We start from the raw sequence: 115,343 nt of genomic DNA, 5'->3' as shown, positions 1-115,343 counted from the left end.
ATTCATTAAGATTCTTCTTAATAAATTAGAATCAACCACAACGTCTTTAAAACTCAATTTTAAATCCAGATTAATTTGACAGTCTTCGCCTGCACTCAAGTGTATTTCTTCAACTAATTGGCGACAAAAAACCTCTAAATTGATCACACTCGGTTGATATTGAAGTTGACCCGAATCCGCTTCCCCAATTAATAAAACTTCATCCAATAATTGAGCCATATTTTTACTAGCAGACCGAATCCGTTGAAATAAAGTCACTTTTTTTTCTTGGGATAATTTCTGCTCATAATCTTGCAGCAATACGGTGGAAGCCAAAATCGTATTTAAAGGATTTTTAATATCATGAGAAATCATCGAAACAAATTCAGATCTCAGTTGATTTTGTTCCTGAGCTTTCACTAATTCTTGGGTACTTTCTTGGACACGCATTTCTAAAGCTTGATTCATCGCTTTTAAACTTTCCAAGGTATGCTTTCGTTCAATGGCATACCGCAAAGAACGCACTAAAACTGTTCCATTGACTTGTCGTTTAATTAAATAATCTTGCGCCCCCTGACGCACTGCCCTAATGGCTAATTCATCGTCATTGGTATTCGTTAAAACGACAATTGGTAAACTGGGGACTTGTTCAATCAAACGCGCTAAGGATTCTAACCCTTGACTATCAGGAAGGGTTAAATCTAATAAAACGACATCAAAAATCGTGTTCTCTAATTCTTTTAAGGCTTCTCCTAGACGTTTAACATGAACCACACTGAAGGGTTGACACAGAGAATCTTTCAGCAATTCCTGCAAGAATCGCGCTTCAGCGAGGTTGTCTTCAATCAACAAGATTTTCACTGAACTAGCGGGCCTCATCGTTGAATGGCTTCTCTCCCTTCCTAATAAGGAGAAAGATGAAGAAGAATGGGCAGAATAAAGAACATAGGAACTTGGACTTTTCGGTGGTTCACAATAGCGAGGTAAAGGTTCTGAATCCACGGAAAATAGATATTGAGCTTCTTGCTTCTTCCAAGTTCCTTCATTGTTCCAAATTTGCCGCATTGTTAATCCTTCTCCTACTTAAAAGGATAATTTAATCACAAGGTAAGGTAACAGTTTTCAGCCAAAATTCTTCTATTCCTCGCACAATCGTAAAAAGTTGGCTCAAGTTACGAGATTTTGTAATATAACAATTGACATGAAGGTTATAGCTATGATGAATATCCTCTTCATTGTGGGAAGTAGTCAAGACAACGACAGGAATTCGTTTTAAGCTAGGGTCAGCTTTAATCTCGGCTAAAACTTCACGCCCATCCTTTCGGGGTAAGTTTAAATCCAGAAGAATTAAATCGGGGCGAGGTGCATCGACATATTCTCCTTCTTGGCGAAGATATGCCATGGCATCAACCCCATTTCTAACCGTTACAACTTCATGCGGGAGTTGGCTATCTTTTAACGCTTCTTGGATGAGACGGATATCGGCTTTATTATCCTCGACCAAAAAGATCATTTTGGATTTTTCGTCCATTTCGGCGCTCACGTTCGCGTCCTCCTACAGGAATTGTAAAGTAGAATGTTGAACCTAAATCAAGTTCAGATTCAACCCAGATTTTTCCCCGATGGCATTCTACAATTTTTTTACAAATTGCTAATCCCATACCTGTACCCGGGTATTCATCTCGCGTGTGCAGACGTTGGAAAATGATAAAAATTCGTTCTGCAAATTGCGAATCAATGCCAATGCCATTATCCTGAACTGAGAACAACCACGCATCTTCAATCCGTTGTGCTCCGATATGAATTTCTGGCGGTTTATCACTCCGAAATTTAATCGCATTACCAATTAAATTTTGAAACAATTGCATCAGTTGGGTACTATCCGCCATCACCGTTGGCATAGGGTCATGGGTAATAATAGCTCGGCTTTCGGCGATGCGTTTTCGTAAGTTGGATAACGCTCGATCTAAAGCGGTTTCAACTTCAGTAAATTGAAACTCAATCCCCTGCATATCCACTTTAGAATAGGCTAACACATCATCAATTAGGGTTTGCATTAAACTCACCCCTTCAACAGCATAGGTAATAAATTCCTTAGCATCGTCATCAAGGGCTTTTTGATAACGCATTTCTAACAGTTGTACATAGTTTGCCACTTGATTTAAGGGTTCTTGCAAATCATGAGATGCCACATAAGCAAACTTTTTCAACTCGGCGTTAGACCGTTCTAAATCATGGGCTAATTGGGCTAATTCATCCGCTTGTCGCAGGACAATATTAATAATGGCTTTTCGCAATTCTAAAGCCATTTTAATTTCAACTTGTTTCCAAGGAAGAGATTTTAAGCGAACCGTTTCTTTCCACTGTTCAAAGGATTTCCGAGGAGAGAGAAAAACTTGACCGTCCGTGTGGGTGGTTTCAAAGGCTTGACTTGGATTTCCTCCCCATTTCACCGTTTGGATGACTTCGGGACGGAACCACAGGACATAATTTTTATTAGAAATGGGAATGGCTAATACCCCACTTCCAACGGCTTTAAATCGTTCAGCATCGGAATAAATTCGAGGCAAAGAATCGGTATAAAAAGCTTCTTCATCTCCCTGTTTCCGCAGCCATTGAACTAAGAAATTTAAGTCTTCTTCGGAAGGGGTTTCACCGATTAAAGTAAATTGTCCTCCAAAGTAAATGGCAGCCCCTTGAGCATTGGTTAAATCTAATAAATTGGGTTGATGTTTAATTAAACCATCAATAAAGTTTTCTTCCTGAGCCATATAATCAATCAACGCCGATTGAATATAGGTTAATTGAATCCGATAGTCATAATCTTCTGTTTCTTCCCGTTCAGAAAGTTCAGAAAAAATCACTCGTCCTAAAAATTCGCAAGCTTTCCGCAGTTCATAGGATACATATTTGGGGGTAAGGTGATGACAGGCAATTAATCCCCAAAGTTTTCCTTCTTTAATTAAGGAAATCGTTAAGGAAGAACCGACTCCCATATTGTTTAAATATTGCAGATGGCAAGGAGAAGCACTGCGAAGAATAGAACAGGTTAAATCCGTCGGTCGATGGCTGATGGGATTGACTTCTGGAAACAGTTTAACGGGTTCAGAGGCGGCATCAGGAATTAAGCGAATCCAATTGGAACTAAACATCCGTCTTGCGGGTTTAGGGATATCTGATGCCGGATAATGTAGCCCTACATAGGGTTCCATTTCCTCCCGTTTTTCTTCCGCTATAACCTCTCCATGTTCATCTTCATCAAATTTATATAACATCACCCGGTCAAATCCGGTGACTTTCCGCACTTCCTTGACAATAATTTGACAAAAATCTCGTAAATTTGCAGAAGCTTCAAGTTGATTAATCGAGACTCTGGCTAAATGATAAAAACTTAAGAACGGAATATTTTCTTGGGACGTTGTGGGTTCTAATTCTAAAACTAAATACCCTTCAGAGTTGCGATGAAAGACCCCATCAAAAATAACATAATCATCGCCCTTAACTCGGAACCAAATTTTAGTCGGGTTAATAAAATCTAGGTTATCTTGTTTGAGTCCTGTTTCTATTCGTTCCATTTGAAACGGATCAAGTAAATCCGATAAATGGTTATGCACCATTATTTCAGGAGAAATCCCTAAAATTGACTCAATATTACTACTAACTTGTAAAATTCTGAGGTCGGGTTCTTCTAAAACGAATAACACGCCATGAGGTTGAATTTGGCTTAGAATATGGATGGGTTGTTCATCTAAATTTCTTAAGCTCAACCGATTGTCTTGTATGTTTATCTCTACCATAACGATTCTCCTGAATCCATATTGACCTGGAAATGAAGGTGATCCTTATGCAGACCCCCTCACCTTTCTTTGTGAATCCCTGGCGTTGAATTCGATTTTGCCTCAACGAGTGGATTTATAAATCTCAGAAACAAAAGGCGATTTCTGGTAAATTCCTCCGCTTAAACTTAAATTGATCAAGGCTTTCAAGGAATTGAAAAATGCTTCAAACCGAACGGTAGAACTCCTATTTGCTTATAAACGTAACTCATCCATTTCCCCGCCGAAGTCAACCTGATCTGAGTTTTGATTTAAAGATTGCACGTTGAGGGTTTAAGATGATTTTCCTCGGCCCTTATAGGCTGTTATTTCCTTAGTATAGTATTTGTTCAAGCTGTCAAAAAGGATTGAAATAATACTAATTTGAGATATTTCCCTATAATTCTTTATTTTTGTTTAAAAAAGTATACATACTCACCGAAGGAGTCAGGAGAAAGGAGATAAAAATCGAGGATTAGCCAGATTAAAACATTTAATTTTTTTAATCTGAAGAATTCGCTGCTTAATTCTCTAGGTCTCCTGACATAGAAAAACAAGTCTTGAGCCAAGGCTTAAGATCTGAACTCAAATCAAACTTTATGGTTTAGTTTCTTAAGTGTTCATAACGCTTGATTGATTCAAAACCCACTCCATTAATCCAGGGAATAATCGATAGGTTTCTGTCGCTAATACAGCCGAGCCAACGATGACTTCATTTTGTTTTTTCTCAACAGCATTCCAAATGGCTTGAGCAATATCTTCCGGTTGACTCACCCAGGTAGACGCTAAAGCAGAGTCCAAACGTTGACGCAATTGTTCAACTTCTAACTCATTTTCTCCTCGAAATTGCGCTCGTTCCATAAAATTACTATTAATAATACCAGGATGAACGGCACAAACCTGAATCCCCTTTTTTTGCACTTCTAATCTCAAGGATTCAGTTAATCCAACCACAGCATATTTACTCGCACAATAGGCAGCCATTTGTGGAAAAGGAATTTTCCCACCAAAGGAACCTACATTCACAATGGTTCCCTGTTTTTGAGCTAAAAAATGGGGTAATAAAGCGTGAATTAGATTGACATAACCAAAGAAGTTAGTATTCATTAATAAATGCCAATCTTCTAAAGTTGTATGTTCAACGGATGCAGTCAAACAAATCCCAGCATTATTTACTAAAACATCAAGGGTTTCATAATAATCTAAAGCTTTTTCGACTAAATAGCGAACTTGTTCAATATCGGTGACATCCGTTGGAATGGCTAAGGTTGAAACCCCTAAAGATAAAACTTCCTCCGCAACAGCTTCTAAACGTTCAGGTTCCCGTGCTGCTAAAATCACATTGTAGCCCTTCTGTGCAAATAATAAAGCGGTTGCTTTACCACTTCCTTGGGAAGCCCCTGTAATTAAAACGGTTGATGTCATAGGATAAAATCATGGGTTTATGCTTTATAAAGTAACGCATAAATTAACAAATGAGTAAAACTCAGGTTAAACTTTAGAGAGTCAGGATTTGAGGTCATCAAGGCAAAATGCAGGGTTTTTCTTCAGCCTCTCCAGGATTAATTTGGGGGGTGGTTATTGTTGGGGTTATGGCAATTTCCGTCGGATCAATTTTAGTGCGCCTCGCCTTAAATGCTGCGGATCAAAGTGGTATTGGTTTTAGTTTAGTCATGGCGGCGATTCGCTTAACTGGAGCCTCCCTAATTGTATTACCAACAGCCTTAAAAGTTCAATGGCGATCGCTTTCTTTCCAAGCTTTTAGTTATGCAGTTGCAGCCGGATGTTGTTTAGCGTTTCATTTCGCTACCTGGATTACCTCTTTATCCTATACTTCCATTGCAGCTTCCACAACTTTAGTGACCACTACTCCAATTTGGGTGGCAATTTTATCGAGATTTTGGTTAAAAGAAAAACTCTCTTCTCTAAAAATTATAGGAATTGGAATCGCCTTTTTAGGGGGAATTATGATTGGCTTGAGTGATACTCAAGGAGGAGATTTTTATTCTAATCCTTTCCTGGGAAATAGTTTAGCATTAATTGGAGCTTGGGCTGTTAGTTTTTATTTAATGTTTGGGCGGGAAGCTCAACAACGGGGATTTTCCCTGGGGGGTTATGTTATCGTTGCTTATACTGTTGCATCAATGATTTTATTACCCTTACCGTTGATGTTGGGTGTGGGTTATACCGATTATCCCGCTAAGGTTTATTTATATCTTTTATTAATGGCAATTGTACCTCAATTAGTCGGTCATACCAGTTTTAATTGGGCGATTAATCAAATTTCTCCTACTTTAGTTACTTTAGCCATTTTATTAGAACCCATTGGAGCTAGTTTTTTAGGTTATTTATGCTTTAATGAAGTTCCTCCCTTAGCCGTATTAATCGGGGGAATAATTGTTTTAACAGGAGTAGCGATCGCTGTAATTAATTCTTAATTAAAATTAGAAGTATAGGGCAGGGTGCGCGTTGAAGGAGCACCCTACCCTGATAAATTATCTTCTGTTATTACATTTGACTCGTTGGCTTTCTATTGTGTAATCTCGTGGAATTGTACTTAAGTCCATTCCCGGTCGAAAAATTGTTTTTGCATCCCATAATTTAGCTCCCGTTAAGTTAACTCCGTCTAAATTTGTTTGAGCATCAATAATGACCCCACTTAAGTCAGTTTTACTTAAATCTGCTCCACTTAAATCTGCTCCACTTAAGTTAGCATCAACAAAATTAGCAAAGGAAAAATTAGTATTCTTTAAGTTGGTATTCGATAGGTTAGCACAGGTAAAAAATGCGCCTCGGAAATTACCACCACTGAGGTTAGCATTACTTAGATTTGCTTGTCGTAATTGAGAATTCACGCGGCTTTGATTACTTAAATCTGCCCCTTGTAAATTACATCCTTGACAAGAACGAGCTTGACCGCTTAAGAAAACCGCCGGATCTGTTGTGTTAAATTGAGCCACCGTTGGTGCGACAAAAACAACAGGGGCAAATAAAGCCAAAATTCCCCAATATTTATATTTCATGGATCATAATCCTCAGATATTGTGATTTAATTACTAACATATAAAATTCATGATGTCAATTTTAAATCTTATTTCCGATGCCTTAATATTCTAACGAGTTAATTTAATCATCGATTTAGCTGATTTAAAGATAAAATTGAAACAATAATTATAATCTCTTTAATGGGATTGCGGATCTAAAGCATCCCTTAAACCATCCCCCACTGCATTGATACTCAAAACCGTTAAAAAAATCGCTAACCCTGGAAATAAAGCTAAATAGGGGGCGGTTTCTAAATAATTTTGAGCATCATAAAGCATTCTTCCCCAGGTGGGAACATCGGGGGGAAATCCTAATCCTAAAAAACTTAAGGTAGATTCTGTAATAATCGCAGTTCCCACGGCTAAAGTCGCTGCGACAATTACAGGACTCAAAACATTAGGAAGAATATGCACCCAAATTAATCGATTAGAAGATGCACCGATCGCTTTAGCCGCCGTAATAAAATCTCGTTCTTTTGTGGTGATAAAACTTGCCCGAACTAATCGCGCCACCGACATCCAATTTAACGCCCCCACAACCAGAATAATTAATATAAAAATACCCACTTCTGGCCCTGCAATTTGTTTCAGGGGTTCTCGAAATAGATAAATGACTAATAGTAATACGGGTAGTTGAGGCAAAGAAAGAAATAAATCGGTTAATCGCATTAGTATACTATCGAGAATTCCCCCATAAAATCCAGCGATCGCCCCGACTAATATTCCTAATAAAATTGCTACTATCATTGCAGCCATACCAACGGTTAAAGAAACTCGTCCTCCGATTAATAAACGGGCTAATTGATCCTGTCCTAAATCATTAGTTCCTAATAAATGTTTCCCACTTGGAGGAGAAAGGGAACTGACAAAATCAATTTCTGTCGGACGAATTCCATAAATCCAGGGGCCAATGATCACAGCTAAAATAATAAACAGCAAAATGATTGTTCCTAAAACAGCTATTTTATCTCGTTTAAATTGTCGCCAAGCGGTCTGAATTAGGGATCTAGGTTGGGTGGTTTTAGCGATGGGTTCAGAGGGTTTAATTAAAGTCATATTTTTTTGTTAATGATTAATATTGAACTCTTGGATCTAAGAATCCATATAATAGATCAGCGAATAAGTTAAAAAGTACCACTAAAATAGCATAAACCATTGTAATTCCCATAATAACCGGGGTATCACTCCGAAAAATCGAGTCAATTAATAATGCCCCAATCCCCGGAATTCTAAACACTTGTTCTGTGACTAATGATCCCGCAAATAAACCGGGAATTTCTAAAGCCATTAAAGTTACTACTGGAATTAAAGCATTTCTTAAGATATGACCGTTAATCACATTCAATTTCGGTAAACCTTTGGAATAAGCCGTGCGAACATAATTTTGATTCAATTGTTCTAAGAAAGAAGACCGAATAAACCGCATTAAAATTGCAGCTTGATAGAAACCTAAAACACAAACGGGCATAATAGACTGTTGAATTTGTTGCCAAAAGGTTTGTAAATTAGTCACTTGTAAGGTACTATTATAAATGAAGGGAAACCATTTTAACTGGACGCTGAAAATAATAATAAATAGTAATCCGGTAAAAAATGTCGGTAAGGAAAACCCAATAAAGGAAACGGTTGTTACGATTTGATCTAAAATAGAATAGCGTTTTAATGCTGAAATAATTCCCAAAGGAAAGGCGAGTATAACTGCTAACAGATAAGCTAATCCCATAATCCATAAAGTTGTGGGTAAACGTTGCAAAATTAATCCTAAAACCGGGCTGCGACTGGTAAAAGAATAGCCTAAGTCTCCTTGTAAAAATGCCCAAACCCATTTTAAATAACGAATAGGAATGGGTTGATCCAAACCCAAGGATCGGCGAATATTTTCTCTGACTTCGGGTGTAATCGAAGGATTAGTGGCAAATTCTCCCATCGGATTTCCGGGGGCTAATGCTAAGATGAGAAATACAACAAGGCTAATGGCAATTAGGGTGGGAATTGAGGTTAGAATGCGGTTAATCAGGTATCGGGTCATGGGGAATATAAAGTAATAAAAGATAGCCCTGAAGGGCTTACTACGGGTTCTTTTTCCAATCTTTGATGTTCCAGACGGTTAAATCCCAGGGAGTTAATTCTACACCCGTTAAGTTTTGATTAACTCCTCCCACTTCGGCGCGGTGAACTAAGGGAATTACAATCGTATTATTGACTAACATATCATTCATTTTAATCCAAATTTGTTTTTGCTTTTCAGGGTCAATTTCAGTGGTGGCTTGTTCCCAAAGCGCATCATAAGCTGGATTACAATAGCGAGAAAAATTATCCCCTGTCCAGTTATTTGCTTTTTGAGGAATTTCATCACAGGTATAGGTTTTTAAATAGGATGTGGGATCAGGATTGGTATTTCCGGTACTAAATAACTGTAAATCTGCTGCAAATCGTTCTGTGGTATCAGGGTTAGCAGGATCACCAGAAAAATAAACACTGGGATCAATACTTTTAAGTTCGACTTTCATTCCTAACTGTTCTAAAGATTGTTTAATCACTTCCTGGGTTTTTTGACGTAACGGATTTACAGAGGTTTGAAAGACGATATTCATTTCTACCCCATTTTTATCTCGAATTCCATTATTATTAGTGTCTTTCCATCCCGCCTCATCTAATAGTTTGGCAGCTTTTTCTAAATTAAATTCATAACGGGTATTGGGGGAAACGGCTTCCGGGGGATTAACAACAAAATTAGAGGTGGGTTTTCCTAAAATTCCATAAAGTTGATTGGCAATAATCTCTCGATTAATCGCTAAACTTACAGCTTGACGAACTTTAGGATCACTAAAGAAAGGATGGGGGAATTTTAAACTAGATCGTTCTCCATCGGGGGTGGTTTTATTGGGATCGGTTTGATTAATCAAAATCCGTTCCATTAACGTCCCAAAATTAGAGACAATTTTACCTTTTCCCGCCGCTTCTAAGGGTTTTAAAATATTAGATTCCACCTGAAGATTATAGGCATAATCCGCGTCTCCCGTTTGCAACACTGCTCTAGCTGCGGAGGTTGCATCCCCTCCTCCTTTGAGTTCTAGGCGTTCAAATCCTAACAGTTTCGCATCTCGAAAATTAGGATTAGCTTCATAAACCACCACATCCCCTGGCTTGAATTCTACCACTCGATAGGGCCCTGTTCCCACAGGTTTTAAATTCCCCGGCGCTTGTCGGGCATTTTCCCCATTATAAGCTTCAAAAATATGACGAGGTAAAATCATACCTTCTGTTCCCACAAACACCGAATACCATCCCGGTGTAACGGCTTTAAAGTTGATTTTTATCGTGTGGTCATCAATTTTTTCAATATCTTTAATAATTTTATAGGTTCCAGATGTGGTGGTTCCTACTTTGGGATTGCTAATAAACTCAAACGTAAAAATAACATCATCCGCCGTAAAGGGTTTTCCATCTGACCATTTCACATCTTTTTTGAGTTTCCAGGTCACTGATTTTCCATCTTTGGCAATTCCTCCATTTTCTACGGTGGGAATTTCGGCAGCTAAAAAGGGAACTAATTTTAATTGATTATTAAAACTGGCTAAAGGTTCTAGGGTAATACGGCTGGCTTCGGAATCTTTGAACCCGGTTGATAAATGGGGATTGAGAATAGTTGGAGCTTGCCAATACAATAATTTTAAGGTTTTTTCTGGGGGTTGCTGATTAGAATTGCTCGGATTAGTTGAGGTAGAATTGGGGGAAGACCCACAGGCGGTTAAAGTTAAACTAATTAGCCCAACCAACAACGAAAACCGATAAGACTTCAGATAAATTGAATCAAAGAGCGATCGCATCCTGTACTGAGTAGATTTCATAAAAACTTCAAACTGACGATAAACAACCCTAGAGAGGCATAAATGCCTGTATTCAGTATCACTCGATTATTGAATTTCGTTAATTTTATTACAAAATCTTACAAAAAGAGCGATTACACTTGACAAAAGCACAATATCTTGCACTGTGAGGACGATACTATGGGTCTGATCCGCCAAGTTGAAGTTCGCAGACTCAACGCGATGAAGTCGGGAAGGGTTGAGTTTTTCACTCCCCAAACCAGTCAAGAAACGATGATGGTCAGAGTCGAAGCAGGTGCAATTGAACCGCTATTTGTTCATCATTTTCAAACCGATCAACTGTTAGTTGTCCGGGGTGAGTTTGTGATCGTGATTTTACAGAATCGTCAATATTTTTATATTCCTCTGAGTGAAAAGATCCCGACTGTTATTACGATTCCTCCTGGGGTTCCTCACAGTGCCCTTAACTTAAGTGATGAACCCTGTTTGATAGTGAATGCGGTACTGCGACATGGAGACCCCCACGAACGAGATTATCGCCCCTTAAAACCGCCCTTTCCTTATGATTTAGTCGCAGCAAAACAAGCATTAGAAACCTTAGATTATCCCCTAACGGCGTAAGGTTTAGGTAGGGAGAATAAAGTTTATCGTCTTGAACTAGGGGATTTAATCTAATAATATTGATATGGACAATTATGATTTTCTAAAGCCTTGGCACTGTTAAAAATTAAAGTTAAACCCAATTCTAAACAGCAAGCTCTCCAAAAAGAAGTTGATGGAAGTTTTACTGTCCATCTGAAATCTCCCCCGGTGGAGGGAAAAGCCAACCAAGAATTAATTCAATTTTTAGCAAAACACTTGGGAGTTCCTAAATCGCAGATTACCATTAAATCGGGTTTATCCTCCCGCCATAAATTTGTAGAAGTTCCCGACGTTAACCCCTAGTATAATGGGTTAGTGTGCGCCATCAATTTCAGTTTTTTGCCAATGGATGCGTTTCAACCCACCCCACCAGATTGGACTACCGATGCAACTCACGCTTCTGAGTTTTGCTGTCCTCAATGTTCTGCGAGTAGTTTAGAAGCTCAACAGGTTTGGATTAACCGTCGTTCTCCCGTTTACAGTGAAAATAATCGTCGCAAATGGCAGGAATTTTATACTTGTCAATGTGGCTGTGTTTGGTGGGCTTGGAGTAGCGATCGCCCTCCCTCTAACCTCGTTTCTCAAACCGAAGATTCTGATATTTTTTGAGCGTTTAATCTGGAAGTTAGAGGCAACTTCTGTAACTAACGCCCTTATCATTCCAATGGCTTGCATTGGAATGATAAGGCTAGTTAAAAAGCGATCGCTTATCCTTTTAAAGTTGTTCAGGATCAATTCCTAATTCTCGGAGTTTAGCCGCTAACTTATCAGCCCGTTGAGTTTCATTTTTAGCCACTTCTTCAGTCGTTAAAACTAATTCACCTCCTGCTGTAAAAAATCGTAATTTATGATCAAGAATGCCTAAAAATAGGTCTAATTGTTGACTCCATAACCAGCCGTTTTCATTGGGTGAAATCGGTTGATATTGACCCTCAACAATATGAAATCCGGCAAATTCTAAAGTCTTTGGATCAAACCAAAAATAGTCCGGGGTACGAAAAATATCCTGATAGATTTCTTTTTTTTCTCCGCGATCAGTATCAGCCGTTGTTTTGGATAACATTTCAATGATGACATTAGGATATTTGCCATCTTCTTCCCAAACAACCCAACTATTACGGGGTTTTCGTTCAGTTCCCAAAACCACAAAAAAATCTGGCCCGCGAAATTCTTCGGATTTTTTTTGACGTTGACTATAATAAATGGTTAAGTTACCAATGGCATAAAAATCATCTCGATCTTGCCATAACCATTCTAACGAGTTAAGTAAAATTAGAATTTGGCGGAGATGGAGTTCGCTTTCCAATGGGGGCTCCTGACTCAATAAATCACTGGGCGGAAATTGCACTTCATTGAGAAGTGTTGGGGTTTGGATTTGTTCTTCAACGATAGACATTATTGAATGTCCGTTAGGATAAGTATTTTTTGATTATAGTTTAAAAAAATAGCGATCGCACGCTTCCACCTAATCAAGAAGTAGAAATATTAGAAAATCCGTTAACCCTATCAGGAGAAAATATATTACCCCAATTCATCCTAAACTTAGAACAAATTTGGTAAACCTCGTTGTTGTGCTTCAGCACAATCAAAAAACGATAACAAAAACAATTAACCTCAATCTGCTCATCCCTCTCGTTTCTAGGTAGAACCTAGAAATACTATTCATAGAGGCTCCGCCTCCTGTTATTTGAGGCAGAGCCTCAATTTTTGCATTCCAATGCAGAGCATTGGAACGAGGGAACAAGGGACGAGGGACGAGGCAAAAAAATATGAGTCACTTAACATTGTCACCCCATTATGAAGATCTGAGAAAAAATCATGACTTATAAATACTTATGCTGGTATAATGTTCTCAAATAATAATCAAAGTGAATCTAAATTTTGATTATCTTTTACATTGATTTATATCAATGGGATCTTTCCGTACCATTATCTCGATTGATATGACTGATGCAAACTGGAATACAATTTTAGACAGTATACCCGATCTAGCTTCTGAAGCTATTGTTAGCGATTACTTTGTTAAGCCCTTGTTAAAGGCTCTAGGGTTTAGTATTGAGGAACAATACCCCGAATTTGCTACGGGTTCTGGGACAGTAGATTTTGCGGCTCGAAAAAATCAAGGCAGTGATCTTTTTAATCGATCAAAGATCAATCCTTATCTGTTGGTAGAAGTTAAAGGTCGAGCTATTGGTACGGGAGCCAGAATAAATCTCATGGAGAAAACACCGACCAATCAAAAAACTCAAAACCAAATTAAACAATATTTGCTATCCCCTAACTGTAAAACTGCTGAATGGGGAATTATTACAAATTCAATCCATATTCAACTTTTTCGGCGACATGGTAAGGTTGTTCATCCTGCCACACCTTGCTGGCTAATTAAAAAAGATAATATCCTAGATATTGTTAATCGCATTAAAGATTTGATCGAGAATCCCTTACCTGCTTTAGTCGTTAGTCTCTACAATGATAAGGGAGGTGTTGGCAAGACAACAACTACAATCAACCTAGCTTCTATATTACGCAGGCAGAAAAAGAATGTTTTAGTGATTGACTTTGATCCTCAACAGCGAGACTTAACAGATTCACTGGGTTTACAACCTACAAAAACCAAGTTATCTGATTGTTTAATTGATCGATTTTTAAATATTAAAGATGCCATTCAGCCTTTTAAAATTAAAACTAAATCTGGAGAGGTTCGAGTTTTTGACGTTATCCCTTCAGATGCGGGTTTAGAAGAACTTATGCACTATGACCAAGTACCCAAAGTTCAAAAAGGGCCGGCAAGGTTAAAAGATTTATTAGAGAGTTTGAAACTTAATTATGATTATATTTTGATCGATGCACCGACAAACTGGACGTTTTTTAGCCAAAGTTGTGTTTATGCCTCTGATGTTGTTTTAATGCCAACTAAACACACAAATTTTGCTTCATTAAAAAATGCCAGTAAAGTGATCCTAGAATTTATTCCTGAAATTCAAGAACTAAGAGATAAAAAAGGAGAGTATGGCCCGATTCCTCTGCCTATTTTTTTTAATGAACATAAAGCAACAGAGACTTCATTGAAACGTGCAAATAGTGAAATTAAGTCGATCATTTCTTTGAATCGTGATTTATTACCGTACTTTTATCCGAAATATACAAAAGGTGCCCCAGATCAAACAATATTCAGTATTCCAGAATATGCTATTGTTGCAAGTGCCGCTTTTGAACGCATACCTGCCGTATTTAAGCATAAAACTGTAAACGATTATTATCTTTCTTTAGCACAGGAGTATTTTCTTTATGAGTGATTTTGATAATATTGGTAAATTAATGCACTTGCCTTTAATTGATATTGAACCCGGACAAGAAATTACAGAACCGGAATTTTTTGTTTCAAGTGCAGCCGAAGCTATTTTACAAGCAAATGGACGAAATTGGGTTCCGGTGATTGTGCAGGAAATTGCAGATTATCAGTATCAAACGGTGAGTAATCATTTTGTCTATGCAGCCGCTCAAAAAGCACAATTAGAGCGGGTTTGGTGTATTGTTATTGATCCAAAACCTTCTAATATTGAACAAGCTAAAATTTTAACAAGAGAAACTAATCCGCTTGTTAATTTATGTACTGCTTCCAGAGATACAATTCTAGCAGCACTCGGCTATTTACAATCTGAACCTGGAAGTCCTTTAAAAACAAAAACAGTAGATTTAATTAAAGTAACAAATCGGATTCTTGAATCTGATCGAGAAACTTGGGCTGATTTCAATGAACTTACAAAGTTAAAATGTGGAATTACAAAAGGGAACAAATTAGACTGTTTAAAACAAGTTTTTTACTGTAAACCCTTACCTAAAAAAGAACTTCCGCCAGCACCTGAACCTGTATCTATTAAAAAAGCCAACCGAGATGAAATTTTTGAGCGTCTCAATTATTTATCTATTAATAAAATAGATGGTTTTGATAAAATAGATCCGGATCAATTAGCTGATACTCTGTTTACAACTCCTAAAGGGAAATGGAAAAGTTTAAATCCTATTTCAACCCTTGACTGTGGAGTTAGTAAAAATCAGATTCAAAAAACTCTAAAAACCGTATTTTCTTTATAAATAATGAGGAAATATCTTACCAGGATTTACCTTAACCTTAGAACAAATTTGGTGAAAATTATTTTGGTGAAGATGTAAGAGTTTATCTAGCTTCATGGTAACCTTTTAGTTAATAAAGTTTTAATGAGCATAGTTAAATGGCAAAAAAATATTTGATTATTGCTGGTGTATTAATAGTTACTTTTGGTGCTGTCGCTTTTGGATTAGATAAATTAGCTGACCAAAAAGCAGAACAGGAAATTGAACAAAAACTTAGTTTAGGTACAGGTTTAGGTATAGATTGTACAAAAGCGAATGTAAATTTATTCCAGAATAATGTCCAATTCATGGATCTTAAGGTTGATAATATAGATGGTTTTGCTAGTCCTTATATTTTTAGAATTAAAAGTATGAGCTTTCAAGCTAAATCATTAGTACAAAAGCCTTTAGAAATTGAAAAAATTGTTGTTGAGGATATAGAAGTTAATGTTGATGTGCGGTTTGATAATAATGCCACTACACCTGAATCCATGATGGCAATTAACCTAAAAAAATTATCTGAAAAAGGAAAAAATAACCCGAATCAAGATTCAGATAAACCAGAGGATTTGAACATCAATCAAATGCAATTTAATAACATAATTTTTACTATTAATTTACAACTTCCTGATGGTAAAAATGTTCCTATAACTAAAGAATTTAAAATTGATCAAATAACTTTAGAGCAAGTTACCGGGAAAAATTTACCTGTTCAATTATCTTCTGCATTACAGGAGAAAATATTAACAGAAATAACTGGCTTAATTAATGAGCAAAATTTACCTCAATTAAACTCAATTATAGAAAAATCAAACAAAATAAAACCACCCTCTCCTCCCTCTCCACCCTTTCCACTCTCTCCCCCCTCTCCACCGAAAAAATCATATCTTCCCCCTCCAGCAATATAGAAAACTATAATAAAAACAATTAACCTCAATCTGCTCATCTCTCTCGTTTCTAGGTTCTACCTAGAAATGCTATTCATGGAGGCTCCGCCTCCTGTTATTTGAGGCAGAGCCTCAATTTTTGCATTCCAATGCAGAGCATTGGAACGAGATCATTATTACTCTTCTGGATTAATTTGAGATGCAAATTGAGGACAAAAATGTTTAGTAGCTAAGACAAAACGAAAACTGACCAGGCGAAGATTAGCTCTATATGTTGCTGAACCTTCCTGTTGTTGAGACAGTTTTTCTGATTCAGATTTAATAATATCTTGGTAAGATTGGCCTGATTGAAAAGTTCAGTTATAACGTGAGGTAGGTTGCAATTCAGGACATAATACTTTGCTTATAGATTGTCCTTTCTCTATCCACTCAACACTGAGAATATCAGATGGAATATTTTTTAAAACCATATACTCAGAGACAACAGAACTCGCTTTCGTACCTGCTTCTCTATTAGTTAGTCCTTGCGCTCTTGCTTCACAATAATTATCAGCATATAGAGTTGCAGTTTGATCAAAAGCTTTTGCTAATTCCTCTTGAGTTAAAGTTTTATTGGAATTGGTACTAGGAGATTGAGAAGAATTTGCTGTTTGAGATTGAGGTATACAAATTCCATCTAAATTAATAACTCGCTCTGCATGATCAACAATAAAACAACCAGGATTTTCTTGCGCTCTAGCAAAATTTTGCTGATCAGAAGTTACTAAAATAGTGGTCACGGATAGAGAAATTAAGCTAATTCCTAAAACTTGATTGAAACCGTTAAATTGATTAAGCATACGTTCTCCTTATGCTTGAAACCCAGGAAAAGTTTTCATTCCAATGCTCTGCATTGGAACGAGGGGAGAAATTGAGAAATCGATGATTTATTTCTTATTGGCAGCAGAAACAATCCCTCCCAAAAAAGCAAGTCCAAACATGACAATTCCAAAGATGGCTCTGCCATTGTCATTAGACACTTCTCCTTTAAAATATTGACTTGCGCCTTGTCCCGCAAGGTTGTAACGTGCTTCTGACGGTTTGACATGGGTGACAAAAATCGTCATAACTGCAATGATCATGCTCAAAGTTAATGTTTTTAATTTCATAGGTTATATAAAGATAAGTAAACTTGATGTTGTCATAGTGAATCAGATAGCTCCTATTCATTTGGGCTAATTCGCTCAGATGAATAATTACGACTCATCATTTCAACTAGGTATTATTATCGGATAATTTTTGATTCTGTACAGTCGGAAAAAGTCGGATTAAGTCGGGAATTTTATATTTTTTTCAGATTTGAGAAAGTCGGATTAAGTGGTTGAGGTCGGAAAAAGTCGGGTACAATACAGATGAATCTAACGTCTAACATAGGGTATGGATGTGCAAGAAGTCCTCAGACTAGCAGATCACTTGGTTTTTACTAAAACGGGAAAGCACCTAGATGATCTTCAAGAAGCAATATTGCGGGGAAGTTTAGAGAACGAAAAATACTCACAAGTGGCGGATGAGTTTCACTGTTCTGAGGGTCATGTCAAGGATATTGCTTCTGATTTATGGAAAATTCTCTCCGATGCTTTAGGGGAAGAAGTGAGAAAATCTAATTTGCGTTCAACCCTGAAGCGACAAAAATATTCTAATGTTCTTTTGAATTTTGGTAAAGATTATGTACAAATTAATAATATTAATGTTTGTCATGAACCTCCTTTATCCTCACATGATTCTGTTACGCCTAAAAATAATAAAACTCAACCTTTATTAAGAATTAATTTAGAAGATGCACCGGATATTTCTGAATTTTTTGGACGAACAGAAGAACTCGCAACTTTAAAAGATTGGATACTTGAACAACGGTGTCGAGTAGTAATGCTTTTGGGGATGAGTGGAATTGGAAAAACAGCACTAGCGGTTAAATTAGTTGAAGAGATTCAAGAAAATTTTGATGCGGTAATTTGGCAAAGTTTGGACACTCAACCTGCTTTAAATGAATTATTAATAAATTTACTGCAATTTTTATTAGACAAAGCAACAAATCAACTTCCAGTAACTTTGAATGAACAATTAAGTGAGTTGATGAGGATATTGCGATCGCAACGTTGCTTAATTATTTTAGATGATTTTCAAACCCTATTTAATTCAGGTCAATTAGCCGGAAATTATCAGTATAACTTTGAGAATTACCGATTGTTTTTTAAGAAAATAAGCCAATTCAATCACCAAAGCTGTATTATTTTAAATAGTTGGGAATTACCGAAGGATGCAATTGAATTAATGAGCCATAGTACAGCTATACATTATTTATTATTGTCTGGTTTAGGAGATTCAGCCAGAGATTTGTTAAAATTTCAAGGATTATCGGATATTAAAAACTGGAAGACTTTAATTGATTATTATGGAGGAAATCCATATTTTTTAAATAGTATTTCTACAGTTATTAAAAATTTATTTGGCGGTAAAGTTTCTGAATTTTTACGCTATGAAAGTTTATTTCTAGGAGAAAATATAACAGAAAGTCTGACTCAACAGTTTAATCGATTATCGGAATTAGAGCAAAAAATTATTATTTATTTAGGACAAAACCCTGATGGAATTCTGCTATCGGAGTTGCAATCTAATTTGAAACTATCTGCTTCTGATATATTAAAAGCCTTAGCATCTTTAGGACAACGCTGTTGGGTTGAAAGATTAGAATTAGAGAATCAAATCTGTTTTACCCTTCAACCGATGCTGAAACATTATATTCAAGCCATGCAGAAATCGGGTTTCTAAAAAAATCTTGATTCTATGCCAAAGTTGTTGTCAGAAACCCGGTTTCTTGATAAAAAAATAAGGTGAGTTCCGAATTTCGTAAACCCACCTTAAAATTAATATTAAATTAGGGTTTAACCCTTTAAAGCTTCTGCACCACCAACCACTTCCAGTAATTCCTGGGTAATGGAGGCTTGACGAGCTTTGTTGTAGGATAACGTCAGGGATTTAATTAACTCTCCAGCGTTTTCACTGGCGTTACTCATGGCGGTCATCCGAGCAGCTAACTCACTGGCGATGGATTCTTGCCAAGCGCGTAACAATTGGTTTGTTAAAAACAAAGGTAATAACGCATCCAAAATTTGGGCAGGATCTTGTTCAAAAATCATATCTCTCGGTAAATCCGCGAGATTATTTTTGACTTTCTCCCGTGTCACTTCAAATTGACCATTTTTTGTGGTCAAACGGAAGATTTCATCATCAGTTGGTTCTAATCCTTGAGGATCAAGCGGTAACAGAGTTTGAATTACTGGACGAGAAGCAATTAACGAAACAAATTTCGTATAAATTAACTCAATCCGATCCAATTCCCCAGATAAAAATAAAGCCAAAAGATTTTCCGCCGAATCCCGTACTCGGTCTATAGTGGGATTTTTTTCAGGGTTTTCCACCGTTGCGCGGATATCAACATCCCGTCTTTGGAAATATTGAATGGCTTTGCGTCCGACTAATAAATAGGTGCATTCAACGCCTTCAGCTTCCAACTCTTTTGCACGAGTTTCTGCCCGTTTGATCACGCTACTATTATAGGTTCCACATAAGCCACGATTACCCGAAATTACCAGTAATCCGACTTTTTTAACTTCCCGTTGTTTGAGGAGGGGCAAATCTGCTTCTTCAAATTTTAAACGGGATTGTAACCCATAAAGAATTCCGGCTAACCGATCAGCAAAGGGGCGAGAAGCTAAGACTTGTTCCTGGGCGCGACGCACTTTTGCAGAAGCCACCAGACGCATCGCTTCTGTAATTTTCTTGGTATTTTTAACCGAATCAATGCGATCGCGGATCGCTTTTAAATTTGACATAGTTTTGTCAGATTTGCAGTATTAAGTCAGTAGAGACGCGCTATGGCGCGTCTGTACAGGAGTCAGGCGTTTTAGGGGTCAGTTAACAGTTAACCGACGACACCCGACACCCGACACCCATTAAGCTGAAACTAAGAAAGTTTGTTTGAATTCTGTGATCGCTTCTTTCAACAGACCTTCAGCTTCATCGTCAAGGAGTTTTTTGCCTTGAACGATTTCGACGTATTTGGGTTTGCTATTTTTCAGATAGTCCCGCAGTCCGGCGGCAAAGGAAACGATTTTTTCAACAGGGATCTCATCGAGATAACCGTTAATTCCGGCGTAAATCACGGCCACTTGTTCAAACAATTGCAGAGGAGAATTCTGAGGTTGTTTTAACAACTCTTGTAGCCGTTTGCCCCGTTCTAATTGGTTGCGGGTAGCTTGGTCTAAATCAGAGGCAAACTGAGAAAATGCTGCCAACTCAGCATACTGAGCTAATTCTAATTTAACTTTCCCGGCGACTTTCTTCATGGCTTTGGTTTGAGCCGCAGAACCCACGCGGGACACGGAAATCCCGGCATTCACCGCCGGACGTAAACCGGAGTTAAATAAGTCAGAGGATAAGAAGATCTGACCGTCGGTAATGGAAATCACGTTGGTCGGAATGTAAGCCGAAACGTCACCCGCTTGAGTTTCAATCACGGGTAAAGCCGTCATACTACCGCCGCCGAGTTCATCGTTGAGTTTGGCAGCCCGCTCTAATAAGCGAGAGTGGAGGTAGAACACATCCCCAGGATAAGCTTCCCGTCCGGGGGGACGACGCAGTAACAGGGACATTTGACGGTAGGCTTGAGCTTGTTTCGATAAGTCATCATAGATGACCAAGGTGTGCTTGCCTTTATACATAAAGTATTCCGCCAAAGTTGCCCCTGTATAAGGAGCAAGGTATTGCAGGGTGGCGGAGTCACTGGCGTTAGCTGCGACGACGATGGTATAATCCATCGCACCTTTTTCTTCCAAAACTCCCACAACTTGGGCAACGGTGGAGGCTTTTTGACCAATGGCAACGTAGACGCAGATCACGTCTTCGCCTTTTTGGTTAATGATGGTGTCAATGGCGATGGAGGTTTTTCCGGTTTGACGGTCGCCAATGATTAATTCCCGTTGACCCCGACCGATGGGAATCATGGAGTCAATAGCGGTAATCCCCGTTTGCATGGGTTCGCACACGGAACGACGGGCGATAATCCCAGGGGCGGGAGATTCTAATAAACGGCTATCGGTGGTTTTGACATCTCCTTTACCATCAATGGGACGGGCTAAGGCATCGACAACCCGGCCTAACATGGCATCCCCTACGGGGATCTGAGAAATTCTTCCGGTGGCGGTCACGGCAGATCCTTCTTGGATGTCCCGGCCTTCACCCATTAACACCGCACCGACGTTATCTTCTTCTAAGTTCAAAGCAATGCCGATGGTGCCTTCGGCAAACTCTAACAGTTCACCGGACATGACTTTATCTAAGCCATAAATCCGGGCAATTCCGTCACCGACTTGCAGAACAGTCCCGACGTTGGTTTCTTTAACGTCTTGGTCGTACTGTTCAATTTGCTGCTGAATAATGCTGCTAATTTCGTCAGGTCTGATCGCTACCATTGTTCTTGTCAGTAGTTAGGGGTTATGAGTTAAAACAGATCCCATCTTTAATCATGACGGGTCATAACGATTATTGGGCCAATTTCATGCCAATGCGACGCAGTTGTCCGCGCAAACTGGCATCCACCACGCGAGATCCAACTTTGATAATCACACCGCCCAATAAATCCGGGTCAAGGGTGGTGGAAATTTCCACCGAGCGGGCATTGGTCATGGCTTTGACTTTTTCAGTCAAGGTATTTTGTTGAGCTTCGGTTAACGGATGGGCGGAGGTGATTTCTGCCAATACCGTTTGATTGAGTTTCCGCAGTAATACTAGATACTGTTGACCAATTCCCTGTAAGAATAAAATCCGTCCCCGATCCACTAACAGCATCAAGAAATTCCGTAATAAGGGATTAACTTGATCTCCTGTAATGCGTTGCAGAACGGCTTTTTTATCCTGGGGTTTAATCACAGGATTGTCTAAAAAGTTTTTTAATTCTGCGGAATTTTCCAGTAATTCGAGTAATGAGCGGATCTCATTGCCGAATTCTTCGGTTAAATTTCTCGATTGAGCCAAGGACATTAACGCCGAGGCGTAAGGCTCAACAATTTCTCCTGCGATCGCACTCATATTCAACCTCCCAGCAGCGTTAGACTCCGATCAATTAACCGTTCCTGAACAGTGTCGTCAAGCTGTTGTTTGAGTTGAGCTTCTGCCCGTTCAATGGCTTGAGTGGCAATCAGAGAACGCAGTTGAGAAATCACTCGTTCGCGATCTGAATCTAACTCAGCGCTTGCGTTTGCTTTCATGCGTTCTACCTCTTCGGCAGCTTTAGCTAGAATTGATTCTCTAACGGTTTTTGCCCGTTCTTCGGCTTCAGCTAAAATTCGTTGCGCGTCCGTTTGGGCGGCGGTTAATTTTTGCTGTTGTTCTGCTAGAGATGCTTCTGCTTGTTTTTGACGCTGTTCAGCTTCTTGAATCGCTTCTTCAATGGTGGAGCGTCTTTCATTTAGGATTTTTCCTAAAAAGCCTCGCCCAAAGTAAACCAGCACACCAATCAGAATGGCTAGGTTAATTAGGTTCGTCTCAAAAATATTGGTATTGAGACCGAATCCAGCTTCAGAGCTAGCTTCTGTGGCTAGTAATAAAACAGTCTCCATGATGTTCTTCTCATAAATGCGCGGCTTAAGGTTTAACTCCCTATAGGGGGCGTTATCATCTAGCCTGGGCTGTCTTCAATCCGAATTTTCCGCAGTTTCACAAGCTGAAAACAATCTTGTGATCAGCTTTAACGCATCCAAGATTATCTAACGAACTCAGCCCCTAATAATTTTTCTAAAATTTGGCGACTGAGAGGTTCAACTTGTTGCTCTAAAGCTTGCAGGGCTTGTTGTTTTTCCTGCTCAATTTCTTGAGCCGCTTTGTCTCTCAATTTTTGCGCTTCTTGTAATGCTTCTGCGACTTTTCCAGTAGCAATTTTCTGGGCTTCCGCTTGAGCATTTACAATCGTCGCTTGAGCTTTTTTGCGAGTTTCTGCTAACTCTAATTCGTATTGTTTGGCTAATTTTTCGGCTTTAGCCAGACGTTCTTTGGCGTTGACTTCGCGCTCGCGGATATAATCCGCCCGTTCATCAATTGCCTTTCCTAATGGTTTGTAGAAAACCTGGTTTAAAATTACTGCCAGAATTACGAACTGCACTGCCATTAAGGGCAAGGTGGCATCAAGATCAAACAGTCCTCCTTCTTTAGCAGCCTCTTCAACCGCAAATAAAATTGTCCAGTGCATTATTGTCCCTTGAAGAGTTGAATTGAAGATGGATTTTAGACCCAGAGTTTCAGATCACCTGAAACCTCAAATCTAAAATCCATGTTTGGATTACTGTTTAGGCGAAGGGGTTAGCAAACAGCAGTACCAGAGAAACGACCAGACCGTAAATCGTCAGTGCTTCCATGAAGGCCAAACTTAACAGTAAAGTCCCACGAATTTTACCTTCTGCTTCGGGTTGACGGGCAATCCCTTCCACTGCTTGACCAGCAGCAATCCCTTGACCAATTCCAGGGCCGATCGCGCCTAAACCAATAGCTAAAGCAGCAGCAACAACGGAAGCAGCAGCAATCAGTGGATTCATGATGATTTTCTTCCTTCTAAATACAAAACAGTTAACAAACAATCAATTAGACAAAATGTGAAATCAATCCCTATCAGCATTTATAAAACTAGGAGATTTGAAGAAAACAAATTTCTTCTTTGTCCCGTTACAAATGCCAGATTCGTTTAATGGATTGGAGTCCCCAAAACGTTATTTTACCAATAAAGGGGATCAAGTTTAACCCAACAGAACATTTTGAAAAAATCAAGGTCTAAGAAAAGAAATCTTAAAGGGTTTGTTGCTTTTCTTAGTCGTGATGTTCTGCACCATGTCCTTCTAGGGCTTCACCAATATAGTTCGCTGCCAGCGTCGCAAAAATTAGCGCTTGAATGGCACTCAAGAATAAACCTAAAACCATCAGGGGCAGAGGAATAAACAGAGGCACCAGGAATACCAACACGGCAACCACCAGTTCATCCGCCAAAATGTTACCAAACAAACGGAAACTCAGTGAGAGGGGTTTGGTAAAATCTTCAATCACCCGAAATATAGCGAGAAACGCCAGGGGTTGAGCGTAATCAGCAAAATAACCGACAAAGCCTTTTTTACTGATTCCGGCGTAGAAATACGCTAAAGACGTTAACAGGGCTAAAGCCACTGTGGTATTGATATCGCTGGTGGGGGCTGCTAATTCTCCTGAAGGCAGTTCGATCAGCTTCCAAGGAATTAAGGCACCTGACCAGTTAGAGGCAAAGATGAATAAGAACAGTGTTCCAATGAAGGGAACCCAAGGACGATATTCTTTTTCCCCGATTTGGTCTTTAGCAAGGTTGCGAATGAATTCTAGGGCGTACTCCATAAAATTCTGCATCCCATTGGGAATTCGCTGCACGTTGCTGCTGGCTAACACTGAGACAAGAATCAGCAAACCGATTACAAACCACGAAGTCAGAAAAATCTGACCATGCAATTTTAAACCGCCGACTTCCCAATAGAGGTGCTGGCCAACTTCCAAACTAGCAAGGGGAAGAGGATTGAAGATGTTTAAAACAGTCAGCATTTCCATTCAAGAGGCTTCCTCTACAGATTGAGGACTGGAGGATTCCGAAAACCACGTGACCTACTTTGGCTTCAAGGTGAACGTTGTCATGAGGACATAGGACAGGAGGGCGACTTTGTAGGTGAGAAATCCTAAGAAAATCGGTAAAATCTGGAGTTGATGCCATCGAGTGGCTAAAATCATAAAACCCGCTAGGATTAAAATCCGATTTTGGCCTAGTTTTTTCTTCTCTCTACCCAGTTTTTCCACATCCTGGCCGAGCATTCGCAAGTAGACTATGCCCACGCTCGCCCCGATTAAATAGTTGCAAGCAACTTCCAGGGAATAAAAACAGCAAACCGTAACAAAAATTACCCCCGTCGCGGCGAGTGTCATCAGCAGTAACTGACGTTGCAACTGATAATACTCCAGCATAGAAGGGTCGGGTTCTACAGAAAGCTTAGACCCGGATTCGACTGTTTCCTCTGCGTTTGTCATAGTTACTTGGACAAGTTCACCTATTTTGAGTTTAGTCACAACTGATTGAGCCGCTCCTAAAAGCGGGCAGTTCTAACTTTCCCCAAGTTCACGCACAGGCGCATAACACGCTCTGTAAGCCACAATGAATCATATCATGTTGTGGTAACAGAACTTAAAATAAATTTAATCACAGGAATTAATCAACAAGTAGGGTGCGTAAGCTCCGCGCACACACCCATAACAAACTTAATCCCCCAATGCAACTTGAATCTTCTGTTTAAGGGTAGTCACAACATCCTCAATGGCGATTTCTTGGGAGTTGTGAGTGGCTCGTTCTACCCATTCCACCTTACCGGATTTAATCGAACGTCCAGTGACAATGCGATAGGGGATGCCAATCAGATCTGCATCTTTGAATTTTACCCCGGCTCGTTCATCTCGATCATCTAATAATGTTTCAATTCCCGCTTGGTTTAATTCGGTATACAATTTTTCCGCTATTTCCACCTGTTGACCATCGGTAATATTGGGAATCACAATAATGGCTTGATACGGTGCGATCGCTACAGGCCAAATGATGCCATCTTTATCATAGGATTGTTCAACGGCCGATTGTGCTAACCGAGATACCCCCACCCCATAACATCCCATCACTAAGGGTAATTCTTCCCCCTGTTCATTGGTGAAAGTTGCCCCCATTGCTTGAGAATATTTAATCCCCAGTTGAAAAATATGACCGACTTCAATTCCTCTGGCACTGTGTAAAATTTGGTTCGGATCATGAACGGCGCGATCGCCTTTTTGAGCTTTTCTAATATCAACAATACGTTGAGATAAGGTAAATTCTTGACCCCAATTTGCCCCAACAACATGATATCCTGATTCATCCGCTCCGGTGACAAAATTCTTTAATTCAACGGCGGTTTGATCAACCATTCGCACAAATTTAGAGTAAACCCCTTCCTTCGTTTGAGAGCTAATATAATTATCTTCTAAATTCGGAGACATATAACCTAACGGTAACGTTTTTGCTGCCCATTTTTGTTGCGCTTCTTCATCAGGAACCGTTAACGATAATATGGTTTTTGCCCCAAATTCAGACGCTAATTTTGTTAATTCATTTTGCAATTTAACATCATTAACCTCCTGATCTCCCCGAATACTGACTAAAATTAAAATTGTTGTGCCATTATCATAAACGACTTGATACAGAACATTTTTAACAATTTGGGTCGGGGAACATTTCAAGAAATTGGCTAAGGTTTCAATGGTGTTTGTATTCGGGGTTTCTAACTTTTGATATTCAGTAAAATTAGAGGGTTCAGCATCAACCGGAAGGGACACAGCTTTTTCAGTGTTAGCCGCATATTTGCCATCTTCAGTATAGAGAACTTCATCTTCTCCCGCTTCTGCTAACACCATAAATTCTTGGGAACCTGACCCCCCAATGGCTCCAGAATCAGCTTCTACAGCCCGATATTGTAACCCACAACGACGCAACATATTGCGATAGGCTTGATCCATATCTCGATAGGTTTTCTTTAAACTTTCCTCATCGCTATGGAAAGAATAGCCATCTTTCATAATAAATTCTCGTCCTCGCATTAACCCAAACCGAGGGCGAATTTCATCTCTAAATTTGGTTTGAATTTGATATAAATGTAAGGGTAGTTGTTGATGGGAACGGATCATATCTTTAGCAATAGTTGTGATCACTTCCTCATGGGTTGGCCCTAAGGCTAATTCCCGTTTGCGACGGTCAGTGAGGGAAAACATAATTCCCTCGGCTTTAGTATAAGTATCCCAGCGTCCTGACTCCCGCCAAAGTTCTGAAGGTTGGACTTGGGGAAGCAGACATTCTTGGGCTCCGGTGGCGTTCATTTCTTCTCGAACAATTTGAGAGACTTTTTGCAAAACGCGCCACATGAAGGGAAGATAAGCATAAATTCCACTTCCGATGCGTCGGATATATCCAGCACGGACTAATAGTTTATGACTGGGAATTTCTGCTTCTTTGGGATCTTCCCGCAGAGTGACAAATAGCATTTGAGACAGTCGCATCGTTTGGTTTCCTAAAATTAAAGACTAATTTATTATTATTGCAGAATTGTGTTCAATTTAACTCTAAAAAATTAATATCAATCCCCGTAGGGGCGAAGTTTCCTCGCCTATCATCTGATTTAAGTTAAAATTGTGATTTTTTTAAGATATTTTTTATTTAATTATTTATTTTTAATTTCACTGAGTTCATTAATTTTAGGAGGAAAGACTTCAGTTAAATCTAAGGTTAAATTTGGGAAACACGGTAAAGCTACAGACTCGTTAGGTAAATAAATTGATTTATTGCGATAACCAAATTCTCCTTGTAAGTTTTGATAGGGTTCATGATAACATTCTAAACAAAAATCAACTAAGTTAAATATCCAATAATCGCTAATATTATTTTCAGCATAAACGGATAACTTAGTTGTTTGATCATAATCTAAAGAGGAATCAGCAATTTCAATTAACAGTAAAATATCTTCCGGGTGAGGATGAGCGCTTAAATAGTCATCTGTTCGATTTTTAACAATCACCCGATCCGGTTCTGGTTCACTATGAGATGATAGAATAATCGGTTGTTGTCCTCTTAAGGTTGCCCGTTCTCCAATAAGTTTATAAAGTTTCCGTTCTAAGCGAGTTTCGCAAACGGAGTGAGGGGTTCCTTTTGCAGCCATATAAATCAGTTCTCCACGAATCAATTCTACTCTATCATCTTCTTGGAAAAAGCCTAATTGAGTTAGGCGGTGATAGTCTTGGATGGTGAATTTTTTAACGGTTGCGATCGCCATATCTTAAATATCAATAATAATTTTAAGTCTATTATAGCAATTCTCATGTTACCAGATGAAAGGAATTAAACGAGGGGTATTGTTCTGATAGTCTTGATAGTTGGGATATTTCTCTGACATTGTTTGTTCTTTTTTTAAAATACGTTGTAAATAAATAATCAGAACCAACCCTGGAACAACATACCCCCAAGGAGAACCTGAAACAATGGCAAAACTGAGATATCGTAATAAATCCCCAAAATAGTTAATATTACGAGAAAAACGCCAAATGCTATCTGTAACTAATCCTTCACCATATTGTTTTGCTGTTAATTTTTGTACGTCTGCTACGGCATTAATTAAACTGCCAAAATAAAATAGAGGGATAGCAATAGCAACGGTTATAAAAGAAATTGGGTTAGGATTAATAAAGGCTAAGTATCCGGGTAATGTGTATAAAAAGCCAATAATAATTAGCGATAAAATTAATCCTATCACTCCTACAGGTTCATTAAATATCACCTTTGAACGTTGGGGATAAAACCATTGTTCAATTAACCACCATAAACAATAACTAATATGTAAACAGAGATAAATGACTTGTCGCCAGTCATGAATTCCTAAAATAAATGCAAAACCGATTAATAAAATAATCGTTGTCGCTTTAGCAATATTAATCGCGGTTAATGCGGTTATTGTAAACTGGGGATTAGTTGTATTATCCATTATCGTTAATAATGAGTTAAGTTAGTAGACCTCTAGGAATTTAGAAAGCGAACCCAAGGGATAAGAGGGTTTGAGAACCAAACCCCTACAATAAACTATTATAATCTTGATAAAAAAGGATTCATTAAAAGATTTCTGCACCTTCAAATTGTTTAATATTTTGCAGTTTTGCAGATTCTCCACAGGTGCGAGGGGTGGGTAACATTTTACCTGGGTTCGCTAAACCTTTGGGGTTAAAAACCTCTCTCACCCATTGCATGGTTTCTAAATCAATTTCATTGAACATTTGGGGCATATAGCATTTTTTGTCCGCACCAATACCATGTTCACCGGATAAGCTTCCGCCTACTTCAACACAGATTTTTAGAATTTCTCCGCCAATTTCTTCAACGGTTTCTAATGCGCCTGGAACGGAGTTATCATATAAAATTAAAGGATGTAAGTTGCCATCTCCTGCATGAAATACGTTAGCAATGGGATAACCATATTTTTTACTTAACCCTTCAATTTCTTTTAAAACATAAGCCATTTTTGTCCGAGGAATCACCCCATCTTGGACATAATAATCAGGGCTGACATGACCTGCGGCTGCGAATGCGGCTTTGCGCCCTTTCCAAATTTTTAATCGATCTTCGGGGTTACTGGCTGTAGTAATATTTCTCGCCCCATTGTTTTTACAAATTTCCGCAACTCGTTGTTTATTCGTATCTACTTCCACTTGTAAGCCATCTAATTCAACGAGTAAAATTGATCCGGCATCACGGGGATACAAACCAATTTTTACGACATCTTCAACGGCATTAATACTGAGATTATCCATAATTTCCATTCCCCCTGGAATCATCCCCGAACTAATAATATCAGAAACCGCAGAACCAGCCGCTTCTAAATTGGTAAAATCCGCTAATAAAACACAAATTGATTCCGGTGCTTTGAGAATTCTTAAGGTGATTTCCGTAGCGATCCCTAATGTTCCTTCTGAACCGACAAATAATCCTGTTAAATCATATCCCGGCATTTCGGGAATATCGCCCCCAATATCGACAATAGAGCCATCAGGAGTGACAATTTTTAAACCTAGAATATGATTGGTTGTTACTCCATATTTCAAACAATGAACGCCACCAGAATTTTCGGCAACATTTCCCCCAATAGAACAAATAATTTGGCTAGAAGGATCAGGCGCATAATAAAATCCAGCCCCACTAACAGCTTGTGTCACCCAATTATTAATAACGCCGGGTTGTACTACAACTCGTTGATTTTCCAAGTCAATATGCAGGATTTTTCGCATTAAAGCAGTGACAATTAACACGCAATCTTCAACAGGTAAAGCACCCCCTGAAAGTCCTGTTCCTGCACCTCTGGCGACCCAAGGAATTGAATTTTTATCGCAAATTTTAATAACTTCTGCTATTTCTTCTGTGGTTTTAGGAAGTACCACTAAAGCGGGACGTTGACGATAGCTGGTCAGTCCATCACATTCATAAACCAGTAATTCTTCACGACGTTGAATCACCCCTTTTTGACCAACAATGGCTACAAATTCTTGAATTAGAGGTTTCCAGTTTCGGGTTGGTTGTGATTTTTGAGCCAGCATAGGAATAACGATGAGAAGAACTTAGGATTTTTTATATTATATCGCTTTTATCCTAATTATTAACCTCCATATCTTTCATTTGAGTTGGCAGATCAATGATGAATTCACATCCTTCTTCTTGGCTAGAGTTAAAACTGAGTTTTCCTTGATGTTTTTGGACAATAATTTCATAGCAGGTGGTTAAGCCTAAGCCAATTCCTTGACCTACAGGTTTTGTTGTAAAAAAGGGATTAAATAATTGAGATTTGACTTCCTCTGATATTCCCATGCCATTATCTTTAATCCGAATTCTGACTTCATTAGGATTAATGGATTCTGTGATAATCCAAATCGTAGGGGGCAGATTGGATGACGTTTTTGCTCCTATTCCTAATTCCAAAGCATCAATAGAATTTGTTAATAAATTCAAAAAAACTTGATTAATTTGGCTGGCGTAACAGGTAACACGGGGTAAATTATCATAGGATTTAATAATTTCAATTTCAGCCCGTTGTCCCTCAGCACGCAGCCGATATTGGAGAAGTAATAATGTACTGTCTAGCCCTTGATGTAAATCTACCGGTTTAATATCGGATTCTCCCAACCGAGAAAAAATTCTTAAGGCGAGGATAATTCTTCTAATTCGTTCTGTTCCTCTTTGCATCGATCCCAAAATATTTTGGAGATCATTAATCATAAACTCTAAATCAAATTCCTGTAAAAAAGATTGAATAGCTTTACTGGGTTGAGGATATTCGTTTTGATATAAATAAATTAATTTTAATAAATCTTGAATATATTGTTGAGTCGGAACTAAATTTCCTGAAATAAAACTAATGGGATTATTAATTTCGTGAGCAATTCCAGCCACAAGCTGTCCTAAACTCACCATTTTTTCCTTTTGAATCAGTTGAGCTTGAGTGGATTTTAATTCTTTGACGGTTAATTGAAGTTGAGAATTTTGTTGTTTCAGTTGACTTTGTAACTTTTGAATTGTAAGTTGATTTTGAATCCGAATTAAAACTTCTTCAAATTGGAAGGGTTTAGTAATGTAGTCTACACCTCCAACTTGAAATGCTTTGACTTTATCTAAAACATCATCTAAAGCACTGAGGAAAATGATCGGAATATTTTGGGTACGTTCATCTTTTTTGAGTTGTTCACAGACTTGATAACCATTCATTTCCGGTAAATTAATATCCAATAAAATCAAATCTGGAATGATAGTTTTTACGGCAGTTAAAGCCATTTGACCGTTAATCGCTTTACGAACATTATATCCTTGGTCTACCAACATTTGGGATAAAAACCGCAAATTAGCAGGAGTATCATCAACAACAAGAATATCGGCTTTGGGTTGATTGTTTAAAGTATGGTTCATAATTGGAAATAATCAGCCATTTCTATTCTAATAAAAAGTTGAGTAGAACAGATCCTCATGGGTTAGGAACATTACTGGAATGTTAAAAAGCACATTGGGTTAATTATACTAATTTTTTTACCAGTGTGGGCAAGATTGAATCAAATTAGTGGCTATTTTACTATTAACAGGTTTAGAAAAAAAATATCCCTGACCTGCATTACAGTTCAATTTTCGTAATTGAGCCAATTGTTGTGCGGTTTCTATACCTTCTGCAATAACATTCATTCCCAAGGTTTTGACTAAACTAATAATGACAGGAACTAAGCCCAAATTTTGAGGATCATCGTTAATAGGACTAATAAAAGAACGATCAATTTTGAGAATATTGACAGGGAAAGAATGAAGATAACTCAGAGATGAATAACCTGTCCCAAAATCGTCGATACTTAAATTTATTCGTCGTTCTTTTAACTGTTTTAATATCTCGGAAGCATTTTCAGGGTGATCTAAAATCGCACTTTCTGTAATTTCTAGGTTTAAATATTGAGGTTCAAGTTGGCTTTCCTCTAAAATCTGATCAATTTGTTGAATTAAATTGTGTTGAGCAAATTGTAAAGCCGATAAATTCACACTCACGGTTAAGGGATAATCCGTTAATTTTTCTTTTTTCCAGGTGGAAACTTGATGGCAAGATTCTCGTAATACCCATTCCCCAAGGCGAGAAATTAAACCCGTTTCTTCCGCAATGGGAATAAACAAACCCGGAGAAATTAAACCTTGGGTTGGATGATACCAACGCACTAAGGCTTCAAACCCAATAATAATTCCTGAATCTAAGGAAATAATTGGTTGATAGTGAACGCTAAATTCTTGATTAGTAAGAGCTTTTCTAAGGTCGGTTTCTAATTGTAAGCGTTGCAGAACTGCTTTATACATTTCTGGCTCAAAAAGTTGATATCGACCTTTTCCTAATGCTTTCGCTTCATAAAGGGCTGTATCCGCATCTCGCAATAAATCTTCGGGTTTTTGATAACTGGTATTAGAAACAGCGATCCCTATACTCAAATTAATAAAAATAGTTCTAATTCCTAGGGTAAAAGGATGGGAAAATGAGTCTAAAATTTGGCGGGCGACTTGTTGCGGGTTACGAGAGTTGAGCGGATTTAATAAAATGACAAATTCATCTCCTCCTAAACGGGCAATTAAGTCCGGTGGATCAATAAAACTTTGTAACCGTTCAGCGATCGCAATCAACAACTCATCCCCGGCAAAATGACCTAAAGAATCATTGATTACTTTGAAGCGATCGCAGTCTAAACATAAAATAGCATACTGCTGATCTGGGGACTCTTGACTTTGTTGAAAGGCTTGTTTTAATTGTTCCATAAACGCCCCTCGGTTCCATAACCCAGTTAAAGGATCATGAAGCACAATTTTTAAGAGTTGATCATTGGCTTGTTCAAGCTGTAATGTTCTTTGTTTCACCCGTTCTTCTAGTTGAAAATTTAGGTGAATCAGTTGACTTTGAATTTGATTTAATTCTAAATGATGCTCAACTCGGACGATGACTTCTTGATATTGAAAGGGTTTAGTAATAAAGTCTACCCCTCCCATTTTAAAAGCTTTAATTTTATCATTCACATGAGATAATCCACTCATGAAGATAATAGGGATATTAGAGGTGAGTACATAAGATTTTAAATAATTACACACTTCATAACCATCCATTTCCGACATCATAATGTCAAGTAAAATCAAATCAAGGGAATGATTCATCGCGATGGAAATAGCACTTGGCCCATCATTGGCGATGTAAACACAGTATCCTTTACTTTCTAAAATTGAAGATAAAAAAATTAAGTTGTCTAGGGTATCATCCACCACTAGAATCTTTTGATTTTCACCCGAACTTAAGACATTATTCATAAATAATAGACTACTAAAATGAACTTTATAAAGGACAATTTAAACTGAGAGACAATAGCTCTATAACATTTTTATTCCCGATGTACAATCCTTCTGATGGCTGTTTTTTATTTAGCAAATTCAGACATTCCCTCCCAATATTCATCAGTCAAAGACTTATGATTCTATTGATCTTAATCAATTTTCTCGATTGAGAAATAGCTGAAAAACAAGAAAATATTAAAACAAGGATAATAAAAATTTTAATATTAAGGGTTAAGCTGATCATATAACTTAACCTGAATCAGTGGAAGTCGGACAAGTCTGATTTCAATTTTAAACTTGATTCGGGAAGATTTGGATGGATACAAATCCCATCCCCCATAGATTAAGGTACAAATCTCAACAACAAGTTTTGAGATTCGCTGGGGTGTCAGGCGTGGGGATATGAGGGGGTTAGGAAATCTAAAAGGATTCAATTTAGATACAGAACCGCTTTAACAATTTACTACATTTACATTAACTGTTATTTTTGGTATAATTTGTCCATCCTATCTCCTAAGTTCTGTCAATATGTAATATCAGCTTGTACTATTTTTTGTTAAAAGATTAATAGTTTAAGACCCAAGGCACTAAAAAATCACTCCTCATCCTCCCAAAGCCTGTATTCCTTTATACTTATAATAAGGCTTTAAAGTAAAGTCTGCCAGCTTCTTCTAATATTTACTCAATGATAATCGACGATGTGATTCTAGTCTTGAACGCCATACTTCCTAAGCCTTTGACGCGACTTCAAGAGCTAATTTTGCGACAAGCGTGGGAAGGTAAAACCTACACGACCATTGCTCAGGAAGCTTACTATGGCCCTGAGCGAGTTAGAAAAGTTGCAGCAGACTTGTGGATTTTACTGAGTCAGGTTTTGAATGAGTCTATCAATAAAAGCAACTTTCGCAAAATACTAGAATCCCGTGAACTCACCCTCGCTCAACAGCAATTAATCTGGCAAACATCTTCCCAACCTAGCCTCAACCGAAAAATCCCCCTGGAATTTCCTGATGGCCCTTTATCCTTAAGCTCTCGCTTCTATATTTCCCGTCCTCCCATTGAAGAACTCGCTTTTACAGAAATTATGGAACCGGGTTCTGTGCTGCGGATTAAAGCTCCTCAAAAAATGGGAAAAAGCTCATTATTATTAAGAATAATAGCTTATGCAAATGAACTTAATTATCGAAGTGTTACTTTAGATTTTAATCAGGCAGAAGAAAGTTTATTTATCGACTTAAATAAATTCTTGCGTTGGTTTTGTGCCAATGTCGGTCACGCTTTAGATTTAGAATCCCAATTAGAAAACTATTGGGATGAAGACATTGGGAGTAAAGTTAGTTGTACCATTTATTTTCAAAATTATATTCTCGAACGAATTCAAGAACCAATCGTATTAGTATTAAATGAAGTCAATCGAATTTTTGAATATCCTGAACTGGCTAAAGAATTTTTTCCGATGTTGCGAGTTTGGTATGAAGAAGCGCGTAAAATAGAAATCTGGCAAAAACTTCGCTTAATTGTTGCCTATTCCACAGAAATTTATGTACCCCTTAACTTAAATCAGTCTCCCTTTAATATTGGATTACCGTTAAGCTTACCTTACTTGACTCACGAACAAATCAAAGAACTAGCAGAATGTTATCAATTAGACTGGGCAGGTGATTCAGAAATTCAACAGTTAATGGCCATGGTGGGAGGACATCCGTATTTAGTCCAGTTAGCGATGTATCATCTAGTCTCTGTATCGAGTGCAGCATTTTGTAATATTTATACATCCATATCCCAACTGGGACTGGAGTGCCCTTTAACACCCAAAGCCCAACTGCAAGAACTCCTGCAACAAGCGCCCACAAACGCGGGAATTTATAAAAATCATTTGCGTCGTCTGTTGTTTTCTTTGAATCAATATCCTCAACTGAAAGCCGCTTTTCAACAGGTGATTAAGACGGGAGATTCAGGTAAAATTGACTCGACTTTAGCTTATAAATTAGACAGTATGGGTTTAATTACATTTAATGGTGATCAGCTTGAACCCAGTTGTGAACTCTATCGCCGTTATTTCCAAGAAGAATTACAGTAGTTGACTGTTCCCTTATTCCCTGTTCCCTGTTCCCTTATTCCCTGTTCCCTGTTCCCTACTCTTATATAAAAAGCCACCCCTAGGGTGGCTATAAAAAACTCAAATGAGTCAAAACAATTAACAGTCGTAATAAAGTGCAAACTCGTAGGGAGTAGGACGTAACCGGGTGGGGTTAACTTCGTTATCGAGTTTGTAGGAAATCCAGTTAGCAATAAAGTCTTCGGTGAACACACCCGGTTCTGTTAAAAAGGCGTGATCTTGCTCTAAGGCTTCCAACGCTAATTCCAAAGAACCAGGGGTTGAAGGAATTTTCCGCAGTTCTTCAGGACTGAGATCGTAGATATCCACATCCAAAGGTTCACCCGGATCAATTTGGTTTTTAATCCCATCAAGTCCAGCACAGAGCATCGCTGCAAACGCCATATAGGGGTTAGCCGTCGCATCAGGACACCGGAACTCTAAACGCTTGGCTTTGGGGTTGTTTCCAGCCAGAGGAATCCGCACCGAAGCTGAACGGTTACCTTGGGAGTAAGCCAAGTTCACCGGAGCTTCATATCCAGGAACTAAGCGTTTGTAGGAATTAGTGCTGGGGTTGGTTAAGGCCAACAACGCCGGAGCGTGTTTGAGAATACCGCCGATGTACCACAGCCCCATGTCGCTGAAGCCCGCATATTTATCCCCAGCAAACAAAGGTTGACCATCTTTCCAGATGGATTGGTGAGTGTGCATCCCAGAACCGTTATCTGCAAAAATCGGTTTGGGCATGAAGGTGATGGTTCTGCCGTATTTTTTACCGACATTTTTGATCACATATTTGTAGATCATCAAATTATCGGCGGCTTCAATCAAGGTTCCGAATTTGAAACCGAGTTCACACTGTCCACCTGTGGCCACTTCATGGTGATGTTTTTCAATGGGAACGCCACATTTGGCCATGGTTAACAACATTTCAGTACGGATATCTTGGAAAGTATCCGTTGGCGCAACGGGGAAATACCCTTCTTTGTAGCCCGGTTTGTAGGCTAAGTTTCCACCAGGTTCTTCCCTTCCTGAATTCCAACGACCTTCAACAGAATCGACATAGTAATAGCCACAATGTTGTGTTTGATCGTAGCGAACATCATCAAAAATGAAAAATTCCGCTTCCGGGCCAAAGAATGCCGTATCCCCAATTCCCGTCGAAATTAAATAATCAACGGCTTTTTGGGCAATGACACGGGGACAACGATTGTAGGGTTCTCCAGTGCGGGGTTCTTGAATACTACAAATGATGCTGAGAGTCGGTTCTGCCATGAAGGGATCGATCCAAGCAGTTTTTGGATCTAACACCATTGACATATCGGATTCATTAATGGCTTTCCAACCTCGGATGCTGGAACCATCAAACGGTACACCATCTGTAAAGGAGGATTCATCGATTTGGCTGTTGTGTACCGTTAGATGCTGCCAGGTTCCCAGCATATCCACGAATTTCAGGTCAATCATTTGAATCCCTTGGTCTTCGATCATCGATAAGACCTCTTGGGCAGTCTCAGGCATGAATGAATATCTCCTCAAAAATCTTGATTATCTCTGAAAGCCTTGGCCGTTGGGCGAACAAAGCGACTGGCTGATCATAGTGACTCAGATTGATTAAGTTTTGTATTGAGTGCTACAATACAGCACGTCGCGGCTTCAGAATAATTGAAAGATATTATAAAGGAGATAGCCTTCATGCGAGACGCCGTTACAAGCTTAATAAAAAATTACGACAGAACGGGTCGCTATTTGGATCGAGATGCCATCGATCAATTAAAGTCCTATTTTTCGACGGGCACGGCACGGGTGCAAGCGGCTGCGGTGATTAATAGCAACGCGGCTACTTTGGTCAAACAAGCGGGTTCTGCCTTGTTTAGCCAAGTTCCTGAGTTGATTCGTCCCGGTGGCTATGCTTACACCACACGTCGTTATGCAGCTTGTTTACGCGATATGGACTATTATCTGCGTTACGCTACCTATGCTCTGGTGGCCGGAGATATGGATGTTTTAGATGAACGGGTACTCCAAGGGTTACGGGAAACTTACAATTCCTTAAATGTTCCCGTTGGCCCAACTGTGATCGGCATCGGTATTCTCAAAGATTTAGTGGCTGAACAAGTTGCAGCCGCTGGACTGCCTACTGGAGATTATTTAGAACAACCTTTTGAGCATTTAATTCGGGAATTGGGTGAACAGGATATTTAATCCCCCACTCAATTTTTGTTTAAGGCGATTGCATTGGCTAACGCTCATTTCATTTTGTATTGGCTCACTTATGCCCATAACCCCTCCGATTAGATGAACTTCACGGGTTTGTCTGTTAGGGGTTTCTGGGCTAATGCCATTTTTATATCCCTAATATTTGACTGCGGCGGGAGGAAAATCTTCACTACACCGGAGCAGGTGTTAGGGTGGAATGGAATCCCGACGCATTAATCTTGAAACACAAATCCTTAAAAGTCTTCAACTCGACCCCACACGATACAGGTTTTCAAATGGTGTTGACTTCTATTCTCCTGAACATTGTCTGTGGTTATGAGTTCTACTTTGCCATTGGGATAAATAATATGAATCATTTCTCCACTTAAAATAGCAACGGTTGAGGGTTGGCTAGTTTCTTGATTAGCAAGGGGAAAAAAATTCAGGGTTTTCATGGATTAATCCTAGTAAATTTAATACAACCTCTAGCTTTCTCTATTAACCTCTGATTTTTTTGGGCAAACAGTGATATTTTGAGGGATTAATTAAGATAAATCTCAATTCCTGATGTGATAAGGATCATCGACTTCTACCGTAAAGTAGTACAGAAACTGAATCTCGATAACCGTTTCCTAATTCTCGGTTCCCTGCTCTATCGTTCCCAATTTTTGTGAAACAACGACTTGATACGTTATTAGTAGACCGCAATTTATGTGAGTCCCGCCAACAGGCTCAACGATTAATCCGGGCGGGAGAAGTTTTGGTGAATCGACAGGTCATTGATAAACCGGGAACTGAAATCAATACAGAAGCAGAGATTCAAGTGAAACAACGAGCCCCTTTTGTCTCCAGAGGCGGAGAAAAACTGGCTAAAGCTTTGGCAGAATTTAACATTAATGTGCGTGATCGCATTTGTCTCGATGGGGGGATTTCAACGGGAGGGTTTACCGATTGTTTATTAAAAGCAGGGGCAAAACAAGTTTATGGCGTTGATGTTGGCTATGGACAATGCGACTGGGGGATTAGAAATGATCCACGAGTGATTTTATTTGAACGCACGAATCTGCGCTATTTAACGCCTAGTCAATTGTACGGAGAGTTAACGATTGCAGCCGATACACCTTCAGAACAATATGCGGATTTTGCCGTTGTCGATGTATCCTTTATTTCCTTAACCAAAATTCTGCCTCCGTTATGGCAACTGTTAAAGCCGAATCGGGAAGTGGTACTGTTAGTAAAACCTCAATTTGAAGTAGGGAAAGAACGGGTGGGCAAAAAAGGCGTTGTCCGAGATTCTCAAGATCAAGCCCATGCTATCTTTCAAGTCGGTTGTGCTGCCCTAACGTTAGGCTGGCAATATCGAGGTTTAACTTGGTCGCCCATTCAAGGCCCAGCAGGGAATATTGAATATCTGTTATGGTTACACAGTGAAGGTCAACCCCTTCCTTCGGAAATAGCCATCGCCCAAATCACCCAATTAGCCCAGGCAACCCTAACGTCTTCCTCTACTCAACCTTAACCTCCTAAATTCGTTCGATGAATTTCTTCAAACTACTGAGGCGCATTACGGTTTATATCTTATGCGCTTTCATGTTTGTCTTTTGTGTCGTTGTCCTCGCAGGAGTGGCAATTGCAATTAAAGTTTTAGTCCTGAAACTCGCCCATAAATTTATTTACCCTATATTTATGTTTGGCGATTTACTTCGGGGTTTAGAAATTATTGATTTACTCAATATTTTGGTATTTGCCATTGTGGGGATGGGATTAGGATTAGCAACGGGTTTATTACCCACTTTTAATGCTCGCAAAATTAGTACATTTTTTCTAATTGTTTCAATCCCCCTGATTTTAGCGGTTCCTCAGATTGTGAAATACAATCTTTGGGTGGGAGATATTGCTCAGGATGATGATATTCCGGTTCCCCAAGCCCAAACGGTTGCAGATGACTTTTTAAAACGCAGAATTAATCGAGATGGAGTGTTTGGTTTCTATGTATATACGGGACAATTTCCTATGATTCCGACGCGACAAGTTCAGATGCAGGAATTGGAACGGTTAGAAAAACAAGTCAACTCTAAATTTGTTCGGGTGAGTGGCATTCCTCCTACTTTAATTACAATTATTATGGGGGTTTGTTTTTGGGGGATTCGGGTGTTTTATTTTGCCGTTGCTGTGATTACGGCGATTGCTCATTATCGAGAAGGATTGAGAATTGTCGCTAAGTAATCTTGGATTTATCTCCAGTAATTTCTCCCTTTCCAAAACAAACCAATTAAAATTCCCATAATCGTGATTTGAGATGTACTTAATAAAAGAACGGGCGGGAAAATGGATTTATAAATAAATAAAGTTATTAATAAACAAAGGAAAAGTACCCATAAACACGTTGTATTGAGGAAAACTTTAGAGGGACGAATTTCGATGAGATAAATGACCAAAGCTCCTACCCCAACCCCCACACCGAATAAAATTAATAAGTCTAAGGGGGGAGCATATAAAATTTGGATCATTTTTCGCAAGGCTAGAGATTGAGTGATTCCCCAAATCATTAAAATTTCTGCGATCGCAACAATTAAATAAGTCAGAGCGACATTTTGTAATAAAGGTATCCAAGGTAAATTTTTAAAACGTTGTATAAATTTATTCATAGTGATTTTAATAAAAGATGTAACGGTTAACGAACTTGCCAAATTCAACTGATTTTAGCAAAGGATTAACAATCTCCCATTTTTGATTATATTAAACTCACGTTAGAATTTTGGATCAGGAACTTCAGAAGGTTCAGAACCCAGAATCTTAACCGCGAAGCAAACCCAAATCTAAAACCGATCAACTTGGAGCGGAAAAACCGATGGAACCATCATCAATTAACTGTGCAGAAGCTTGTGTCAATGGCTGTGTTTTAGGGGATAAATGTCCCAATCGTGACTATATCCCAGAAACTGAAAATTTTATCAGCAATACCTCCTTAGACCAAATGTTAGAAATGGCAGAGGAGGCTGTCCGTAAGAAAAGAATGCAGCCCCCTACCTGGGTTTTACCGGATTTTCCTGAGTCATTTCAAGATTAATCAGCCCCAACAATTTAAAAGATGACCAGGGGAGTCAATAGCACTCTGATTCAATAGGGTGTAGGGTGAACGGGTGGACACGTCTAAATCATGAAACCTTTTCTTTCCCTGTTCCCTGTTCCCTGTTCCCTGTTCCCTGTTCCCTCCCTCTATAACCTTATAAAGTTTAGGATATCCCCTAATTTGTGGCGTTTAATACACTCAAGGGCTTGGTTTCTCGACCAACTTACCCTATAGTAGTTTTGTTTCTGTGGTTTAAAGTTATAGAACCGTTATTCATCTACTTCCCCTATTAAAATGACAGTTAAGAATAATCTGGGGTCTACCCAAGGCAATTCTGATGCTGAAGGAAAAGCGAATCCCTGGTTGTCAGCAGATTCAGCCAATCCATTCCGTAGAAATGAACGAATAGTTAACCCTAATAATGATTCTAAAGATATGCCCCGCGAAGAATCTTGGAGTGGCGATATTATTCCCAGCAATGCTGCAAAGATCAAAGTAATTGGTGTGGGCGGCAGTGGCGGTAATGCTGTTAACCGAATGATTGACAGCCAGGTAACAGGTGTTGAGTTTTGGTCAGTGAATACCGATGCTCAAGCTTTAACTTTATCGAAAGCCCAAAAACGGTTACAAGTGGGTCAGAAATTAACTAGAGGCTTAGGGGCAGGTGGAAACCCCGCCATTGGTCAAAAAGCGGCGGAAGAATCACGGGATGAAATTCTTCATGCTTTGGAAGGGGCAGATTTAGTTTTTATTACCGCCGGATTAGGAGGCGGAACGGGAACGGGTGGAGCCCCGATTGTGGCAGAAGTCGCGAAAGAAATTGGAGCCTTAACGGTTGGGGTCGTCACTCGTCCGTTTACCTTTGAAGGACGCCGACGGATTTCCCAAGCGGATGAGGGAATTGCCGCATTACAATCCCGTGTAGATACGTTAATTGTGATTCCGAATAATAAATTGTTATCGGTGATTAATGAACAAACCCCCGTGCAGGAAGCGTTTCGCTATGCCGATGATGTCTTACGTCAAGGGGTACAGGGAATCTCTGATATTATTACAATTCCGGGTTTAGTCAACGTGGATTTCGCCGATGTGCGGGCGGTGATGGCTGATGCGGGGTCGGCTTTATTAGGAATTGGCATTGGTTCGGGCAAATCACGGGCTAGAGAAGCTGCCGTTGCGGCGATCGCCTCTCCCTTGTTAGAATCCTCCATTGATGGGGCGAAGGGGGTTGTATTTAATATTACTGGCGGTACGGATTTAACGTTACATGAGGTGAATGCTGCTGCCGAAACGATTTATGAAGTGGTTGATCCCAATGCCAATATTATCTTTGGGGCTGTGATTGATGAACGGATGCAGGGAGAAGTAAAAATCACGGTAATTGCCACTGGGTTTTCAGGAGACAATAAACAAGCTATCCCCGTAACCCGTGAAGCTAATGTACAACGGGGGAATACCATTCCGGTGATTCCGGCTCCAGGGAACCCACCCCAACCCCAAACTCCGTCTAACCCAGCCCAACCCGGATTAGATATTCCTGACTTTCTCCGTCGGCGGAAACCCCCGACTCGTTAGACGCAGCAGGGGAGTACCGGAAGCAGGGGGACAGAGAGTCAATCCTAGAAACTGACACCCTGCATTCGGTACTCTCCACTTGACAACAGCCCACAGTCAGAAGTTAATCGTTAACAATTAAGGTTTAGTTAGGCTTCCAAGCCGTTTTAGTTAAAGGTGGTGGAATGTCTGGAGAATTACGAGGGGTGGATGTTGGGTTTAATAGCTACCAGTTCCACATCTTTAGAACTCAAATCGTTAATTACCTCCCAGACTCACGGTACAGGTTTTACCCTAGTGGCGACAATTGTGGCGAATCTCTGCCTTAAGAAGGATATATTTTTAACTGTACAACAGAGTAAACTTTATGTAACTTCTGCATTAGAGTACTCCTTAACTATAGGTAAAGGACAAGGGTTCGTCCGGCATTTCTATCCGTTCTTTCCCCTTGCTTAAATACCGGGAATGAGGACGAAAACAATGCCTAAAAATCCCCCGATAAGTTAACCGATCCATCCATCTCTAATCGAAGCGTCTTTGCGTGAGTAATTATCGGCAAAAGCACGATGACGATGCACCACTTTTTGATCAAGATTAGGCGGTGTATTTTCCCAGGGTTCAGAGCGCGGTACATTTCTTTTGGGAGCCTCTTGTTTCTGAATCTCTTGATTAACCTCTGTGGCTTCTTCTGGAGATAAAGGAGTTGAATGTCGCAGCAAGTCTCTTTGTACCGCCGCGATCGCTTGTCGCACGGCGGTTTTGATCGAGGGGGAAAACTCTGCCTGTCCCCGTTTAAGTTGCTGCATCCAACCTTCTTTACTGGAAGCGTAAAGCGGCGGTAAACGATTGAGCGCGTAGGTTTCCACTTCAACCCGCTTAATATATTGGGAAAGTCGTGGCGGAAGAGAAGCTAATTGACGTTTGACTTCCTCAGCCACTAAGTCTTCCATTACGTTGTGATATCTACGGTTAGAACCTATAGCCATAGTATTGGTATTGACCGAGCCAGATTCAGTATTCAGTGTTGTCACGGTGATTCTCCTCTAGTTTCTAGTTTAACGATTTTGAAAGTCTGTGAGATCCTCCCGAAAAGATAGGAAATGACAGGGGACTTTATAACGGAAGGAGGAGAAAGGCATTCGGGAACAGTAACCGTTACCCCTGAACCGTAATTCGGTATAGGGGGCACATTCTGAGTCTTGCGAGGTTCTGACCTCAGCAGGTTTATGGGGTGCCGGAGTTTTGGGCTTGGGTGAGGGTGATTAAATCTTCAATCTGTTTAAGATTGGGATCACCGGCTAGGTAACTAATTCCTCGATGGAGGTGTAGGCGAAACTGGGTGGCGAGGGTTTCGGGATCGGTTCCTAAGTGATCATTATGGCAACGTTGCTTGAGGGCAAGGAGTAATAAATCACACATCTGACCCCCAAAGACTTGCCATGTCATTTCAACATTACTATCGCTAGGTATGGGAACTGGGGAAGGAATTGTTGACTCTGCTAGTGAACGACACAACGCCCAACGACACAGGATATTCCAATTCTCTATTTTGGTGACTCGCTTAAGTTTCGTCAGCTGCTCCTTCGCGGTTAGGGATAGGCGAATTCGCTCTAAGGGGGGTTCCATTGTGATTCACGAGACAATTCAGGAAATCCACAGATCTTAAATCTATATATAGAAAATTTTATACCGAAATACTGAAGAATTGTAATCTAGGTAGGGTATTTTTTTACAAAACCTTGATTTAAACTGAAGTTTTATGAAGCTTCTGTAAAGGAATATTGCAGACTCAACCTTATCTTCTTAAAAGAAATAACCAGGTTCAATGCGGGTTTGGCGTTGTGTTGGGTCGTATTTGAGTAAATACTCACGAGCGATGGCTTCTTGTTCGCGTAAACTGTTGACTTCCTTTTCGGCAATTTCCGTATCTGTTGAAAGTAAAATAACTTGATGGCTGGCTGCGGGAAAATACCGTTCAATTAAGTTTTGACGGTGGGAGGAGTCTAAACGGCCTAATGGGGTATCAATGGCAATGGGTAAATTGCGACCGGAAACCCTCGCTAACCCCCATAAAAAAGCGATCGCTAACAGTTGTTTTTCTCCGGCTGAAAGGCGGTGTTTCTCAACAGGTTGTCCTTGGGGATCATAGAGGGATAAACTAAAATCTTCCGTTTGGATAATAACTCGATGCACTAAGTCGGATTTATGTAATAAATAACGAAAACATTCTGTTACTTCTACTTCTAATTTATTTAGCTTTTTTAAAGTCAGTTTTTCTTTAAAAACCTTCAATGTACTTTGAACTTTAGCCACGCTATCAATAATATGATTAACATTTTTTCGATCAATAGTATTTTGACTATATTTTTCTAAGTCTTTTTTAGCTTTTTCATACTGAGCTTGACATTTTTTACACCGTTCTTCTGCCTCTTCAATAGCCGTTTCCAGTTTTGTGAATTCTGTTTGAGCTTGGGAGACGGTTTCTAACAGTTGTTCATAGACCTCTGGAGGGGCGGCAACGGCTAATTGTCTATCCAGACTTGAAATTGTGTCTTCAATACTTCTTAAGGCGTCTAAGCTATCCTGAGAGGATTGAATTTGACTCGGAAGTTGATGTTCTAAAACGGTTTTTAACTGCTGGAGAACTTTATCATCTAGCCCCAAAAAAAGGGTTTCTTGATTTTCGGAATTATCGGTTAATTTGTGATAATCATCTTCTAAATATAACTTAATATTTTCTAATTGGTTTGGGGTAATATTAAGCTGTTCTAAATATTGAAATAAACGTTGATCTCGTTCTTTAATAACATCTTGAGCCACTTTTGCTTTTTGCAAATTTAGCTCTTGTTCTCCTTGGTTTTTAGCTTGTAATAATAGAGGAGTAATTAACGCCAAAGGTAAATAATCTCCAGCTAATTCACAAAGATTATCTCGCTGTTGTTTAGCTTTCTCTCGTTCATGTTCTAACTGTTGTTCTAATTGACTCCGTTCTCCGGCAATTTTTCCACCTTCGAGTTTAAATTTTTCCTTAGCCGCATATAACCTTTTTTTAGCTATTCCTGCTTTTTCCTTCAAGTTTAATATGGATTTTTCAGCATTTTCCCATTCTGATTTATAGCGGTTTAACTTGTTTTCAATGGCTTCTAAATCCGCTAATTCCTTAGAGTCAGCTAATTGTTTACGTTTACGGTTCGCTAAAATATCTAAATCTATGGCTAACCGTTCTGCTAATTCTAACCCTAATAAAGATTGAATAGCCTGAACCACAACGTTAGGGGGTGTGTCTAAATCTGCTAATTCTTTAACTTGTTCGCCATCAAATAAAAATAAATTAGAAATGCCAATGGGAAAAAAATCTTCTATCCGTTCATCCCAGGTTTCTAACCAAGCGGAGTCCGGCCAATCATCAATTAAGATTCCTAAAATATCTTTACCATTTTTCGGGTTTTTTGTCCAGCGACGTTTGACCCGAAATTGAACTTGCATATTTTGAACGATATGTTCAAATAACAATTCGACACTGGTTTCTTCATGGGGTAGGGTATGTTTATTAACGGCTTGTTTGAGAAAGTCAGGATAACTTAAACTTCCCCGTGTTGAACATTGAGCCCGTTGTCCATAAAGTGCCAGTCGCATCGCATCCATTAAGGTTGTTTTTCCACCCCCATTCATACCACCGAATAACACAATAGGGCTAATAACATTATCATTAATTTGAGGACGTAAATCAATGACTTGTTTCCCTCGATAGGGGCCAAAGTTTTCGACTGTTAATTCTAGGAAAATCATAATTAAAATAAGGATATGTGGAACAGGCATCTTGCCTGTTAATCTTAAGAAGGGTTTTGAAATTTCAAAGTTGCCCAACTTAACTGTTGAGGAGGGTCGGCTTTTTTGCCCTCAACAGCTTGCTTAACTTGTTCAACACTTCCGGTTTTTGCGGCTTCTTTTAAATTGCGTTCATAATGAGCATTCTCAATAGCATCCTGTTGCGGTCGAGAACTGGTTTCAAAACAGCGTTCTAAATCATCATAAATTCCCGTCCGTCTTGCCATTGTTTTATACTGACGTTCAGTATCCATTAATTTTGCCATTAGTTCCATATACATCCCATCCCCTTCACTGAGTTCTTCTAAAATTTGCCATTCATCTCCACCCAGAACATGATTTCCCGCACCGATACGGGGGTCTTCAAAGGGTTCTCCCATAATTTCCTCATAAATTTTGGGTAAACTATCATCAAATTCGTGTTTTTCCTCTAACCATATTCGCCGAATTTCGCTCAATTCTCCTATTGTAATTAAGGTAATATCTCGATATTCTTCCGGTGCTGTTTGTCTAATTTGTTGTTGTGCTTCTAATACCCGTCTTAACCAATGTTCTCGCCATTTTTTGGTATATGGCCCCGGTATAGGTTCAACAGATATTTCCCCATCAACATTTCGTTCAAAGAGTTGAACAGTTCCAACAAGTCGCCTAAAATCTCGTTTATCTCGATCATTTTGGATATCTAATTCTAAACGCAGATCCACAAGAGGTTGTAACCATTCTTTTTCTTGATCATTTTGTATCATTGCAGTTAATGATTTATCACTATCCACCAAAGTACAAACCCAACAGCCAAACCGAGAGCTTCCACAGCTAGGAGTAGAGGTATCGACAACAAGAGGGCATTCATTATCTGCTGTTGCGCCTCGATACATCGCAAATAATTCTTTATTATCCAGACCCCAAGGATTTTCCCATTGCATTAAATACATCCAAACTTCGTCAGTTCGCCAACTTTCAATAGGCGTATAAAGTAGAGAACTAGGTAAATGAGGATGAGGACAAAGATGATCACGAACTCGTTTTGTTTCCCGTTTAGCCATGATCATTGCACGGTTAGAACTTTCTGTTTTGCGTGTTCCTAAAATTACAATAGCTTCACCATTTGACCGTACAACATCACGAATAAAACGGTTAGAAGGATCAATTTTTAAGCGTCCAGTACACCATCTAAACCGATGACGAGGTGCAGGATAACCTTTCCCTATTAAACCTGCCCAATAAGTTTGTGTTACTTCAGGTGTTAACAAATGAGGTTCAATAGGAAGATTATTTGTCTGAGCTACTAATTTCATTCTATTTAAAGAATTATTCACCCAAGCAGAGACAATAGGGTTTTCTACTAAAGTATCTGTACTAATAACATAAATCTTCTTATTGAGCTTTTCAGGAGGAAGTGTTGCGATCGCATTCCAAATCAGTTGTAAACTAGCTGTGCTGTCTTTACCTCCAGAATAGCCAATAACCCAAGGAATTTGATCTAAACAATATAAATCTTTAATTTCCTGAGTCAGACTTTCAAGATCATTGACAAATTCATCAATATTTCGAGATGGGAATAAGGATATTTGTTGTTCAATAGCCATGCTGCGATCACCCTAATACAGTTTTAAAGATGTTGTTTCGATGCCACTGAATAGCATCAAGCCTTGGATAAAATTTTTCCATGTTGGGTAAAAATAAAGAATCTCCATTAAAATCTTTCATGGGTCTAGCATGAGGTGATATTTCTTGTAAATCTTCTGCAACAATAATTTTATAATTATTATCTATTGTAAACCAACCTCGATCAAATGCCCAATGATGATTTTTACAAAATGAAATTCCATTATCAATTTTATTGTCATAAAATAAAGACATCGGTTTTATATGTGCTCCATCTACAATAGTTTGATTAATAGAACGAATTACTTTCAACCCACAAAACGCGCATTTATAATCATAAATATGAATAATGGATTTCCTAAAAAAAGCATCTCTCATAACTGATTTATAAATTCTGATTTTTTTTTCAATTAATTGATCTAACTGTGTTAGCTCTTGTTCGGCTTCAGTTTGTAAATTTTGATTTACTCCTAAAATATCTTCTAATTCTTTTTGGGTATCAGAAAACCAAACTGATATTAAAGTATCTACTAATTCTTTTCGGGTTTCTCCATTTTTGATAAGTTCAAATAATTGCTCATCTAACTTAGCATATTCTACCGCTTGTTTCAATTTATTAATACTCTTAGGTTGAAACCCATCAAAATCAGGCTTTAACTTCAAGTGCCAAAAATTTTCCCGTTTCAAGTGAAAAAAAGGATAGTGTAACCCTCCTGAATATCCTTCATTTCCCAAAAATTGCCAATGCTTTTTGAAGGTATTAATTAATTCATCTGATACTGTAATTTCGTTTTTCTCAATAATACCTTGTGTGATCAGATCAATAACAGATAACAACAAGATAGGTTTATAAGGAGCATCACCTCGTTGACGAATTTTATTAACCCTTAATTCCGAAAAGCGTTTACAATAGTCTCCAAGAGTTTGCCTGTTGTTAGGTTGTTGTGTACTGTCCATATTTTCCTCCTAACCGAAATTTAGATATACTCCAGTTCTTTTAATTTCGGTAAGATAGCCTTTTGGGTAAACTTTTTTTAAAAACCCACTGTTTGCCTTATCAGCTTATCTTGCACTCATGAAACCTGCAACTCCTTCCGATCTGATCGCAACAATTTGTAATCCTGGGACTGAGATCTCCCAATTTTTGGACATCTACCTGAACCAAAGTGATCGCCTTTTTGTCCAAAAAACCCAAATGGCCGGAACCGAAACCTTTATCAGTGCTGTTACCCTAGAATGGATAGCCGCAAAAGTCGGTTTTGCCTCCCAACTCCCCTTATTTCAACCTCATTTAGACTCAACAGTTAACGTCAAACGCGACGCTGAAACCGTTGATGAGATTTTCCAACGTCCCCTCGACTGGTCACGTCAAGCAACCTTAACCCAATATCTTACTAACCATAAAGACCATAAATTTCCTGCGGTGTTAGTTGTCCTTAGTCCCGCCTGGGTCGATGACCCCAAAGCCACTCAATGGGGTAAACACGGACGGGCCACCGAGTCCGCCATCGAATTTCTCCCCCTCGACAGCCAAGGAAAACTGGGACTATTGCAGATGTCGAGTGATGTCTCTGTGTTTGCTTTGGATGGACAACACCGCTTAATGGGGATACAAGGTCTGATGCAACTCCTACGGACAGGACACTTGCAACCCTACACTAAACAGAAAAAACCCATCGGGGATGCTATTACTGTTAAAGAACTTAGCCAAAAATTCGGTATCACTCCCCAACAGTTACAACAGTTATCCCAAGAAACCATCGGAGTTGAATTTATTCCCGCAGTGGTGAAGGGAGAAACTCGCGCCGAAGCCAGACACAGGGTAAGGTCTATTTTTGTTCACGTTAACTTAATGGCCGTCAAACTTAGTAAAGGACAGTTGGCGCTATTAGATGAAGATGATGGGTTTTCTATTGTTACTCGTCAGGTGGCCGTTTCCCATGCTTTATTTTGCGATAAACCCGGACGCAACCCTAGAATTAATTGGGATAGTGCCACAGTCGCCTCTAAGTCAACGGTCTTAACCACCCTGCAAGCCTTAACCGATATGGGTCAACGGTATTTAACCCCCAAATTTCCCCACTGGAAAGCTGCAAAATCTGGGTTAATTCCCCGGCGACCCACCGAAGCAGAATTAGAAGCAGGTATTGAGGAGTTAAAACAATTTTTTGATGGCATGGCGAGTTTACCCAGTTATCAAAAGTTAGAACAAGGTTGGGAAACTCCAGCTTTGCGTCGGTTTAGTTTTGAGAAACCCGGAGGAGAGGGAAATTTACTGTTTCGTCCTGTGGGTCAAGTGGCGGTAGCTGCGGCGTTGGGGGTGTTGGTGTTTTATCAACAACGGTCGGTAACAGAAATTTTTGAGAAATTACAAGAATTTGATAACGCTGGCGGCTTTAGTGGCATGGAATATCCTGACTCGCTCTGGTATGGGGTATTATATGACCCGAATAAACGCCGGGTGAGGGTAGCCGGAAAAGAGTTGGCGGCGAAGTTACTCATCTATTTATTAGGGGGAATGCAGCAACCGATGGAATGCGCTGAGTTACGCAAAGCCTTAGCAGATGCTAGGACGTTTGAGAATAAAGCCGTGAGTTTTGAAGGTCAATTTGTCAAACCCAGAGAAGTCGGTTTACCCGAAATTTTGTAGCGGTTTTCTGTGAAAAAATTTTGTTTGTTGGGGGAGGGGTTGACAAAACCCCCGGCACAAGAGACAATGTTGTAAGGGGGAGTTCGTGTATATACTTGATTAATTAGTCAATTATTGTTTAACGAACAGTCAAACACCCCAAATCAATTTTTGTTAACTGACCTCCCCTTAATTTCCCCTATCTTATAATAGGGACGACACACACATCAGTGTCAACTTAACGCCAAAAGCCTTGAAATAAATTTCAGGCTAAAAGCTAAAACCCGTTAAAACGGGTTAATAAAGAATGATCTTAGTCATCTAAAGATGACTTCAGCTTTTAGCCCGAACTTTAGTTCAGGGCATTAATCATCGAAGTTGACCCTACTCTGAATTTGATTTTCAGCCCTTGAGATAACAGTTAATAGGAGTCAACTAACTATTATTCATCAGACTCAATCTTTCCAAGAATACGACCTAACTCACTCTTTTCATTCACCGCAATTCGAGTCGGAGAACCACTAATAATCCGTTCATAATCTCGGAAAGAATCAGTAATCAGAGGGCCGTGATCACTAATCGTATATTCTCGAATGCCTTTATCATGCCAAGAACCCCTCATCTTAAACACGTTTAAGGCACGGGACATTTCCCCTCGAATTTCCACATATTGCAACATCAAAATCGTATCGGTAATCGTTGAAATATGGGAATCCGTAATCGAATGGGAACCCATAAATTGATCCGTTGTATTCGTGAAAAATCCTGTAATTTCCTCCTGTTTAGCATAACCCGTTACCCCAATCACAAATTGACGAAAAGCGTTATTACTCACCCCTCGTGCTAAAGCTGATAACGAATCAATCGCAATTCGAGCGGGTTTAAACTCAGAAATTTCCGATTTAATAATTTGTAAATGATCTTCTAATCCCGCAGATTCAGGATAACTACATAAAATTTTCAGTAATCCTTTTCGTTCCATTTCTTCAAAATCAATCCCCCAAGAACTCGCATTTCTAAATAACTGAGCACGAGATTCTTCATAGGCAAATAACATGGCTCGTTGACCATTTTTACAGGCATCCTGTAGGAAAATACTGACTAATAACGTTTTACCCGTTCCCGTTGCTCCCGTTGCCAAAATAATCGAATCTTTGAAGAACCCACCGCCACACATGAGATCGAGGGTAGGATTTCCAGAAGAAACCCGGGCATTGGACGAACGTTGAGTGAGGCGCATCGCCCCCAGAGGAAAGATCCCAATCCCATTATTGGTAATCGTAAAGGGATATTCCCCCTTCATGTGGGTTGTACCCCGCAATTTGAGAATTTCCGCCGTGCGTCGCCGTCGTTCTCCCTCTAAAACGTTCCGAAAGATGACGACATTATCGGAAACAAATTCTTCCACCCCAAATCGCGCCACCGGGCCATATTCTGCCTCTCGTTCCGTTGTCATAATCGTGGTAAGCTGTTAAGCATCTAAATAGGGTATAATGAAAAACCAAGTTTAGAAAAATCAATCAAAAGATGCCTGCTAAAAATCATTTAAATGAAAAGCAAGTAGAGAAACTACAGAAAAGATTGAAAGAGGAAGAAAATGGACAAATCCGAGAAAGAATCTTGATTTTATTATTGCTAAATGATGGTAAAAAGCAAAGTGAAATTGCCAAGTTTTTGGGCTGCTCATTAAACAAAGTATGTTATTGGTGTGTACATGGAGACCCTGACAAATTAGAAAGCCTAAAAGATGAAAGAATGAAAGGAAATTATAGAAAAGCCACAGACAAATATATAGAGATATTATTAGAAACAGTAGAAAAAGAACCGGAAGAATTAGGATATGAATTTGGGAGATGGACAGGAGAAAGATTGGCAACTTATTTAGAACAAATCACAGGAATCAAATTAAGTAGTTCACAAGTGAGAAAGATATTAAAGGAAAAAAAGTATGTTTATTTGTGGGCAAAGTATAGCTTAGAAGAGAAAAGAGATCCAGAAAAAAGAAAATTATTTAAAGATAAAATAGAAGAATATTTGAAAATAGCAAAAGAAAGTCCAGAACAATTACAGGTATGGTTTTGGGATGAAAGTGGATTTAATTTAAGAGTGATAAAAAGAAAGAATTGGTGTAAAAAAGGGAAGAGGAAACAGATTAGAGGAGACAGGAGGAAAGGAAGAGTTAATGTGATGGGAGGATTGAGGTACTCGGATAAAAAAAGATTTGTAGAATTTCTGGATAAAGGAAATGCAGATAATTTTTATCAAGTGTTAAAAAGTTTTTATCAAGAGCTAATTTATGAATGGGTATTAGCGGGAAATCAAGCAGAAGAATTTGTAGAAAAAGGAGCTAAGATCCTGATTATTCTTGACAATGCAAGTTTTCACAAAAAAGAAGAGTACCTAGAAAAAATTAAAGCAGAAATGCCGAATGTCTATTTAGAATTTCTTCCAGCATATAGTCCAGATTATAATTTAATTGAATTAGTCTGGCATTCAGCTAAAGAATATATAGCTCATCGACTCTTTAAATCAGTTGATGAGCTAGAGTGTTTATTACATCAGCTTTTAAATGAAGGACAGTTATCTATTAAATGGGGACGTAAACTTAAAAACAAAGGTAATGCTATAATCACAGTTTAAATACACAACAGCTTAGCTCCCACCTGTTTCAATCGCGCTACCAGGCGGAAAATCTCTCGTCTGACCACTCCTGCGGCTTCATATTGTTGGAAAACGGCCGTTACCGAGTCAATCGAAACCCGTCGAGCTTTATATTTACGAATAGCATATTGAATCCGCTCAATTAAAGCTGATAGGTCAAAATTTCCTACAATATCTTGCCCCTCTGGGTCAGGAGAAGCATCTAAAATAAATAACTTTCCTTCATCAATAAATTGTTGGAGATCCCATCCAAAACTAGAAGCATTTTTAATAATATCTGTAGGTGATTCTTCAAACGTGACGAAGATCCCAGGTTCATCAAAATAGGTAATTCCATTGTAGAGAAACTGAACCGCAAACAAGGTTTTTCCGGTTCCTGATGTCCCGCTCACTAACGTCGTTCTAGCAATAGGCATTCCGCCATGACTAATATCATCAAAACCTTCAATCATGGTGCGGATTTTCTGCACCCCTATCAGTTTACGTCCATTGCTTTTGGTTTCCTGAGAACTTTCACTCATAATTTTTATCTTAAAGAATATGGCTCTGATCGATGAACCTGTGAGACTTTTGCTACATTTACCACAAAATCTGGAACAGTAGGGGATCAAGTCATCATTCTCAACCAAGAGTTCCCAGCAGTTGGTAAGGGTGGATCAGAATTGACGGACATCAGTAATCTATTTTACCTTGTCCTTACCCTCCAAAATCGATTTCAAGTCCAGATTTACTCATCCATCAGTTCTTCATAGAGAAGATCGAGTCCAATTAAAACTTTTTCTCGATCCGAGAGATCACCAATTATTTTCCGCACCGGAGGAGGCAAGATTTTAGACAGGGTAGGAGTCGCTAAAATTTTATCTTCCTCTGCCAGTTGTGGATTTTTGAGAACGTCAATGACTTTTAAGGCATAAACCCCTTGAAATTCCTGTTCTAAGATGTCTTTAATGGTTTTCAATGCTCGGACTGAGTTGGGAGTATTCCCCGCCACATAGAGTTTGAGGACATAGGTTTTTTTAAGAGGACTCATAAATGTTGATTGGCCGGTGTTAGATGGGGTAGGAAAAACTTATTTTATCGTTAAAGATGAAGGTTCAATTACTATTTCTAGGAATCTCTAGGAATTGATCGGCGATACATTTCACATAAATGGGCAATGGTGTCAATTAAAGTTAATCGGTAATCTAATAAAACATCTTCGCTTCTTCCTTCTAATTTAAGCTGTTTAGAAAAATTATCCATCAACTCCATGTGAATTTCCACAATTCGGGTGACAGGAACATCAGCAAAAAAAGCCAAATTTACATATTCATCAATTTTATTATTCAAACTTTGATCGGCTGAAAAATAACTGAGAACGATTTGGCGATATTTGGTTTTAAGTTGATCGATAAATTCCTGCCGTTCGGCCGGGGCCATATTACGAATAAAATTTTGGGGGCTTCTTTTATAGTACACACCCAGGTATCCTAAACGCTCATGGAGTTTACTGACCAGGCGACGTTGTTGACGAATGATAAAATTCGTTAGCTCTGTCGGTGCGTCACCACTGGCAGATTGTTCGGTGAGGCGAGTTGTAATCGCATTGGTAATAAATTGACTAATCGCTTTATCAATATAAGCGGGAATCTGATTGAGTTGATTGTCCCCGATTCGTACCTCGGTACAGTGGTAGAAATAGGGTGAGGATTCTCCCGGTAATGAAGTTTCATCTGAAGAATCTGATAGGGTCGTTAAACGCTCTATCAGTTGGGGTTGTGCTGTGATAATCACCGCAGGTACAGAAATAGACTGATTGTGGAGATATTGGCTCAGAGCCAGCAAATCGGAATTATCCTCAAGAACGATACAATCGAGTTGCTGTCTTTCTTGAGCCATGAATTGGAGAAAGGCTTCAACAGACTGAATCTGCACTGCCGTATAACTATCATTCTGTAAATGGGACATGACAATATTAGCCAGTCTCACAGTCGGCACAAAAACACCGATGGATAGCTGTGGACGCCACACAGTTGGGGAGGTTGGGACTAAGTTTTCACCGAACAAATCAGTCAGAGCCAATTGCTCCATTACTAAGATTGTTTAATCCTATATAATAGTATTTAATCACGAATTGTAACTATTTTTTAACGATTCCCTAGAAAAATCCTACTTCTAAGATCAAGAAACGGTTTTAACCTCCCCGTGAGTCAAAGGTTGATAAAATTTAGCCGCGAGGGGTTTAATCCGAGTTAAAGCTAAATTTTCTGTAACATGAGCAACAGTTTTCATTCCCACTAAAGCCGTCAATAATCGGGGACAGGAACGAGTGAACTGAAGGGCCTTTAGGGTCGGGGTTAAGGAAGTCTGATGGAGTCCCTCTTGCAGGGCATCTGGAATGTGACCAATGGCTTTTGTTTGGCCAAGGGAGGCACTAGAAATCACCGATAATCCTAAACGATGGGCAGCCTCTAAAGTCGGAAGCCATGTCCGCTTAACGTGCTGAGTGGGTTGAACCAAAGCCTCTAGCATTGTTGCATTAATCGGTAACTGAATAAACTTGAAATGATCCTGGCCTTCGGAGGTGACTTGACTCGCTAATGCTTTAGCCTTGGCTAAATCTAAATAGTTGAATGCGGTGGGTGGCACTCGCAGACCGTCCCAAGTGGCTAACCCATAGGCACTAATTTTTCCTTGGCTGACGGCTTTTTCTAATACTTCAAAGGCAAGTTGGAGACGGTGATAAAAAATTTCTGGGGAAACTTCCAAAAGTTGCATTTCTGGGTTATGGAGATAATAAATATCAATGGTTTCTAACCCTAAATTATCTAAACTTTGTTCGAGTTGATCCCAAATATATTCGGGGTGTAAACAGTGGCATTCGGCAACTAAATCCTGGGGTTCAATGGAAAATTTACTACTTTCAATATATCGAGAATAAAACCAACTAATGCGCTCATCATCAGGAATAAACCCTCCTTTTGTACAAATTACTAATTCATCCCTGGATATGGTTTCATCCCGGATTAAAGCCAATAACGCATCACTAACACTCCATTCAGCGTGCATATAGCGATAATTAATTGCCGTATCAATCAAGTTAATTCCATTTTCAACCGACTCGATAATGGCATCCGTGACGAGATCATCTGTATGAGAGTCCGGCGCACCTAAATAAGTGCCAATCCCAATCGAACTAACAACCCAATCATTAGCTTGTCGAAAATGAGTTGCTACACAGTCTTGCTGATGTCGTTCTCGATATCTTTGGGTTCCTGCCAAAGTCGCTTTACCTGAAATTTTCATACGGTATCTAGGTTTAATAAAAGCTTGAAAATTGGGTTATACTCTCTATTTTAAACGTTTCCTTTCGGTCTTCTCGTTTTATTACTATTTTGTTACTCATCAATATAAAATCCTCCAATTCAGCACCCATCCCTTGTAAGCAGGTGAAACCTGAATCAACAAACACCCCAAACCCAAAACCTCAATTCTTAATTCTTAATTCTTAATTCCCCCTATCCTCGTCAGTACAAGAGATGATGGAAGATCAAGGGCGATTCCAAATGCCCCTGTCGTTAGTAGAGAAGGTTGTTTCTATGCCATCCTTGAGATATGCCTATTTTCCCGGCTGTGTTGCCCAAGGAGCTTGTCGGGAGTTGTATCAGTCTACGCAAGTCCTCGCCCAAACTTTAGGCATTGAACTCATTGAACTGAAAAAGGCATCCTGCTGTGGTTCGGGAACATTCAAAGAAGATTCTCGGCTCTTAGAGGATACCGTCAATGCCCGTAATATTGCTTTAGCAGAAGAATTAAATTTACCTTTACTGACCCATTGCAGTACCTGTCAAGGGGTGATTGGTCACGTTGATGAACGGTTAAAGGAATTTCAAACTACAGATCCGGCTTATATTGAAAAGGTGAATGGATTACTCAGCAAAGAGGGATGCTCCCCCTATCAGGGGACAACGGAAGTTAAACACCTGCTTTGGGCCTTAGTCGCCGATTATGGTTTAGCCGAAATTCAACAAAAAGTCAAACGCAGACTGTCCGGTTTGAAGTGTGCTGCCTTTTATGGCTGTTACCTCTTACGCGCTCAAACCCATCTCCCCTATGATGACCCCCATCAACCAGAATCGATGGAAAATCTGTTTCGGGCGGTCGGGGCGACTCCCGTTTATTATCGGGGTAGAACCCAATGTTGCGGTTGGCCTTTGTCGAGTTACGCCACAGAATCAGCTTTTCAAATGGCCGGAAACCAAATTCAAGATGCCATTGACAACGGTGCAGATTGTTTGGTCACACCTTGTCCCCTCTGTCATCTTAATTTAGATTCCCGCCAACCGGAAGTGGAAAAAGTCATCGGTCGTCCCTTGGGTTTACCCGTTCTCCATCTTCCCCAATTAGTGGCCCTGGCCCTGGGTATCGACCCTAAACAACTGGGTTTAGACCGCCATGTTGTCTCTACCCAGTCGGTTTTAGAGAAAATTCGGTGAGGGCTATTTCCCGTTGAGGGTCAAGGGTCAAGGGCCAATAGTCAACCAAAGTATTACATTGTTTAAAGTTTTATCGCCTTATGTGTATTGGACGTGAAACACTGGGGTATTGTGATGGAATATATGGGATGATTCCGCTCATAGAAAAATAGCCACGATGGTTTTACCAAAGTGGGTACTAGCTGGTTGGCATCGTCTTTAGGAGTAAAACTCTTTTAAGAATCCCTCGAATTTAATTCGCAGGAGTGTCAAGTTAAGCTGGACTTCTAACCTGTATTCAGGGCAGAACTTGTAACATTTTGATATCTACTGGAGAAATCATTCAATGTCTCATTCAGTCAAAATTTACGATACCTGTATCGGCTGTACCCAATGCGTTCGCGCTTGTCCCACTGACGTCCTTGAGATGGTTCCTTGGGATGGCTGCAAAGCGGGTCAGGTTGCTTCTTCTCCCCGCACCGAAGACTGTGTAGGTTGCAAACGGTGTGAAACAGCTTGTCCGACAGACTTTTTAAGTATTCGGGTTTATCTCGGTGCTGAAACAACTCGTAGCATGGGTCTAGCTTACTAAACTCTGCCCAAAACCGGGTGTTTTTATCAATTCCAACTCCTGACTTCCACTGGGAAGATTACAAGGAGTTCAATCTTCACAGAGGGCGGAATTTACCCCCTCTTTTTTTATGATTAAGGGAACAGGGAACAGGGAACAGGGAAAATACTTCTGGCTGTTTTATGTCCGGTTTAAATTATGACCCTCTATTTAAAATTGTTATAGATTTTATAGAAATTTTATTGATAGCTCGGAGATATTATGAATTCTAATTCTAGTTTAGATGCAATTGCTCGTTTTTTTAACTTTCAAGAACTCCAGACTAATTTTAGGATTGAAATTTTAGCCGGAGTCACAACTTTTGTGACCATGGCTTATATTTTAGTCGTTAATCCTGCTATTTTATCTAATGCTATTTTTCTCCAAACCTCCGGGGATTTATTCGGAGAGTTAGTCATCGCAACGGCTTTGGCTTCTGCTTTAGCAACGTTAGTTATGGGGTTATATGCTAAATATCCCTTTGCATTAGCACCCGGAATGGGATTAAACGCCTATTTTGCCTTTTCGGTGGTGTTAGGATTAAGTATTCCTTGGCGAGTTGCCTTAGCTGCTATTTTAATTGAAGGCTTAATTTTTATTGCCTTAACTCTGAGTCGATTTAGAACTCAAATGATCACTGCTATTCCTGAAGGCATTAAACACGCCGTCGCCGCCGGAATTGGTTTATTTATTGCCTATATTGCTTTAACAGGTGCAAAAATTATTGTCACGGATGCAGCCACAACTACAACATTAGGAAACTTAAACGACCCGACTGTATTAATTACAATTGCTGGAATTTTGATAACAGCGGCTTTAATGGCTCGTCGAGTTACGGGAGCTTTATTATTAGGAATTTTAGCCACAGCCGGGTTAGGATGGATTTTAGGAATCGCCCCCTGGCCTAAAGGAATTATCGGTTTACCTCAATTACCCGTTGATTTATTCGGTCAAGGAATTATGGGGTTAAAAGAAGTCTTACAAGTGAATTTTTTACAGATTTTTACAGTTACTTTTGTCTTTTTCTTTGTGGATTTATTTGATACGGTGGGAACCCTAACGGGATTAGGAATGAAAGCAGGTTATATTAACGAACAGGGAGAATTTCCGCGTGTTACAGAAGCCTTTATGGCGGATGCGGTGGGAACAACAACGGGGGCAATTTTTGGCACTTCTACGGTAACAACTTATATTGAATCTGCATCGGGAATTTCTGAAGGCGGAAGAAGTGGATTAACGGCTGTGGTTGTAGCTATATTATTCACAATTTCAATATTTTTTATTCCCCTATTATCCGCAATTCCCAGTTTTGCAACAGCACCGACTTTAATTATTGTGGGGGTGTTAATGATGGGAAGTGTGCGATATATTCATTGGGATGATCCCGCAGAATCAATTCCGGCATTTTTAACAATTTTTATAATGCCCTTAAGTTATTCAATTGCAGACGGTTTAGGAGTTGGTTTAATTACTTATCCCATAATGAAAGCCTTTCAAGGGAAGTTCCATGAAACTAATATTGCCATGTGGGTTTTAGCGGTTATTTTTATGTTAAAGTTTGTTTTTGTGGGGAAATAAGCAGGGGATATGAGGTTAAAGTTTTATCTGTCACAATTTCAACCAAATACTTAAACCCCAAACTGATAACTGATAACTGATAACTGATTTTCAAGATTTCTCCCCAATATATTTTAATTTCCATAAACAACCCGACATAAAATTAGTGAAAATATGGGCAATAATCGGAACCAATAAATTACCAGTTGCGATCGCACTATACCCTAACAAAAACCCGACAATGATTGCCCAAATGACATAGGGCCATTGTTGAGAACCGCTAAAATGGAGAACCCCAAAAGCAATACTTGAAACCACTAAAGCCAGGGGCGTTAATCCTAAATCCGATAACATTACCCCTCGGAATAATAATTCCTCACTGAGTCCGGGTAATAAACCTAACCAAATTAAATCCGGCCATAATAAAGGACTGAGGACTAATTTTAAATAAGTATTCGCACTGCGACTATAAGCCGGCCAGATGCGATACATGACAAAACTGGCAATTGTAATGATTAACCCGACACCTAAACCCCACCCTAAACTAAGTCCAGAAAAAGTCACAGGTAAAAGGGTCACATGACTCAAATGTAACCAAGCTTTAGCGATCGCTAATAAGACAATAGCCGTTCCCCCCATCGCCACTAAAACTTGAGTTCGGGTTAAGGGTTCGAGTTCAAAATTGTTCGGTGTTTGTTGTTCTACCACAAGCTATAAAAATTAAGAGTATTTCAGTTCGTTTAGGGATAATAAATGGGGACGCAAGGCATTCGGATCAACTCCCGCTTTATGCGCCACTAAAATTCCTAAAGCCTCTAAATAAGAGTTTACCTGCACGGCTTGAATTCCTAACCGTTCTGGGGTGACTTGCATTCGGGTTTTATTTTCCCCAACGGTAATAATTTGAGTAGAGACGCGCCATGGCGCGTCTCTTGGTGCGTTTCTTGGCGCGTCTCTTGGTGCGTTTCTTGGCGCGTCTCTTGGTGCGTTTCTTGGTGCGTTTCTTGGTGCGTTTCTTGGCACATCTCTACGGCTCAAACTCAGGATAGCAGACCCTCCACAGGCCGTTGCAGGAACCACCACCGCATCCACTTGATCCGCCCAAATTGTCCCAGAAGTAGCAGAAGTTACGAACTGGGGTGCCCGACTCAACCCCACTAATACACAGGGGAGAAAGGTATATCCCAGTTCCTCCGCCGCCGAACGAGGAGATAACTCAGGATCAAGGGGAAGGGGAGAAAGGGCTGGAGCATGGGCACAGGGAATTTGAAAGGTGCGGACAATTAAATGGCTGATCACCGCTTCTGCTCCCGCCAAGGGATCAACGCCCTGTCCATGACGATAAGCTTCTAAAACACTACTATTTTCAGCTTCAGGAAAACGGGCGACAACAGCAATGGCCTCGGCTTTGGCTTCTGTAATTAACCGTTCTGCGGCTCGTAATAAACTGTCCGGGTTGCCAATAGTTCCCCAGGAAGCCCCGGACTCAGAGGTTCTCAGTTCCACGTTTAGGGGCGCATCGGTAATTACATAGTCTGTTAAGCTTAAGCCTAACGTTGCTCTAGCTGCGTCAGCCACTTGTAAATGTCTGAGCCGTAATTCCGGTTCAATGGCTTGATCTAAAAGTAACCCAACTCGGTTTTGATGAACCGTTTGGAGTCCCCACGTTCCCGCCGCAAATTGATCTAAAGCATACCCTTCTACATACAAAGTATTGGACATAGGCCAATACAGTTGAGCACCATTGAGAACGTTGGGATGGGTAATTAAAGTATCTGCAACTTGAGCGATCGCCCTCGCAACGGGTAAACCATCCCCTGCATACCCTCCAATGGCCGCACCGATGCCTGTTGGGATGATTAAAATAACGGTATAAGGACGAGGCATGATCAGATGTTGTAGGGTTTAGGATGTTGGGTATGTCGAAACCTATTTTAAGGGATTAACAATCGCTGTGTTACCGACAAACTTTATTCAGGGTATTGGGTTGCAGAATGAAAAATTGTGTTATAATAGTCAATGACCTGGACTTATGCGATTAGAACGCCCAAACCTTGTCAGAACCGGAAGGTGGCAGCAATACGGGATGCTTCTGATAGGCGTAAACTCCGGGTCACTTTTTTTACACCGAAAAATCTGTAATCGGTGATACTTGTTTTAGGAAGTTGGAGTGGTTATGCCGGGTTTCGGAGATCTTTTCCAAAAAGCCGTTTACTTGGGGGTGGGTTTAGCCTCCTATGCTGGCGAAAAAGCCAGTAAAACCCTAGCAGAATTACGCACGGATGCCCAGAAATTAGCCGATGAACTCGTGAAACGGGGCGAAATGACGACAGAAGAAGCCCGTCGTTTTGTGGAAGATACCATTCAGCAAGTTCAACAACCGCCGACTGAACCTCCGCTTTCATCTCCTAAGTCTGAACCCCGTCGCATTGAAATTGTAGATGATGAGGAACCCACTCCCGTCGATGAAGGGGTGGAAAAGTTAAGAAAACAGGTGCAAGATTTACAAGACGAATTGCGACGCTTACAGCAATAGTCAAGGGATAATCAAGCTCACCCCGATACAAAAAATTATACTAAATGGTTAATTCATTCGCGCTATACTAGAAAGATAGTATAGCGATTTTTTGCTGTATTTTATAAAATTTATTCAGACAACTGGTTAATCAGTCTCATGGAAGAGTGGTCAAAAAGTATTGTAGAAGCACTAGAAGCAGTCGTTTCAGACATGGAGAAATTTTTTGCAGACGTGACTGAAGAAGTTAACGAAATGTTTAACGAACTCACCAAGATCTCGGAAGAAATTACCGATGAGGTACAAAATAAAATTCTTCCTGAACTTGATGAATGTATGAATGATATCTTTGAACCCATTCTCGATATTTATTTTGATCTCGATTCAGGTCTGGATTTAGGTTTAGATCATGAGGGAGAACATTTTGATCCCTTTGTCACTTATGTTCAACCCACAGAAACAGAACAACCCGCCTGTCGAGGATGCAAACATTATCACGGACAAGTTTATGGGGGAAATTTATTAGTTTGTGGAATGCACCCAACGGGAGCCGAAGGAGAAACTTGTTCTGATTGGGAAGGCGAATAGGGAATTTAGTTAATAAATTAACCGTTAATTATTAACTCTTACACTGTTAACTGATAACTGATAACTGATAACTGATAACTGATAACTGATGACTGATAACTGATGACTGATGACTGATGACTGATAACTGATGACTGATAACTGATGACTGATAACTGTATTCCTCAAATTCCACCTTCATTGCATCTACGAGCCTATCAAAAGCAAGCGGTCAATAACTGGTTTGCTAATCGGGGACGGGGAACGTTAAAAATGGCAACGGGAAGCGGTAAAACCATTACAGCGTTAGCGATCGCCACAGAATTATATCAGAAAATTGGTTTACAAGCATTAATTATTATTTGTCCCTATCGCCATTTAGTAACTCAATGGGCAAAAGAGGCAGAAAAATTTAATTTAAACCCGATTTTAGCCTTTGAAAGTGTCAGGTATTGGCAAAAACAATTATCGACTGAATTATATCAATTAAGAGCCGGATATCAAGCATTTTTAACGGTTATTACAACTAATTCTACCTTAATTTCCGAAGGATTTCAATCTCAACTACGTTACTTTCCCGAAAAAACGTTAATGGTAGGAGATGAAGCCCATAATTTAGGAAGTCCTCGCTTAGGGGAAAGTTTACCGCGAAATATTGGCTTAAGATTAGCCCTTTCAGCTACTCCTGAACGGCATTTTGATGAAAGTGGAACCGATGCAATTTTAAACTATTTTGGGCCTGTTTTACAACCGGAATTAACCTTAGCAGAAGCCATTCGTCAAGGCGCATTAGTTCGCTATTTATATTATCCGATTTTAGTCGAATTAACAGAAGCAGAAAGTCGAGCCTATCATCGATTAACGACGCGCATCGGTTGGGCGTTAATGGAGGATGAGAAAAACTGGGAAAATAATGAAACCGTTACAGCTTTATTAATTCAAAGATCTCGATTAATTGCATCAGCAAGCAATAAATTAGATGCGTTACGTCAGTTAATGAAAACACGATTAAATACAACTCATACTTTATTTTATTGTGGAGATGGAAGCATAGAAACCTTAGAGGATTATTCCCCACGACAATTAGAAGCAACGGTGGAATTATTGGGGTCAGAATTGGGTTATCGGGTGAATACTTATACCGCAGAAACCCCTTTAATTGAACGGGAAAAATTACGTCAACAATTTGAACGAGGGGAATTACAAGGATTAGTAGCAATTCGATGTTTAGATGAAGGGGTTGATATTCCCGCGATTCAAAATGCCGTGATTTTAGCGAGTAGTTGTAATCCTCGACAATTTATTCAACGACGGGGAAGAATTTTAAGACCCCATCCAGGGAAAGAACGAGCAACGTTATTTGATATGATTGTTTTACCCCCAGATTTAGATCGAAATACCTTAGAAGTTGAACGCAATTTATTAAGAAAAGAGTTAAAACGGTTTTTAGAATTTGCCAATTTAGCCGATAATGCAGGAGAGGCGAGATTAAAATTACTTCAGTTACAAAAGCGATATGGATTATTAGATTTATAGTTACCACTGGCTTTCACCCTAACCCAAGTGAAATAATGGCATCACTAACTTTTACCATCAGTATCATCGGATCGCTCTCTAAGGCAGCAAACCCATACTTCTGATAAAAGAGCTTTGCCTCTTCCGAGATAGCATGGACAAGAATTGCTCGTATTCCCGCAATTTCAGCCGCTTGTAGCGTGCGAAGAATCGCATCTCGTAGCATAGCACGCCCGATACCTTGGTTTTGCCACTGGCGATCAACGGCCAATCTTCCGATAATCATAACCGGAATTGGATCGGGCATATTACGCCGAACTCCTCCTGTAGCAATATTTCGAGCTACTGCGCCGTTGGCAAGACAGTAGTACGCAACGACGACTTCACCCACACAAAGAACATAAGTGCGGGAAGCCCCTTCTAACTCATTTTTCCAAGCACGACGCTTGAGCCAGTCATCTAACTGACTGTTACCCGAATCAAAGTTATCAATTTGATGTGACGGATTTAGTTTTTCAGGAGGGCTGAGTTTGTCTCGATCTCGATCTAATCCCACGGCGATTTAGTGGTTAACAATGCTTTTAATTTCTCATTTTGCAGAGGTGGTGCATCTAACAGATCCACGAATTTCTGAAATTTACCCTCATCTAACTCAAAAAAACAGCGACTTAAAATCACATCTTGGGCTTTTTGGTAAGCTGTTTGAAGCATGAACTCTGATCGGCTTTTGCCTTGTATTTTAGCAGCTTGATCGATAAAATCCCGTTGACTCTGCTTGGCTCGGATATTGATCGTCACCTCGCGGGTCTGGCTGACTGACTGTTGAGCTTCTGACCCATACATAGCTGCTACCTCTGTGAGAGCTAAACTCAATTGCAAATTTTTTTCTTTATTCTAGATTAACAGCTTTGTATACACATTGTCAACAGGTTTTTGATCTCTAATGGTTATTAGGTGACAAGCTCGATATTTTATCTTACAACAACCAAAGATAAATTTTTGTTAAGACTAATCAACTCTTATCGTTTAAAACTCAGTGTTGTCGCGCTCTTTTGTCGATTTCAGATTAAAATGATCACAATTGCCATTTTACGCCCCTTAAAATGTTTAAATATTCTGAAAGTATTATTACCACTATTGCTAATGTTTTCTCTGAAAAAAAGTCTACCTACGGGGATAACATTAATCCTAAAGAAGCTCAAGACCCGATTACCAATGCTTCCCCGGAAGTTCGAGAAATTATTGAACGGGTTTTACAAGCCGAACGAGATAAATTATATATGAAAAATCCGCGTAATATTAATGATGATATTCTCAAAATTATTAAGGATGTGGTGCAATGAGATTAATTTCAATTCAACTCTGCAATTTTCGGCAATTCTATGGAAAAACCCCAGAAATTATTTTGGGTTATGGAGAGAGAAATACAACGGTGATTCATGGCAATAATGGAGCCGGAAAAACCACATTAATGAATGCGTTTACTTGGGTTCTTTATGAAAAGTTTAGTGCCGCCTTTGCCATTTCTGAACATTTAGTGAATAAACGAGCATTAAATGAATCTGAACCCGGAAAAGGGGTGGGATGTTGGGTAGAATTAATCTTTGAACATGATCATAAACGATATTTAGTCAAACGGATTTGTCGAGCTTATAAAAATGGCAGTGAGATTGAACAAACAGCCAGTCAATTATATATGCAAGTGGCGGGAGATGATGGACGCTGGGGAATGCCGCCTCACCCTCCAGAGGAAATTATTAATCGAATTTTACCGTTAAGTTTACATCAATATTTCTTTTTTGATGGAGAGAGAATTGAGCAGATTGTTAGAGATGAACGTAAAGTAGAAATTGCGGATGCAACAAAAGAGTTATTAGGAGTTGAAGTTTTAAATCGAGCCATTAAACATTTAGGGGAAGCCAAGAAATCCTTAGAAACGGATTTAGGAATGATTGGAAATCCTGAAACCAAAAAATATTTACATGAAAAGAAAAAAGCGGAACAGGAAATTGAACGTTTGTTGCAAAGACAGACTGAAATTACCCAAGAGTTAGACCACCAAAAGCTGGTCAAATCAACCTTGAGTGAGAGATTAATGGAGTTAAGTGGTGCGGCTGAATTACAACAATTACGGAATGAATTAGACCTAAAAAAACAATTACTCCGAGAACAACTCCATCAAGGTCATGTCGCTATTAATCGAGGAATTTCAACCAAAGGCTATACGGTTTTAATTCCTGAATTAACAGCAGAATTTAGAACAATATTTTCCGAAATGCGAGAACGGGGGGAGTTGAATACCGGAATTACCAAACAGTTTTTGCAGAGTTTATTAGAAGAAAAAAAATGTATTTGTGGGGCTGAATTAATTCCTGGAAATACGGGATGTGGACAAGTTGAACATTGGTTAAATCAAGCGGGAACGGCTGATATTGATGAAACAGCAATTCGGTTAAGTAGCCAAGTTGATGAATTAGATAAACAAGCCACTGAATTTTGGGACGAAATTAATCGCCAACAACTGAATATTCAAACTTATCGAGAAGAATTACAACGGATTGAAAATGAACTCGATAGCATTACCAATAAACTGAGAAAGTTTCCTGATGAGAATATTCAAGAGTTACAAAAACGGTTAGATGAAATTGAACTCAAAATTAGTGAGTTAAATCGAGAAACAGGTTCAAATCAACAACAAATTGAGAATTTTAAAGCAACGGTTGAGAGTTTGTCTCGACAAGTTGATAAACAACAAATGAATGAAATTAAACAAGTATTAATGCAGCGAAGAATTGCAGCAACTCAGGATGCAATCTTACGTTTAACTCAAGTCAAAGACCGTTTAGACCAACAATTTCGCTGTCAGTTAGAAAAGCGAGTGCAAAAATTATTTAGTCAAATTTCTTTTACGCCTTATTTACCCAAATTAACGGAAAAATATGAATTAAAATTAGTGGAGACTACCGCCGGAGAGGAAGCAGAAGTCGCGGCTTCAACGGGGGAAAATCAGATTTTAAGTTTATCGTTTATTGGGGGAATTATTGATGGGGTGAGAGAATGGAGTCAAAAAAATACCTTAATGGGCCCTGATAGTAGTACCTTTCCCATTGTTATGGACTCGCCTTTTGGCAGTTTAGATGAAATTTATCGGCGACAAATTGCGAATATTATTCCACAATTAGCGAATCAATTAATTGTTTTAGTCACAAAAACCCAATGGCGGGGGGAAGTAGCGGAAGAGATGGAAAAACGCATTGGACGCGAGTATATTCTATCCTACAATTCTCCTAAACTTGATTGTGAGGAAGATTGGATAGAATTAGGCGGAAAGCGTTATCCGTTAGTCCATCAAAGTTCCAATGAGTTTGAATATACGGAAATTTTAGAAGTGGAATATGATTTTTAAAGGAATAAAAAATACTCAACAGGAGTTAGGAATATGGTAAAATTTAATCTCAATTTAAAGTTACCCAACAGTTCTGATTTACCTTATTCCTTATTCCTTATTTCCTATTCCCTGTTCCCTGTTCCCTGTTCCCTGTTAAGCTGTTCCCTACTAGGAATTACTGACTAAAACGGCGGTCAATATCATCCGCAGCAGAACCCCCTCGACGGGAATTAATTCTTAAAGATTGACCATCTTTTGAAAGGTCATAAGTCAGGGGTTGAGTCGATTTAATTAAGCTTTCGCCTTCTTGCGCTAACGTTGCAGGAGGATATTGATTCATTAACGCTCTAAGCTGTTCAATTCGCTTAGGAATAGCCGGATGAGTGGTATCAAATTCAGCACCAGATGTGCGTCCTAAAACATCCATCACTCGAATACATCCTTCTGCATCAAACCCCGCTTTAGCAATATATTGATAGCCAACTTCATCGGCTTCAAATTCTTGTTTACGATTATTTTCAGCAAGTTTTTGTTCTAATTCTGTGGTTTTTTCTTGCACAATTTCTTTCACCCGTTCTTCTGCTTGCGCTAAACGTTGACGACTCGCACCTTGTAACGCACTATTTCCCACGTTTCCCACCGTCCGACCCCAACCGCCTAAAAAACCTCCCACAGTTTGTAAAACAGCCCCTCCAATTGAAGTTCCCGTTGCATCAGATTTAGCATCTTGAATTTCAGCTAAAACTTGTTGTTCGGCTTCTTTTTGAATGCGTTCTTTTAAAGCCGCTTCTTGGGCTGGCCCTAAAGCAATATGACGTTTAACATGATGTGCCATTTCATGACCAATGACACAAGCAATGGCAGAAGAATCTCCCGCTAATTGATCTAAAATACCTGTATAAATGGCAATTAAATTAACTTCTGTTGCAAAGGCATTAATATTATATTCATCCACAATTCCAACCCGCCAAGGCGTATTATCTAAACCATTAGCTCTGGCAATTCTATCAACAACCCGATAAATGACATAAACATCTTCTGAGAGTTCTTCTTTCGCTTGCTTATAAAACTCATCATTGGATGGATTTTGAGCCATTAAAACGGTTTCAGGATTCAATAATTCCGCTAAAAGAGGTGTAGGGAAAAACAGGGTACTTAAACAGGTGAGAATGGCTAATTTTTGAGTAGATTGCAACAACGGAAACATAACCGCACCTCGGTTGACAAAACGACCAATTTTCGTAGGTTCAACTCTAACACTTCTGTTTGCTTTTGTCTAGGGAAAATTATACTTATTTTTTTACAGGAATTAAATTGACGTCAAAACGTTTACAAAATTTTATACTCAAGCTTTCATCCTAGGGTTACGCTTAAAAATCCGCAGTTGCAATGAGAGAGAAATGGACTATTTAACAGAGTGGACAGAAAGTGGCGTTGACGAAGAACTCACCCAACTTAACGTAATTCCTCTGGATGGGTATCGTCCGTTAGATTATCTTCTCTATGCTGATACCCTTCCGCGATTAAATACAGGCCGTTTATCAGAACCTATTCTTAACCGTTATAAACATCTTTATGATGGAGGTTGGTGGTGTTCTGGGATTGATATTTTGACTGGAAACCCGGATTTATGGGGATGTTTTAAACCGATTAAGCCTCGCTTAACCTCAGATCAAAGTAAATGTATTAAATATGAACATCCTCCCCATACACCAACGGGGATTTTTGCATTAAGAATTTCTCAAACAATCTGGGCAAGAATTGCTGAAAAATATAACGTTAAAATCAATCCTGATGATCTCCAACCCCATCAACCGGATTTAGGATTCTGGCGTTGGGTAATTTGTCATCCTGAACTACCTTTATGTATTACCGAAGGAGCCAAAAAAGCCGGAGCATTACTAACAGCCGGATATATTGCGATTGCCCTTCCTGGGATTCATAGTGGTTACCGAGTTCCTCGTGATCAATATGGAAATAGAATTGCTAAACCTGCTTTAATTCAGCAGTTGCAGCAGTTTGTGAATAAAAATCGGAAGATTTATATGGTCTTTGATCAAGATACTAAACCTAAAACCATTAAAGCCGTTAATTCAGCTATTCAGCAAACGGGATATTTATTAACACAGGCAGGATGTTCAGTTTATATTATCAATTGGAATCCTCAGTTAGGTAAAGGGGTTGATGACTTAATTGCAGAACAAGGACAAACAGTATTTGAGCAGGCATATCAAACGGCAACTCCTTTAGAAACCTGGAAAGCATTTTCTTATAATCGCTTAAATTATTCCCCCAATATTGACCTCAATAGTCGCTATTTATCCGATATAAAAATACATCAAAATGCTAAACTAATCGCCATCAAATCTCCTAAAGGAACCGGAAAAACAAAAATATTAGAAACCCTAGTTCAAGAGGCACTTGAAAAAAAACAATGGGTTTTAGTGATTGGTCATCGAATTCGACTCATTGAAGCGTTATGTCAACGGTTTGGATTACAATACATGAAATCTGCCGTTGAAACTCCTAATTCTGCTTTTGGGTATGGATTATGTATTGATTCATTACATCCTAATTCTAGCATTAAATTTGAAGCCAGAGACTGGTCAAATGGACTGGTTATTTTAGATGAAGTTGAACAAGTATTATGGCATGGATTAAACTCAGAAACCTGCCAAAATTATCGAGTTTCTATTCTAAAATCATTCAAAACTCTCCTGCAAAATGTCTTGGGAGGAGGCGGTCAAGTTGTGATTTCCGATGCCGATTTAAGCGATACCTCTATTGATTATTTAACCGCCTTATCCGGTATTCATCTGCAACCTTTTGTGATTCAAAATCAGTGGCAACCTTCACCCGATGAAGCGTGGACAGTTTATAACTATTTAGGGAATACCCCTGACCAACTGGTGAAAGACTTAGAACAACATATTGCCGAAGGAGGGAAACCTTTTGTTTGTTTATCTGCCCAAAAATTAGCGAGTCAATGGGGAACTCGTACCCTAGAAACCTATTTAAAAACTCAATTTCCAGATCGTTCTATCTTGAGAATAGATTCCGAATCTTTAGCTGATCCTACTCATCCTGCTTATGGTTCAATTGCTAACTTCAATCAACAGCTAATATCCTATGATATTGTGTTAGCTTCTCCTTCCATTGAAACGGGAGTTAGTATTGATATTCAAAATCATTTTACCTCAGTTTGGGGAATCTTTCAAGGCATTCAAGCGGAAAATTCTGTCCGTCAAGCATTGGGACGAATTCGAGAGAATATTCCCCGATTTATTTGGATGGCAAACCGAGGATTTAATCAGGTGGGAAATGGTGCAACTTCTATGAGTTCTTTACTCGGTAGTGGACAACGATTAACTCGCTTAAATATTCGGCTGTTGCAACAATCAGATTTTGCAGGATTAGATGATTTAGGAATAGGATTTCAATCTGAATCTTTAGTCTGTTGGGCAAAAATGGCAGTGCGATTTAATGCAGGAATGGATCATTATCGAGAAACGATTTTAACAGCGTTAGCAGGAGAAGGTCATCAAATTATTGAGGTTCCAGAAGCCAAGAAAACACCCAAAAATGCCATTAAATCAACGCAAAAATTTAAACCAAAGAACTCAGAACGTCCGACCCTCAATGAACTCATTTTAGCGGTTAAGGATCAGAATTACCAAGCGGAAAATTTAGCGGTGATTCATGCTACTGATTTAAGTGATTGTCAGTATTATTTTTTTCAAAGAAAATTATCAAAAACTCCAGAAGAACGTCGCGCAATCCGTAAATATGAGTTAAAATTACGCTATGGGGTTGCTGTTACATCAGATTTAATTGCTAAAGATGATCAAGGATGGTATGAACAACTCAGAATTCATTATTTCTTAACCGTAGGTCGTCCTTATTTAATGGGTCGAGATGCGTTAATTGCAAGACGGTTAATGGAACAAGGACAAGGCAATATTTTTGCCCCGGATTTTAATCGCTCCCAGCTAGGTGCTATGATTGGAATCATGGAATTATTAGGGATTCCGGCTTTACTTAAAAATCAAGAACGGGATTTAAAAAATACTGATGCTGACTTACAAACCATTACTGAAATTGCCCTTAAAGATCGAAGTGCTATTAAAACGATTACAGGAATTGGACTCGCTAAAAATTCAAGTCCTATTACCATTTTACGCCGATTTTTAGATAAAATTGGTTATCGTCTAACCTGTGTTCGCTGCCAAAGTGAAGGGAAAAAACGAGTCAGGGTTTATCGGGTTATAGACCCCCAAGATAACCGAGAACAAATCTTCCAACATTGGTTAAAATTAGAAGGTCAATATCCTTGCCAATTAGACACAACCATTCCTGAAAATAATTTCATTTCAACTCCTTTTCAATTCACCCCAGACTATATCCAACTTTCTCTATTCAACTCCTAGTTAATCCAGAAACCGGGTTTTTGCTCACAATTTTGTTAACTATCCCCAATTTTCTGATAAAAACCTGGTTTCTTTTAGGCGTGGGATAGGTAAAATTCAAAAACCGGGTTTTTGCTCAAAATCTTGTTAACTATCCTCAATCTTCCGATAAAAACCCGGTTTCTTTTAAGCGACAAATCAGTTAAAATAAATAAAGTTGAGATTATTTCCCAAAATGAACACCCTATCAACTCCTACAATTCAACCCCAAACCCTGACAAAAATTGGTGTAATTGGAGGGGGACAACTCGCTTGGATGATGGGAATGGAAGCCGCATCTTTAGGGGTTTCTTTATTTGTTCAAACCCCCCACAGCACTGACCCAGCAGTTCCTTTCTCCTCCGAAACCATTTTAGCTGCTATTGATGACCCGACAGCCACCGCAAAATTAGCAAAATATTGTGATGTTATTACTTTTGAGAATGAATTTGTTGATTTAAACGCTTTATCTAAACTGGAAGAACAGGGGGTTTGTTTTCGTCCTCGCTTACAAGCTTTATCCTTATTATTAGATAAATATGATCAATTAAGTTATTTAGAAAAAATAGGTTTACCCGTTCCTGCATTTCAACTCTTAACCCCTGAAAATGGTAAAATAATTAATCATAATCTGGGTTATCCTGTGGTTTTAAAAGCTTGCCGTTATGGATACGATGGACAGGGAACCTTTATTATTAAAAATGCGGAGGAACTCTCTAAAACCTGGGCAAAATTTAACTATCCTCCCATGTTATTACAACAATTTGTCCCCTTTGAACGGGAATTAGCGGTTATTGCAGCGCGTTCTGTTACAGGAGATGTGGCAGTTTATCCGATAGTAGAAACGGTGCAGAAAAATCAAGTTTGTCATCGAGTTATTGCTCCAGCTAATATTAATAAAAGTATAGCAGAACAAGCAGAAACAATTGCAACAACGTTATTGAATAGTTTACAAGTGATTGGGCTATTTGGAATCGAATTATTTTTAACATCCGAAGGGGAAATCTTAGTGAATGAAATTGCACCTCGCACCCATAATTCCGGTCATTTTAGTTTAGATGCTTGTGAAACTTCCCAATTTAAACAACATTTAAGGGCGGTCAGTGGTTTACCATTAGGTAATACCGCGTTAAACTGTAGTGGGGCTGTAATGGTGAATTTATTAGGCTTTGAAACCGCTAATTGTGACTATTTAGAAAAACGCAAAAAAATCGCAGAAATTCCTAATACTTTTATTCGTTGGTATGGTAAAACAGAATCTCGCCCCGGTCGAAAATTAGGTCATGTAACCGTATTAATTCAGACAGAAAACAAGGAAAATATAGAAGAAAAAGCGAATAAAATAGCTGATGAAATCGAATCAATTTGGTACTCGTAGGGTGCGTAAATTCCGCGCACACACCACAACCCCATCATTCCTGGAAAAAGCTAGTCTATAAATGACTTTTCATGATATGTTATTAATTATAAGGGATATTTGCACTCAGTACACATGGCTACTTCTATTTATTATATTCCTATTGAGGAATCATTAGGAATTGCTAAACATTATTTTATTTCCTCCGATGGAACCTTTGAAAATTCAATCGGTTGGGGGCCTAATGGTGTTGAATATAAAGGCAAAGCCACAGAATTAACCCCTGAACAGGAACAACGGATTTTAGACTATCCTCAACGATTTGTAGAGTATAATATTCATCGGAATAATTGTGAAATGTTTGCTTGGTATGTGATGACAGGTCAAAAATATTCAGGACAAATTAAAGACAAAATTCATACAGCTATTGGAGCTTTAGCCGTTTCTTTTATTCAACCTGTTTTAACTGTCCGCAGTTATGAAAGTTATCAGTTAAAGCACGCTATTGTTAACAAGTTAAATCAAGATTTAGAAAGTGCTAAAAAAGAAATGCTGAAACAACAGCAAAAACAGCGTGATGAATTTTGGCGAAAATGAGATGCAAGCCAATTGTAGATAAAGTAGTGCGACTATCTCGGTTACTAATATTCCTGGATTAAGTGTGATTAAGTGCGTACCCAGAGCTTACGAACCCTACAAATTTAAGCAACTTGGCAAAAATTACCTAAATTTTTCTGATGGGGTAAAGGTTTACCTTCAGCTTGATAACTCTCTAACAAATTCGAGGTAACTGTTCTCCACTTAACATATCAATAATCCGTTTTGCTCCGATTGTACTTTCCATTGTAACTAAAGAGGTTGACGTTTGTTTAACGTAACCAATTAAACTTGCTTCTGGAATTTTTGCTTGTAAAATCGATAAAGTTTTTTCAATATCTTTTTCAGGGACAAATACCGCAAACCGCCCTTCATTGGCAACATAAAGGGGGTCAAATCCTAAAATTTCACAAGCTCCTTTAACTTCTTCTAAGACCGGAATTGCTCTTTCTTTTATTTCAATTTCAACATGAGCACCGATGGCAATTTCATTCAACGTACTCGCTAAACCACCCCGTGTTAAATCTCGTAAACAGTGAATTTCTATTCCCGCCTCTAATAACTCTAAAACCACATCCGCCACAGGTGCAGAATCACTTTCTATTGTTGTTTCAAACTCTAATCCTTCCCGCACTGCCATAATTGCAATCCCATGTCGCCCCAAATCTCCATTAATAATTACAGCATCTCCCGGTTGAACCGATAGAGGATTAATAGTTAAATGATGTTCAATAATCCCGATACCCGATGTATTAATAAAAATCCCATCTCCCTTGCCTTTATCAACAACTTTAGTATCTCCAGTGACAATTTTAACCTGAGCATTCTCGGCTGCTTTTTTCATCGATAGAATAATTTCCCATAGAGTTTGAATGGGTAAACCTTCTTCTAAAATAAAACCCACACTTAAATATAAAGGACGAGCACCCGCCATTGCTAAATCATTAACCGTTCCATGAACAGCCATTGAACCAATATCTCCCCCTGGAAAAAATAGAGGATTAACGACGTATGAATCCGTTGTAAAAGCAATTTTATTGCCACTGAATCGCAAAGTAGCTGCATCATGTTCCACTTGATTTGAATCACCAAAAGTGGGTAAAAACATCTGGTCAATTAATTGACGCATGAGTTTACCCCCACCGCCATGAGCGAGTAAAATATAAGGATATTGTTGCAGGGGGATTGGACAGGTTAAACTAAAGTCTTGATTAGATGTCATAGATAGGTTATTGATAGAATAAAGATGAATTTATAAGAGAATTTTAGGAAGGGGCAGATGAAACAGTTATCCCCTAAGCTTTATAAAGTTTGGCTTTATCTCATCCTTTTAATTCTGGGCTATATTTTAGCCGGATGGCTATTAACTGCATTTCAGGTTTCCATCTGGGTTTGGGTGATAACCTTAGCCATTATCCTCTATTTAGCCAAAACAGGTTCCGAGGGTATTGTATTAGGAAGTGCTGGGGTCATGGGAATTATATTTTTTGGTGTTATTTTCCGAGTATGGCCCAAAAATTGGCCAATAACGATTTGGTTGCAAGATATTCCCGTTGGATCAGGGACTCGACCTAAACTGATTATGCTTTGGCCTCTAACCTATATTTTACTGTGGTTATTCGCTATTTTACTCGTTCTAGGATTAGCATTTGCCCATAAACCCTTAAAATTTTTAGGCTTAAATCCACAACAATGTTTTTATTGTTTAACTTTGTTATCTGGGTTGTCTTTAGGAATAGGTGTGTTAATCTTTAAAAATAGCTTATTCAATTTTATTTAGAAGAGCTATACCTAAGTAACATCCGTACAAATTCCGTATAAATTCGGATATAACACCGTATGAAATCTTCGGCTATTCACAAAGAACCTATTGATAAATTACCTTATCATGCCAAAACACCCGAACATTATATCCAACAAATTGAACCTAGTATTTTATCAAGTTTTACTCCAGAGCAATTAAATGAAATTAAAATAATATTAAATCATGCAATTCCTAAAAATTCTCCTAAAATTGTAGATTTAAGATTGAACGTTGACTTAATTCTTTCTCGATTTTATGTTGTTTTATTAGTGGGGAAAGAACGCCGAAAAGTTCAACGCCATTACGTTACACGGGGCCTCACAAAAGTGGGGAATTTCGTGGCTGCTATTATTTTATTAATTACTTTAAACTTAATGATTACTGTTTTGATCTGTTTATTGCTGTATTTAATTAAATCAGCAATTGGAATTGATTTTTTTCACCAAAGTCATTTAATTGATAAAATCAAGGAATTTTTATACTGATGTAGCTTTAAAAAAGCTACCTATTCCTCTTTTATCAATAAGGGGAATGAGTGAGATGATCAATTTTAGCAAGACCTAAATAGTTAGCTTAACAGTGGACGCTAATCTTGTACAAACGATATCTAGTTCGGAAAAATTCATGAAAAGCTATTATGATTTTTCTCAAAAATCAACTCCTGGTACAACATTTGTTACCGTTGGTGCAGCAACTGGGGCAGGAATTTATAGCACGATTGGTGGTGTGGGACTGGTGGGAAGTTTTGGGGGAATTGGGTTAGGAATGATGCCCTTAATGGGTGTGGGGGCGGTGGCGGGTGCTGCAACTTATGGCGCATTTAGAGCTATTAATCAAGGGGATTCTATTGCTTGGGGTACAGTAGGATTAGGGGCAATTTCCGGCATAGGAATTTCTTCCGTTGTGGGAGGAATGGGGTTAGGTTTTGCGGGGACAGGCGTAGGAATTGGCATGGGAACATTAGGAGTTTTTGGCGGCATTGTTGGGTTAGGATTATATGGAATTGCCCAATTAATTGATGCTGCCGGAAGCGGAGAAACAGCGTTTCAAGCCTTTGACCGGATGGAAGAACGGATTTTAGATCAGGAATTTTATACCACCGCGTTATTAGAAGTATTGGAACTTATTCCTGAATTTCAAGAAGAAAAATTAAAACAAAAATTCGATAATTTAGAATTAGAGGATGAATTAAAACAGCTTAAACAAAAGATTCAAGATACCCAGAAATCATCTTTTCAAAAAAATAAAGAAAAACCTACTATTGAAAATTACAGTCTTGTTATTTATCCCCAATCACCTGATTTAATGTGGATAGAAACACAGCGTTTAGCCGGACATCAAAATTCAATTCATGCGGTGGCTTTTAGTCCTGATAGTCAAACTTTGATCAGTGCCAGTGATGATCGTAATATTCACATTTGGGATGTTAATACAGTTAAGAAAAAATATACTTGGTTTATGCCTTATGAGATGTATTCAGTTGCCATTAGTCCTAGTTCAGAAGTCGTTGCCACCGGAAGTGTTAATGGTCGAATTACCCTCTGGAATTTTCAGACTCGACAACTGAATCGAACTTTATTGGATCTGAATCTTCCTGAAAAAAATATGGGAATTATTACGTCCCTCGTATTTAGTCCCGATCATCAAATTTTAATCAGTGGAAGTAGCGATAAAACCGTTAGACTTTGGTATTTTAAAACCGGACAATCTAAACGAATTTTGAACGGACATACTGATGGAGTTTGGTCTGTTGCTATCTGTTCTAAGAGTGAATTTGTAGCCAGTGGGAGTGCTGATAAAACTATTAGAATTTGGAATATCAAAACCTATGAAAATCCTATTGTTTTAACCGGACATTCTAACTGGGTGACTTCTGTTTTATTCAGTCCTGATGATAAAGTCTTAATCAGTGCGAGTGCTGACAATACAATTAAAGTCTGGGATCTTAAAACCTATCAATTAATTCGGACATTAACCGGACATTCTGCCGCTATTTTTTCTATAGCTTTGAGTCCCAATGGCAAAATTTTGGCGAGTGGAAGTGTTGATCAAACGGTTAAATTATGGAATTGGAAAACAGGAGAATTATTGCAAACGCTCTCCGGTTGTTCTCCCGTTGCCTTTAGTCCCGATGGTCAACGATTAGTTAGTGGGAGTCAAAAGGGGATTTTACAACTGTGGTATCAACAATTAAGTCTACCAGAATTAATCGCATCTGAACATTATCAAAATTGGTGGCAAGTATTAAGAGTTCATCCCAAGGCAACACCGAATCAAGTGAAAAAAGCCTATTATCAATTAGCCAAACAATATCATCCTGATTATAACATCAAATCTGAAGCGATCGCTGTTATGCAAAGAATTAATCACGCCTATGAGACTTTTTTAAATGAATGGAGTCAACAGGTGCGATCGCCATCAATAAAATGATCAATTTAACAAATATAAAGATTAGTAACTCAATCAAAAAAACAAGAATAATTATAATTTTTTAATAAAGTTAGTTGTGTACTATTACAATATAATTTAGATATTTCGCAATTTTATTTCGAGTGACTGATTATTCATGTTGCTTGTTAATCGCTCTTGATAAAGATACATAAGATCGTTAATAGCTACTTCTTTAACTTCTATTGAATTAATTAATTTAATCTGTCTAGTTGTTCCTCTAGTAATAATCCAAACTTGTTTATGATGATTATAAAATTCTTCTGTTGTTCTTCCAGATAATTCAATACTACCTTGTTTCAGTTTATTACAATAATTATTTATTTGTTCAATTTTACTGTTTTCTATATTCTGGAAATCAAGAGTACAATCATAAATAACTGCTAAATTTCCAATTTTGAAAAAACCATCAGCTTTTCCTGCTTGTCTTTCTCCTGTAAAATTATATACTGTCTCTATTCCCAATAACTTGAGTAAATAATAAGCATATTCTTCAAATTGTTTCCAGTTATTTGTTGTGATAATTTTATCAAAAAATCTCGGTGATAAATCTGAATCTAATTGTATTTGTTTATTCTGGTTATCCTTGTTAATATCTGAAATTTTATTGGGAATTAAATTATTATTTAAACTAAAAGCAATTAACTTATTCATAACTCTCTGAAATTCAAGCATTTCATCCTTAAAAATACGCATTTTGGTACTAATAAATTCATTTTCTAACTTTTTTCTTTGTGCTATTACAATATATTTAGTACCATTTTTTGATTCCTTAACCTCAAAGAAATAGTAATGGGAACTGCTAAAATATTTTTCTTCTAAAAAAATTAGATTGTTTGGCGATAAATTAGATTCTATTTGATTATTATGATAATTGTTATCGGTTTCAGTAACAGAAGTGTCATTTAAAGAAAAATTAATTAGCTTATTCAAAATCCTTTGAAATTCAAGCATTTCATTTTCAAAAATACGCATTTTGGTACTAACAAATTTATTTTCTACCTTTTTTCGTTGATCGATAATAATATACTTAGAACCATTTTTTGCTTCTTTGACTTCAAAAAAATAATGATGTGAACCGCTCAAATATCTTTCTGTTAAAATAACATTCCTCTTTTCAGAAGAAAACCTATTTTCTGTCATGTTTTTTATCTCTTTATATTAGCTGAGTTATTAAATATAATATCAATAAAGGCAACATGGAATCAAAGGGTGCGATCGCCATCTGTAAAACCCTAATGAGTTAGCCTTTGCTCAAAATGTGACTGATCGTCCGTAGACTGATCGTCTATGAAAGGGGATCATAATTTTATGGAACAGTCTAAAACACAAGTTTTAAAGGCTTTAGGAAGTTTGATTAGACAATATCGAATGTCTATCAGAATTTCTCAAGAGGAGTTAGGGTTACGTTCTCACCTAGATCGAACCTATATATCTGGACTAGAACGGGGTGTAAGAAACCCTTCTTTAACAGTTCTAGTTTCTCTTGCTAGTGGTTTGAATATTACTGTTTCAGAACTGCTTGAGAACTTAGAAACAGAGATGAGGAATGTGGAGTGAACCCAGAATCAGCAGAAAGTTTAAAATCTAAACTTAAATCAGGTTCATCACAGTCTAAAGTTTTCGATTTATTATCTGATCAAAAGTGGCATTGTCGCAACTGTGAAGGGAAAAAAGTTGCTTCTAATCAATATGCTGGAGGTGGGGGAATTCAAGGTTTAGAACGAGGAAATAGAAGTGGTCGTCCAGGGTTAGTGATTGAAACCAAGCGAGAAATTTGTCAAGTTTGCCAAAAAATTACTATTTGGGATCGATGGACGGGAGAAACCAGAGAAGCAAATGCTTCTGCTAATCTTCCTCCTAAATTAGTCAAAAGAATTTTAGAGATTTACAATTATATAGACGTGATTGAAAATCGGCAACGGTTGCCTCATGAGTTAGTTATTGATCATCGTTTTCCGATGGAACGTTGGGGTAAAAGTGAACCGAATCATGATGTTAATATGAGTGAAACTGAAATTAGGAATAAATTTCAACTCCTCAAAAAAGATAGTTCTGGGAATCATAATCTTTTAAAGTCGAGAAGTTGCGAGAAATGTATTGAAACAGGAAACCGAGGAACACCATTAGGACTCGAATTTTGGTATTTTGGGAATGAGAAATGGCCGGATAATATTCCTCAATCGGGTTCAGAAGCCGAGGAAGGATGCGTCGGTTGTGGATGGTATAATTTTGAGGCTTGGCGAACTGCTCTTAATGCAACTCTAAAGCAAGTTGAATCTCAGAATTTTTTGGAATAGTTGATAACTCTTTCTCTTTCCCTAAACTAATACTATCTAAATAAGGAATGAGAGCATATCCAATACATTCTGCTAAACGGGGAGGAACTGCATTTCCAATTTGCCACATGGCTTTTTTCATCGTTCCTGCAAAGATAAAAGAATCAGGAAATGTTTGTAATCTAGCCATTTCACGCGCAGAAATCACTCGATTAAGATAAGGGTGAATATGAGTTCCACCGTGATTTTCTTTTATGGTCATACTGGGTTTACCTGAATATTGACGTTTGAACGCATCAAGATAAGTTTCATAGAGAGAACCTCCGGGGGGAACTTGTGCAATTCGCTGCATATATTCAGGAGAATGGCGAGTCCATTCATGATTAATTTCAGGAATAGGTGTATACTCAGGAAGATCAGAAATAGCGGATTCAATCGGTTGATATTGTTCGGGTAAAAGTTGAGGTTTGGGATAAGGGTTTTGGAGTCCAAATCGATTGGCAATAAATATCGCTCTAGGTCGAATTTGAGGGACTCCATAGGCAGCAGATTCAAGAATAACAACTGAAATATTTGAGTAACCTATGGCTTGAAATTGTTCAAATACTTCCTGTTTAATTTTTCCATTTTTCAGAGTTAGAATACCCGGTACATTTTCCATCACAACGTACCAAGGCAGAATTTCTGAAACAACACGAATAAACTGTTTAAATAAGTTATTTCTGGGATCATCAGGGTTTCGTTTTCCAGCAACAGAAAATCCTTGACAGGGAGGGCCACCCACAACAAGATGAATCGGGGGGAAATGCAATTTTTCCAAAGATTTTCTGGGATTGAATTCATGAATATCACCACAAAAATGATTACAACTTGGAAAATTATTTTGATGAGTTGCTGAAGCAATGGAATTAATTTCAATACTAGCTACAGGATTAAATTTTGCTTGGACTAAACCTTGAGTAAATCCCCCTGCACCACAAAAAAGATCGATAAAGTTATAGTTAAATGAGGATACAGACTGATTGTCAATATCAATAAAAACTTGATAGGGATCACGTTGAGTTGTTAATAGTTGCTGTTGAAGTTTTTCATAGCGACCTGATTTTGCTTTTTTTTGTTTTTTAGGAGTAGATTCTGTTTGTGTAGTGGGAAATAAAGATAACTGTAAATCCATTTAAACAAGCCTATTATCAATTAACAAAAAATATTATCCTAATTATAACATTAAATCAGAAGTGATCGCTGTTATGCAAAGAATTAATCACGCCTATGAGACTTTTTTAAATGAATGGAATCAAAGGGTGTGATCGCCATCTGTAAAACGGACAATTTAACCCAATAGAGTCTGTGAATTGAGTGAACTGAACCGTTTAGATTTTGAGTAAAACGCTTGAATCTTGGCGATGAAATTTCTCAGCCATTGAAGATTTATTTAATAAGCGTTCGGCTTCTTGAGGGTTGAGAGGTTTGGAGAAATAATAGCCTTGACCATATTGACATTCCAGGGATTTTAACTGATATAATTGTTCTTGGGATTCAATACCCTCTGCGATCGCATCCATCCCTAAACTATGGGCTAAAGCCACAATGACTTTAACCAATTCACGTTTATTTTCATCTAAGAACATTTGACTAACAAAAGAACGATCTATTTTTAAAACATCCACTGGAAATTGATGTAAATATCCCAAGGAACAATATCCGGTTCCAAAATCATCAATACAGAGTTTAATTTCTCGATGTTTGAGTTCATTTAAAGTAAGCTGTTGTGTATTTAAACTGTGATTATAGCATTACCTTTGTTTTTAAGTTTACGTCCCCATTTAATAGATAACTGTCCTTCATTTAAAAGCTGATGTAATAAACACTCTAGCTCATCAACTGATTTAAAGAGTCGATGAGCTATATATTCTTTAGCTGAATGCCAGACTAATTCAATTAAATTATAATCTGGACTATATGCTGGAAGAAATTCTAAATAGACATTCGGCATTTCTGCTTTAATTTTTTCTAGGTACTCTTCTTTTTTGTGAAAACTTGCATTGTCAAGAATAATCAGGATCTTAGCTCCTTTTTCTACAAATTCTTCTGCTTGATTTCCCGCTAATACCCATTCATAAATTAGCTCTTGATAAAAACTTTTTAACACTTGATAAAAATTATCTGCATTTCCTTTATCCAGAAATTCTACAAATCTTTTTTTATCCGAGTACCTCAATCCTCCCATCACATTAACTCTTCCTTTCCTCCTGTCTCCTCTAATCTGTTTCCTCTTCCCTTTTTTACACCAATTCTTTCTTTTTATCACTCTTAAATTAAATCCACTTTCATCCCAAAACCATACCTGTAATTGTTCTGGACTTTCTTTTGCTATTTTCAAATATTCTTCTATTTTATCTTTAAATAATTTTCTTTTTTCTGGATCTCTTTTCTCTTCTAAGCTATACTTTGCCCACAAATAAACATACTTTTTTTCCTTTAATATCTTTCTCACTTGTGAACTACTTAATTTGATTCCTGTGATTTGTTCTAAATAAGTTGCCAATCTTTCTCCTGTCCATCTCCCAAATTCATATCCTAATTCTTCCGGTTCTTTTTCTACTGTTTCTAATAATATCTCTATATATTTGTCTGTGGCTTTTCTATAATTTCCTTTCATTCTTTCATCTTTTAGGCTTTCTAATTTGTCAGGGTCTCCATGTACACACCAATAACATACTTTGTTTAATGAGCAGCCCAAAAACTTGGCAATTTCACTTTGCTTTTTACCATCATTTAGCAATAATAAAATCAAGATTCTTTCTCGGATTTGTCCATTTTCTTCCTCTTTCAATCTTTTCTGTAGTTTCTCTACTTGCTTTTCATTTAAATGATTTTTAGCAGGCATCTTTTGATTGATTTTTCTAAACTTGGTTTTTCATTATACCCTATTTAGATGCTTAACAGCTTAGCGATCGCCAATTGAGGATCAGACATAATTGCCGTTTCTGTAATTTCTAATTTTAACTCCGATCCCATTACTTCCGTTTCTGTCAAAATCCGATCAATTTTTTGACTTAAATCCGATGTAAATTGTTGACCCGATAAATTAACACTCATCCTTAATTGAGGATGGCAATTAAATTTCTGTTTCCATTCGCGTAATTGGCGACAAGCTTGTCGTAAAACCCACTCCCCAATATCAACAATTAATCCGGCTTCTTCCGCCACAGGAATAAATTCAGCCGGAGAAATAAAACCTTCTTGGGGATGTTGCCAACGCAATAATGCTTCAAACCCAGAAATTTCCCCATTTTCTAAATTAATAATCGGTTGATAATGGAGTTGAAATTGATTTTTTTCAATCGCCCAACGTAGATCCGTTTGTAACTGTAACCGCCTTAAAGCATCGGTTCGCATAGTCGCATCAAACACGACATAACAGCCTTTTCCTTGCTGTTTTGCTCGATACATGGCAGTATCAGCATCGCGTAACACTTCTGAAGGTAACAGGTATTCTGAGGAACTGTGAACAATGCCAATACTGCTCCCGGTAAAAATTTGATTTCCGTTCAAATTAAAGGGTTTTTTGAGAGACTTTTGGACTCGTTCAGCAATCTCTTTGACTTCTTCTGGAAAACCCACATTTTCTAATAAAATTGTAAACTCATCCCCCCCTAATCGGGCTAAAACATCCTGATTTCTTAAACAAACTTTGAGCCGTTTGGCAATTTCAATTAATAATTGATCCCCGCTTCCATGCCCTAAACTATCATTAATAAACTTAAATCCATCTAAATCTAGGAATAACACGGAAAAATGATAGCCGGGTTGTTCTTGACATTGAATAAGAGCCTGTTTAAGTCGTTCAATAAAAAAGGCTCTATTCCATAAATTTGTTAAAGAATCATGGGAGGCACTATAACGAAGTTTTTCTTCCGTTTGCTTAAAGCTGGTAATATCAACAATTGAACCTTCATAATATAAAATATGCTGTTTTTTTCCATCTAAAATTGCTCTCACATTGGCAAAAATCCAAATCACGCTATGATCATGACGATAGACCTGGGCTTCAAAATTATAAATTTCATGGTGTTGATTCAGTAAATCAATCATTTGATAAAATTCTTGATGGTGAACAAACACTTCTCGAATAAATGAGTTATTTCCGGTTAAAGCATCTGGAGACGAATATCCTAAAATTGTGGCGAAAGCTGGATTAACTCGGATATATTCTCCATCGCGGCTAATTTGAAAAATGCCTTCAACTGCATTTTCAAAAATACTACGATATTTTGCTTCTGCTTGTTTCCGTTGAAATACGGTTCCTAACTGAGTGGCAATGGAAGAAATTAAATTCAATAATCGTTTATCTTCCTGCTTGTTCGTTATTGTAAAAAATATTAAAACGACTAAAACTTTATCATCAACAACAATAGGTACACCAAACCCCGCTTTAAGTCCAAACTTGATGGCAATTTCTTTACGCGCAAAATGATCGGGTGATTCTTGTTCTATATCAAATATCCATTCCGGTTGTTGAGAAGAGTAAATGCGTCCAGTGAGACTTTGATTGGGTTGGAATATATACTGTTGATTCAGGCGTTGAAATTCTTCTAAATTTTCTCCTCGATTATATCCAATCGGGCTACATTCAAGATACTTTCCGTAAGGGTGGGGAACCCAAGCCTCCCCAAATTCCCAACCGATTGTTTCACAGACTAATCGCAATGCTACTTCTAAAGCAGACTCAAAATTACAGGCGACACTGACTTCTTTTGTAATTCGTTGTAAGAGGAGTAATTCTTCTTCTGCACGTTTGCGTTCTGTAATATCTAATCCCGCACCGACAAAATATTCATATTCATCAGTTTCTTCATTAAAAATTGCCCGACCATGCCATTCAACAATCAATTCTTGACCGTCTTTGGTTAAAATTCGTTCTTCAGTACGAATCGGTAAACGGCGTTGAATCATCAATTCAAAAACCCAGGGTAAAGAATCACCATTGCGACGGGGAACAAACGTTGCTGTATAATCAGTTCCCTTAATTTCTTCTAAGTCATAACCCAAAGTTTTTAGCATCATATCATTCATCAGTTGCACTTTTCCATCGGCATCTAAGACAATAAAAAAGGCAGGATTAGCATCAAATAAAGTTTGAGTAAAGTCTTTTTCTTTGCCTAAGGCAACTTCGGCTTTTTGACGTTCCAGGATTTCTGCCTGCATTTGATTCATAAGCGGACGAATCATTAGCACGAGGTAACTTGCACCCATTGCAATTACCCCCATTAAAATACTGGCGGTCGTCCAGAGTGCTGCATGAATTGTTTGATCATCATCACTTTCCTCAGAAGGGGGAGGCAAAATTTGCTCCTGATGTTCTAATAGGACGGGGGGTTCTTCGTGAGGTTTGAGGCGAAAATAAAAAGGAAATAAACTTCCTAGGAAAATTAACAGACCCAAAATTAAGAATCCTAGGGCAGATCCTTTAAGGACAAAGGTTTGAAGATTTTGTGTTTTTCTTTGCATTGCATCAATATAGAATTAAATTAAGAGTTCTATTCCCAATCCTTTGAGTCGGTTGGAAGTGTAACAATAATAATAATCAATCTTTCAAGATTTCGCCTAAAGCAAAAGCAGAGGACATTAGACAAGGTTGTAGGAATCCAGATTCTAGGAATCTTGAATGATTAATTGATAATTTAGATAATTTTGGGGAGAAGTGTCAATTCTATCTCATATTTTAGTATAACGTTCTCTGAATTTAATATTTTTTGTTAAAAAATAAAGATTATTTGAAATTAATTTGTAAAATTTTAATCTTACTATAATCTTAAAATTGTCAGTGATCTAACTCACATCTTAAGCTAATTCATATCATATTGTTTCCTTGGGGTTCTAACGGGACTTAGAAATAGATTTCCCTTCAGAAATAACAAAAAAGAGTTTTAAAGCTTAATTTTTCCTATAAATTAGAAAAAGTTTAGATCATCCCACAGCCCAACTTTTTGTTGAACAATATTTTCCGCCTGCAACTAAAGCGAAAGCAGAGGAAATGGTCGCTAATATTAAAGCAGAATTTAAACGGCACTTAGAACAAAATCCCTGGATGAGTGAGCCCACTCGCAAACAGGCTTTAAACAAGTTGGACAAGATGATGATCTATGTCGGTTATCCCGAAAAATGGCTTGACTATTGCTAATAAGGAGGTTTGAAATTTCATAGCTGTTTCCTAAAATTAAGTTAACGGTTGACACTAATCCAAACTTTATGTTTTATTCCCCATCGCTAGGGAAACGATAAAGTTATAACTAAATAAAACAAAACTGTAGGGGTTTAACTTGTATATCAAAACCCTACAATAGAATACCACAACTTATTAAGGATTCCTAGATATATTGGGTTTTCTCAACATTAAAGATTTAGGTTGAGATTTAGGGCGAACGCGATAAACCTTGAATTTATTTAAGGCAATACTAGCAGATTGTGCAACAGAAGTTTGAGGATCTCGTAATGCCTTTTGCAAAATCGGAATAACTTGATGAGAGGGGATATTTCCTAATGCAATTACCGCTTCTTGACGAACACGGGAATCAAGATCTTGACTTAGGCGAGTCAAAATCGGAATGATTTGTTGTACTTCCCGACTCAGGCGACGAGAAGCTGTGAGTTTTCCTAATGTTGCTGCAATGGAATAACGGACTTGAGCGTTAGGATGTTGAACATATCCTGTTAAGGTGTTAATTGCCGCTAAGTTTCCCGATGTTCCAATGGCCAGAATCTGATCAATTAATTGTTCTTCTGAAGTTGCTTTTGTTGGGGGTAATGTGATTTTTTCTGCTTTAACAATAGCAGGTTCAGTAATAATTTCTGGAACCGTAGGAGATTCTACAACTGTAGGTTCAGTAATAATTTCTGAAACCGTAGGAGATTCTAAAGCTGTAGGTTCAGTAATAATTTCTGAAACCGTAGGAGATTCTAAAGCTGTAGATTCAGTAATAATTTCTGGAACCGTAGGAGATTCTACAACTGTAGGTTCAGTAATAATTTCTGGAACCGTAGGAGATTCTACAACTGTAGGTTCAGTAATAATTTCTGAAACCGTAGGAGATTCTACAACTGTAGGTTCAGTAATAATTTCTGAAACCGTAGGAGATTCTAAAGCTGTAGATTCAGTAATAATTTCTGAAACCGTAGGAGATTCTAAAGCTGTAGGTTCAGTAATAATTTCTGAAACCGTAGGAGATTCTAAAGCTGTAGATTCAGTAATAATTTCTGGAACCGTAGGAGATTCTAAAGCTGTAGGTTCAGTAATAATTTCTGGAACCGTAGGCGATTCCACTTCAATTAGAGTCACTGATGTTTCTGCTACTTCCTCCTCAGCAAAAGAACTTTCCTCTGGTGTTTCGGGTAACGTCAGGGTTAGTTCTACTGCTGGAGTTGCATCTTCTTCTACCCCAATAGAAGACTCAACCTCTTCCTCAACAAAAGATGGACTCAGTTGCTCAACCTGTGCTTGAGTTGCTTGCAATTCAGCCGTCAGTTGTTCCACAAGGGTTTGATACTGAGTCAACCCTTGATTAAGTTCTGTAACTTGAGCTTCAGATGCGGCCAGGGATTGACTCATCTGTTGAATTTGAGAATCCTTTTCCTGTAACTGCACCCCCATCTGTTCCCGTTCAACGAGATATTCAGTTTCTACCGTTTGTCTAATTTGCTGAAGTTGGTTTTGATGTTCCTGTTGTAACTGTTGAATTGTTTGTTGTTGACGAATCTGATGGGATTTTTCCTGTTCCTCCCGTTCCCGACGAATTCTCTCTTCTATACCTTCTTTTTGCTTGGAGTTCTGTTGTTGAAACACCAGATAGGCAATTCCCACCCCAACCACAACCCCAATAATTAACATCACCACTAAATTGCCCCAAACCATAAAATCACTCCTATTCAATCCAAAATGAATATAATCTCTCAAGATATGTATATGTCGCTTATCTTCATTCGTCAATGCAAATGCCATCTAAATCTGTTATCGTTCGCGCTCACGTTTTTGTATCGGGACAAGTGCAAGGGGTGGGATATCGCTACTACACCCAGAAACAAGCCATTGAGCGAGGAGTTCAGGGTTGGGTGAGAAATCTCGCGGATGGTCGAGTCGAAGCAGTCTTTGAAGGAAATCAAAACAGGGTGGATGGAATGATTCAATGGTGTTATCAGGGGCCAAAATCCTCTCAACCCAGGGACGTGATCATTAATTTTGAAGAACCAGAGGGTTTACAAGGGTTTGAGATTCGATATTGACAGGGGTGTTGAAGGTTGACCGACAAGCAACAATATCCAACTTCTAACACCCCTCTTGAATTCCTCTAAATTTTAGACTTAACAAACTCCTCTAAACGTTTAATTCCTTTTTCAATGGTGGTTAAATCCGTTGCGTAGGATAAACGAATATGGTCATCATTTCCAAAAGCTTGACCCGGTACGGCGGCTAACTGTTGTTCTTCTAGTAAGAGATTACAGAAATCAACAGACGTTAAACCAGTTTTGCTAATATTGAGGTACATATAAAATGCGCCATCCGGTTTTAGACAACTAATCCCCGGAATTGCATTTAATAACTCAAACATAACCTCTCGCCGTTTGGCAAACGCTAACCGCATTTCTTCTACACAATCTTGAGAGTTTTCTAACGCAGCAACCGCACCATATTGAGCAAATGTACAAACATTAGAGGTACTATGACTTTGAATCCGGGTTGTCGCTTTAATAATATTCACATCTCCCGCTAAATAGCCAATGCGCCACCCGGTCATCGCAAAGGATTTAGCAAAACCACTACTAATTAAGGTGTATTTATAGCTTTCAGGATGAGCCGCTGCAATACTTAAATGTTGGGCATCATCATAAATGATCTTAGAATAAATTTCATCCGAAACCACTAAAATACCCGTTTCAACAACCACCTCAGCTAAGGCGCGAATTTCATCTGGCGTATACACCATTCCGGTTGGATTTGAAGGAGAATTCAAAACAAAAAGTTTTGTCTTCGGTGTAATGGCTTGACGCAGCATTTCAGGTGTGATTTTATAACCCGTATCCGCACCCGTCTGAACAATAACGGGAATCCCTTCCACCAGTTTTACCATTTCAGGATAGCTTAACCAATAGGGAGCCGGAATAATAACTTCATCCCCAGGATTGATCACCGCTACCATTAAATTATAGAGGGAATGTTTACCGCCATTGGTAACAATAATATTCTCACTTTTATAGTCTAAACCGGTTTCTTCACTTAAGGTTTGAGCAATTAATGATCGGAGCTTCGGTTCCCCTGCTGCTGGGCCATAGCGAGTTTTGCCCTCGTCCAAGGCCTGTTTAGCCGCAGCAACAATATGCTTAGGGGTATCGAAGTCCGGTTCGCCTACGCTAAAATTTAAGACATCCATCCCCTCAGCTTTCATTGCTTTTGCCTTCGCTGAGATCGCCAGCGTTACAGACGGCGGAACCTTTTCTACTCGCGCTGCTAGCTTCATATTTTAATAATCTCTAATTTTCTGGTTCAAGATTTAGATTTTAGGAGGGAGATTGCCTAACGGCAACCCTGTTGTTATAGGATGATAACATTGTATTAGAATTGCTTCTCTTTTTCTACAGCAAATCTTAATCTCTTAATCTTGAGGAGGAATTGTTAAGGGTTCAAAATCAAGAATTTTTTAAATTAATTCTGGTTATTGATAAAAAACTGATATCAATTTAACCCTATATTTTCAGGAGAATTAATATGCGATTCATTAATCCTAAAACAGACTTTGCCTTTAAAAAAATATTTGGGTCTGAAGATAGCAAAGATATTTTAATCAGTTTTTTAAATAGTATTCTTTATCCCGATAATCCCCAGATTGAAGATTTAACGATTCTCAATCCCTATCAAGCTCCTAAAATCCGAGGGATTAAAGATACTTATTTAGATGTCAAAGCCACAATCACGGGAAATAAAACGGTTATTATTGAAATGCAAATATTAAATATTGAAGGATTTGAGAAACGAATTTTATACAATGCAGCAAAAGCTTATTCAATTCAGTTAAAAAGTGGAGAAGATTACACCTTATTAAATCCAGTCATTGCCGTTACCATTACTGATTTTGAAATGTTTCCCCATCTGGATAAGGTCATTTCTCGGTTTGTTTTAAAAGAAAAAGAGTTTTTAGTGGATTATCTGATTTATGATATTGAATTAGTTTTTGTAGAACTTCCCAAATTTAATACCTTAATTCATGAGTTAGAAACCTTAACCGATAAATGGATCTATTTTATTAAAAGTGCTAAAACTTTAGAAACTGTTCCTCAAACAATGGCACAGATTCCCGAACTGCAAAAAGCCTTTACCATTGCCAACGAAACCACTTTAACCCCGGAAGAACTCGAAGATTTAGAAAAACGGGAAATCTATATTTATGATCAACGGAATGCGATTAAAAAAGCCGTGAGATTAGCCAGAGAAGAAGCATTAAAGCAAGGAATTGAACAAGGAATTGAACAAGGAAAGGAAGAATCTAAACTCGAAATTGCCAGACAATTAATCGGCTTATTAGATGATCAAACTATTAGCCAAACCACCGGATTAAGTATAGAACAAATCCAACAATTGAGACAAAAACAGGAAACTCCTAGTTAAAAAGTCTCCTGTAGAGACGTGCCTGGGCGAAGCTATGCCGTAAGGCTATTGGCGCGTCTCTCTTGGATCTCTCTGGGCACCTCTACCCCAAAAACACTAATTTAGACAAGGGATTGAGACTCGCTATATAATGAAGCGATACGCATAGCGCGTTTTGCTATCCTTTATTCTTGAGTTTGATTGTACTCGATGCTGAATTTTTACTTTGATACGGAAACGGATACCCACAAGTCCTTTGAGTTACCTGGCGCTCGCCCCCATTATAATCCTGACCGTCCAGGTCAAGTGGAACATATTTTTTTGGACTTAGTTCTCGATATTCCTAATCAAAGTTTTCAAGGAACTTGTACCCTACATTTGAATCCTGTTAGAAGTGGAATTGAAACTTTAATATTAGATGCCGTCAACTTAGAAATACAAGACGTAAAAATTGAGCAAAATCAGCAAGAGTTTGACTATGATGGAGAACAGTTACAGATTCATTTACGTCAACCCACAACGGTTAATCAGTTAATTAAATTGGTGATTAGTTATTCCGTCACCCATCCTCAACGGGGGCTGTATTTTATTAGCCCAAGTAAAGATTATCCTAACAAACCGATTCAAGTTTGGACGCAAGGAGAAGATGAAGATTCTCGCTTTTGGTTCCCTTGCTTTGACTACCCCGGACAACTCGCCACCTCAGAAATTCGGGTACAAGTTCCGAAACAATATTTAGCCATTTCCAATGGCGAATTAATTCATAGCGAAACCAAAGGCAAAACTAAAATTTACCATTGGTCACAAAAACAAATTCATCCGACTTATTTAATGACCTTAGCAGTGGGAGAGTTTGCAGAAATCAAAGACGAATGGAATGGAATTCCAGTTTTATATTATGTTGAGAAAAATCGCAAAGAAGATGCCCTTCGCAGTATGGGGAAAACCCCCCAAATGCTTGAGTTTTTCTCTCAATATTTTGGCTATTCCTATCCCTATCCGAAATATGCTCAAGTTTGTGTGGATGACTTCATTTTTGGCGGGATGGAAAATACATCTACAACGTTATTAACCGATCGCTGTTTATTAGACGAACGAGCTACCTTAGATAATCGTAACACAGAAAGTTTAGTTGCCCATGAATTAGCCCATCAATGGTTCGGAGATTTAGTCGTCATTAAACATTGGTCACACGCCTGGATAAAAGAAGGCATGGCGACCTATACTGAAGTTTTATGGACAGAACAACAATATGGCAAAGAAGAGGCGGCGTATTACCGTTTAAACCAAGCGAGAAATTATTTTTCTGAGGATAGTTCCCGCTATCGTCGTCCCATTGTTACCCATATTTATCGAGAAGCCATTGAACTTTATGACCGCCATTTGTATGAAAAAGGTGCTTGTGTTTATCATCTAATTAGAACAGAATTAGGGGATGAACTGTTTCAAAAAGCAATTCAAACCTTTGTTCAAGATAATGCTCATAAAACTGTCGAAACCATTGATTTATTACGAGCACTGGAAAAATCAACCGGATCTAATTTACTCCCCCTATTTGATCAATATGTATTTCGAGGCGGACATCCCGAATATAAAGTCTCCTACAGTTGGGATAATAATAGTAAATTAGCCAAAATTACAATTAAACAAACTCAAGCTAAAGACAGCGATAAACTCAGCGAACAAAACTTATTTGATTTAAAAATCCCCATTGGCTTTGGATATAAACCCGATAAAAAAGCTTCTGAAATCCCATCAACCCTTAAAATTTTTACCGTTAGAGTCCATGAACGGGAACAAACCTTCTATTTTCCTTTAGAAGAAAAACCCGCTTTTATTAGCTTTGATGTTGATAATAATATTCTCAAAACCGTAACGTTAGATTATGCGATCGCTGAATTAAAGGCACAATTGCAATATGATCCCGATCCGATTTCTCGAATTTATGCAGCCAAAGCCTTAGCTAAAAAAGGCGGATTAGAAGCTGTTAAAGCCTTGTCAAATGCCTTAAAACATGATAAGTTTTGGGGAGTTCGAGTTGAAGTAGCTAAACAATTAATTCGAGTCAAATTAGATCAAGTCTTTGAGGGATTAGTAGCAGGTTTAACCGATGACGATGCTCGCGTCAGACGTGCCGTGATCAATAGTTTAGCGAAACTGAAAACCACCGAAAGTTATCAAGTTTTAAAACCCCTTTTAGAAAAGGGAGATGCGAGTTATTTAGTGGAAGCTGCAACCGCAACAGCAGTAGGAGAAATTGCAGCCACTCACTCTGAAGATAAACATCTGATTGAACAAACAATTAAACTCTTAAAATCCGTTCTCAAAGAACGAGAAGGATGGAATGAAGTCGTGCGTTCTGGGGCTATTTCAGGACTGAGTAAAATGAAAACCTCAGAAGATGCCTTAAACGTAATTTTAAAATATACCGCCCCCGGTATTCCCCAAGCTTTGAGGTTAACTGCCATTCGGGCTTTAGGCAGTATTTCTACGGGTCAAACCCCAACCAATACAGAGCGAATTTTACAACGCTTAGAAGAATTATCTAATGAAACCTTTTTCCTCACTCAAGTCGCCGTTGTCGCCTCTTTAGAACAGATGGAAACGCCAAAAGCGATGGATGTGCTGCAATCTTTAGCCGACCAAACCCTAGACGGACGAGTTCGCCGTCGCGCCGAAGAAGCCATTCAAAACGTACAGGGAAAAATCGGTTCCGAACCCGCTTTGAAAAAGCTACGCGAAGAACTTGACAAAATTAAAAAAGAAAATCAAGACCTTCGTAGTCGCCTGGAAACCTTAGAAGCTAAAAGTAAATCGAGTAAGCATTAAAGGATTAAAACCTTAAAGGGTAACAGATGAGGGGAAGGAAAAAGGTTTTTACCCAACCTTCTATCCCCGACCGTCCTTGAAGAAGACTTCTTTTGAACAATAGCTCAACTCGGCGACGTCAAAAACTTAACGTGATTTAACGTTTGATCTCGCACCAAATACAGGGATTTAAGTTAACTTACAATAAAGAGCAACCCTAAAAGGTCAGGTTGTTCGCAAGATTCAGAGTGATTAACTCCCGACTGAAGTTCCTTGCCAACAACCCAAACTGCCTTTGAATTGTATACCTTCTGTTACACAAACCAAACAGTGATGCTTCCAAGAAGCAAAAGCTTACCGTTTCTTTTAGAATCACTGAGGGGAAACTTCAGCAATCAATTTTGAGTGAATTACAACTTCATCTATGCCTCAACTGAGACCACAAATTCTACCAGGGTGTATTAAGGTGACTTGCCTTTATTTACACTCCCTTCAATATTTATTCGTGGGATTACAACCCAACGTGAAAAGATTTCGCTAAGATTTTAGTGAATCAGGATATCGATATCCCTTCTGAGATCCCCTAAACAAAAATGATCACCCCAATGTGATCAGTCAAACATAAGGATGTAAAAGGGGTCTTTGTACTCAACCCCCAACTTGATTAATCCCCCATCGGTGAATTCAGGTGATCAAATCTCCTTTGTGACAAATCGTACAATTTTTGTCAGAAAGGCTACAATCGGAAAGGTCTTGGCGCAATCCAATGATCACCTTTGAATATTTGTCTTCCTATGTTAGGACTGAAGTGAGTTATGATCATTCACTCAGTAACTCGGTGGGCAAAGGTTAAAACTTGAAACAGTATGCCACTGGTTCAATAGTCTACTGATAGACATCTCTATTCTGTGATTGATTTTTACTAATTGAGGAGCATGAGGAACGCGGCATGATCCAGATTAACAACGGACTCGCAACCACAAAGCCTGAGACAGAAACATTATCGTTTCTTCCCCTTCCAACCCCTAGCAACATCACCCCCCTAGATTTGGATGATTTTGAACCGGATGAAGAAGATTTAATTGATGAAGAAGACATCCTAGAGGATGTGATAGCGGATGAAGATGATGAGACTAAAGCGGGTAAAGCCGCTAAATCTCGACGTCGCACTCAGGCTAAGAAAAAGCATTACACAGAAGATTCAATTCGTCTGTATCTGCAAGAAATAGGTCGGATTCGATTATTACGGGCGGATGAAGAAATTGAACTGGCTCGAAAAATTGCTGACTTATTGGAACTAGAGCGAATTCGGGAAAAATTGATGGAACATTACCATCGAGAACCCAATGAGCAGGAATGGGCGAGCGCCGTTGATATGAGATTGCCAGAGTTCCGCCGCCGTCTGTATATCGGTCGTCGGGCAAAAGATAAGATGGTACAGTCGAACTTACGACTGGTGGTTTCCATCGCCAAAAAATACATGAATCGAGGTCTGTCTTTCCAAGATTTGATTCAAGAAGGCAGTTTAGGGTTAATTCGAGCCGCCGAGAAATTTGATCACGAAAAAGGCTACAAATTTTCAACTTATGCGACCTGGTGGATTCGTCAAGCCATTACACGGGCCATTGCTGATCAATCTCGAACGATTCGATTACCCGTTCACCTCTATGAAACCATTTCTCGAATAAAAAAGACCACCAAGTTACTGTCTCAAGAAATGGGTCGCAAACCCACTGAAGAAGAAATCGCAACTCGTATGGAAATGACCATCGAAAAATTGCGGTTTATTGCCAAGTCGGCTCAACTTCCCATTTCCTTAGAAACCCCCATCGGGAAAGAAGAGGATTCTCGCTTAGGAGACTTTATTGAATCCGATGGCGAAACCCCTGAAGATCAAGTCTCTAAAAATCTTTTAAGAGAAGATTTAGAAAATGTATTAGATACCCTCAGCCCCCGTGAACGAGATGTATTACGGTTGCGTTATGGGTTAGATGATGGTCGCATGAAGACATTAGAAGAAATCGGTCAAATTTTTAATGTCACCCGTGAACGGATTCGTCAAATCGAAGCGAAAGCACTCAGAAAGTTACGCCATCCCAACCGCAATAGTATTTTGAAAGAATATATCCGTTAAAGCGTCTTGGTTCTAGGTTGGTATCAACAATCCGATACGGAGGAACAAACGCTTCGATTATTTTCGCGTGAGGATGAATCAGCGTGCTATCTTTCAAACCGTTTATGGAAACATGACGGTTACATATTTACCTGCCGAAACAAACTTGAAAACAGATTGAGTTTCGGCAGAAATTTCTATATTGGTGTTCCCTGTTCTCTGTTTCCTCGATATTAAAAACTTGAGAGTTTGTATCCAATCCTCTCAAGTTATGTTAAAATCTTCTTTGCGAATTAAATTCCGTTGTTTAATCCGGCTATCATCCGGTTTTAAGTGCTTCTGGTTTATATGGTGATGTAGTGGGATATCCCATTACATCAAACCCCAGAAGTGAAGAAAGCCTTGACCTGACACCAGTTCAACAATAATCGCGCTGAGAAAACCAATCATCGCCAAACGGCCATTCCAGTTCTCTGCACCCGGGGTAAATCCCCAGTCCCAATGATTGCGCTGTTGTTGTTCAGGGCTATTGGTTAATTGTGTGTTTTGCATGGTGGTTACTCCTGTTTTGTTTGATGTAACGTTCTGTAAATTAATGTAACTAACCTGTAAAAAAACGGCAAGTTACGATCTCTTCAACATGAGAAAACTGGAAATTGCACAAATAGTCTGTATTTCTTCTGTTTTTGGGTGTGTTTAGGAATAGATGCGATCGCTTAATTTCTATCTTTAGGTAGGGTGGGTTAGTATAGGAATTGAAGGGATATGCTGTAAATATAATGACTAACTTATGAATGCCATTTATAAACTCCCCTTAATCTTAGAACCTCAACCCGAAGGCGGTTATACAATTACTTGTCCTTTGTTACCCAATTTAATTACGGAAGCTGATACGTTAGAAGAAGTTATTCCTAATGTATCCGATGCTTTACAAGCTTTAATTGAAGCCTATCAAGATTTAAACCAACCCTTACCTGCTGTTTTAAAGCCGATAGGAGAAGATATAACTTTGTGGACAGAAAGCTTAATTCCCATTGGTACAAAATGAAATATAGAGAGGTAGCACAAAAATTAAAACTAATGGGATGCCAAGAAATTTCAAGGCGAGGCGGTGGTTCTCATCGAAAATGGTACAATCCCAATAATGGGGCAATCGTACCGATTCCTGATTGGGGAAATAAGGATTTAAAATTGGGGACTTTGAGGCAAATTATCCGACAATTAGATCTGGATTGGGATGAGTTTAAGAAGTTATAAAATTGAACAATCTTAGGATTCTAAATCTTTATGCAATCACAGCTATCGTTTGCATTTCTTCTTTTGTCAGGTGTGTTGAGAAATAGATGCGATCGCTTAATTTCTATCTTTAGGTAGGGTGAGTTAGTATAGAAATTGAATGGATATGCTGTAAATCTAATAACTGTATTAATAGGGAATCCAATCAACAATATTCAGCCATTCATCCGCCTCACTAATTTCCCACAAAAGATAAATACTTTCAGCCAACTCGCCAATATTCGTTCCTTCCCTAACCCAAAATAATCCCCAGATTTGGTGGTTATTTTCCCAGTGTTTCTGTAAATGACCCGGAATAGATTTACGATTATCTGTCACTAAAATTCTCTGGGATTGTTCGAGATAAATTAAAATTTCTGGATCAAGGGTTCCTAATGGGGGTGTTAATGGATCACCAACACATAAAATGTCAACTTCAGGATTCATCCGAAGTACCGCAGATTTAATCCGTTTAGATAAATTTTCATCCAGCAAAAACTTAATTTTCATTAATAATTCATTTGTCCATTAACCGTTTTTCAATAATTTTTTGAATGCGTTGACGTTGGGGTGTGGGGTGGGCTAACGCTTCCTGATAATGACGTTCTTTCCAGTCATTAATCCTTTGTAAATAGGCATCGATTTCAGTTTTGTTATGATAATAAAAAGTTAGTGTAGCATAAATTTTTTCAAGATTTAAACTAGGAAAATGTTCTAAAATATTCTCTGGCGAACAGCCTTTTAAGTAATAATTTAAAACATTATCAATGCCAATTCTATGCCCTTTGATTCGGATATCATCAGGATCTAAAAATTCAAAGTATTCTTCAAGTTGCATAATATATTTAATAAAGTAAAATCAAGATGAGTTGACTTTTTATTTTTACTTAAAGGTTGAACAACCTCTAATCAATATTATCATAGATTCCCAAAATTGCCAATAATTGCGTTAGTTTGTGCGATCGCTCTTGATGAAACCTAGAAGTAGATGCTAACATTGAAGTTAATTTGAGAAGGAGTGGCTATTTATTACAGAAGCAGAAATTGAACAAGTTGTCGTCAGTTCTCGAAAAATTCGAGGTCAAACAACGGAGGGGGCGAGGGCTATTGCTAAAAAACAAGGACACGCCAATTCAGGAGGATATGCTTCAGTTTTTCAGGGTATTGAACCAACTCAACTTAATGCTGAGGAGTTAATCCGAAATATTCTCACTCACCCAAAAAGACAGTTTATGGGTGACAAAGTTACGGATGTTTATAATGAGCTTGGATAAGGTGTTCGCTTTGATAAAAATACTTACGCATTTATTGGTTTTTTAGAGGAGTTCTTAGCAAGACAATGAATAATATACTGATGCAAGATGCTGAACGTCATCCCCAACTATTTGTCTGGAATGGTGCAATTGAATCTAATCAATTAGAAGTCTGGTTACAAGAGCATCAATTGAATTTACCCCAGGATTTAATTGAACTTTGGAAACAGACTAATGGGGGTGACTTGTTCGAGAGTGAAACCATTCTCAGTCCATTTGGGGATGATAGTTTGGGAGATGATATTGAGAGTGTGAATGAGTTTCACTACTCTCAAGGAATGTCAAAAAAATATTTACTGTTTCATCTGGGAACAGGATTGAGTGCTGTTCGTTTAACTGATGGGTATTATGTTAAATTGGATGAGGGTTATCAAGAAATTGCTGAATTCCAGACTTTAGATGATTGGTATAGAGATGAACTGCGCCAAGAATATGGTAGACGTTACAATATTGAGCTAGAGGCTTTAAAAATTATTCGGTAACTTTTACTCCGTGGAAAAGAATCTTTACATAAAAAAGGATTTAATTTTTTAAATCAAACAGAAAAACGGAGATTTAACGACTTAAAAAATCGTATTGATGGAGAAATTAGACAATGTGAAGAAACTATGTTATCAGAAAATATAACAAAAATAATCTCAGAGCTTAATTTTTCGGAGCTAAAACTTGCACGAAAAAATTTAGATATACCTGAATGGAAAGAGGTGCAACAGTTCTTAGAAGATATTAATGAGCGTTTTTATGCACTAGAAGCAAACAGGGTTTCAGAAGTGGAAAAAATTAAAATTATTACTGATTCAGGATGGTTATTGCCAACTTCAACTTTCTCTAAACCAGTTTTTGATTTATTAGTAGACTTTGGACAAATCCAAGATATAGACAGCTTTTTTAGAGAAACGCTGATGATTCCAGAGCATATAAAAAAACCTTATCAAAAACGAATGCTTGGAATGATAAAATTCCAAAACTTCTCAAAAGTCAAGCTGTAATGCTTGAAAGCCTGCCTGATTTAGTTGGTAATTTATACAAAAAATATGAACCAGAAACAGAAGTACCAATCCAAGAAAAAATTTATCGTCATGGAATTTGTCATGACTTACAGTTAGATTTTGGCTCAGAAAAAAATTCTTTGCAGTTAATTTTGCTCCTTGATCGTATTATATATTTTACAGGACTTGAGGAAAGTTATATGAAATCCTTCAATCGACGCTACAGATTATAACCCTAAACCCCACGTAGAGACGCGCCATGGCGCGTCTCTACACAATACGGATGCGTAGCAAACATTTAAGGATTTCATATTAGCCAAGGATTTTTAAATAGATTTTAGTAGTGTATCTAGTCTAATAAAATGTAGGATAACTCGGAGAATTAAACACTAAATTTTATAAATTACAGGTTTCAATAACCTACATAATTAGACTAGATGCACTATTAGCTGTTATTGGATTTCTTCTGCACCTGTATCAACTTTAGGCGGACGGTTAAATGTAAAGGTGAATGTATCCCCACTGGAAATGACTTGTCGGATTTCATCATAAAAGGGATAATCACCCACACCACTTAAACAAACCCATCCGCGAGATCGAGTCATTCCTACAAACAATTGATTACGGAAATTGGGATTACTCTCGTTTTTCGCCACATGATCTAAACCAACAACATAAACCATATTAGCTTCATTGCCTTTAGCACGATGAATCCGAGAGACTGTCACCCCACCGTCATACCAAAAACGATCAGGATTATTATCTGGATACTTAGGATTGACTTGATTTAGTCTTTTCCCACTGGCAATATAGATTTTAATGCCCTCATCCATTAAAAAATTGCCCACCTCAGTTTCTAAATCCATTGCTTCAAAAGTTGAGCCTAAAACAACCACTAAAATATCTTGGCTGGGCTTCAAACCATCGTGATTTAGGTTATACTTAATTTTCTCAGCTAAAGCTTCTAATTCTTCTTGTCGAGAGTTATAAACCTCAAATTCCAACACCGAATCACCCCAAAGTTTAGGAACGAGATTTGGGGAATTTTCTGGAGGTCGATGCAGAGTAATTTGTTGACCAGGGGGATTAAAACTACCTTTAGTTACTTCATAACCAATTGCTTTCCAGCTTTTTTGATCAGTGAGTCCTGACAGCATCCCGTTAGGGCGAAGTAAACCCATACCAATTGCATGAGCAGCCGTTAAAATAGGGCCAGGAGTTCGGTAGCAACGGTGCATAATCTCACTTTTTTTGATGTTACCTTTATGCTGACCTGTTACTAACTTTGTTAAACTCTCACCAAACAATTCCTTAGCCATTGGAATTTTAAGACTGTCTAAACTTTGAGCTTCGTCATAAGCCCAAATTAAACGTCGTTGTTCTGGATTTTCAGGATCAACCGGACGCAAAATTTGATAAGCCATCCAATAAATTGTTTGCTTATACTCGTTGTCGTCCTGATACTTGAGATCATCTTCAGTGACAAGATCTTGTCCCTCATCAATCAGAAGAGCATCAAACATCGGTTGAATCTCTTTTCCATCTAAGAGACGGTTACAAAGGTCTGCTAAACCTTCGTTGGGGCTTCTGTATTGAGTATCAGCAACCGTTCCTGGTGTTATATTATTCTGCTCGCAGATGGTTCGGTACAAACCCGGTCGATTTTTTGCTCCCCAAGCATGAAGGACTTTGATTTTTGTTTTAGCTTGGGAATACTGAACATCACCATTACTGAAGCGTTTTAACCATTGATCAATTAAGTTTTCAATCTGGTCATAGAGCGATCGCGTAAAAAACACTAAAGCAATATCCCAGTTCGGATGTTTTAAGTGCATCTGAGCCGCTTTTTGACACAGCAGTACGGTTTTTCCAGAACCCGCAATTCCCCGAATTCGTTGAGCACCAGGAGGAAGTTGCTTGCCAATTTCTTCTTGTTGCAAATCCACTTCATACAACCATTCTTGTAAAGTGGCAAGGATACTAGAGCGAGTTTTTCCATTAGTGGAAATTGCAGTTCGAGGAGCCTTACGAAGTACGGGAGTGCCACTAACTACAGCTTTTAGTGTTTTCCATTGATCATCATTGAGAGTTTCTCCAGTTACTAAAGGTTGGGATTTTTGAATCTGTGTCAACAAAGCTGCTTTACTCAACTGATTTTGAAAAATAATAGGTGGACACCCTGGTAGTTGATCAAAACCTTTTTTCTGCCACTGATCTTGTGTGATTAATGGTAGCGCAATAATAGCTCGTCCTGTAACTTTACGAAATAGGATAGATTCTCGATCACAATATCCTAATAAAGCTTGCATTTGACGATTGACTCGTTCTGCTGGAGAAACTGAAATGTGATCAGCATTTTGAAATTGCCAATGTTCTCCATTAATGGCAATAATCTGATCAATTTTTACACAAGCTATTTCAATAATAACAATACCCAGTTCTCGATCAGCAACTACAATATCAGGTTCTTTCCTGACCTCTCCTATTTTAGAAAATAGAGGATAACGCCAGTAACCCATGCAGTCTCGTTCCCCAAAGGCACTTTTAACAGAATCCCAAACTTTTTGTTCACAGTCTTTGCCCTTGTCGGGTATAGGTTCTGTTGTGATAAATTTCCGAATGTTATCTTGATTAGAAGCAGCCATGAAATGAGCCTCCTGATGAGTATTTGAGTAATTTGATTAGAAAAAATTTCACTGCTTTATTGAAATAGAGCCAATTTTTAGAAATTACATACAATCGCACCTGCATTAATTTATCCTTTTATACAGATTAACGCTGGGAATTTGCGGGATTTGATTTGAATTTGGGGGATTTAAGGAGCTACTAATAATACAAATATCAGTGCTGCTCTGATGAAATTGGGGTGATCAAAAAAATAGATACTCAAAAATTAGGCTGAATTAGGGCGATCGCATCCACCATTTTTTGAGTGATATAATAGAAGTTTATACCTCACATAAGGTTTTGTAAATCAGTGAAATTACGGAACTTTTATCTTTTTTAATGTTCCGGTTCACTGTACCCCCTCGTTAGTCGAGCTATGTCGTTGAAATCTACTCTCTAAAACTCAGGGGTGATGCTGCTACCAGTCCGAATCTGATTCGTTTCCCTCCCACATCTCCCGTTCTGAATCTCGTTCTAATTCCCGATCTAAGGCATTTTGTTCTCGGTAATCATCGTAACTATCCTGAACGTCTCGGTCGTAATCATAGTCGTGGTCGTCGTTATCGTAACCGTCCTCACCAGGGCCAATATTTTTGTAACGCATGGTCAGAATCCCTCATGATCAGTTCTACTGACCTATTGCAACCTGCGAACAAAATTACGCAAATTTTCAAAAAATTTTTTAGAGTTGGTTTGCGAGGCTTGGCGAGTTTTCCCACAAACCCGGTTTTCTATTAATTACAATAATCCCCGATACCGAATAAATAATAAAATCGCCGCCCACGATCCTAATGCTACTTTAATCGCCACTAAAATATTTAATAACGGGACAGCACCGCCACTAAATAGCCCCCCTAACTCGCCATGGGGTAACTCATATCCGGCTAAAGTAACCACCGACAAAACAATAAAAGCTAAAACCGAAATCTTTTCCCAATCAGCGGCAGCATAACGCTTATAAATGCCTTGCATCCACTCAGGAGAAGAGGTAATTGCTACTAAACCGATCGCAGTTCCTCCCGCCACTCCTGCTGCAAAACCGCCCCCCGGACTCAGATGACCCCGAATGGCTAATTCTACCCCAACTAACGCGCTAATTGTTGCTCCCAAACGGGCTAAAACAATTGAAGCTTCATCGGTAAATTGATGAACTTTAGCATAAGGTTTTTCATTCGCTAATAGGTAATAAACCCCCATAATTGAGATTGTAAAAACGATCACTTCAAAAATCGTATCGTAAAGTCGATTTCTTAAAATAATTGCCGTGACCGCATTGGGAATTCCACTATCTTTAATAATTGATTCCACAATCGTTAAACTTGGTAAATTCCCAAGGGTGTTCGGCATTACTAAAAACTTAATATAAATGGCAATAACCGCTAGAATATAAACCCATTTCATTACTGTTTCTCCCCTGATTCTGATAAACTAAAATAAGTTAAACGAGTATCTAACAAGGACAATTGAGTTTGCATCACCTGATAAAGCCGTTGAATTCGAGTTAAGGTGTGATAAGATTGCGGTTTCTCATCATTCATACAAACGGCATGAACTTCTTTATCCATCAACGCTTGTTTTAACGCTTTCTCATCGGGATAGGCCACTAACTCCAAACGTAAATGATATTTGTTAAAGACTTTTCTAAACTGTTCCAACAGTTCGCTAAATTTCCCTTCTTTGGCTTCCTTCTCCAAGTCTTTCAACACTCCCAAACGCACGACCAATGAGGAACGCACCGCCACCGCATACAGGGTAATTGCCAACATTGTCCCCACTAATGCTTCGGTTAAAGCGACGTCCGGCGCTCCTAAAACGGTGTAAAGTAAGGCTGCGATCGCCCCCAAGATTCCCCGCACCACCAAAGCATGATAAGGATTTTCCTGAAACACTAACATCGTCGCCGCTAAGGGGAGTAAAGACGCGATTACACTCACATAACTGTTGTCGTTCATGAGTCCTCCTCATTATTAGAACAGTAAGCTAACACATAACCCAGCATCGTATTCCACAGCATCAGAGAAATCAGGGCTAAGATCAGGAACGGCCATTGTCTGGGAACTTTCACCAGCAACCCCAGGATAATCAGCATTGATCCCAGAGTATCCGCGATGGTTAGGGTATGGAGTTTGAATAAAACTGATCGCAAACCCAATAACGGTAACGTTCCCCAAAACCAGAACACAATTCCTAAACCAATCAACCCATAACCTAATCCGTCAATCATTGGTAATTTATCCTTTTTAAAAGTTGAGCAAGTAACATAAATCCGGCATTTCCAACACTAAGGATGATCACTCCCGCAACCCCAATCATCCAATCATCTCTCATCACAGAGATAACAAGAATCATCATCGAACACTTGGTGGCGATACTGGCTAAGGCTAACATCTTCTGCCAGACATCATCTTCTTGCCAACAGGCTTCATAAAGGGGAATCAACAATGCGATAATCATTGCAATCAATAACAAATTCATGACAGTTTTCTCCGTACTACCCGATGAACGGCATACCACCCTTTTTCGTGATATTTCAACACAATGGTTTTTGGCGTAAAGGTAATCAGAAAAATATCTAAAAAGATCAGTCCGGGTGTTCGTTGCGGTTTGACTCGTTCCATGATGATTTCTTCCTCATTATGGGGATGAAAAATCATTTCGATCGCCTCCAGATAAGCTTGAGGAATTGCCACTAAAACCTCCCCTAAAGTTCGCATCCAATCTTTTAATGCGGTGGGTGTTTTTTTAAGTCCGGGTATTAAAAAAGCGATCGCCACGCCAATAATAATATTGGTGACAGTGAAATTTGCTGTTAATAGAAACCAAATGGTTAATCGTAATATCAGATTCAGATATCCAATCATGCCCACACCATCCAAAATAATAGGATTAACATCACACTCATCACCCCCATCAAATGATCAATTTGTTCAAGCATACGGGGAAGTTTGAGGGAGATTTTTTGAATAATGAACAAATAAACGAACCATCCCAAGAAAATCGTTGCCAGAGGTTTGATAATATTAGCAATAGTATAAGCGTCGTAATAAGCCACATTTGCTACTACCAACCCTGCCAATAACAAAATCAACCCAGGCCAAAAACCAGGCCGGATTTTATCTTCTCCCCCACGCGGTAGAAAAATAAATTTGGCAAAGGAGATCGCGGTTCCCAATGCAGCAAGATTCATGCCGATCACTTGCCAAGGGAGGAGATTTTTCATCGTTAATACCTTTGCCCCAAACCCCGACAATAGGGGAAAACCGGAGATGGAGAAACTTGCGATCGCCAACGCTATCCACAGGCGAGTATTGATAGGTTTGTGTTGTAGTTCTTTAAAACTCCGACTCGGTAAAACCCCGGAAATTAGAAATAAAGCCGATTTAACTAAGCCATGGGTTAGGGCGTAAAATCCCCCTACTTCCGGCGCAGCCAGCACAAACCCTAACTGGGATATGGTGTGAAACGCCAGCATCCGCTTCGTATCCTTTTCAAACATGGCATAGAACACCCCCAGCAAGGCAGTTCCCACCCCAAAGATCCGAATAATCGGGTCAAGTTCACTCACCGTTAGGGCGATCCGCACCATTGGGAATACTCCCGCTTTCACTACCACCCCCGACATTAACGCCGATACAGGTGCTTCAGATTCTGAGTGGGTTAAGGGCAACCACAGCCCCGATACAAAAATACCTCCCTTAACTAATAAACCCAACAAAATCAAAGCCACTGCTTCTGGCGGGACTCCCTGCAACCCTGCAAAGGCGAAGGAATGATGGGTTTGATAAACTAACACCGCCCCTACTAAATAAAAGAGCATGGCGACGTTGCTGACAAACAGATACCGCAACCCAACCCAAATCGACCGATCTGAACGCGGATAAGCAATCAGGAGAAAGGAGGCAATACTAATCACCTCTAACGCCACATATAAACTGATCAAATCTGCACAGGCAAAAGCCGCGTTAATACTGCCATGTAAAATAATCGTTTGGGTATAGAAAAAAGTGCTTTTATTCGTGTGCCAACAGTAGAGGATAACGGCGGCAGTAACTAACCCATTAGTTAAGATAAAATAACCACTCAGTTGATCGAGCATTAAGGTAACACCAAAATGATCAATTAACTGCATTGTCAAGGGAGATGAATTAACACATTGGTACAACCCATAAGCAATGGAAATAAACGCAACGAATAACGTAAAAAATCGATCTAGTTTTGGAACCAGATAAACTGTAAATCCCGCCAAAAAAGGCAGCGCAATCCAAACAAGAGCAAGAGTGATCATGGTGTGTTATTTTTCTCGATCTCGTTCGTTTCCAAAGTGGGATTATCCCGTGCCAGCTTCATCGCCCCAACCAACATTAACGCTTGAATCGAAAGACCGATGACAATGGCAGTTAAAATCACGGCTTGGGGAACTGGATCGGCGTAAGTGGTATTTTGAACATCTGTAAGAATTGGGGTTAACAAACCCCCCCGTGATGCGATGAACACATAGTAGGCGATCACACCCGTACTCATGATGTCCATTGAGATGATCTTCATCAGCAGGTTTTGTTTAAGGATAATTCCAAAAAACCCGCACAAAATTGTTGCAAAGACGAAGGCTTCTAACACGACAATGAGCGGTTGGCTAAGGGTAATTTTTAATTCAATTTGAAAGACAAGAGGGCTGATTTGTTGGGATCAGCGATAGTGATTTGCAAGGATTCAACCTCCCTGATTGAACTGCAAATAATCATTGATAGGAACTTTCGATTGAATGAAATACATCAGCAGCAGCAATTCAAGAATTGCCCAGAATGGTATATTTCATCAACTCGTCAACGGCTATAGGCTGGAACGATTTGCTAATTGATGTGTGCATAGTTTGGTGCTGATGCCTAAACTAATAAATAATGCTATAACTATCTTGGCTCTATAAAAACGAGCTAACTTAAATATAAGTCTATAGCAACAACAATCTAGTTGTCAAGACCGTTGGCTATCTCGATTCAACTTTTTTCTTTTACCTCACTTAAATCCAAAAAACCATGAAAAACAAGAAAAAAGAGGTTAGTAGGAACCAGGGACAATGGCTAAGTCAGTTTTTGGATCAAATAAATGAATTTTTTCCGGTGTTATGGTTAACCAAATTTTTTCACCCGGTATGAGTTTAGTTTCGGCAGGGATTCTCACTTGCAAGGAAGAATTTAGGTTGTTTTCTCCTAATAAATGTACCCATAATAACGTTTCATGTCCTAATGCTTCCAGACGATCAACAATGACGGGTAAATTTTTAGTAGCCGGACAACTGACGATTAAATGTTCCGGTCGAATTCCTAAGAGTAATTTTTGGTTATTATAAGAAGATAAAACCCTTTCCCAAATATCGGGTAAGGTTAAACGAAATTGAGGATGGGTAATTAATAACGGTGCAGTGAATTGAACGGGAATAAAATTCATTGGGGGAGAGCCAATAAACTCGGCTACAAAACGATTTGCAGGACGATTATAGAGTTCTAAAGGAGGAGCAACTTGTTGAATTCGTCCTTGGTTCATAACAGCAATTCGAGAACCCATGGTCATGGCTTCCACTTGATCATGGGTAACATAAATTGTTGTGGTTCCTAATTTTTTTTGTAATTCTACAATTTGAGCACGGGTTTCGGTTCTTAATTTAGCATCTAAATTAGATAACGGTTCATCCATTAAGAATACTTGAGGATTTCTAGCCATAGCCCGACCTAAAGCGACTCGTTGTTTTTGTCCCCCAGATAATTGCTTGGGATATCGATCTAATAACGATTCAATTTGTAATAATTTAGCAACCGTTAAGACTCTTTCGGATACGGCTTTTTCACGTTCTGAAACATAGCGAAATTGAGGAGGAAGCGATCGCGTCATTTTAACTATTATATCTTCTAACCACAACGGAGCAAAGATTTGATAGTCTCCTACGATAACGGATAATTGTTGATGGGAAGAAGTTGCAGAGGTTGTTTTTTGAACGATTAAAGGTTGTTTAGGTTCGGTTTCTCGATAAGAACGACGCAGCCCGAAAGCTAAGTTATCATAGGCTTTTAAATGAGGATATAACGCATAGTTTTGAAAGACCATAGCAATATCACGGGCTTTCGGGGGTAATTCATTGACTAATGTATTCCCAATATAAATATTACCTCCGGTAATGGTTTCTAATCCGGCAATTAATCGTAATAAGGTACTTTTTCCACAGCCAGATGGCCCCACTAAAACCATAAATTCGCCATCGAATATTTGAAGATGAACTCGTTTTAAAACCGCTTGACGAGTAGGGGTTGATTCTTGAAGTTCTGATGATTTTGTTTCCTCGGAAGTCGTTTGACGACGAGTGGGGAAACTTTTATAAATATTATCTAAAATAACTTCTGCCATTTTAATTTAACCTACTTTTATGTCAGGGCAGGTTCTTCCCAATTTAGGGAATAAACCTTTAACTGTTTTAAACCTGCCTTTTTAAGCTGATGATCTGTTGGTGCGTGCGCTTTGCTTACACACCCTACGGTTTGATGGAGGTAATTTTTTCGTCGGGTTTGAGTTTAAAAAGGCGATCACCTGTACTATCTTTGGGTGAGAGATGAATTTCATCTGTGGGAATATGAACAATGCGATTTTCACTGGTTAAGAGGTGAACCTGTTTATGGGGTTTAGCAGGTGCAATTCCCACTAAGCTATCATTGGGGGATTTAAAATTGAGCATGGAAATTCCAATTCCGCCTCGGTTACTACTGCGAATGTGTTCCATGGAAATGCGTTTAATATAACCTTGTTCTGTGACTAATAATAAACTGCCTTTTGGGGATAAAGTAACACAGCCGACTAAATGTTCTTTTTGTCGTAACCGAGTGGCTTGAGAACCTTGGGCGACTTTCCCCATAGGTGGGAGTTGTTCGTCATTAATATCAAAGCGTAATATTCGCCCTCCAGATGTTGCTAATACGACTTTTTCATCAGGTTTAGAAAGGGTAGCAAAACAGAGTTCATCATCTTCTTTCAGTTTAACAATAGTGCTCCCTCGATTAGTTAATTCAGCTAATTCCGTTAAGGGTAAACGTTTAATTTTACCTTGTTGAGTTAAGGTAATTAAGTCTGTTTTATCGGGGAAAGCCGACAATAAAAATTGAGCAATAATTAAGTCTTGGAGATTAACGGATATATCCTTAGAAGCCGAAGGGGATAATAATGTAATAATCGGTTTTCCTTTAGAACGATTAGAACCCATCGGAATATCCGCTACACTTAAAGGATAGGCTTTTCCCGTTCGCATAATCATCACTAGATTTTGACGGGTGCGAGTATTATAGGTTTGGGTGGTAAAATCATCGGTTTCTTCAATATTAATAGCCGTTGCAGTTTCACTCTGATTGCGTTTAGAATCGTTGGTTTTCGGGGACACTCGGCGAATATAACCCCGGTGAGTTACTTCTACAACAGTTTCTTCATCAATGGGAGGTAAGGGTTGTAATAAATCGGGGGTTGCTGAAAGTTCTAAGCCTTTTTCTGGGGATTTTTTAGAGGTTTTATCCTCAGATTCAATCGTCGCCTGACCCTTGGGCGAAATAATCCGGGTGCGTCGTTCATCGCCATATTTTCGTTTAAGCGATCGCAATTCTTTTTTCAAGGATTTTAACAATTCAGGACGTTCATTTAATAACCGTTGTAACTGTTGAATTTGAGTGGTTAATTGGGTAAATTCATCTTGTAATTTTTGCCTTTCCAACCCCGTTAATCGACGCATGGGCATCGATAAAATCGCATCAGATTGATCATCACTAAATCCTAATTGATCTTCTAAGGTTAATTTTGCTGTGGAACCATCGGGAGCATTCCTCAGAATTTCAATCACATTATCTAAATTTTCTAAAGCAATTAATAACCCTTCAACTAAATGACATCTGCGTTCTGCAACTTCTAATTCGTGGCGATATTGACGAGTTAAAGTTTGTTCCCGAAACGTCAGGAATTCTTGCAGAATTTGTTTTAAACTTAACTGTCTCGGTTGTCCATTCACAATTGCCAAAAAAATCGCCCCGAATTTCGTCATTAATTCGGTTTGTTGATAAAGATGATGTAAAACCACTTCGGGAGTCGCTTCTCGTTTTAATTCAATCACAACCCGAATTCCTTCGCGATCGCTTTCATCCCGAATATCCGAAATCCCGTCTAATTTTCCCGCATTTACTAACCCGGCAATTTTCTCAATCCAACTGGCTTTATTCACTTGAAACGGCAATTCTGTCACCACAATTGCGGTCTTAGTTCGTCGTTTTTGGGCGGTTGGAACTTCCTCAACTTTGGCAATACCCCGGACAACAATACTGCCTTTTCCTTGGGTATAAGCTTCTGCAATCCCTTCAGTGCTGACGATTTCACCCCCCGTTGGAAAATCCGGTGCTGGAATCAATTCCATTAATTGTTGATCAGATAATTCAGGATGATCAATGAGGGCAATTAATCCATCCACAACTTCCCCTAAATTATGTGGGGGAATATTCGTCGCCATCCCCACTGCAATTCCCGACGATCCATTTAACAGTAAAAACGGAAGTTGGGCGGGTAAAACCGTCGGTTCCTGTTGAGAATTATCAAAATTACTAATAAAATTAACCGTTGCTTCCCCGACTTGGGACAATAACCCTTCATACCCAATGGAAGCTAGACGGGTTTCGGTGTAACGCATCGCGGCGGGGGGGTCATTATCCACAGACCCGAAATTTCCATGACCCGCTAACAAGGGATAACGACTGGAAAACTCCTGAACCAGTCGTACTAAAGCATCATAAACTGATTGATCCCCATGGGGGTGATATTTCCCTAGCACATCCCCCACCACCCGCGCACATTTGCGGTAAGGTCGGTCAGGGGTTAACCCTAACTCGTGCATCGCGTACATAATCCGACGATGGACAGGTTTCAACCCATCGCGGACATCTGGCAACGCCCGTCCAACGATCACACTCATGGCGTATTCGAGGTACGACTGTTGCATCTCCGTATGAAGCGATGTCGTGATTACTTTCCCAGAAAAGAGGTTTAACTGTTTAGCCATGAGTTTAGTTGAGTCTACAGCGATAGGGTTCTGATATTAGATTATGTCGTGACAAGGTGTTTCTATCACACCCCTCTAACACGAGTCTGCTGATTTCCTTCCTGTTTTGAGGATAACGAATTGCGATCAATTTGACGAGTCAATCAAGTTTTGTATAGCAGTGATAACCTCTGCCGTTCTAATGGATTGTTATAACAGGAGTAGGTTCGTCCTTCGCACTTTTCGGATGTTGCTACCTTAAACGGTTGGAACATAGAGTTTGGGGAAGTAGCGCTCAACAACATCAGTAGGAAATCCTAAGCGGACAGCACCCTTGGGAGTATCTGAAACTAAAAGACCCACCTCAACTAATTTCTTGAGCACTGTTCTAGCTTGTCGCTCTTTGTAGCCTGTGATTGTAGCAGCTTGACCCCGCTCAAAAGAACCAGAATACAGGGCTTCCTTTAGTAAAGGAAAAGAACCTTTAAGTAACCGTCCGGCTCGAATTTCCTCCTGAACATAGAGTTCAATACGATTTAAGAGTTGGGAGGGTTCTAGTAGTGACTGCATGAATGTCACTTGGTCGATACAAGTTTCTAAAAAGAACTGACAAAACTTCTGCAAACCAGCCTCTGTTAAATTTCCACGACCGTCTAAAGCGTCCCATCGTTGCTTGTCGGCTGCCATCAATAAATCTCGATATAAATTAGCATTTCTGGCTAAACCACGAGAGACAGACCACAAACTACTGCCTACCCCAATTTGCCTTAAGAAAGCATGAGAAAACAGCCGTGTCACTCGACCATTACCATCAAAGAAAGGATGAATCCACAGCAGCCGATGATGAGAAGCAGCCACAGCAATGACTTGCTCAATTAAAGATAAACGTATGGGATTATAGGCTTCTTCAAAACGCCGTAAAAAACGTGGAATTGCTGGAGCACTAATGGGAACGTGATAACCAACACTCACATCCCCAGTCCGTAATTCTCCGGGTTTGACTTCAACACGTTTATTGCCTTGGGGGTTTTCAACGTAGAGTAACTCAGAAGAAAGTCGTTGACAAAACTCACGATGAATCCAGATTAGGTAATCAGTTGTTACTACTGCACAATCTTTTTCTTCCCGGTTATCAATCATCCGTTGAACTTCGATATGAGCTTTAGCTTCCAGTTGTAGAGAGCGTTTTTTCGGCTCATTGGAAAAGTCATTTGCTAAAGCTCGGTCTATATCTCTAGGATGTGTATTGTGTCCCTCAATCAAATTGCTGTAATAGCAATTCATGGAACGGACAAGCTCTCCCATACTTAAGGCAACATTGGGAGTTACCTGTGCGTTAAGTGCCTTGCTTACCGCAATCAACTGAGTTGCTAAATCGTCCAGCAACCGACGATTACCTTCCGATGGGAGCATGGGTTCCATCAAACTAACCGATTCGCTAAATTCGGTGGGACTAGACATTTTGCCGTTCTCTAAAACCCTATGTATTGATTATAAGCTATAGCTTTCAAGTTTCACAGATACAGATTTTTGCCGATGTTTTTGCCGATAAACCGTTAAAGCCTTGTACAGAAGGAGAGCCGGATGCTAAAGATCTACAATCTAAGTAATTTTACGGATAATTGGGGATTTTAGAGCCATTTTGCTCAAAGTTCAGGCTGGTTTTTCAATAAAATTCAGCATTATTTCGCTGTTTTTTTGGGGAAAAGTCTTTTACCCTAAGATCAGACTCATACCGAATCTGCTGTCAACTCCCCCTGGAAAACAGTTGAACAAAAGTGATGATCCTTCAAGGCTTTGGCTTTTCTATCTCGCTACTCTTGTCAACCCGTTGAAAGGGCATGGTATGATAGCACCTCGGTACTGGAGACAAACTTAAGTAAACGATCCTTAAGTCCCAGCCCTTCCTTGATGGCGAGGAAATGATTAAGCTCTAGCCAAGGAGTAATATTGAGGAGGTACCCTTTTACGCTCATCTTAAATTAGTTCAAACAATAATCACTTGGGTAAATAAATTAATTCGATTAACTTTGATTAAAAGTATGGCTCAAGAGTTGGTTCGATTAAACTTGCAAAAACTTGAAGATCCTGAAATCACGGGTGTTGAATATCAACAAGGTGAATGATTTCGGAGATGAAGTTAGCCACAAATAATGCAACCCTATTGATAAAAAAAATGGGAACAACAATCCATTATAAACTTTGCCCCCCTTTTTCTCTTACCCCGAATCTGAGTGCAGGTAATTCCGAAATCTCCAAGGAGGAAGAAAGATGAAGACCGTTTTAATTGTAGAAGACGATCAAGTTAATGCTCGTGTTTTTTCAAAAATCTTGACAAAACGGGGTGGATTAGCCGTTAAACATACGGAAAACGTGGAAGAAGTGATGGAAATCGCTCGAACTCGGGAAGCGGACTTAATTTTAATGGATGTTTCCCTAGCACGCAGTGTCTATCAAGGTAAAGCCGTTGATGGAATTAAAATTACACAATTGTTGAAAGCTGACCCCGAAACATCGGCACTTCCCATTATCTTAGTAACAGCCCACGCCATGGCCGGAGATCGAGAAGATTTTCTAGCTCAAAGTGGGGCAGATGACTATATCTCTAAACCTGTTATTGATCATCAAAAGTTTGTCGATAAAATCAAATCTTTACTACCGCCAGAGGAGTAGGCTGCAACAGGGGAACTGCGGAATTAAAGAGGATAAAATAGACTAGACTCACCTTTTTTTCCACTGCCTACCCCTTCCTTGCATTCTAGGGAAAACTAGCGAGACTGAGGTTGAGTGTCTTTAACTTGAATTAAGGTTTTTTGGATTTGAGGTGTGGCTAAGAATTTTTGGGTGTCGTTTAATAAGCGATCGCCCCAAAGATTTTCTTTGAGATAGTCAAAATTAGCATAACGGCTATCGAGACGTAAAGCGGCTTCTCCTAGAGATAAAGCTTCTTCCGTTTTACCTTGTTTATACAGAGCAACGGCTAAAGCTAACATGGGTTCTGCGGCTTTGGGATCAACGCTAATGGCTTGTCGCCATTTAGCAATGGCAATGTCGATTTCTCCCTGTTCATACTTGACTAAGCCGACATTATTAATCGCAGGCCAAAGGCTTTTTTCTTGAGCAAAGGCTTTCTCATATTGCAAAATTGCCTGCTCAAATCGCCCCAATTTATAATAAGCATTTCCTAAATCAAATAACGCTCCTGGAACATTGGGGTCAAGTTTCAAAGCCGTTTCTAGGGATTGAATTGATTTTTGATAGTCCCCTTTTTTAAAGTAAGCTTCTCCTAAAATAAACTGAACCCCGGCTTCCTTGGGGGCTAAGTTACTGGCTTTTTGCAGTAACTCAATTCCTTTATCGAGGTTTTCTAATTGCAGATATAAACTGCCTAATAACGCCCAAGCTTGATAATTTTCCGGGATCAATTGCGTGGCGAGTTCAGCCCTGGGTACAGCTAATTGATATTG

109 protein-coding genes, 1 other RNA gene and 3 pseudogenes (2 of these 113 running past the window's edge) are annotated in these 115,343 nt (G+C 38.8%); 46 read left to right on the top strand and 67 right to left on the bottom strand.

The genetic code is table 11. The annotated features are described in order from the left end of the window. The 4 genes from NMK36_RS07415 to NMK36_RS07400 all read right to left on the bottom strand — a co-directional run. Positions 1–1,044, bottom strand: the 5' portion of a protein-coding gene (locus NMK36_RS07415) for a hybrid sensor histidine kinase/response regulator (protein ID WP_245824155.1). 312 nt of this gene lie to the left of the window's left edge; only the first 1,044 of its 1,356 coding nucleotides appear in the window; the start codon lies at positions 1,042–1,044; its stop codon lies beyond the left edge, outside the window. A gap of 31 nt (positions 1,045–1,075) precedes the next feature. Continuing rightward, positions 1,076–1,492 (bottom strand): response regulator, encoded by a 417-nt coding sequence (locus NMK36_RS07410; RefSeq protein ID WP_228041397.1) that lies wholly within the window; start codon positions 1,490–1,492, stop codon positions 1,076–1,078. Beyond that, complete coding sequence (locus NMK36_RS07405) at positions 1,470–3,776, bottom strand: sensor histidine kinase (protein WP_072717356.1); 2,307 nt, start codon at positions 3,774–3,776, stop codon at positions 1,470–1,472. Before NMK36_RS07405 ends, NMK36_RS07410 begins: the two co-directional genes overlap by 23 nt. Positions 3,777–4,406: 630 nt before the next feature. Next, a complete protein-coding gene (locus NMK36_RS07400) occupies positions 4,407–5,219 on the bottom strand; it encodes an SDR family NAD(P)-dependent oxidoreductase (RefSeq protein ID WP_072717355.1) in 813 nt (270 codons plus the stop codon). Positions 5,220–5,326: 107 nt separating this feature from the next. On the opposite strand from NMK36_RS07400, the gene NMK36_RS07395 reads away from it, so the two are divergent. Then, positions 5,327–6,232: a DMT family transporter gene (locus NMK36_RS07395; protein ID WP_072717354.1), complete on the top strand. Its 906-nt coding sequence runs from the start codon at positions 5,327–5,329 to the stop codon at positions 6,230–6,232. Positions 6,233–6,289: 57 nt separating this feature from the next. On the opposite strand, the gene NMK36_RS07390 is transcribed toward NMK36_RS07395, so the two are convergent. The 4 genes from NMK36_RS07390 to NMK36_RS07375 all read right to left on the bottom strand — a co-directional run bounded on the left by NMK36_RS07390 (position 6,290) and on the right by NMK36_RS07375 (position 10,689). Further along, positions 6,290–6,817, bottom strand: a complete 528-nt coding sequence (locus NMK36_RS07390; protein WP_072717353.1) for a pentapeptide repeat-containing protein — start codon at positions 6,815–6,817, stop codon at positions 6,290–6,292. Between the two features lie 159 nt (positions 6,818–6,976). Then, entirely contained in the window at positions 6,977–7,894 is a 918-nt protein-coding gene (locus tag NMK36_RS07385) for an ABC transporter permease (protein WP_254173431.1), read from the bottom strand. A gap of 16 nt (positions 7,895–7,910) precedes the next feature. Continuing rightward, positions 7,911–8,867 carry an ABC transporter permease gene (locus tag NMK36_RS07380; protein ID WP_254173430.1) on the bottom strand — a complete coding sequence of 319 codons (957 nt, stop codon included), beginning with the start codon at positions 8,865–8,867 and terminating at the stop codon, positions 7,911–7,913. A gap of 40 nt (positions 8,868–8,907) precedes the next feature. Then, positions 8,908–10,689 (bottom strand): peptide ABC transporter substrate-binding protein, encoded by a 1,782-nt coding sequence (locus tag NMK36_RS07375; protein WP_254173429.1) that lies wholly within the window; start codon positions 10,687–10,689, stop codon positions 8,908–8,910. A gap of 159 nt (positions 10,690–10,848) precedes the next feature. Here NMK36_RS07375 and NMK36_RS07370 point away from each other — a divergent pair, with 159 nt between their 5' ends. From NMK36_RS07370 to NMK36_RS07360, 3 genes are all read left to right on the top strand, one after another. Beyond that, on the top strand, positions 10,849–11,289 hold the full coding sequence (locus tag NMK36_RS07370; RefSeq protein ID WP_072717349.1) for a cupin domain-containing protein: 441 nt from the start codon (positions 10,849–10,851) through the stop codon (positions 11,287–11,289). A 90-nt stretch (positions 11,290–11,379) separates the two neighbouring features. Beyond that, entirely contained in the window at positions 11,380–11,613 is a 234-nt protein-coding gene (locus NMK36_RS07365) for a DUF167 domain-containing protein (RefSeq protein ID WP_072717348.1), read from the top strand. 42 nt (positions 11,614–11,655) lie between these two features. Beyond that, a complete protein-coding gene (locus NMK36_RS07360) occupies positions 11,656–11,919 on the top strand; it encodes a hypothetical protein (protein WP_254173428.1) in 264 nt (87 codons plus the stop codon). Positions 11,920–12,025: 106 nt separating this feature from the next. On the opposite strand, the gene NMK36_RS07355 is transcribed toward NMK36_RS07360, so the two are convergent. Beyond that, positions 12,026–12,706 (bottom strand): Uma2 family endonuclease, encoded by a 681-nt coding sequence (locus tag NMK36_RS07355; protein WP_072717346.1) that lies wholly within the window; start codon positions 12,704–12,706, stop codon positions 12,026–12,028. A gap of 547 nt (positions 12,707–13,253) precedes the next feature. On the opposite strand from NMK36_RS07355, the gene NMK36_RS07350 reads away from it, so the two are divergent. From NMK36_RS07350 to NMK36_RS07340, 3 genes are all read left to right on the top strand, one after another. Beyond that, positions 13,254–14,606, top strand: coding sequence for an AAA family ATPase (locus tag NMK36_RS07350; protein WP_072717364.1), 1,353 nt, complete (start codon positions 13,254–13,256; stop codon positions 14,604–14,606). Further along, complete coding sequence (locus NMK36_RS07345) at positions 14,599–15,405, top strand: Rho termination factor (RefSeq protein ID WP_254173427.1); 807 nt, start codon at positions 14,599–14,601, stop codon at positions 15,403–15,405. Before NMK36_RS07350 ends, NMK36_RS07345 begins: the two co-directional genes overlap by 8 nt. A gap of 137 nt (positions 15,406–15,542) precedes the next feature. Then, positions 15,543–16,331: a hypothetical protein gene (locus tag NMK36_RS07340; protein WP_254173426.1), complete on the top strand. Its 789-nt coding sequence runs from the start codon at positions 15,543–15,545 to the stop codon at positions 16,329–16,331. 335 nt (positions 16,332–16,666) lie between these two features. On the opposite strand, the gene NMK36_RS07335 is transcribed toward NMK36_RS07340, so the two are convergent. Together NMK36_RS07335 and NMK36_RS07330 are read right to left on the bottom strand one after the other, a co-directional pair. Continuing rightward, positions 16,667–17,149, bottom strand: coding sequence for a hypothetical protein (locus tag NMK36_RS07335; RefSeq protein WP_254173425.1), 483 nt, complete (start codon positions 17,147–17,149; stop codon positions 16,667–16,669). 87 nt (positions 17,150–17,236) lie between these two features. Beyond that, on the bottom strand, positions 17,237–17,458 hold the full coding sequence (locus NMK36_RS07330) for a hypothetical protein (RefSeq protein ID WP_254173424.1): 222 nt from the start codon (positions 17,456–17,458) through the stop codon (positions 17,237–17,239). A gap of 268 nt (positions 17,459–17,726) precedes the next feature. Between NMK36_RS07330 and NMK36_RS07325 the strand changes: the two genes are divergently transcribed. Beyond that, a complete protein-coding gene (locus NMK36_RS07325; RefSeq protein WP_254173423.1) occupies positions 17,727–19,118 on the top strand; it encodes an NB-ARC domain-containing protein in 1,392 nt (463 codons plus the stop codon). Between the two features lie 113 nt (positions 19,119–19,231). Here the strand turns inward: NMK36_RS07325 and NMK36_RS07320 are convergent, their stop codons facing one another. The 14 genes from NMK36_RS07320 to NMK36_RS07255 all read right to left on the bottom strand — a co-directional run bounded on the left by NMK36_RS07320 (position 19,232) and on the right by NMK36_RS07255 (position 33,819). Further along, complete coding sequence (locus NMK36_RS07320; RefSeq protein WP_072717038.1) at positions 19,232–20,182, bottom strand: F0F1 ATP synthase subunit gamma; 951 nt, start codon at positions 20,180–20,182, stop codon at positions 19,232–19,234. 120 nt (positions 20,183–20,302) lie between these two features. Next, on the bottom strand, positions 20,303–21,820 hold the full coding sequence (atpA, locus tag NMK36_RS07315; protein ID WP_072717039.1) for a F0F1 ATP synthase subunit alpha: 1,518 nt from the start codon (positions 21,818–21,820) through the stop codon (positions 20,303–20,305). Between the two features lie 70 nt (positions 21,821–21,890). Then, positions 21,891–22,436 carry an ATP synthase F1 subunit delta gene (atpH, locus tag NMK36_RS07310; protein ID WP_072717040.1) on the bottom strand — a complete coding sequence of 182 codons (546 nt, stop codon included), beginning with the start codon at positions 22,434–22,436 and terminating at the stop codon, positions 21,891–21,893. Between the two features lie 2 nt (positions 22,437–22,438). Beyond that, positions 22,439–22,966 (bottom strand): F0F1 ATP synthase subunit B, encoded by a 528-nt coding sequence (locus NMK36_RS07305; protein WP_072717041.1) that lies wholly within the window; start codon positions 22,964–22,966, stop codon positions 22,439–22,441. Positions 22,967–23,109: 143 nt separating this feature from the next. Continuing rightward, positions 23,110–23,595, bottom strand: coding sequence for a F0F1 ATP synthase subunit B' (locus tag NMK36_RS07300; protein ID WP_072717042.1), 486 nt, complete (start codon positions 23,593–23,595; stop codon positions 23,110–23,112). 94 nt (positions 23,596–23,689) lie between these two features. Then, entirely contained in the window at positions 23,690–23,935 is a 246-nt protein-coding gene (atpE, locus tag NMK36_RS07295) for an ATP synthase F0 subunit C (protein ID WP_026786419.1), read from the bottom strand. A 268-nt stretch (positions 23,936–24,203) separates the two neighbouring features. After that, positions 24,204–24,962: a F0F1 ATP synthase subunit A gene (gene atpB / locus NMK36_RS07290; protein ID WP_072717043.1), complete on the bottom strand. Its 759-nt coding sequence runs from the start codon at positions 24,960–24,962 to the stop codon at positions 24,204–24,206. 54 nt (positions 24,963–25,016) lie between these two features. Continuing rightward, complete coding sequence (locus NMK36_RS07285) at positions 25,017–25,433, bottom strand: ATP synthase subunit I (protein WP_072717285.1); 417 nt, start codon at positions 25,431–25,433, stop codon at positions 25,017–25,019. Between the two features lie 228 nt (positions 25,434–25,661). Next, positions 25,662–27,476, bottom strand: coding sequence for a proline--tRNA ligase (gene proS, locus NMK36_RS07280; RefSeq protein ID WP_072717044.1), 1,815 nt, complete (start codon positions 27,474–27,476; stop codon positions 25,662–25,664). 161 nt (positions 27,477–27,637) lie between these two features. Further along, positions 27,638–28,246 carry a Uma2 family endonuclease gene (locus NMK36_RS07275; protein WP_254173422.1) on the bottom strand — a complete coding sequence of 203 codons (609 nt, stop codon included), beginning with the start codon at positions 28,244–28,246 and terminating at the stop codon, positions 27,638–27,640. A 48-nt stretch (positions 28,247–28,294) separates the two neighbouring features. Continuing rightward, positions 28,295–28,951, bottom strand: a complete 657-nt coding sequence (locus NMK36_RS07270; RefSeq protein ID WP_254173421.1) for a methyltransferase family protein — start codon at positions 28,949–28,951, stop codon at positions 28,295–28,297. Between the two features lie 124 nt (positions 28,952–29,075). After that, on the bottom strand, positions 29,076–30,551 hold the full coding sequence (gene glcD, locus NMK36_RS07265; protein ID WP_254173420.1) for a glycolate oxidase subunit GlcD: 1,476 nt from the start codon (positions 30,549–30,551) through the stop codon (positions 29,076–29,078). A 52-nt stretch (positions 30,552–30,603) separates the two neighbouring features. Continuing rightward, on the bottom strand, positions 30,604–31,911 hold the full coding sequence (locus tag NMK36_RS07260; RefSeq protein ID WP_072717047.1) for a sensor histidine kinase: 1,308 nt from the start codon (positions 31,909–31,911) through the stop codon (positions 30,604–30,606). A gap of 117 nt (positions 31,912–32,028) precedes the next feature. Then, the gene (locus tag NMK36_RS07255) at positions 32,029–33,819 is read right to left on the bottom strand and encodes an EAL domain-containing response regulator (RefSeq protein WP_072717048.1); all 1,791 of its coding nucleotides are present in this window, start codon (positions 33,817–33,819) and stop codon (positions 32,029–32,031) included. Between the two features lie 709 nt (positions 33,820–34,528). Here NMK36_RS07255 and NMK36_RS07250 point away from each other — a divergent pair. Then, positions 34,529–35,923 (top strand): AAA-like domain-containing protein, encoded by a 1,395-nt coding sequence (locus tag NMK36_RS07250; RefSeq protein ID WP_072717049.1) that lies wholly within the window; start codon positions 34,529–34,531, stop codon positions 35,921–35,923. 117 nt (positions 35,924–36,040) lie between these two features. Here the strand turns inward: NMK36_RS07250 and glnA are convergent, their stop codons facing one another. Then, a complete protein-coding gene (gene glnA, locus NMK36_RS07245; RefSeq protein ID WP_072717050.1) occupies positions 36,041–37,462 on the bottom strand; it encodes a type I glutamate--ammonia ligase in 1,422 nt (473 codons plus the stop codon). A gap of 174 nt (positions 37,463–37,636) precedes the next feature. Here glnA and apcB point away from each other — a divergent pair, with 174 nt between their 5' ends. Then, entirely contained in the window at positions 37,637–38,146 is a 510-nt protein-coding gene (gene apcB / locus NMK36_RS07240) for an allophycocyanin subunit beta (RefSeq protein WP_072717051.1), read from the top strand. Between the two features lie 248 nt (positions 38,147–38,394). Here apcB and NMK36_RS07235 read toward each other — a convergent pair whose 3' ends face one another. Further along, positions 38,395–38,595, bottom strand: coding sequence for a hypothetical protein (locus NMK36_RS07235; protein WP_072717052.1), 201 nt, complete (start codon positions 38,593–38,595; stop codon positions 38,395–38,397). 215 nt (positions 38,596–38,810) lie between these two features. On the opposite strand from NMK36_RS07235, the gene NMK36_RS07230 reads away from it, so the two are divergent. Beyond that, entirely contained in the window at positions 38,811–39,659 is an 849-nt protein-coding gene (locus tag NMK36_RS07230) for a TlyA family RNA methyltransferase (protein ID WP_072717053.1), read from the top strand. Positions 39,660–39,730: 71 nt separating this feature from the next. Beyond that, on the top strand, positions 39,731–40,366 hold the full coding sequence (locus NMK36_RS07225) for a hypothetical protein (RefSeq protein ID WP_254173419.1): 636 nt from the start codon (positions 39,731–39,733) through the stop codon (positions 40,364–40,366). Positions 40,367–40,374: 8 nt separating this feature from the next. On the opposite strand, the gene NMK36_RS07220 is transcribed toward NMK36_RS07225, so the two are convergent. Then, entirely contained in the window at positions 40,375–40,788 is a 414-nt protein-coding gene (locus NMK36_RS07220; protein WP_254173418.1) for a peptide chain release factor 1, read from the bottom strand. A gap of 203 nt (positions 40,789–40,991) precedes the next feature. Between NMK36_RS07220 and NMK36_RS07215 the strand changes: the two genes are divergently transcribed. From NMK36_RS07215 to NMK36_RS28940, 3 genes are all read left to right on the top strand, one after another. Then, positions 40,992–41,210 (top strand): hypothetical protein, encoded by a 219-nt coding sequence (locus tag NMK36_RS07215; RefSeq protein WP_254173417.1) that lies wholly within the window; start codon positions 40,992–40,994, stop codon positions 41,208–41,210. Between the two features lie 297 nt (positions 41,211–41,507). Further along, positions 41,508–42,788: a cell division protein FtsZ gene (ftsZ, locus tag NMK36_RS07210; protein WP_254173416.1), complete on the top strand. Its 1,281-nt coding sequence runs from the start codon at positions 41,508–41,510 to the stop codon at positions 42,786–42,788. 189 nt (positions 42,789–42,977) lie between these two features. Continuing rightward, on the top strand, positions 42,978–43,223 hold the full coding sequence (locus NMK36_RS28940) for a bifunctional hydroxymethylpyrimidine kinase/phosphomethylpyrimidine kinase (protein WP_367997171.1): 246 nt from the start codon (positions 42,978–42,980) through the stop codon (positions 43,221–43,223). 47 nt (positions 43,224–43,270) lie between these two features. Here NMK36_RS28940 and NMK36_RS07205 read toward each other — a convergent pair whose 3' ends face one another. The 5 genes from NMK36_RS07205 to NMK36_RS07185 form a co-directional block, all read right to left on the bottom strand. Continuing rightward, complete coding sequence (locus tag NMK36_RS07205) at positions 43,271–43,798, bottom strand: late competence development ComFB family protein (protein ID WP_254173415.1); 528 nt, start codon at positions 43,796–43,798, stop codon at positions 43,271–43,273. A gap of 193 nt (positions 43,799–43,991) precedes the next feature. Continuing rightward, the gene (gene dndE / locus NMK36_RS07200) at positions 43,992–44,393 is read right to left on the bottom strand and encodes a DNA sulfur modification protein DndE (RefSeq protein ID WP_072717058.1); all 402 of its coding nucleotides are present in this window, start codon (positions 44,391–44,393) and stop codon (positions 43,992–43,994) included. A 177-nt stretch (positions 44,394–44,570) separates the two neighbouring features. Next, the gene (dndD, locus tag NMK36_RS07195; protein WP_072717287.1) at positions 44,571–46,556 is read right to left on the bottom strand and encodes a DNA sulfur modification protein DndD; all 1,986 of its coding nucleotides are present in this window, start codon (positions 46,554–46,556) and stop codon (positions 44,571–44,573) included. Positions 46,557–46,600: 44 nt separating this feature from the next. After that, complete coding sequence (gene dndC, locus NMK36_RS07190) at positions 46,601–48,181, bottom strand: DNA phosphorothioation system sulfurtransferase DndC (protein ID WP_072717059.1); 1,581 nt, start codon at positions 48,179–48,181, stop codon at positions 46,601–46,603. Between the two features lie 7 nt (positions 48,182–48,188). Next, complete coding sequence (locus tag NMK36_RS07185; RefSeq protein ID WP_072717060.1) at positions 48,189–49,157, bottom strand: HNH endonuclease; 969 nt, start codon at positions 49,155–49,157, stop codon at positions 48,189–48,191. 118 nt (positions 49,158–49,275) lie between these two features. Here NMK36_RS07185 and NMK36_RS07180 point away from each other — a divergent pair, with 118 nt between their 5' ends. Then, entirely contained in the window at positions 49,276–50,850 is a 1,575-nt protein-coding gene (locus tag NMK36_RS07180; RefSeq protein WP_254173414.1) for a DGQHR domain-containing protein, read from the top strand. Positions 50,851–51,271: 421 nt separating this feature from the next. Here the strand turns inward: NMK36_RS07180 and kaiC are convergent. Beyond that, positions 51,272–52,294: pseudogene (gene kaiC / locus NMK36_RS07175) on the bottom strand (circadian clock protein KaiC); the annotation flags it as partial. A gap of 62 nt (positions 52,295–52,356) precedes the next feature. Here kaiC and NMK36_RS07170 point away from each other — a divergent pair. After that, on the top strand, positions 52,357–53,469 hold the full coding sequence (locus NMK36_RS07170) for an IS630 family transposase (protein ID WP_254172743.1): 1,113 nt from the start codon (positions 52,357–52,359) through the stop codon (positions 53,467–53,469). Between the two features lie 14 nt (positions 53,470–53,483). On the opposite strand, the pseudogene NMK36_RS07165 reads toward NMK36_RS07170, so the two are convergent. The 4 genes and pseudogenes from NMK36_RS07165 to NMK36_RS07150 form a co-directional block, all read right to left on the bottom strand. Beyond that, positions 53,484–54,011, bottom strand: a pseudogene (locus NMK36_RS07165) (ATPase domain-containing protein); the annotation flags it as partial. Between the two features lie 206 nt (positions 54,012–54,217). Further along, complete coding sequence (gene kaiB / locus NMK36_RS07160; RefSeq protein WP_254173413.1) at positions 54,218–54,520, bottom strand: circadian clock protein KaiB; 303 nt, start codon at positions 54,518–54,520, stop codon at positions 54,218–54,220. Between the two features lie 77 nt (positions 54,521–54,597). Next, a complete protein-coding gene (locus tag NMK36_RS07155; RefSeq protein WP_367400302.1) occupies positions 54,598–55,500 on the bottom strand; it encodes a circadian clock protein KaiA in 903 nt (300 codons plus the stop codon). Between the two features lie 150 nt (positions 55,501–55,650). Continuing rightward, entirely contained in the window at positions 55,651–56,775 is a 1,125-nt protein-coding gene (locus NMK36_RS07150) for an aldo/keto reductase (RefSeq protein ID WP_254173412.1), read from the bottom strand. Between the two features lie 293 nt (positions 56,776–57,068). On the opposite strand from NMK36_RS07150, the gene NMK36_RS07145 reads away from it, so the two are divergent. From NMK36_RS07145 to NMK36_RS07135, 3 genes are all read left to right on the top strand, one after another. Further along, positions 57,069–57,965: a CoB--CoM heterodisulfide reductase iron-sulfur subunit B family protein gene (locus NMK36_RS07145; RefSeq protein WP_072717289.1), complete on the top strand. Its 897-nt coding sequence runs from the start codon at positions 57,069–57,071 to the stop codon at positions 57,963–57,965. A 325-nt stretch (positions 57,966–58,290) separates the two neighbouring features. Next, complete coding sequence (psaC, locus tag NMK36_RS07140; RefSeq protein WP_072717065.1) at positions 58,291–58,536, top strand: photosystem I iron-sulfur center protein PsaC; 246 nt, start codon at positions 58,291–58,293, stop codon at positions 58,534–58,536. Between the two features lie 240 nt (positions 58,537–58,776). After that, a complete protein-coding gene (locus NMK36_RS07135) occupies positions 58,777–60,132 on the top strand; it encodes an NCS2 family permease (protein ID WP_254173411.1) in 1,356 nt (451 codons plus the stop codon). A 90-nt stretch (positions 60,133–60,222) separates the two neighbouring features. On the opposite strand, the gene NMK36_RS07130 is transcribed toward NMK36_RS07135, so the two are convergent. Together NMK36_RS07130 and NMK36_RS07125 are read right to left on the bottom strand one after the other, a co-directional pair. After that, complete coding sequence (locus tag NMK36_RS07130; protein WP_072717067.1) at positions 60,223–60,819, bottom strand: CPBP family intramembrane glutamic endopeptidase; 597 nt, start codon at positions 60,817–60,819, stop codon at positions 60,223–60,225. Between the two features lie 12 nt (positions 60,820–60,831). After that, positions 60,832–61,998 (bottom strand): DUF3326 domain-containing protein, encoded by a 1,167-nt coding sequence (locus NMK36_RS07125; protein ID WP_367400303.1) that lies wholly within the window; start codon positions 61,996–61,998, stop codon positions 60,832–60,834. 134 nt (positions 61,999–62,132) lie between these two features. Here NMK36_RS07125 and ffs point away from each other — a divergent pair. The 4 genes from ffs to NMK36_RS07105 all read left to right on the top strand — a co-directional run bounded on the left by ffs (position 62,133) and on the right by NMK36_RS07105 (position 64,729). Beyond that, positions 62,133–62,229, top strand: an RNA gene (gene ffs, locus NMK36_RS07120) — signal recognition particle sRNA small type. A gap of 58 nt (positions 62,230–62,287) precedes the next feature. Further along, entirely contained in the window at positions 62,288–62,647 is a 360-nt protein-coding gene (locus tag NMK36_RS07115; RefSeq protein ID WP_072717068.1) for a phasin family protein, read from the top strand. A 138-nt stretch (positions 62,648–62,785) separates the two neighbouring features. Continuing rightward, positions 62,786–63,214, top strand: a complete 429-nt coding sequence (locus NMK36_RS07110; protein WP_072717069.1) for a hypothetical protein — start codon at positions 62,786–62,788, stop codon at positions 63,212–63,214. Positions 63,215–63,358: 144 nt separating this feature from the next. After that, entirely contained in the window at positions 63,359–64,729 is a 1,371-nt protein-coding gene (locus tag NMK36_RS07105; RefSeq protein ID WP_254173410.1) for a DNA phosphorothioation system restriction enzyme, read from the top strand. 13 nt (positions 64,730–64,742) lie between these two features. Here NMK36_RS07105 and NMK36_RS07100 read toward each other — a convergent pair whose 3' ends face one another. Both NMK36_RS07100 and NMK36_RS07095 read right to left on the bottom strand, forming a co-directional pair. After that, positions 64,743–65,264, bottom strand: a complete 522-nt coding sequence (locus tag NMK36_RS07100) for a GNAT family N-acetyltransferase (protein ID WP_254173409.1) — start codon at positions 65,262–65,264, stop codon at positions 64,743–64,745. Continuing rightward, the gene (locus tag NMK36_RS07095) at positions 65,255–65,587 is read right to left on the bottom strand and encodes a DUF1778 domain-containing protein (RefSeq protein ID WP_254173408.1); all 333 of its coding nucleotides are present in this window, start codon (positions 65,585–65,587) and stop codon (positions 65,255–65,257) included. The genes NMK36_RS07100 and NMK36_RS07095 overlap by 10 nt, the downstream gene beginning before the upstream one ends. A gap of 224 nt (positions 65,588–65,811) precedes the next feature. On the opposite strand from NMK36_RS07095, the gene NMK36_RS07090 reads away from it, so the two are divergent. Continuing rightward, positions 65,812–66,051, top strand: coding sequence for a hypothetical protein (locus tag NMK36_RS07090; RefSeq protein WP_193867872.1), 240 nt, complete (start codon positions 65,812–65,814; stop codon positions 66,049–66,051). Beyond that, positions 66,048–68,114: an AAA family ATPase gene (locus NMK36_RS07085; RefSeq protein WP_254173407.1), complete on the top strand. Its 2,067-nt coding sequence runs from the start codon at positions 66,048–66,050 to the stop codon at positions 68,112–68,114. The genes NMK36_RS07090 and NMK36_RS07085 overlap by 4 nt, the downstream gene beginning before the upstream one ends. Before the next feature lie 157 nt (positions 68,115–68,271). Here the strand turns inward: NMK36_RS07085 and NMK36_RS07080 are convergent, their stop codons facing one another. Continuing rightward, positions 68,272–69,303: a M48 family metalloprotease gene (locus NMK36_RS07080; RefSeq protein WP_254173406.1), complete on the bottom strand. Its 1,032-nt coding sequence runs from the start codon at positions 69,301–69,303 to the stop codon at positions 68,272–68,274. A 193-nt stretch (positions 69,304–69,496) separates the two neighbouring features. On the opposite strand from NMK36_RS07080, the gene NMK36_RS07075 reads away from it, so the two are divergent. The 3 genes from NMK36_RS07075 (at position 69,497) to NMK36_RS07065 (ending at position 74,495) form a co-directional block, all read left to right on the top strand. Then, the gene (locus NMK36_RS07075) at positions 69,497–72,523 is read left to right on the top strand and encodes a plasmid replication protein, CyRepA1 family (RefSeq protein ID WP_254173405.1); all 3,027 of its coding nucleotides are present in this window, start codon (positions 69,497–69,499) and stop codon (positions 72,521–72,523) included. Positions 72,524–72,737: 214 nt separating this feature from the next. Further along, positions 72,738–73,919, top strand: coding sequence for a 5-(carboxyamino)imidazole ribonucleotide synthase (locus NMK36_RS07070; RefSeq protein ID WP_072717074.1), 1,182 nt, complete (start codon positions 72,738–72,740; stop codon positions 73,917–73,919). Between the two features lie 114 nt (positions 73,920–74,033). Next, positions 74,034–74,495, top strand: coding sequence for an NC domain-containing protein (locus tag NMK36_RS07065; protein ID WP_254173404.1), 462 nt, complete (start codon positions 74,034–74,036; stop codon positions 74,493–74,495). A 175-nt stretch (positions 74,496–74,670) separates the two neighbouring features. Here NMK36_RS07065 and hypE read toward each other — a convergent pair whose 3' ends face one another. Beyond that, complete coding sequence (gene hypE, locus NMK36_RS07060) at positions 74,671–75,717, bottom strand: hydrogenase expression/formation protein HypE (protein ID WP_254173403.1); 1,047 nt, start codon at positions 75,715–75,717, stop codon at positions 74,671–74,673. A 57-nt stretch (positions 75,718–75,774) separates the two neighbouring features. On the opposite strand from hypE, the gene NMK36_RS07055 reads away from it, so the two are divergent. The 3 genes from NMK36_RS07055 to NMK36_RS07045 all read left to right on the top strand — a co-directional run bounded on the left by NMK36_RS07055 (position 75,775) and on the right by NMK36_RS07045 (position 78,729). Then, entirely contained in the window at positions 75,775–76,275 is a 501-nt protein-coding gene (locus NMK36_RS07055) for a hypothetical protein (protein ID WP_072717077.1), read from the top strand. 59 nt (positions 76,276–76,334) lie between these two features. Next, positions 76,335–76,784 carry a hypothetical protein gene (locus NMK36_RS07050; RefSeq protein ID WP_245824138.1) on the top strand — a complete coding sequence of 150 codons (450 nt, stop codon included), beginning with the start codon at positions 76,335–76,337 and terminating at the stop codon, positions 76,782–76,784. A gap of 139 nt (positions 76,785–76,923) precedes the next feature. After that, positions 76,924–78,729 (top strand): DnaJ domain-containing protein, encoded by a 1,806-nt coding sequence (locus NMK36_RS07045; protein ID WP_254173402.1) that lies wholly within the window; start codon positions 76,924–76,926, stop codon positions 78,727–78,729. A gap of 96 nt (positions 78,730–78,825) precedes the next feature. Here the strand turns inward: NMK36_RS07045 and NMK36_RS07040 are convergent, their stop codons facing one another. Then, on the bottom strand, positions 78,826–79,890 hold the full coding sequence (locus tag NMK36_RS07040) for a hypothetical protein (RefSeq protein WP_254173401.1): 1,065 nt from the start codon (positions 79,888–79,890) through the stop codon (positions 78,826–78,828). 168 nt (positions 79,891–80,058) lie between these two features. On the opposite strand from NMK36_RS07040, the gene NMK36_RS07035 reads away from it, so the two are divergent. Further along, positions 80,059–80,307, top strand: coding sequence for a helix-turn-helix domain-containing protein (locus NMK36_RS07035; protein ID WP_072717294.1), 249 nt, complete (start codon positions 80,059–80,061; stop codon positions 80,305–80,307). Beyond that, positions 80,304–81,047 (top strand): restriction endonuclease, encoded by a 744-nt coding sequence (locus NMK36_RS07030; protein ID WP_072717079.1) that lies wholly within the window; start codon positions 80,304–80,306, stop codon positions 81,045–81,047. Before NMK36_RS07035 ends, NMK36_RS07030 begins: the two co-directional genes overlap by 4 nt. Here the strand turns inward: NMK36_RS07030 and NMK36_RS07025 are convergent. The 4 genes and pseudogenes from NMK36_RS07025 to NMK36_RS07010 form a co-directional block, all read right to left on the bottom strand. Then, the gene (locus tag NMK36_RS07025; RefSeq protein ID WP_072717080.1) at positions 81,001–82,200 is read right to left on the bottom strand and encodes a DNA cytosine methyltransferase; all 1,200 of its coding nucleotides are present in this window, start codon (positions 82,198–82,200) and stop codon (positions 81,001–81,003) included. The two genes, NMK36_RS07030 and NMK36_RS07025, sit on opposite strands and share 47 nt — an antisense overlap. Before the next feature lie 196 nt (positions 82,201–82,396). Further along, positions 82,397–82,777, bottom strand: a pseudogene (locus tag NMK36_RS07020) (EAL domain-containing protein); the annotation flags it as partial. A gap of 23 nt (positions 82,778–82,800) precedes the next feature. Continuing rightward, positions 82,801–83,913 (bottom strand): IS630 family transposase, encoded by a 1,113-nt coding sequence (locus NMK36_RS07015; protein ID WP_254172743.1) that lies wholly within the window; start codon positions 83,911–83,913, stop codon positions 82,801–82,803. 44 nt (positions 83,914–83,957) lie between these two features. Continuing rightward, on the bottom strand, positions 83,958–86,537 hold the full coding sequence (locus NMK36_RS07010) for a diguanylate cyclase domain-containing protein (RefSeq protein WP_254173400.1): 2,580 nt from the start codon (positions 86,535–86,537) through the stop codon (positions 83,958–83,960). Positions 86,538–86,979: 442 nt separating this feature from the next. Between NMK36_RS07010 and NMK36_RS07005 the strand changes: the two genes are divergently transcribed. Continuing rightward, positions 86,980–87,210, top strand: coding sequence for a hypothetical protein (locus tag NMK36_RS07005; RefSeq protein WP_083579846.1), 231 nt, complete (start codon positions 86,980–86,982; stop codon positions 87,208–87,210). A gap of 177 nt (positions 87,211–87,387) precedes the next feature. On the opposite strand, the gene NMK36_RS07000 is transcribed toward NMK36_RS07005, so the two are convergent. Beyond that, positions 87,388–88,938 (bottom strand): HEAT repeat domain-containing protein, encoded by a 1,551-nt coding sequence (locus tag NMK36_RS07000; RefSeq protein WP_254173399.1) that lies wholly within the window; start codon positions 88,936–88,938, stop codon positions 87,388–87,390. 80 nt (positions 88,939–89,018) lie between these two features. Between NMK36_RS07000 and NMK36_RS06995 the strand changes: the two genes are divergently transcribed. Next, a complete protein-coding gene (locus NMK36_RS06995; protein ID WP_222425188.1) occupies positions 89,019–89,306 on the top strand; it encodes an acylphosphatase in 288 nt (95 codons plus the stop codon). Between the two features lie 65 nt (positions 89,307–89,371). Here NMK36_RS06995 and NMK36_RS06990 read toward each other — a convergent pair whose 3' ends face one another. Beyond that, positions 89,372–90,538: a pyridoxal phosphate-dependent aminotransferase gene (locus NMK36_RS06990; protein WP_254173398.1), complete on the bottom strand. Its 1,167-nt coding sequence runs from the start codon at positions 90,536–90,538 to the stop codon at positions 89,372–89,374. Positions 90,539–90,786: 248 nt separating this feature from the next. Here NMK36_RS06990 and NMK36_RS06985 point away from each other — a divergent pair, with 248 nt between their 5' ends. The 3 genes from NMK36_RS06985 to rpoD all read left to right on the top strand — a co-directional run bounded on the left by NMK36_RS06985 (position 90,787) and on the right by rpoD (position 96,604). Beyond that, positions 90,787–91,683: an Rpn family recombination-promoting nuclease/putative transposase gene (locus tag NMK36_RS06985; protein ID WP_254173397.1), complete on the top strand. Its 897-nt coding sequence runs from the start codon at positions 90,787–90,789 to the stop codon at positions 91,681–91,683. A gap of 189 nt (positions 91,684–91,872) precedes the next feature. Continuing rightward, the gene (locus NMK36_RS06980; protein ID WP_072717086.1) at positions 91,873–94,491 is read left to right on the top strand and encodes a M1 family metallopeptidase; all 2,619 of its coding nucleotides are present in this window, start codon (positions 91,873–91,875) and stop codon (positions 94,489–94,491) included. Positions 94,492–95,419: 928 nt separating this feature from the next. Next, positions 95,420–96,604, top strand: a complete 1,185-nt coding sequence (gene rpoD / locus NMK36_RS06975) for an RNA polymerase sigma factor RpoD (RefSeq protein WP_072717087.1) — start codon at positions 95,420–95,422, stop codon at positions 96,602–96,604. Between the two features lie 351 nt (positions 96,605–96,955). Here rpoD and NMK36_RS06970 read toward each other — a convergent pair whose 3' ends face one another. Next, the gene (locus NMK36_RS06970) at positions 96,956–97,135 is read right to left on the bottom strand and encodes a hypothetical protein (protein WP_072717088.1); all 180 of its coding nucleotides are present in this window, start codon (positions 97,133–97,135) and stop codon (positions 96,956–96,958) included. A 238-nt stretch (positions 97,136–97,373) separates the two neighbouring features. On the opposite strand from NMK36_RS06970, the gene NMK36_RS06965 reads away from it, so the two are divergent. Beyond that, positions 97,374–97,631, top strand: a complete 258-nt coding sequence (locus NMK36_RS06965; RefSeq protein ID WP_254173396.1) for a type II toxin-antitoxin system HicB family antitoxin — start codon at positions 97,374–97,376, stop codon at positions 97,629–97,631. Further along, complete coding sequence (locus NMK36_RS06960; protein ID WP_254173395.1) at positions 97,628–97,840, top strand: type II toxin-antitoxin system HicA family toxin; 213 nt, start codon at positions 97,628–97,630, stop codon at positions 97,838–97,840. The genes NMK36_RS06965 and NMK36_RS06960 overlap by 4 nt, the downstream gene beginning before the upstream one ends. A gap of 168 nt (positions 97,841–98,008) precedes the next feature. Here the strand turns inward: NMK36_RS06960 and NMK36_RS06955 are convergent, their stop codons facing one another. Further along, positions 98,009–98,368 (bottom strand): DUF5615 family PIN-like protein, encoded by a 360-nt coding sequence (locus NMK36_RS06955; RefSeq protein WP_254173394.1) that lies wholly within the window; start codon positions 98,366–98,368, stop codon positions 98,009–98,011. Between the two features lie 7 nt (positions 98,369–98,375). Beyond that, on the bottom strand, positions 98,376–98,696 hold the full coding sequence (locus NMK36_RS06950; protein WP_072717090.1) for a DUF433 domain-containing protein: 321 nt from the start codon (positions 98,694–98,696) through the stop codon (positions 98,376–98,378). 501 nt (positions 98,697–99,197) lie between these two features. Here NMK36_RS06950 and NMK36_RS06945 point away from each other — a divergent pair. The 3 genes from NMK36_RS06945 to NMK36_RS06935 all read left to right on the top strand — a co-directional run bounded on the left by NMK36_RS06945 (position 99,198) and on the right by NMK36_RS06935 (position 100,393). Next, complete coding sequence (locus tag NMK36_RS06945; protein WP_254173393.1) at positions 99,198–99,653, top strand: SMI1/KNR4 family protein; 456 nt, start codon at positions 99,198–99,200, stop codon at positions 99,651–99,653. A gap of 126 nt (positions 99,654–99,779) precedes the next feature. Then, the gene (locus NMK36_RS06940; RefSeq protein WP_254173392.1) at positions 99,780–100,160 is read left to right on the top strand and encodes a hypothetical protein; all 381 of its coding nucleotides are present in this window, start codon (positions 99,780–99,782) and stop codon (positions 100,158–100,160) included. Beyond that, complete coding sequence (locus NMK36_RS06935) at positions 100,160–100,393, top strand: hypothetical protein (protein ID WP_254173391.1); 234 nt, start codon at positions 100,160–100,162, stop codon at positions 100,391–100,393. Before NMK36_RS06940 ends, NMK36_RS06935 begins: the two co-directional genes overlap by 1 nt. A gap of 219 nt (positions 100,394–100,612) precedes the next feature. On the opposite strand, the gene NMK36_RS06930 is transcribed toward NMK36_RS06935, so the two are convergent. The 12 genes from NMK36_RS06930 to NMK36_RS06875 form a co-directional block, all read right to left on the bottom strand. Then, positions 100,613–102,805 (bottom strand): DEAD/DEAH box helicase, encoded by a 2,193-nt coding sequence (locus NMK36_RS06930; RefSeq protein ID WP_254173390.1) that lies wholly within the window; start codon positions 102,803–102,805, stop codon positions 100,613–100,615. A gap of 440 nt (positions 102,806–103,245) precedes the next feature. After that, positions 103,246–103,431, bottom strand: coding sequence for a hypothetical protein (locus tag NMK36_RS06925; protein ID WP_254173389.1), 186 nt, complete (start codon positions 103,429–103,431; stop codon positions 103,246–103,248). A gap of 134 nt (positions 103,432–103,565) precedes the next feature. Beyond that, complete coding sequence (locus NMK36_RS06920) at positions 103,566–104,228, bottom strand: Na(+)/H(+) antiporter subunit B (protein WP_254173388.1); 663 nt, start codon at positions 104,226–104,228, stop codon at positions 103,566–103,568. After that, a complete protein-coding gene (locus NMK36_RS06915; RefSeq protein ID WP_254173387.1) occupies positions 104,228–104,779 on the bottom strand; it encodes a DUF4040 domain-containing protein in 552 nt (183 codons plus the stop codon). The genes NMK36_RS06920 and NMK36_RS06915 overlap by 1 nt, the downstream gene beginning before the upstream one ends. Continuing rightward, positions 104,776–105,051, bottom strand: coding sequence for a monovalent cation/H(+) antiporter subunit G (locus NMK36_RS06910; RefSeq protein ID WP_072717096.1), 276 nt, complete (start codon positions 105,049–105,051; stop codon positions 104,776–104,778). Before NMK36_RS06910 ends, NMK36_RS06915 begins: the two co-directional genes overlap by 4 nt. Next, complete coding sequence (locus NMK36_RS06905) at positions 105,048–105,302, bottom strand: hypothetical protein (RefSeq protein ID WP_072717097.1); 255 nt, start codon at positions 105,300–105,302, stop codon at positions 105,048–105,050. Before NMK36_RS06905 ends, NMK36_RS06910 begins: the two co-directional genes overlap by 4 nt. Beyond that, positions 105,299–105,688, bottom strand: coding sequence for a Na+/H+ antiporter subunit E (locus NMK36_RS06900; RefSeq protein ID WP_072717098.1), 390 nt, complete (start codon positions 105,686–105,688; stop codon positions 105,299–105,301). The genes NMK36_RS06905 and NMK36_RS06900 overlap by 4 nt, the downstream gene beginning before the upstream one ends. Continuing rightward, on the bottom strand, positions 105,685–107,112 hold the full coding sequence (locus tag NMK36_RS06895; RefSeq protein ID WP_072717099.1) for a cation:proton antiporter: 1,428 nt from the start codon (positions 107,110–107,112) through the stop codon (positions 105,685–105,687). The genes NMK36_RS06900 and NMK36_RS06895 overlap by 4 nt, the downstream gene beginning before the upstream one ends. After that, on the bottom strand, positions 107,109–107,444 hold the full coding sequence (locus NMK36_RS06890) for a cation:proton antiporter subunit C (protein ID WP_072717100.1): 336 nt from the start codon (positions 107,442–107,444) through the stop codon (positions 107,109–107,111). The genes NMK36_RS06895 and NMK36_RS06890 overlap by 4 nt, the downstream gene beginning before the upstream one ends. 438 nt (positions 107,445–107,882) lie before the next feature. Further along, positions 107,883–109,223 carry an ABC transporter ATP-binding protein gene (locus NMK36_RS06885; protein WP_072717101.1) on the bottom strand — a complete coding sequence of 447 codons (1,341 nt, stop codon included), beginning with the start codon at positions 109,221–109,223 and terminating at the stop codon, positions 107,883–107,885. Positions 109,224–109,347: 124 nt separating this feature from the next. Next, complete coding sequence (gene gyrA / locus NMK36_RS06880) at positions 109,348–111,897, bottom strand: DNA topoisomerase (ATP-hydrolyzing) subunit A (protein WP_254173386.1); 2,550 nt, start codon at positions 111,895–111,897, stop codon at positions 109,348–109,350. A 237-nt stretch (positions 111,898–112,134) separates the two neighbouring features. After that, positions 112,135–113,337, bottom strand: coding sequence for a Fic family protein (locus NMK36_RS06875; protein WP_222425189.1), 1,203 nt, complete (start codon positions 113,335–113,337; stop codon positions 112,135–112,137). Positions 113,338–113,825: 488 nt separating this feature from the next. Between NMK36_RS06875 and NMK36_RS06870 the strand changes: the two genes are divergently transcribed. Further along, on the top strand, positions 113,826–114,002 hold the full coding sequence (locus NMK36_RS06870; protein ID WP_083579848.1) for an RRXRR domain-containing protein: 177 nt from the start codon (positions 113,826–113,828) through the stop codon (positions 114,000–114,002). Positions 114,003–114,147: 145 nt separating this feature from the next. Next, positions 114,148–114,549: a response regulator gene (locus NMK36_RS06865; protein ID WP_072717103.1), complete on the top strand. Its 402-nt coding sequence runs from the start codon at positions 114,148–114,150 to the stop codon at positions 114,547–114,549. 95 nt (positions 114,550–114,644) lie between these two features. Here NMK36_RS06865 and NMK36_RS06860 read toward each other — a convergent pair whose 3' ends face one another. Next, on the bottom strand, positions 114,645–115,343 hold the 3' portion of the coding sequence (locus NMK36_RS06860; RefSeq protein ID WP_245824140.1) for a tetratricopeptide repeat protein. Its footprint extends 174 nt past the window's final position; 699 of the gene's 873 nt are visible here — the last part of the coding sequence; its start codon lies beyond the right edge, outside the window; its stop codon occupies positions 114,645–114,647.

Origin of the sequence: Planktothrix pseudagardhii (assembly GCF_904830925.1) — a bacterium.
In the GTDB taxonomy this organism is placed as follows: domain Bacteria; phylum Cyanobacteriota; class Cyanobacteriia; order Cyanobacteriales; family Microcoleaceae; genus Planktothrix; species Planktothrix tepida.
The sequence above is the reverse complement of the archived record's forward strand: the minus strand, read 5'-3'. Positions and strand labels throughout refer to the sequence as shown.

Coding starts and splice junctions, on each gene's coding strand:
- NMK36_RS07275 (WP_254173422.1), bottom strand. CDS start 28,246: ATGGCGATCGCAACCGTTAAAAAATTCACCATCCAAGACTATCACCGC.
- NMK36_RS06900 (WP_072717098.1), bottom strand. CDS start 105,688: ATGATTGGATATCTGAATCTGATATTACGATTAACCATTTGGTTTCTA.
- NMK36_RS07400 (WP_072717355.1), bottom strand. CDS start 5,219: ATGACATCAACCGTTTTAATTACAGGGGCTTCCCAAGGAAGTGGTAAA.
- NMK36_RS07325 (WP_254173423.1), top strand. CDS start 17,727: ATGGATGTGCAAGAAGTCCTCAGACTAGCAGATCACTTGGTTTTTACT.
- ftsZ (WP_254173416.1), top strand. CDS start 41,508: ATGACAGTTAAGAATAATCTGGGGTCTACCCAAGGCAATTCTGATGCT.
- dndD (WP_072717287.1), bottom strand. CDS start 46,556: ATGATTTTCCTAGAATTAACAGTCGAAAACTTTGGCCCCTATCGAGGG.
- NMK36_RS07395 (WP_072717354.1), top strand. CDS start 5,327: ATGCAGGGTTTTTCTTCAGCCTCTCCAGGATTAATTTGGGGGGTGGTT.
- kaiB (WP_254173413.1), bottom strand. CDS start 54,520: ATGAGTCCTCTTAAAAAAACCTATGTCCTCAAACTCTATGTGGCGGGG.
- NMK36_RS07035 (WP_072717294.1), top strand. CDS start 80,059: ATGGAACAGTCTAAAACACAAGTTTTAAAGGCTTTAGGAAGTTTGATT.
- NMK36_RS07185 (WP_072717060.1), bottom strand. CDS start 49,157: ATGGACAGTACACAACAACCTAACAACAGGCAAACTCTTGGAGACTAT.
- NMK36_RS07410 (WP_228041397.1), bottom strand. CDS start 1,492: ATGATCTTTTTGGTCGAGGATAATAAAGCCGATATCCGTCTCATCCAA.
- NMK36_RS07320 (WP_072717038.1), bottom strand. CDS start 20,182: ATGTCAAATTTAAAAGCGATCCGCGATCGCATTGATTCGGTTAAAAAT.
- NMK36_RS07225 (WP_254173419.1), top strand. CDS start 39,731: ATGTTTGTCTTTTGTGTCGTTGTCCTCGCAGGAGTGGCAATTGCAATT.
- NMK36_RS07360 (WP_254173428.1), top strand. CDS start 11,656: ATGGATGCGTTTCAACCCACCCCACCAGATTGGACTACCGATGCAACT.
- NMK36_RS07170 (WP_254172743.1), top strand. CDS start 52,357: ATGCCTGCTAAAAATCATTTAAATGAAAAGCAAGTAGAGAAACTACAG.
- NMK36_RS07145 (WP_072717289.1), top strand. CDS start 57,069: ATGCCATCCTTGAGATATGCCTATTTTCCCGGCTGTGTTGCCCAAGGA.
- NMK36_RS06865 (WP_072717103.1), top strand. CDS start 114,148: ATGAAGACCGTTTTAATTGTAGAAGACGATCAAGTTAATGCTCGTGTT.
- NMK36_RS06885 (WP_072717101.1), bottom strand. CDS start 109,223: ATGGCAGAAGTTATTTTAGATAATATTTATAAAAGTTTCCCCACTCGT.
- NMK36_RS07345 (WP_254173427.1), top strand. CDS start 14,599: ATGAGTGATTTTGATAATATTGGTAAATTAATGCACTTGCCTTTAATT.
- NMK36_RS07180 (WP_254173414.1), top strand. CDS start 49,276: ATGAAACCTGCAACTCCTTCCGATCTGATCGCAACAATTTGTAATCCT.
- NMK36_RS07260 (WP_072717047.1), bottom strand. CDS start 31,911: ATGAACCATACTTTAAACAATCAACCCAAAGCCGATATTCTTGTTGTT.
- NMK36_RS07285 (WP_072717285.1), bottom strand. CDS start 25,433: ATGACAAACGCAGAGGAAACAGTCGAATCCGGGTCTAAGCTTTCTGTA.
- NMK36_RS06970 (WP_072717088.1), bottom strand. CDS start 97,135: ATGCAAAACACACAATTAACCAATAGCCCTGAACAACAACAGCGCAAT.
- NMK36_RS06960 (WP_254173395.1), top strand. CDS start 97,628: ATGAAATATAGAGAGGTAGCACAAAAATTAAAACTAATGGGATGCCAA.
- NMK36_RS07025 (WP_072717080.1), bottom strand. CDS start 82,200: ATGGATTTACAGTTATCTTTATTTCCCACTACACAAACAGAATCTACT.
- glnA (WP_072717050.1), bottom strand. CDS start 37,462: ATGCCTGAGACTGCCCAAGAGGTCTTATCGATGATCGAAGACCAAGGG.
- NMK36_RS07090 (WP_193867872.1), top strand. CDS start 65,812: ATGTTTAAATATTCTGAAAGTATTATTACCACTATTGCTAATGTTTTC.
- gyrA (WP_254173386.1), bottom strand. CDS start 111,897: ATGGCTAAACAGTTAAACCTCTTTTCTGGGAAAGTAATCACGACATCG.
- NMK36_RS06995 (WP_222425188.1), top strand. CDS start 89,019: ATGCCATCTAAATCTGTTATCGTTCGCGCTCACGTTTTTGTATCGGGA.
- NMK36_RS07045 (WP_254173402.1), top strand. CDS start 76,924: ATGAAAAGCTATTATGATTTTTCTCAAAAATCAACTCCTGGTACAACA.
- dndC (WP_072717059.1), bottom strand. CDS start 48,181: ATGGCTATTGAACAACAAATATCCTTATTCCCATCTCGAAATATTGAT.
- NMK36_RS07255 (WP_072717048.1), bottom strand. CDS start 33,819: ATGAATAATGTCTTAAGTTCGGGTGAAAATCAAAAGATTCTAGTGGTG.
- NMK36_RS07385 (WP_254173431.1), bottom strand. CDS start 7,894: ATGACTTTAATTAAACCCTCTGAACCCATCGCTAAAACCACCCAACCT.
- NMK36_RS07075 (WP_254173405.1), top strand. CDS start 69,497: ATGGACTATTTAACAGAGTGGACAGAAAGTGGCGTTGACGAAGAACTC.
- NMK36_RS07010 (WP_254173400.1), bottom strand. CDS start 86,537: ATGCAAAGAAAAACACAAAATCTTCAAACCTTTGTCCTTAAAGGATCT.
- NMK36_RS06930 (WP_254173390.1), bottom strand. CDS start 102,805: ATGGCTGCTTCTAATCAAGATAACATTCGGAAATTTATCACAACAGAA.
- atpB (WP_072717043.1), bottom strand. CDS start 24,962: ATGGAAATGCTGACTGTTTTAAACATCTTCAATCCTCTTCCCCTTGCT.
- NMK36_RS07350 (WP_072717364.1), top strand. CDS start 13,254: ATGACTGATGCAAACTGGAATACAATTTTAGACAGTATACCCGATCTA.
- NMK36_RS07370 (WP_072717349.1), top strand. CDS start 10,849: ATGGGTCTGATCCGCCAAGTTGAAGTTCGCAGACTCAACGCGATGAAG.
- NMK36_RS07105 (WP_254173410.1), top strand. CDS start 63,359: ATGACTGATAACTGTATTCCTCAAATTCCACCTTCATTGCATCTACGA.
- NMK36_RS06955 (WP_254173394.1), bottom strand. CDS start 98,368: ATGAAAATTAAGTTTTTGCTGGATGAAAATTTATCTAAACGGATTAAA.
- NMK36_RS07380 (WP_254173430.1), bottom strand. CDS start 8,867: ATGACCCGATACCTGATTAACCGCATTCTAACCTCAATTCCCACCCTA.
- NMK36_RS07340 (WP_254173426.1), top strand. CDS start 15,543: ATGGCAAAAAAATATTTGATTATTGCTGGTGTATTAATAGTTACTTTT.
- NMK36_RS06935 (WP_254173391.1), top strand. CDS start 100,160: ATGCTTGAAAGCCTGCCTGATTTAGTTGGTAATTTATACAAAAAATAT.
- NMK36_RS06910 (WP_072717096.1), bottom strand. CDS start 105,051: ATGATTGACGGATTAGGTTATGGGTTGATTGGTTTAGGAATTGTGTTC.
- NMK36_RS07015 (WP_254172743.1), bottom strand. CDS start 83,913: ATGCCTGCTAAAAATCATTTAAATGAAAAGCAAGTAGAGAAACTACAG.
- NMK36_RS07115 (WP_072717068.1), top strand. CDS start 62,288: ATGCCGGGTTTCGGAGATCTTTTCCAAAAAGCCGTTTACTTGGGGGTG.
- NMK36_RS07070 (WP_072717074.1), top strand. CDS start 72,738: ATGAACACCCTATCAACTCCTACAATTCAACCCCAAACCCTGACAAAA.
- proS (WP_072717044.1), bottom strand. CDS start 27,476: ATGCGACTGTCTCAAATGCTATTTGTCACTCTGCGGGAAGATCCCAAA.
- NMK36_RS07125 (WP_367400303.1), bottom strand. CDS start 61,998: ATGCCTCGTCCTTATACCGTTATTTTAATCATCCCAACAGGCATCGGT.
- NMK36_RS06985 (WP_254173397.1), top strand. CDS start 90,787: ATGCGATTCATTAATCCTAAAACAGACTTTGCCTTTAAAAAAATATTT.
- NMK36_RS07215 (WP_254173417.1), top strand. CDS start 40,992: ATGGAACCATCATCAATTAACTGTGCAGAAGCTTGTGTCAATGGCTGT.
- NMK36_RS06940 (WP_254173392.1), top strand. CDS start 99,780: ATGTTATCAGAAAATATAACAAAAATAATCTCAGAGCTTAATTTTTCG.
- NMK36_RS07135 (WP_254173411.1), top strand. CDS start 58,777: ATGAATTCTAATTCTAGTTTAGATGCAATTGCTCGTTTTTTTAACTTT.
- NMK36_RS07375 (WP_254173429.1), bottom strand. CDS start 10,689: ATGAAATCTACTCAGTACAGGATGCGATCGCTCTTTGATTCAATTTAT.
- NMK36_RS07330 (WP_254173424.1), bottom strand. CDS start 17,458: ATGAAATTAAAAACATTAACTTTGAGCATGATCATTGCAGTTATGACG.
- hypE (WP_254173403.1), bottom strand. CDS start 75,717: ATGACATCTAATCAAGACTTTAGTTTAACCTGTCCAATCCCCCTGCAA.
- NMK36_RS28940 (WP_367997171.1), top strand. CDS start 42,978: ATGTTGGGTTTAATAGCTACCAGTTCCACATCTTTAGAACTCAAATCG.
- NMK36_RS07270 (WP_254173421.1), bottom strand. CDS start 28,951: ATGGATAATACAACTAATCCCCAGTTTACAATAACCGCATTAACCGCG.
- NMK36_RS07065 (WP_254173404.1), top strand. CDS start 74,034: ATGGCTACTTCTATTTATTATATTCCTATTGAGGAATCATTAGGAATT.
- NMK36_RS07080 (WP_254173406.1), bottom strand. CDS start 69,303: ATGTTTCCGTTGTTGCAATCTACTCAAAAATTAGCCATTCTCACCTGT.
- dndE (WP_072717058.1), bottom strand. CDS start 44,393: ATGGAACCCCCCTTAGAGCGAATTCGCCTATCCCTAACCGCGAAGGAG.
- NMK36_RS07305 (WP_072717041.1), bottom strand. CDS start 22,966: ATGGAGACTGTTTTATTACTAGCCACAGAAGCTAGCTCTGAAGCTGGA.
- NMK36_RS07390 (WP_072717353.1), bottom strand. CDS start 6,817: ATGAAATATAAATATTGGGGAATTTTGGCTTTATTTGCCCCTGTTGTT.
- NMK36_RS07250 (WP_072717049.1), top strand. CDS start 34,529: ATGATAATCGACGATGTGATTCTAGTCTTGAACGCCATACTTCCTAAG.
- NMK36_RS06915 (WP_254173387.1), bottom strand. CDS start 104,779: ATGAACGACAACAGTTATGTGAGTGTAATCGCGTCTTTACTCCCCTTA.
- NMK36_RS07405 (WP_072717356.1), bottom strand. CDS start 3,776: ATGGTAGAGATAAACATACAAGACAATCGGTTGAGCTTAAGAAATTTA.
- NMK36_RS07220 (WP_254173418.1), bottom strand. CDS start 40,788: ATGAATAAATTTATACAACGTTTTAAAAATTTACCTTGGATACCTTTA.
- NMK36_RS06920 (WP_254173388.1), bottom strand. CDS start 104,228: ATGAAATGGGTTTATATTCTAGCGGTTATTGCCATTTATATTAAGTTT.
- NMK36_RS06990 (WP_254173398.1), bottom strand. CDS start 90,538: ATGAAGCTAGCAGCGCGAGTAGAAAAGGTTCCGCCGTCTGTAACGCTG.
- NMK36_RS06965 (WP_254173396.1), top strand. CDS start 97,374: ATGAATGCCATTTATAAACTCCCCTTAATCTTAGAACCTCAACCCGAA.
- NMK36_RS07235 (WP_072717052.1), bottom strand. CDS start 38,595: ATGAAAACCCTGAATTTTTTTCCCCTTGCTAATCAAGAAACTAGCCAA.
- NMK36_RS06905 (WP_072717097.1), bottom strand. CDS start 105,302: ATGAATTTGTTATTGATTGCAATGATTATCGCATTGTTGATTCCCCTT.
- atpE (WP_026786419.1), bottom strand. CDS start 23,935: ATGAATCCACTGATTGCTGCTGCTTCCGTTGTTGCTGCTGCTTTAGCT.
- NMK36_RS06980 (WP_072717086.1), top strand. CDS start 91,873: ATGCTGAATTTTTACTTTGATACGGAAACGGATACCCACAAGTCCTTT.
- NMK36_RS07055 (WP_072717077.1), top strand. CDS start 75,775: ATGAAACAGTTATCCCCTAAGCTTTATAAAGTTTGGCTTTATCTCATC.
- atpH (WP_072717040.1), bottom strand. CDS start 22,436: ATGAGTGCGATCGCAGGAGAAATTGTTGAGCCTTACGCCTCGGCGTTA.
- NMK36_RS07040 (WP_254173401.1), bottom strand. CDS start 79,890: ATGACAGAAAATAGGTTTTCTTCTGAAAAGAGGAATGTTATTTTAACA.
- NMK36_RS07110 (WP_072717069.1), top strand. CDS start 62,786: ATGGAAGAGTGGTCAAAAAGTATTGTAGAAGCACTAGAAGCAGTCGTT.
- NMK36_RS06950 (WP_072717090.1), bottom strand. CDS start 98,696: ATGCAACTTGAAGAATACTTTGAATTTTTAGATCCTGATGATATCCGA.
- atpA (WP_072717039.1), bottom strand. CDS start 21,820: ATGGTAGCGATCAGACCTGACGAAATTAGCAGCATTATTCAGCAGCAA.
- NMK36_RS06875 (WP_222425189.1), bottom strand. CDS start 113,337: ATGTCTAGTCCCACCGAATTTAGCGAATCGGTTAGTTTGATGGAACCC.
- NMK36_RS07335 (WP_254173425.1), bottom strand. CDS start 17,149: ATGCTTAATCAATTTAACGGTTTCAATCAAGTTTTAGGAATTAGCTTA.
- NMK36_RS07150 (WP_254173412.1), bottom strand. CDS start 56,775: ATGAAAATTTCAGGTAAAGCGACTTTGGCAGGAACCCAAAGATATCGA.
- glcD (WP_254173420.1), bottom strand. CDS start 30,551: ATGCTGGCTCAAAAATCACAACCAACCCGAAACTGGAAACCTCTAATT.
- NMK36_RS07085 (WP_254173407.1), top strand. CDS start 66,048: ATGAGATTAATTTCAATTCAACTCTGCAATTTTCGGCAATTCTATGGA.
- NMK36_RS07050 (WP_245824138.1), top strand. CDS start 76,335: ATGAAATCTTCGGCTATTCACAAAGAACCTATTGATAAATTACCTTAT.
- apcB (WP_072717051.1), top strand. CDS start 37,637: ATGCGAGACGCCGTTACAAGCTTAATAAAAAATTACGACAGAACGGGT.
- NMK36_RS06895 (WP_072717099.1), bottom strand. CDS start 107,112: ATGATCACTCTTGCTCTTGTTTGGATTGCGCTGCCTTTTTTGGCGGGA.
- NMK36_RS06925 (WP_254173389.1), bottom strand. CDS start 103,431: ATGCGTTACAAAAATATTGGCCCTGGTGAGGACGGTTACGATAACGAC.
- rpoD (WP_072717087.1), top strand. CDS start 95,420: ATGATCCAGATTAACAACGGACTCGCAACCACAAAGCCTGAGACAGAA.
- NMK36_RS06945 (WP_254173393.1), top strand. CDS start 99,198: ATGAATAATATACTGATGCAAGATGCTGAACGTCATCCCCAACTATTT.
- NMK36_RS07355 (WP_072717346.1), bottom strand. CDS start 12,706: ATGTCTATCGTTGAAGAACAAATCCAAACCCCAACACTTCTCAATGAA.
- psaC (WP_072717065.1), top strand. CDS start 58,291: ATGTCTCATTCAGTCAAAATTTACGATACCTGTATCGGCTGTACCCAA.
- NMK36_RS07000 (WP_254173399.1), bottom strand. CDS start 88,938: ATGGTTTGGGGCAATTTAGTGGTGATGTTAATTATTGGGGTTGTGGTT.